Consider the following 114,970-nt stretch of genomic DNA (forward strand, 5'->3'; position numbering starts at 1 on the left):
GCGATGAAAAAGCGGTCGGCGTTGTCGGTACGTTGATGAGTAATATGGGCTTGCAGTTGGCATTGGAGCGTGAAAATATTAGTTTTGTGCGTGCCAAAGTGGGCGACAGATACGTTATGCAAAACTTAACAGAACAAGGCTGGGTGTTAGGCGGTGAGCCGTCTGGACATATTTTGACATTGGACAAAGCCAGTACAGGCGATGCGATTGTTGCAGGGTTGCAAGTGCTTGCCATTATGGCAAAAACCGACTTAAGTTTGTCAAAATTGAGCGAAGGTTTTAGCATTTTGCCACAAAAATTGGTAAACGTTCGTTTGAGTCAAAAACAAGACCCTTACCAGATTCCACAGCTTGCCGAAAAATTTGCCAATGCCGAAGCACAACTAAAAGGACGTGGGCGATTGTTAATCCGTCAATCAGGCACAGAGCCGTTAATCCGTGTGATGGTGGAGTCTGATGATGAAATTGAATGTGATGTGGTCGCCAACGAATTGGCAAATGCGGTTAAAGAACATTTAAATTAAACTTAATATTAAAACAGAAAATAATACAATAGTTGTAGGGGCGTATTGCATACGTCCAGATTATGAAGTATTAAAGCAAATTTAAAAGACTATAACATTAACAATAGCAAAAAAATTATGAACCAAAAAAAATACATTGTCATTCCTGCACGTCTAAAAAGTAGCCGTTTACCATCAAAACCTTTGTTACTGATTCATGACAAACCCATGATTTTATGGGTGATTGACCGTGCGATTGCGGTGCAACAAAACGGCATTGCCGATGATGTCTATGTCGCAACCGATGATGACAGCATTGCCAAAACTTGCGAACAATATTGCCAAAACAATCCCAATGCCAACAATGTCAAAGTGGTGATGACAAGTCCAGACCACGCTTCAGGCACAGATAGACTGGCAGAAGTCGCAAAGCTACAAGGCTGGGCGGACGATGATATTGTCATTAATATGCAAGGCGATGAACCACTTGTGCCAAGTTCACTGATTGCCCAAGTGTCAAAATTGTTGTTGGATAAAACAGATTGCGTCATGGCAACGCTTGCCGAGCCGATTTTGACGTATGAAGAATTTTATCGTCCATCGGTTGTCAAAGTCATCAAAAATCAGCACAACGAAGCCTTGTATTTTAGCCGTTCGCCCATTCCTTGTAACCGTGATGTGGCGATGGCAGATAGTCCGCCCAATATGACTGACACACCGACCCAAGCCTTACGCCATTTGGGTTTGTACGCTTATAAGGTGGCGTTGTTAAAGCAGTTTGGGCAATGGCAACAAGGTCAACTTGAGCAGTTAGAAAGTCTAGAACAACTGCGTATCATGGAAAACGGACAAAAAATCGCCATTGATGTGGCGTGTGCCATGTTGCCTGCTGGTGTGGACACGCAAGCGGATTTAGACCGTTTAAATGCGATGGATTTATCCAGTTTTTTGGTTTAATTTTTTAAAAATATTATAAAAATTGTTAAGGAAAAATATGCAACGTTTAACTTTTTTGGGAACATCGGCAGGTTTGCCAACCAAAAATCGCAATGTAACAGGGCTTGCGGTGGCTTTGCTAAATCCTTATCAAAACCAAAAAAATGTTGATAAAAATATTGACAAAAACAGCAGTTGGCTATTGGTGGATTGTGGCGAAGGCACGCAACACCAACTTTTACGCACGCCATTGTCTTTGTTAAACCTTGCAGTGATTTGTATTACCCATGTGCATGGCGACCACTGTTATGGACTGGCAGGCTTGTTATCTAGCATGGCGATGTCGGGTCGCAAAAAACCTTTAACCATTATCGCACCACAAGCGATTGCCAAATTGTTAGATACTTTAACCATAACAACCGAACTTTATTTTACTTTTGAAGTGCATTTTATTGCCTTAGAAAGTTTAAAACAGGCGGACGGTTTGTTTACACCATTTGAATTTGACATTTCGCCAAATCATCACGTTCGCATTGAGCCAATTAGCGTTTCGCACCGCACGCCAAGCCATGCTTACAAAATTTGTCAAACCATTCACGCCAATATGTTAAATAGCCAAAAACTGCAAAATATGGGTATCAAGCCCAGTGCGATTTGGGGGAAATTGCAACATGGTTTTGATGTCACTTTGGATAATGATGAAATTTTGTTTACCAAAGATTTTGTAGAGCAAAAAACCATTTGTACCAATATTATTGTGGGTGGCGATAATGACAAACCTGAGATGTTGGCAAACTTTTGTCAAGATATTGGTCTGTTGGTACATGAAGCGACTTATACCCAAGCGATTGCCGATAAAATCAAAAACCGTCCAAATGGTTTTGACCCACAGCACAGTAGCGTTGAGCAAGTTGCCAAGTTTGCACAGGTTGCCAAAATTCCCAATTTGATTTTGACCCATATCAGTGCCAGATTTCAGACGTTTGACAAACCAAACGAAAGTTTGCCAAATATCGGGCATTTGCGAGTGGAAGCAGAACGATTTTATCAAAAAAAATACCGTGAAAATCTGTGGATTGCCAAAGATTTTGATGTGTATGAAGTGGTGCAAAATCATGTCAAAAAGTTGAGCTATCATAAGCATGATTGATTTTGTGGATGTATTAAAGGTTTATCAAAACCAACAAAAAAAATCAATCAAGAAAATTTAAACAATTTTTTCAATAAAAATTAAGGAATTATTATGCCCGTTGGAAATGTCAATCTTGTCAAACTAAACGCCGTTAAAGGCATTAAAATCGGTATTACCGAAGCTCACGTCCGCTATCCAAATCGTAAAGATTTAACCGTTTTTGAAATCATAGACGGTGCGACAACGGCTGTGGTTACCACGCAAAACCAATTTTATGCAGCCCCTGTTCAGCTTGTGCGTGAGTTTGTCAAAACCAATAGCCCACGTTTTTTAATTATCAACACAGGCAACGCTAATGCAGGCACAGGGAAGGACGGCTTAGAGCGAGCAAAAGCCACTTGCCAAGCCCTAGCCGAAAAAACAGGCGTAAATATTAGCCAAATTTTGCCGTATTCTACAGGTGTGATTGGCGAAGCTTTGCCGAGTGATAAAATCATCGCAGGGCTTGATGACGCATTGGCAAATTTAACCGATGATAATTGGCTAAATGCTGCCCGCAGTATCATGACCACCGACACCACCCCGAAAGGGCATTCTAAAGTAGTAGAAATTGACGGCATAACCTACACGGTAACAGGCATTAGTAAGGGGGCTGGCATGATACGCCCAAACATGGCAACCATGCTTGGCTTTGTGGCGACTGACGCTAAAATTGATAAGTCTTTATTACAAGACATTTTAGTAAAATCGGTGAATAAATCGTTTAACCGTATTACCGTTGATGGCGATACCTCTACAAATGACTGCTGTACGCTTGTAGCGACAGGGCAAACAGGGGAATTGATTGACAGCGAAAATCACCCACATTTTGCCAAAATTTATGAAGCGATTGAAAGTGTGATGTTAAAAATCGCCCAACTTATCGTGCGTGATGGTGAGGGGGCGACCAAATTTATCACCGTAAAAGTCTCTGGCGGTAAAACCACAGACGACTGTGCCAAAATTGCCTATTCGGTGGCACATTCACCGCTTGTCAAAACCGCCTTTTTTGCGTCCGACCCAAACTGGGGCAGAATTTTGGCGGCGGCAGGTTATGCAGGAATTGACTTTGAGCAGTCAAAGGTAAGCGTATCGCTAGATGAAATAAAAATCTGTGAGCGTGGTGGATTGGCGGACGGCTACACCGAAGAGCTTGGGCAAATGGTTATGAAACGCCCAGAGATTACCATTGCCATTGAACTTGGGCAAGGGCAGGCGAGCGATACGGTTTATACTTGTGATTTGTCGTATGAGTATGTGAAAATTAATGCGGATTATCGTTCGTGAATGAATTCACCTCGTTAAGGCGAAACGCATGAAAGTTTTTATAGCCCTAATCACATCACCAAAAACCATGAGATAACCGCCAAAATACCGTTAGCCACAGCGGTGCGAGCATCAATTGCGGATATGTATTATTTACCGCCTGTGAATTGGCAGGGGCAAACGTTGATGGGTGGGGTGCTTAATTTAATGAATTAGCGTGTCAGCTTGCCGATACCGTGTATGCGAAAATTAAGCCGAATTATGATAAAATCATGGCAGAACCTGCGATTTATAGCACCTTTGTTTTTTTGCCAATCAGCGATTTGCCGATGTACATCAATACCAAACGCATGACAGCCAAATTCATTGGATAAATATGGCTGATAATGCCAAACATATCCGCCCTGCGATGACAAAAAAAATGCGATTTAAACAAGGCTATATTGATGTGGTACGCCCAGATTTTGCTACTTTTCAATGTATTATGCGTGAGCAGTATCAGTATGGTTATGAGTGGGCTTGGCAGTGTTTAACAGGTGGCTAAAATGTGGTTTAATGCGATGATATTGGTGTTGGGCATGATAGGTTTTTTTGCCATTACGCTATTGCCTTATTGTGTTTCTCAAGCATTGAAACAAGGTTATCAACAAGTTATCTTGGTTAAATCTATTCAAAGTAAAATTAAAAAAAAGGAAAAGCTGTGAGTATTACCATTCATTTGCCGTTAGAAATTGAAAAACAATTTTTGGCAGAAACTCAAAACGAAGAACAAGACGTTATTACCAAACTCATTTTGGATTATTTGGATAAAAAAGAACGTCAAAAAAGACGAGAGGCGTTATTAAAAAACCCATCACCAATCGTAGCAAAATGGGCGGGGGCATTTGCCAAAACCAATGGTAGCCAATGGACAGATGCTGATATTGCTAAAGCGAAAGATGATTATTTAACCGAAAAATATGGAATGTAAGCAATGAAAGTATATTTAGATGTCAATATTATCTTGGATTGGGCGTTGCAAAGAAAGCCTTTTTATCAGTCTTCAAGGTCGTTAATAGAGCTTGTTGAACGTAAAGAATTAATCGGACTTGTATCACCGCTAGGGATCGCCAATGCCTATTACTTTGTGCGAAAAGAAATGGGCAAACCGCTAGCTCATGAATTTTTACAAGACTGTCAGCAACTTTTTAAATTCATCGACAACCCCTCAACGGCTCTCGCCCAAGCTATTGATAATCCTTACAAAGACTTTGAAGATGATTTGCATTTTTATTCAGCGATTGATAATCAACTTGATGCTATTGTAACTCGCAATGTAAAAGACTTTGCCGAAAATCCACAAATCACCATCATCACACCTGACGAACTATTATATCAATTAGGCTATTAACATGAAATTTTCGCCCATTCATAAGGCTCAATTTAACCGTTTTAAAAACAACAAAATGGGATTTTATTCTTTTATCCTATTTGGCGTGATTTTTTTGGCGTGTTTGGGGGTGAATTTTATCGCCAATGACAAGCCAATTTTAGTGAAATACCAAAATAATTTTTACTTTCCTGTGTTAAAAAGCTATCCAGAAACCACCTTTGGCGGTGTGTTTGAAACCGAAACCGAATACAAAGACCCTGTTGTCAAAGAATTGATTAACCAAAACGGCTTTATGATTATGCCGATGATTGAATTTGCCGACCAAACACCAAGTTTGGCTCGTAGTGAAGCCTTTCCTGCACCACCAAATCATGAAAATTGGCTTGGTACGGACGACAATGGGCGTGATGTGGTGGCTAGGCTGATGTATGGCTTGCGTATTTCGTTACTTTTTGGTTTGGCTTTGACGTTGGTGGGGTCGCTGATTGGCGTGATTGTCGGTGCGGTGCAAGGCTATTATGGTGGTAAGATTGACATGGTGGGGCAACGTTTTATGGAAGTGTGGGGCGGTTTGCCACAGCTTTTTATGATAATTATTTTGGTGAGTTTGTTTAGTCCAAGCGTGTTTGTGTTGTTTGGTTTGATGCTTTTGTTTGGGTGGATGGGGCTTGTTGGCTTGGTGCGTGCAGAGTTTTTAAAGGCTCGTAATTTTGATTATGTTCGCTCGGCTCGTGCGATGGGCGTAAGCGATGGCAAGATTATTTTTCGGCATATTTTACCAAATGCATTGGCGAGTAGTTTGTCTCAGTTGCCGTTTATTTTGACGGCAAATGTGGTGAGTTTGACGGCGTTGGATTTTTTGGGTTATGGTTTGCCAGCGGGTTCACCGTCTTTGGGGGAGCTGATGAGCCAAGCGAAAAACAATCTTGATGCACCGTGGCTTGCGTTGTCGGCATTTTTTAGTATGACGGTGATTTTGTCGTTGTTGATTTTTATTGGGGAAGCGTTACGAGATGCGTTTGACCCTAGACAGGTTTGATTTTTTTAAAAGGAGAAAATGATGAGTTCGGGTTTTGTAGCGGGTACGCTGGTGCATACGGATAAAGGTTTAATGCCAATTCAAAATTTAAAAGTTGGGGATTTGGTTTTATCTTTATTTGAACTTGAGTTTCCAACAGGATATTTTGTAGGAGAAAAAGGTATATTAGTTAGCGATTCAACCATTCAAGGAACAACTGAATGAGTGAATTATTAAAAGTCGAAAACTTAACCATCAAATCCGCTAATCAAACATTAGTAGGTAATCTATCCTACACACTCCACACAGGCGAAACGCTTGCCATCGTGGGCGAATCTGGCTCTGGCAAATCCATCTCAAGCCTAGCCATACTTGGACTCTTACCAACAAATAGCCTAAGCATCACGGGACACGCCACCATTACCCAAAACGCTAATAACATCAACTTACCCCTACAAGATAGCCAAACCAAACCAAACCAAGCGATTTTTCGGCAAATTCGTGGACAAAAAATCGGCATGATTTTCCAAGAACCAATGACCGCCTTAAACCCACTGCACACCATTGGCAAACAGCTTTATGAAAGTTTAATGCTGATTGGCACACCAAAAAACACCTTAAAAAACAAAACGATAGAATTATTAACTCAAGTTAATATCACCGATTCTATCAACAAACTTGACCGCTATCCGCATGAACTGTCGGGCGGACAACGCCAACGTATCATGATAGCGATGGTACTCGCCCAAAATCCTGACATCATCATCGCAGATGAACCGACCACCGCCCTTGATGTGACGCTACAGCACGAGATTTTAGGCTTATTGGACACGCTAAAACGTGAGCGAAACATGGCGATGATACTCATTAGCCATGATTTAAACCTTGTCAAACGCTACAGCGACAACATCATCGTCATGCAACAAGGCAAAGTCGTAGAACAAAACGACACCAAAACTTTGTTTCACAATCCACAACAAGACTACACAAAACTACTGATAAATCAAGACTTTGGCGAAAGTTTGCCAATGGATAACACCGCTGACAAACTGCTTGATGTCAAGCATTTAACCATCAGTTTTGCTGAGCAAAAAAACTTCTTTGGTAAAACGGTGCAATGGTTTGATGTAGTAAAATCGTTAGATTTTGCATTGTCCGCAGGACAATCGCTTGGTATCGTGGGCGAAAGTGGCTCTGGCAAGACGACAACGGCTTTGGCATTAATCAAATTATTAAGTAATTATACTAAATTATCTGGTGAAATTAATTTAACAAAAAACAGCGAATGGATTGATATTTTACCCTTATCCAACCAAGCCTTTAAGCCTTATCGTACGGACATTCAGATGGTGTTTCAAGACCCATTTGCCAGTATCAACCCACGCTTTACGGTGGGCGAAATCATTGAAGAAGGTCTAATTGTACAAAACATCGCCAAAGACGAACGAGAACAACGTGTCAAAACGATGTTAGCAACGGTAAAATTGCCCGAAAATTTTATCAATCGTTATCCGCATGAGCTGTCTGGCGGTCAGCGTCAGCGTGTGGCACTGGCTCGCTCGCTTGTGATGAAACCCAAAATCTTAATCCTAGACGAACCCACCTCCGCACTAGACAGCCAAACGCAAGTGGCGGTGGTGAATTTGTTAAGAGAAATTCAACAACAATTTAACCTAAGCTATATTTTTATCAGCCATGATTTAAAGGTGGTAAAAGCCTTGTGCCAGCGTATTTTGGTGTTAAAAAATGGCGAATGTGTGGAAATGGGCGAAAGTTCGCAGGTATTTAATGCACCTGTGGCAGAATACACCAAGCTGTTGTTACGTTCATTTGATTGATTAAAGGATAAAAAATGCAAGCTTTGCCAACTTTAGATGTGATTATTCCTTGTTATAATGCCAAAGAAACCTTGATACGAGCGGTGGGTAGCGTATTATCACAAGTCAATGTTGCCAAAATTATTTTGGTAAATGATGGCTCAACCGATGATACCGCAAGGTTAATTGACACTTTGGCAACAAAGTATGCCAATATTTTAGCGTTACATTTGCCCAAAAATGGTGGCGTAGCGATGGCGAGAAACTGGGGAGTTATGCATTCAACAGCGGATTTGGTGGCATTTTTGGATGCAGATGATGCTTATGAGGCACAGGCATTGTCCGTTGTGCCGAGTGTTTTTGCTTTTTTGCCCAGTTTGAGTCTGTTACGCTTAAAATTGGTGGCAAGCGGTTTGGCGACAAGGTATGCACAACATGATGATTTTGAAAAAGTTTGGGATATTGTGCAAATGACGGGAGCAGGTAATACAGTTTTTCGGCGTAATGTTTTTTTGTTGTGCGGTGGTTTTCCGACAGATAGCTTGTTTCGCACATTTGGCGGTGAAGATGGGGCATTGGGCATTGCTTTGGCAAATACAACGCAAGTTGGCACGCTGTTTGAGCCGAACCATCAAGGCGTGATTCATTATTGCCGTGAAGGTATGCACGCCCAGCGACTGTTAGATGCTTATTTGTTTGATAAACATGATGACGCTATCACCGAAACACACTTGCAATATGCCAATCAAGTTACTCAGCGTATTATGGAAAATATTCGGTGCATTGCCCCTGTAATTGATGAAAAAAATATTGGTAGAAAACCGATTTTGATTGAATATGCGGTCTGATATCAAATTTATTATATAGTCAATTAAAATAGAAACAAGACTATTTCCGTTCGTGGTGAGCCTGTCGAACCTGAGAAGCACTGCTTCGAAAGACGTAGCAAAGCGAAGTGGAAACCGACCCTTCGACAAGCCTAGGGCGAGCGGTTTCCTGTCCTAAAATAAATTTAATTCACTATATTTTTATGCTAAATACTATGTTAAGCCATTTGCCCAAATTTACCCGCATTAAAATCAAAAACCGCTTGGCGAATTTCGGCTTCAGTATTCATCACAAAAGGACCATAACCGACAATCGGCTCATTCAATGGCACACCGCTCATCAGCACCAATTCCGCACCGTTTTCCCCTGTACGAATGCTAACGCTATCTAGCGTATTGGTATCATCACTTTCAGTTTCAAATGTTACCAATTCACGCTGTTTTGCAGAATTTTTATCATTAATCAGCACATCGCCTTGACGGATTAACAACATCAAATTATGCGAACTTGGTATCAAAATTGACACTTCACTATTGGCATCAATGTCCATATCCCACAGATTTATCGGTGAAAAAGTCGTTCCCAAGCCTTTAATAACGCTGATTTTTTGTTCATCTTGAATCATCTCACCTGCAATCACACGCACTTGACCGACCGTTTTTTGGTTTTGGCTTAGGCTTACCACAGGGATGTCTTCATTTGGCAAAAGTTGATATTTGGCGGGCGTGGCTTTGTCTTTGGCAGGTAGATTGACCCACAGTTGCACCATCTCAAAATCGCCACCTGTTTTGCTAAATTCATCAGAATGAAACTCTTCGTGGATAATGCCATTGCCAGCGGTCATCCATTGCACATCGCCTTTTTTGATGATACCGCCACCGCCTGTAGAATCACGGTGAGCGACTTCGCCTTTGTAGGCAATCGTAACCGTTTCAAAGCCTTTGTGTGGGTGCTGTCCCACACCACGTGGGGTGGCTTGATTTGGCACAAAATATTGTGGTGAAGCATAATCTAACATCAAAAATGGGTCGGTGCGTTTGTCGCCGACCATGTGGTTGAACATGGGATTGACGTGAAAACCATCACCCACCCAATGCGGACGTGGCGCAGTGTGGACGTGTTCAACTTGACGAATGTTCATCTTTTTTCCTTATTTAAAAAACGTTAAAATGATAATAAGGTTAAAATGTTTATTTTCAAGTTTTATTTGTTAAAAAATATTTATTCTTAAGTTTTGTTAATAATAAAACTAAAAAAGGATTTATCAATTTGACAAATCCTTTTTTCTTTTTTCACAAAATCTTAAAAATGATAATTAAATCCAATTATGGTTTTGCTGTCTAAACGGTTGTCTACCATTGGGCTATTTTTTTGTTCATCGCTGAGATATTCTAGTGATTGGCTGACAAAACCGCTCCATTTTGGGTTAAAGGCGTAACTGGCACTGACATTGGCATAGGGGTTGATACTGCTGTCGGCTTGGTAGGCGGTTACGCCTGTGCGAGCTGACTCTTGTTGGCTAATACCGTAATAATATTGGTTATAATCTTTGTTATTCCATTGTACGCCCAATTCTGGGTAGATGGTTAATTGGTTATCCATCAGTTTAAAACGGCTTAGATGGGCAAGTTTGACCGTTGTGCCATCGCTACGCCCTAAAGCATCGGTTTTGGCATGGATTCTAAAGCCACCGTAAGGGGTGATTTTCATATAGCTTGAACCGACCATCACTGACCATTTTCGCTCATCAAGCCCTTTTAAATTGGCAACTGTGCTGTCATCTGGACGAAATTCACGGCTATCATAACCAACTGTCATTCGCCATTCGTTGCTGGCATCTTTGTAGCCATACACGCCTGCTTCTGCCCCTTTAATATACACTCGGTTATTGTCATAAAATGCCTGTGGCATGACGGTAACTTTGTCGTCTTGGTGGTAGGCGTATTGGTTAAATGATGCATTTGCCCCAATGCGTAAGTTACCGTCTGTGGTCGGCAAGCTCTCGGCAAAACTGCCAACTGACAAGGTTAAACCCAGCAATAACAAGGCATTTTTGAAATGAAACATAAAAGTCTCCTAATTGTTTAAAAATTTTCACATTATCGCATAAATTGATAACAAAATAACCCATTTTTGCAAATTTTTCGTGAAACTTTTTGATGTGTTTGAAAAAAATTTAAGTTGTAGATTTTTATAAAATGTTATATTATAACAATTCTTTTTTGATGAAACGCTTTTTTACATTTTAAACAAAAAACTTTACAAAGGTGCATGATGTCAATTTTCACACAAACATACAATAAAACATTGCGTTATACAACATTGGGTAAATTTTTTGGGTTGGCAACTGTTGGTTTGACAACGTTGGCATTGACAGCTTGTAACCAAAGTAACCAAACGGCACAAGCCCCAAATGCTGAAAAAAGCGAAACCGCTTCTGTCGCTACAACCAATACAGGCGAAAAAATCACCGCTTATACATCTACCAACGTTTGGGGTTCTATTATTCAAGCGGTTGGCGGTGAAAATGTGGACGTGGTGATTGCGGTGAATGACGCAAGCCAAGACCCACACGACTATCAAGCCACCGCACAGGATAAATTAAACATCAGCAAAGCCAAATTGGTGCTAGTCAATGGCGGTGGCTATGATGACTGGGCGACCAGCCTTGCCAAATCGGTGGATAATAAACCTGTGATTATCAATGCGGTGGATTTGTCAGGCTTAAAACCTGCCGATGAACACGAGCATGAAGACAAACACGAACACGAGCATGAGCATAAAAAAGACCATGACCACGCCCATCATCACCATCATGGTGATTTTAATGAACACGTCTTTTTTTCGTTAGATACTGCCAAAAAAGTTGCCGAAGCGGTTGCTAATCAGCTTGCCAACAGCGACCCAACGCACAAAGCCACTTATGAGCAAAATGCCAAAGATTTTATTGGTAAAATCAATGCATTACAAACGACTGCCAAAATGGTCGGTAATGGCAAAAATATCAACGCCTTTGCCACCGAGCCTGTGATTGGCTATTTGCTTGATGATATGGGGATTAAAAATATCACGCCAACCGCCTATATTGAGCAGTCAGAAACGGACGCAGGCGTGTCGGTGAAAGTGCTAAATGACACCAAAACCTTGCTCCAAAACAAACAAGCCCAAGTGTTAATCGTCAATGCCCAAACCGAAGATGCGACATCAAAACAATTGGTTGAAATCGCCAAAAATACAGGCGTGCCAACTGTTTCGGTGTACGAAACTTTCCCAACGGGCGTGAATAATTACATTGACTTTATGACAAAAACCATTGATGACTTTGCCAAAGCCGTTCACAACACACCTGCGACCGCAAGCATAGCGACAGCTTCAACCGCCATCGCTTCAACGGCAAGTAGCACAAAATAAGGTTGTTATGGATTTACGCAATCATTTTGTCAAAACAGCACAAACCAAACCTTTGGTTTATCGTGATAAATCTTGCCAAAAATGTGAAAAATTGTTAAACGTGAGCAATGCCACCATGAAATTGGGGCAACGCTTGCTTTGGCAAGATGTCAATTTTGACATTTTTACGGGGGAATTTGTGGCGTTGCTTGGGGCAAATGGCACAGGTAAAACCACGCTATTTCACAGTGTTTTGGGTTTAAACACTTTGACAAATGGCAAAATCAATTTGGCAAACCAAATAAAAATCGGCTATGTCCCACAACTGAAAAACTTTGACCCCAAACTGCCAATTCGCGGGCGAGATTTGGTAAAACTGGGACTTGATGGCGGTTATTATTTGTTTGGTTGTTTTGACCCAAAAAAAACTTTTGGCAAATATTATCTATCGCCAAAACAAAAAAAATACCTGATTGACAAAGCGATTGACGAAGTGGGCGGGCATGAGTTTGCTGATATTCCGTTACATTTGTTATCAGGCGGTGAACAGCAACGTATGCGAATTGCTCAAGCCTTGGTCGCCGAGCCTGATTTGTTGTTGATGGACGAGCCGTTGTTAAGCCTTGATGTCGCAAGTCAATATGTCGTGTGTGATATTTTGTCGCACCGTCAGCAGTGTCATAGCACGGCGATTTTGATGATTAGCCATGAGTTAGCACCGATTATTCCCTTGACAAATAAAGTTATTTTGTTAAAAGACAATCAAGCGATGGTCGGTGGTCATGAATTATTTGAGCAATACAAATAAAAAATATTTTAGCTATTTTAAATAAAATTAGGGGTTTCATGTTACTTACATCGCTTGATATGGTGATTAATTTTGACAATTTTGCTCAATTATTGCCGTTGGTCTATTCATCTATCATCGCAGCGATGATTTTGGGCGTGTTGGCAGGCTTGATAGGACCGATGATACAGGCTCGTGATATGGCGTTTGCAGTGCATGGCACGGCAGAGCTTTCTTTTGCAGGGGCGGCGTGTGCCTTGTGGCTTGGTACTTCGGTAACGATGGGGGCGGTGATTGGTTCGGTGATTGCGGGGACGATTTTGGCAATCATGGGGCTTGATGGTAAAAATCGCAACTCGCTTATCGGCATTATGCTACCGTTTGGGCTTGGGCTTGGCGTGTTGTTTTTATCGTTGTATCAAGGGCGTTCATCAAACAAATTTGGGCTTTTAACAGGACAAATCGTTGCGGTAACACCTGCGGATTTGCAAGCGATGCTGATTGTCGCTGGCATTGTGTTTGTGGTGATGGCGATATTTGGTCGGCGAATGTTTTTTTCAGCGATTGACCCACAGATTGCCACCGCACAACACATTTCTTTAAAATGGCTGTCGCTGTTGTTTATGTTGATATTAAGCCTTGTGGTGGCGGTGAGTGTGCAACTGGTTGGGGCGTTGTTGTTGTTATCGTTGCTGATAACGCCGACAGCGGCAGCTTCGCAAGTTACGGCTCGTCCTGTACTGATTTATGGTTTGTCTATGCTGTTTGCGATGGTCGCTGGCGTGGGTGGAATTTTGTTGTCGCTTGGACCGGGCTTGCCGATTTCGCCATATATCACGACCATTTCCTTTTTGATTTATTTGTTGTGTTTGGCAATTGGGTTTTTTAGAAAAAAATCGGGCTGGCAACGGCGACATTCTACTGTACAAAAACCGAATTACTGTATGGATAAAGTTTAGGTTAATAAAGTCATAGCGGAATTGCCTGTTGTAATACATTGTCCAAACCTTGTGCCACCGAACCAAAAATGCGTGGATTGGTGGCACTGTGAGCCGTGATAATGGTGTAAATATCTTGGTGATATTGTTTTAAAATTTCGCTAGGTTTTATTGTTTTCACTGACGAATTTCTCCATGCCCAAACACTACCCATTTTTGCGATGTCAAGCCATGCAAGCCCACAGGCCTACGAGCGTGGATTTTGTCTGTAGAAATACCAATCTCCGCCCCAAGCCCATATTCAAAACCATCGGCAAAACGAGTGGACGCATTGATCATTACGCTACTAGAATCCACTTCACGCAAAAACTGCAACGACTTGGCATAATCATTGGTCAAAATCGCATCAGTATGGTGCGAACCGTGTCGGTTAATGTGGGCAATTGCTTCATTCATATCCGCCACGATTTTTACCGCCAAAATCGGTGCAAGATATTCCGTATCCCAATCTTCTTCGGTAGCTTTGCTAATATGAGATTGTAGTTTTTCTTCATTTTGTAAAATTGACAAACTTTGTTCACAAACTCGCAGTTGCATGGCGTTATCTTGATTGACTAAGGCATGGGCGATTTTTGGTAAAAAATCGTTGGCAATAGCGTTATCAATCAATAAAGTTTCGGTCGTATTACAAGGTGCGTAACGTTGCGTTTTGGCATTCACGCATACTGTTATCGCCATGTCAAAATTGGCAGATTGCTCAATATAAGTATGGCAATTTCCGTCCAAATGCTTAATCACAGGGATTTTCGCTTCATTGCTAATGCGTTCAATCAAGCCTTTTCCGCCACGAGGGATAATCACGTCCACAAATTCGCTCATGGTAATCAGTTCGCCCACAGCCGAACGGTCGGTGGTTTCTATCACTTGCACAGCCGATTTTGGCAAGCCTGCCTGCTCAAGTCCGTCCTGCACGCATTTGGCAAGGGCTTGATTAGAAAAAAATGCTTCCGAACCGCCACGCAAAATAATCGCATTGCTAGATTTCAACGCAAGGCTAGATGCTTCAATGGTTACGTTCGGACGGCTTTCGTAAATCATGCCGACCACGCCAAGCGGTACACGCATTTTGCCAAGCTGAATACCGCTAGGACGATAGGTCATGTCAGTGATTTCGCCAATTGGGTCTGGCAAGGCGACCACATCTTTTAAGCCTTGTAACATGGTGTCAAAGCGGCTGTCGGTCAATTCTAAGCGGTCAAGCAAGGCGGTATCTAGCCCTTTTTCTCGTCCATTTTGCAAATCTTGTTGATTTGCTGACATAATTTGGTTTTTTTGGGTTTTTAATTGTTCAAAAATCGCCAATAAGGCGTTATTTTTTTGTTCGGTGGTGGCACGAGCGAGCAAGGCGGACGCTTGACGGGCGTTTTTGCCAAGATTTTGCATATAATCTGTCATGATTTTTCCTTAAAATTTTTGTAAATCAAATTTTTAAGAAATAATGTCTATATTAGAGCAAATTTGTAGGGTGGGTTAGCCTGTCTTTAATAAATATTATTTCTAAAAATAAATATTTTAGCATTGTACTATAATTTTTTGCATAAAAAAACCGTCAAATTTGTGATAACTTCAACAATTTAACGAATAAAAAATTTGCGTTTTTTGCCAATTTAAGCGAAAATAAGCGGTTAATTTCTTTATTTTGCTTTTATTTGTTTTTTGGAAAAAAATATGTCCACTGAAATGTCAAAATCACAAAAACCCATCGCCCTACAACTCAACGATATTCACAAAAATTTTGGGCATTTAGAAGTATTAAAAGGCGTGTCATTAACCGCCTATGACGGCGATGTTATCAGTATTTTAGGGTCTAGTGGTTCGGGCAAATCAACCCTGTTACGCTGTATCAATCTACTAGAAAATCCATCGCAAGGGCAGATTTTTTTGAGCGGTGAAGAATTAAAACTCAAAAAAGGCAAAACAGGCGATTTAGTCGCAACCGAGCAAAAACAATTAGAAAAATTTCGCTCAAAAATTGGTTTTGTGTTTCAAAGTTTTAACCTTTGGCTACACAAAACCATTTTAGAAAATATCATTGAAGGTCCAACCCAAGTCCAAAAAATCCCTAAAAGTCAAGCAATTAGCGAGGCAGAAGTTTTGTTAAAACGTGTAGGTTTGTTGGATAAAAAAGACGCTTATCCAGAAAACTTGTCTGGTGGACAACGCCAGCGTATCGCCATTGCTCGTGCGTTGGCGATGAAACCGCAAGTATTGTTGTTTGACGAGCCGACTTCCGCCCTTGATCCAGAATTGGTGAATGAAGTGCTTGCGGTAATGAAATCTTTGGCAGAAGAAGGTCGCACCATGTTAATCGTAACCCACGAAATGCGGTTCGCTCGTGATGTGTCAAGCCAAGTGGTGTTTTTACATCAAGGTAAAATTGAAGAAATCGGTACACCAAGTGAAGTATTTGATAACCCAAAATCGCAGCGTGTCAAAGACTTTATGGCAAGTCATCAAGGTTAATTTAACATTTTTTTAAGAAAAACCCCACAAAAACATAAGGCAAATCATGTTATCAGAACAGTTTTCTATCGTGATTGACACTCGTTGGTGTTTGGACGAATTGTTAAAAGCAGGGCATATTGACCAACGTGATTATAACTTGGTTTTAACGAGCAATCGCCCAAATTTGCACCCTTTACAAGTGATTGCTGGTTTTAATTTGACCGATAAAAAAACCGCTCAGCCTTTGACTTTGGATAAGTTAAACCGCTGGCTTGCTGATTTTGCCAAAGTGGATTATGTGCGGATTGACCCATTAAAAGTTGATGTGCCGTCTGTTACCGCCATTATGTCGTTTGAATATGCCAAATCACAGTATATTTTGCCTGTGGCAGTCAATGATGATAACGTGGTGATTGGCACAGACCAGCCGTTATTTTTTGATTGGCGACAAAACATTGAACATATTGTCAAACCAAAAACCATCAAAACGGTGCTGATTAGCCCAGACCAAATCAACCGCTACCGCCAAGAATTTTATCAAGTAACCAAAGCCATCGCAGGGGCGAATAACAGCCAAAAACGTGCCGAAGCGGACGTAACCAATGTTGAAGCCTTGTTACAACTTGGCAATATTGAAAATCCTGATGCCAACGACCATCACATCGTCAAAGTGGTGGATTGGTTACTGCAATACGCTTTTGACCAGCGAGCCAGTGACATTCACCTTGAGCCACGCCGAGAAACTGGCAAAGTGCGATTTCGCATTGATGGCGTGTTACACACCGTGTATGAAATGCCTGCTGGTATTATGACGGCAGTGGTCGCTCGGATAAAGATTTTGGGACGTTTAAACGTTGCTGAAAAACGCAAACCGCAAGACGGACGACTAAAAACTCGCACGCCCAAAGGATTAGAAACCGAACTGCGACTGTCCACCATGCCGACTGCGTTTGGTGAAAAATTGGTCATGCGTGTGTTTGACCCTGATGTGTTGGTGCGTTCGTTTCAACAGCTTGGTTTAACTGGGCGTGATTTGCAAAAATGGCATGAAATGACCGCTCAGCCCAACGGCATTATTTTGGTAACAGGCTCGACAGGCTCTGGTAAAACGACCACGCTTTATAGTACCTTAAAACAATTGGCGACTGATGAAGTGAACGTATGTACCATTGAAGACCCCATTGAAATGGTAGAACCTGCCTTTAACCAAATGCAAGTGCAAGCCAATATTGATTTAAATTTTGCTGATGGGATTCGCTCGCTTATGCGTCAAGACCCTGATATCATCATGGTAGGTGAGATTCGGGATACCGAAACGGCAGACATGGCGGTGCAGGCGAGTTTGACAGGGCATTTGGTGTTGTCCACTTTGCACACCAATGATGCACCGAGTTCTTTGACACGTTTGCATGATTTGGGCGTTGCACCGTTTTTGACATCGGCAACGATTTTGGGCGTGATGGCTCAACGCCTTGTGCGAACGCTTTGCCCACATTGCAAAACCCAAAAACCGATTAGCGATATTGAAAAACAAACTTGGCATGAACTCACAACCCCTTGGAAAGCCCAAGCCCCAGAGATGATACCGTACCCAGTCGGCTGTGAGCAATGCCGAAATACAGGCTATATGGGGCGTGTGGGTTTGTACGAAATTATGGTGTTAAATAATGAGCTAAAACGGCTGATTAGCGAAGGGGCAAATCTGAACACTTTAACTCAAAAAGCCTATCAAGACGGCTTGCAACCGTTACGCTTAGCAGGGGCAAAAAAAGTTGCCGAAGGGATAACTACCTTTGAAGAGATTTTAAAAGTTGTGCCATTGCATTAAAAAATTGCAAAATGATGACAATTTTTGTATAATAAAGCTGTCTGGAATATTCGCCAGTCTATGATAATACCTGAGCTGATAATTTACTTTAGGGTATGCGTTCTAATCATTTGTTGTGTATGCCTGCACCTTTTGGGTGTATCAGGAAACCTTAAGAATGGTTGCGAAACCCACCTTTGAACATCACAGTTCATGGGTTCACATAGACAGCGATATTCTGGATTTTTTTATGTCTATATTGTTTAAATATTTTAATTTATATTTTTATTATATTTAAAATATTTAACTGTATTCATGCTTTCATGAATATTTGCCATATAATTTTATAAATTTAGATGGATTAAAATGTTGTGTTTTTGTTAAAATATGCTTTTCTTTTTTATCATGAGGTTATTTATGAAAAGCCAAGTTATCAAAAACCAAGCTAAACTTTCTAGTTTAGCCATTGCATTATCGGCTGTGAGCGTTGTCGCATTTGCCAATGATAGCACTGAGCCAACTGCTACTTTACCAGAAATTACCATTACTGCCACTCGTACCCCACTTGCGACTAAAAACACCATCGCACAGATGACTGTGATTGATGAAGAAGATTTGAAACGCTATCAAGGGGAAAGCGTGCTTGATGTGTTGCGTCATCAAGGTGGGTTTTATATTACACAAAATGGGGGTGACGGTACATCTGGTGGCGTGCGTTTGCGTGGTTACAATAGTAATGCTGTACTTGTGTTAATTGATGGTATCCGTTACAGTTCAGCGACCACAGGTAGTCCAGCATTAAGTCTAATCCCTGCCGACCAAATTGACCGTATTGAAGTGCTACATGGTGCGTCAGGTTCTAGCCTTTATGGCTCTGATGCGATGGGCGGTGTGATTCAGATTTTTACCAAAGGGCAAAATGCCAATCAGTCTAACGTTGCATTAACAGTTGGTGCAGGTACACAAGACAGCTATAAAGGACAAATCACAGGGCAATTGGTTAATCAAAACTCAACCTTAAGTCTATCAGCAGGTTATGAAAAAACTGGTGGTATTAACGCAACCAATACCAACAATAGTTATTCATATTATGCAGATAAAGATGGATTTGAATCAAAAAATGCAAGCCTAGTTGCCAAACAACGCCTTAATGACAATATTGATGTCGGTTTAACAGGGTTATACGCTGAATCTACCACAGATTATGACAGCAGTCGATATGATTCTGCTTCAGGGCAAAGTTTGCCATATATCAATACTTATTCTGACCAAAAAAATGGGGCAGTTTCTGCATTTGCTAATGCCAATTATGGCAAATTAACTGCGAATGTTAAATATGGTCAAAGTTTTGATAAGTCAACAGCTTACGATGGTAGTACGCCAACAGGTGGACAGTATGACACCAAGCAACAACAAGCCAATTTACAATTGGGTTATCAATTGCCTATCGGTCAAATCATCGGTGGTTATGAACATTTGAAACAAGAAGTTGATAGTACGAAACCTTATACTGTGGACAATCGCACAGTCAAAAGTGTGTTTGCAGGCTATTTGTTAAATAATGACAAATTTGATGCTCAACTAAACGTCAGAAATGATGATAATTCACAATTTGGCAATGAAACGACTTATAATGTTGGTGGTGCATATCGTATTTTGCCAAACTTGCGTGTCGGTGCGTCTTACGCAACCAATTTTAGAGCCCCAACGTTTAATGATTTATATTTCCCAGGCTCCGAAAATCCTAAACTAAAAGCCGAAACTAGCAAAAACAGTGAAATTTTTGTTGAGCATAGCAATGATTTGCAAAAAACTCGTTTAACCGCTTTTCAATCTGATGTTAAAGATAAATTGAAATGGGTAACGACAGACTTTACCACTTATGCAGGTCAAATGCAAAATATTGATAAAGCAAAAATGCAAGGTATTTCATTAACAAGTGATTGGGCTGTGAATAATACGTTATTCGGTTTAAATTATGATTATTTAGACACAGAAGATAAAACTTCTCATAAGGAATTAACTTATCAGCCAAACCATAAAGGCTTGATTTATGTTGGTTATAAACAATCAAATTATGATGTGCGGGCGGAAGTTCAGCACGTTGGTGAACGTTTTCGTGACACAGCAAACAATAACAGCTTAGATAGCTACACTTTGTTAAATTTGAGCGGTAATTATTATCTAAATCCAAATTTAACCATCAGTAGCCGTCTAAACAACTTAACAGGCGAAGATTACGAAACCGTTTACGGCTACAACCAAAAAGGCGTAAATGCCTTTGTATCAGCGACTTATAAATGGTTCTAATCTAAAATAAACAAAAACCCTTAAAATCAATATTTTAAGGGTTTTTTTATTTGAAAAATTAATCAAAATCCACAGTTATCCAGCCATTTTCCGCCCATTCAGCGATATCGCTAATAGCGACTTGTTGGCGTGTGATATCATCAAAATTTAGCGTTTCACCATTTGCCAAAAGAATTAACAAATTTTTGGTATTGTTATCAAAATCATCATTGTGCAATAACTCACCATTCACAAAAATTTGTTCATCATGATACACAATCCGACTGGCTAAATCTTGGCGAATCACCGCACCATTTTGTAATGCATCAAGGATTTCATCATCATTCATCACATCATCGGCAAGCATTAAATCATATTGGCGTTTGCTCACCGTTTCCATGACCGCCTGTGTAATTAAGGTATCGCCTTGTTCTGATTGCAAAATTTCAATCAATTGGCGTTTGATATCGTCAATGCTTTGTTTTGAAACTTCGCCTACGGTTGTCAAAGGTTGGGCGATTTTTAGCGGAATGGTCAATGTGTCAAAATGCGTTGCCACGTCCGCCAAATTATCCAGCAAGGCTAGAGGAGTCGGACGGCGACAGCCAAATGAAAAAGTCAAACAATCGTCCTGTGCCACGCCAAAATGCGACAAACCTGTCGGCACATACAGCACATCGCCCGCTTCAAGCACTTCATCAAAAATCAGCTCGCCCATGTCGCTTTCGCTCATGATACGAATGGGTTGCCCTTTTTCAAACTGGGTATTTTCATCGCAATAAACGCCCAATTGCCAACGGCGTGAGCCATAGCCTTGAGCCAAAAACACGTCGTAATTGTCATAATGGCGACCGACTGAACCGCCTTTTGGGGCGTAGGATACCATGATGTCATCACGTTGCCATTGTGGGACAAAGTCAAAAGCGTGCCAAAGATTTGCCAACTCTGGCGACCATTGTTCCAAGTTTTGTACCAAAACCGTCCAATGTTCTGGCAGGTTTTTAAAGTCTTTTTCTTTAAATGGCGATGTTTTTAGCGACCATTGGTTATTTTTTTGGGTGATTAAACGTGCGGTTGCATCTTCATCTTGAGCAAGTTCAATGATGTCATCGGGTTCAAACATGCCGATAAGCTGCGGTAAGCCATTTTTAATCAGTAATGGTTTTTTTTGCCAATATTCGTTGATAAATCGTTCGGCGGTGATGTCGGTTGGTAAGCAATAGTTGGTATTCATGGTTTGTTTTCAGTGCTTGTTAATTTCGCAACTTTGCACGAAAATTTATGATGATTTTTTCGTGCAAAGTTTGTCTTTATTTTAGTAAATATTACTCAGTTTTACCAAACCATTTTTCATTGATTTTATTATAAGTACCATCTTGTTTAATTTGTGTAAGACCTGTGTTGATTTTTTGAATTAGTTCGCTATTCCCTTTTTTAAATGCAATGCCTAATTCATTAGTTTGTGCAGAGTTCGTGATATTAAAAGTGCGTAATTTAAGTTCTGGATGCTGTTTAATATAATAATTTAGAACTTTATCATTATTAATAAAGCCATCCGCTTTTTTAGAAGCAATATCTTTTATACCCAAAAAAGTCGTTTTAACTGCTACTAAATTTTCAGGGTTTTTTACTAACGCTTGAGCAGAAGTATAATCTACAGTACCTTTTAAGGCAATCAATTTATACAAACCTATATTATCTTGATTCATTTGCAAACTTTCTGGGTCACTTCTTGTCAAGATGCTTGTTGTATATGATAAATAAGGGTCGCTAAAATCAACAATTTGTTTACGATCATCCGTGATTGAAATACCGGCAATCCACATATCTATTTGGTTTGTCTCTAATGCTTGTGGAAATTGTGCCCAAGGCTTGCTGATGATTTGAATTTGTATGCCAGATTTTTTAGTGATAGCTTCTATTAAATCAATATCATATCCTATAGGCAAACCTTTTTCATCTAATGATGTAAATGGAGAGAAGTTGGAATCAACTGCGACAATATAAGCTTTATCTGCTGGATTTTGAGTTTGCTGAGAGGTTTGAGTATCAGATGGAGCTGTTTCAGTTGATTTTTTTGACTCATTTTGAGAACAGGCTGTAACCAAAATAATTGGTAAAAAAATGAAGTAGTTATTAAGTTTCATAGGAGGTCACCATAGAAATTGAAAATAAAATTATAACTTTTTGATAAACTCTGCTTTTTTTAACCAGAATAAGATTGAAACGTTTTTAAAAGGTTATGTATTATATATTTTTTGTAAATTTTTTTCAACTATTGTCTTGTTCTAATCTGGTAAATAGGTTTATAATTCCACCCAAAAACGCCAAAAACATATCTTTATGAGCGTCCCACATATCGCCCTGTTGCCCATTATAGGCTTCCGCTTGCTTTGGCGACATCGTCATTGCCAACGCCCATTCAATCCATTCATACACCAAACTGGTGGACATATTTAGCATCAACACTAACAAAATCACCTGTTTTTTGCCAATATTTTTAAAATAATGTTGAATAATATCAAAAAACAACCCAAACAAACACAAACCATAACAAAAATGCACCAAACGGTCGTACATATTGCGTTGCCAGCCCATCACCTTATCCAACGAAAAACCAAAAAGCGCCTGCGTCCACTCACTATAAGGCGTATAAGAATACAAATATCTCGCCCCAATAATATGAATGAGCAAAAACAACGTGCCACCGACAAAGGCTTTATCAGACAGTCCAATGGCTTTTTTTAGGTACAAAAAAACGCCGACACAAATCAACGTGCCAGCTTGATGTAACAAATAACTGGGAAAATGTAATGGCTGAATACTGGCTAAAACCACCGCAATCGCCAAAACTGCCAAACAGATTTTGACAGTTTTGCTAAAGGTTTTAGACGGCAAATTGGGTGATAAATTAGACAGCAAAATTGTTATCTTGCACCACTAACAAGGTATCGCCAAGACTAGACAATTTTAAGGTGTTGCCAAAGCGGAATACTTCAATATTCGCCCCTTTTTTGTCTTTATATTCTTGATGACGCAAATAATTATTATGCTCAATCTCAAAACGCACGACACTGTCTAACAAGCTTTCTAACTGCTCAAGGCTAAAAGCGTGCCAATCTAGCTCAATATAAGGGGCAAGGCTACCTGTAACAAAACGTAAGGCATTTGGGGTATTGATAACTTTGGTGGTCATGAGATTTCCTTATAAATGTTGATAAAAATTATTCACATGGTGGATTTAATTTAACAAGATTTTGGTTAAAATTCAACCTGATTTTAGCAAATTAGCGTTCAAAATGATAAAAGTTAAAATTGGTAAATGCTGGCAGGCGTGCCAAGTCGTTTTTCACGAAATACCGATGAATCTTGATAAAAATCTAAATTTTGATTTTGGCAAAACGTTGGAATACCCAAGATTGGCAAGGGTTGAAACATTTTTGAAAACAGCGTTTGTTGTAAAAAAAAGTTTGCCAAAAATATGTCCAATGTTTCACGTTGTTTATCAATTGACATGGCAAAAAAATCATCATCAGCCGAAATCAGCAACACATGGGCGGTGATATTTTTGCGTGGGGTGATGAGTTTTTCTAATAAGGCATGACCGATGGCAAAAAATTGGGTCGTGGTTATGCCATCATGTTGCCAAGCGTTGTCAAATAGGGCGGTTCGCCAGTCAAACTCTTGTAAAGCGGTCAAAATGGTTGGCAAACGGCTAATCACCACGCCACCATTTTCATCAAATAAAGTCAAGGCGTTGCGTAATGGCGTGCGAGAGTTGCTAATGCCGTGGGCTTGAATGTTTTGATCGTGTAATTGGTTAAAAACGGCTTTGGTTTTGGGAAAATTTAGCCAAATCAGACCGTTTAACAGGTCGTGAAAATTGTTTCTGGTGGGAATGTTGCCTGTATTGGCGATAAAACTTTCGTAAGTGGTTTGCGGTGGTAAGTCATCTTGAGCAACAAATTTAATCGGTTTTTGTTGGTAGTTTTTGAAATTTTTATCAATATTTGTTTGGTAGATGGCTTGATTTAACAGTTCAAATATATTGGCAAATTGATTGTCAAAAAATGCGTTGGGTATGGCTAAAGTCTGATACCATTTTTGGCAAAAGTCAATTTGATGTAAAAAATCAGATGATGGGTTGTGTGCTGTCATGTTTTTTTGTAATTTTGTGCTTTTTTTTGAGATAAAAATTTTGTTTCACTGTTATTTTGTTGTAAACTATGCGGCAATATCTTTTTATTATATTGTTAAGGAATTATTTATGTCAAATATTAAATTGACTGCATTGCGTACACCACTTGCGTTGACGGTGTCAGGTTTGTTGTTGTCAGCGTGTGGCAGTACGCCAACGGTGAATAATAGCCAAGTGGCAAACCGTCCTGTGTCGCAACCGATGGTAAATGGTGTGTCGTCAACAAAAGCACAATCAGCACAGCAAAGTGCGGCTTTGTTGGATATGGATAGTTTAGATGAGCTTGAAGGTTTGCTTGAAGCAACCGATATGACAATGGTGGAAAATAGTACGCTGTTGGTACAACAGTACGGTAATTTGTGGGATAGATTGCGTGCCAATTATAAGATGAATAGCAGTTATTATGACCCACGTATTGAGGCACAAAAAAGTTGGTTTATCAGCCGTCAAGATTATTTGAACCGTTTAACCGCTCGTGCTAGCCGATATTTGTATCATACCGTGCGTGAGGCGGAACGCCGTAATATTCCTGCTGAGCTTGCGTTGTTGCCTGTGATTGAAAGCTCGTATGACCCCAATGCGACCAGTAATGCGGATGCGGCAGGTCTTTGGCAGTTTATTCCAAGTACAGGGCGGATTTATGGTTTAAATCAAACATCAACCTTTGATGGTCGCCGTGATGTGATTGAGTCTACTCGTGCTGCCTATGACTTTTTGACCAGTCTTTATAATCAATTTGGTAGTTGGGAATTGGCATTGGCAGCCTATAACGCAGGTCCGGGGCGTGTGAGTTCTGCCATTCGTTATAACCAGTCGCAAGGCTTGCCAACTGATTATTGGTCACTGCGTTTGCCAACAGAAACGATGAATTATGTGCCACGTTTTATGGCTGTCGCCCAAATTATCAAAGACCCGTATTCTTATGGTGTAACCATTCCTGCGATTGCCAATCGTCAGCATTTTCGTAGTGTTCCTGCCAATGTGGGCGTAACGTTATCAGAAGTGAGCAGCTTAACAGGTGTCAGTTACGAAGAATTGCGTGCGTTAAATGGTGGCTTGTTGGCAGGTTCTGTGGATATGTCGGGCCCTAGCCGTGTGTTAATTCCAAACGATGTGAATAACAAAATTGACAGTCAAATTTCTCGTTTGACTGGCAACGGGTTTGCGTCCACTTATACCGCAAGCAATGGCTATGTAACACCAAACACACCAACTAACAATATCCCAACGCCAGTGGTGGTCGGCTCGGGTGATTCTTTATCAGCAACACAAGATGCCTTTAAAAAAAATGAAAAATTACCAACATCAAGTTCAGATTTAGCGGCAATGGCAACCAATATGGTGAAAAATCAGACGACATCATATGTCGCACCAACCGTCAGTAGCGAGCCACCAATTAGTGCCAGTGAGCAAAGACAAATTACCCAAGAAATGCAAACGGCAAACACGTTGCCAACGACATCAGTTGTCGTAACGCCAAATAATACCATTATGCAAGAACCGCCACTATCAGCTGCTGAGCGTGATATGATTGCACAACAAATTGAAGCATCATCGCCACAAGTTTCCCAAGCGATTAACCCAACTGATGGTAATATCAAACTTGATGCCATTCAAACGCAACAGTCTGTCCTAGAAGCCAAAGGCGAAACCAAAAAGTTAAGCTATGACAAGCCAAAAGCAGACAGCAAAAAAACCACAACAACAAAACCTGCCGTACAACGTCCATCAGGCACACGCACTACATACCAGGTTAAAAGTGGTGATACATTGTCTAACATCGCCAGTCGTGCAGGCGTGAACTGGCGTGATATCGCAGATTGGAATCAGATTGACCCGAATGCACCACTATTGGCAGGCTCAACCTTGTACTTGTACAACGCCAAACCAATGGAAGCCAAAGCCACCACGCCAGCCAAACGCCCAAATAGCTATGTGGTACAATCTGGCGACACATTGACAAGCATTGCGGATAAATTTGATTTAAGCGTGGCGGATTTAGCAAAATATAACAACTTGCCAACCAATTACCAAGTTAAAACCAAACAAACGCTTTGGTTAATCCCTGACAAAGTTGCAACGACCAAAGCCACCACTACACAAACCACCGCCAAAAAATACCAAGGTGCAACCAGTAAATACACCGTACAATCAGGCGATACACTGATTGGCATTGCCAACAAGTTGGGCGTATCGGCTGATGATATTGCCGATTTGAATAATGGTGTAAATGCCAACTCAAAACTGCAACGTGGACAAGTGATTACCGTACCAGCAGGTCAAGCCAAAGCGACTTATGCTTTGACAGGCAAAGGGGTTGATTATACGGTGAAACGTGGCGAAAGTTTAAATGCGATTGCAGATAAATTTGATATCTCAAAAGCCGAATTAGCCGGTGCCAACGGTTTAAAAAGCAATAGCGGTATCCAAGCAGGGCAAAAACTCACCATTCCACAAGCTGGCAAAACCTCCAGTAAAGCGACCACAAAACAAACCGAGAAAGCAGACACCAAAGAGTCAAAACCAGTTAGCAAATACAAAGGTGCAACCGAAAGCTACAGCGTAAAATCTGGCGAAAGCCTAAATAGCCTGTCGGCAAAATATGGCATTTCAGCGACTGATTTGGCAGGATTAAACAATCTAAAAGCCAATGCATCTTTGCAAAAAGGTCAAAAAATCAAAGTGCCAAAATTGACGACAACTTATAAAGTCAAGTCTGGTGATAACTTAATTTCTGTTGCCAAAAAATATGGCATTTCTACCAAAGAGTTGGCAGGCATGAATGATATGACGAGCACCACACAGTTAAAAATCGGTCAAGTTTTGACTGTGCCAAATAAATAATTAACTCATTGATACTGTTTATTTAAAATTGTTTGTTTAAAAAGGTGTGCGACAATGCACGCCTTTTTTGTTTGAGCGTTTGTTTTTGTGTGAATCGCAAAAGTTGTATTTGTGGCTTGTGTTTGGTTTTGGTTCATTATAAAATGTAGGTTTTTGAATACTAAATGTATAATCATTGAGAAATAGCGTGTCTGATAAAAAATTTACTTTTATTGATTTGTTCGCAGGTGTGGGCGGTTTTCATTTTGCGTTAAAGCAATTGGGCGGTGAATGTGTTTTTGCCAGTGAAATTGATGTCAATGCACAAAAAACCTATTTTGCCAATCATGGATTAATGCCTTTTGGCGATATTACTCTAGATGAAACAAAAGCGAAAATTCCGCAACAATTTGATATTTTGTGTGCGGGTTTTCCTTGTCAAGCCTTTTCTATTGCAGGTTATCAAAAAGGCTTTTCTGACAGTCGTGGCACGTTATTTTTTGACATTGAGCAAGTTATTGCAAAACATCGCCCAAACGTTATTTTTTTAGAAAATGTTAAAAATCTAGTTAGCCATGATAAAGGAAATACCTTTAAAGTTATTTTGGATATTTTACAAAATAAGCTAAATTACGAAGTATTTTATCAAGTGTTAAATACGGCTGAATACGCCAATATTCCCCAAAATAGAGAGCGGATTTTTATTATTGCTTTTGATAAAAAGCAAAATTTTGATACAAAAAAATTTAAATTTCCCAACAAAATTGAATTAACAAAAACCATTCATGATATTTTGGAACATGATAAAAAAGATGAAAGATACTATTATCATAAATCAAAATATTATCCGCAACTTTTGGAAGAGATGAAAAACAAAGACACGATTTATCAATGGCGTAGGGTGTATGTTAGAGAAAATAAAAACGGTCAATGCCCAACGCTTACGGCAAATATGGGGACAGGTGGGCATAATGTGCCATTAATTTTAGATGATTTTGGTATTCGTAAATTAACCCCAAAAGAGTGTTTTGCTTTTCAAGGTTATGATGTAAAAAATTTTGTTTTTCCTAATATTGCCGATAGTAAACTGTATATGCAAGCAGGTAATTCGGTTACTATGCCTTTGGTTAAAAAAATCGCAGAAAATATATTGCAGGTGATTTTATGAGCGTTTGGGAAAAATACGACAAAGAACAGCGTAATGAATATATTAAATTTCTTCAAGTTTATGGAGCTTTAACAAACTTATTTCGCCAAAAACAAGGCGATTTAATCCCTTATCTTGATTCTAAATTTCAAGAAACCGTTTTTGCTAGAATTTTTAAAGCAGAAAATGTTGATATTGGTAATACACCACATGATGTTTTATCCGTTTTTGGAGATTTGAGAATCGGAATTGGTTTGAAAACATGGATGAATAGTACGCCATCTTTTCAAAAAGTCATGCAATTAAAAAGCCGTCAATTTGACATTCATTCTCATAAAAACAACTTAGAAGATTTAGCAAACTGTATTTCTTTAATTAAAAATGAAAGAATGCAAGCAGATTATAAAAGGCTTGGTTTGTTAGAAAATGGTAATATTTACCATTATATTACAAGAGATAAAGGAAAATTTTCATTATTTGAATGCGATTATCCGCTGATAGATACGAATAATTTAACGATTATAGATAATACAAAAACTGCATTATTATGGTCAGATGGCAAAAAGCAATATAAATATACTATTGATTTTGCCCCTATAGATGCTTTTGAAGCATTTATGAATAACGAACAAATTATTACAGAAGAATAGGAAACCCCATGTCAGGCAACACTTTTGGAAAAAACTTCACCGTAACCACAGCAGGCGAGTCGCACGGCGTAGGCTTAATGGCAATCGTTGATGGTGTACCGCCAAACATCGCCATCAGCGAAGCGGATTTACAAATTGACCTTGATCGCCGTAAACCGGGTACAAGCAAATTTGCCACCCAACGCCGTGAAGATGACATCGTTGAGATTATCTCTGGCGTGTTTGAAGGCAAAACCACAGGCACACCAATTGGACTACTTATTCGCAACACTAATCAAAAATCCAAAGATTACAGCGACATCAAAGACACCTTTCGCCCCAATCATGCCGACTACACCTACACCATGAAATATGGGTTTAGGGATTATCGTGGCGGTGGGCGTTCGTCCGCTCGTGAAACCGCCATGCGTGTGGCAAGTGGAGCGATTGCCAAAAAGTTTTTATTTGAGCGTTTGGGTGTGCAAATTCGTGGCTATGTAACGCAAATTGGCAACATCAAAGCCAAAGAAGTCCCAGAGCATGAAATTGACTGGGAATTTGTCAATAGCAATCCGTTTTTTTGTGCCGACAAAGACATTTTGCCAGCGTTTGAACGGCTGATTACCGAATGCCGTGAACAAGGCACAAGCGTTGGGGCAAAACTCACCGTACTGGCAACAGGCGTGCCTGTGGGCTTGGGCGAGCCGATTTTTGACAGGCTAGATGCCGACATTGCCCATGCAATGATGAGCATTAATGCGGTCAAAGGCGTGGAAATTGGTGATGGCATGGCAGTTACCGAGCAGTTTGGGCATTTGTCGCAAGATGAGCTTTCATCAAATGGCTTTTTGGCAAATCACTCTGGCGGTATTTTGGGCGGTATTTCTAGCGGTCAGACTATTAAAGTCAGCATGGCATTAAAACCAACGTCCAGCATTACCACCGCAGGACAAAGCATTGATATTTATGGCAATACGGTGCAAATGCTCACCAAAGGGCGACATGACCCATGTGTGGGCGTGCGAGCCACACCGATTGCCGAAGCCATGATGGCAATGGTGCTTGCCGACCATTATTTACGCCACCGTGGACAAAATGCCGATGTTGTGCCACCGATTGCACCGATTGAGTAACAAGGTTTAATTTTGGATGCTTAATCCGCAGGACAATCAACACTACCAAATTTGGCAAAATCAGCTGCTTGCCGAGTTAGGCGTTACGCGTTGGGCGAGTCAAGATAGCCCTGTGATTGAGCTAACTTTAGAACAGCTTGCCGATAGTCTTGAGCCGTTTTTTGAGCCGATAGATTGGCAAAAAACCAATGACGAACCACATAACGAAGCGTTTTTTTATTTAGATGAGCCACATCATGATAGCTATCAAATTAATGAATTAGCAGATGACGAAATAGATGAACCAGATGTTAATACTGCTAAAATCATTGATAAATTTAGCTTACAGGCTTTGATATTTCGTGATTGGATAATTTTGGCAGATACTGATGTGTTAATCAAAAATGACAAACAGCTACAACTTTGGCAAAATATCGCCAAAAATTTGCATTTAACACCGCAAGATTTCACATTTCCATTACTTTCACACCAAAGTGATGGTTTTGTATCAATGATGACACAAGAACAAATGTGTACAGATGTATTGGCGTTGGCAATGTTTGAAGGCTTTGTTTGTCGTTTTAATCAAAATAATGTCAATCAAAAAAACAATGCTCCACGCAAAATCGGCTGTGTTACACCATTACCCAATGTTTTTAACACATTGGAAATTAAATCATTAGTTTCGTTAAATACAATGTTAAAAAATAGCAAACAAAAAGGCATTTTTTGGCAAAGTTTATTGTAAGTTTTTACCCAATAATTTTTTATTCAACATTTTTTTACGCAACAAAAGGAAAAAAGTTATGTTTGACAAACGTGTTCACAATTTTTGTGCAGGCCCTGCCACCATGCCAACAGCGGTGCTTGAAAAAGCACAAGCCGAGCTGTTAAATTGGAAAAATGGTGGTTCATCAGTGATGGAAATCAGCCATCGCAGTATCGCTTTTATGGAAATTGCCAAAAAAGCTGAGCAAGATTTACGCACTTTGATGAAAATTCCAGATAATTATAAAGTCTTATTTTTACAAGGTGGGGCGAGCCTGCAGTTTTCAACAATTCCGATGAATTTGTTACATGGCACAGCCGATTATTTAGAAACAGGGACTTGGTCAAAAAAAGCCCTAACCGAAGCCAAACGCTACGAAGAAGCAGGGCTGGGCAAAATTAATGTGGTCGCTTCATCAAAAGATAGCAACTACACCACCGTGCCAGACCGCGCTACTTGGCAGTTGTCAGACGGTGCGGATTATTTTCATTATTGCCCGAATGAGACCATTCATGGCGTGACGCTGTTTGACGTGCCAGACGTGGACGCACCGATTATTGCGGATATGTCGTCCAATATTTTGTCAAGTCCGATTGATGTGAGCAAATTTGGCATGATTTATGCGGGGGCTCAAAAAAATATTGGACCTGCGGGTTTGACGATTGTGATTATTCGTGAAGATTTGTTGGGTAAAGCCAATGCGATTTGTCCAAATACCCAAAATTATCTCAATCAAGCAGAAAATGATTCTATGCTAAATACACCACCAACATTTGCTTGGTATTTGTCAGGTTTGGTATTTGAATGGTTATTAGAACAAGGTGGCGTGGAAGCGATTTATCAACAAAACCTTGAAAAAGCCAAACGTTTGTATGATTTTATTGATAATAGCGATTTTTACCAAAATCCTGTTGATAAAAAATACCGTTCTATCATGAATATTCCGTTCACACTGGCAAATAGTGAGCTTGATAAAACTTTCTTAGAACAAGCGACTAACGCAGGACTTTTGAACTTAAAAGGTCATAAGAGTGTGGGCGGTATGCGTGCAAGTATCTATAATGCTGTTGATTTGACAGCGATTAATGATTTAATCGGATTTATGCAACAGTTTGAGAAAAATAGCGTTTGATTTTTGTAACAAATTTGTTACAATGGCAATAAAAGGTAATATAATCTTTTGTTGCCAATCTTTTTTAAATAATTAACAAAATTTTATAGGTTGGTGTTGATACTTTTACAACATTAGGAGAGATGCTATGTTGAAAAATTTTTTTACTAAAACGATAATGAGCGTTATGATGCTCTCTATAAGTGTGAGCGGTTTTTCGACATCAACCTATCGTGTGAAAACAGGTGATACATTGGGCAGTATTGCTTTACAATATAACGTTAGCCAACAAAAGTTGATGGATATAAACAACATTAAATCACCTGATAGCATTCGGACAGGGGATTTGTTGCTTATCAATGATAGTACAGCACGAATTTATACAGGGGCGACAACCAGTTATACTGTGCAACGTGGCGATAATCTTAGCACTATTGTAAAAAAATATGACACCACGCCAACTGTTCTTGCTGAATTAAATCCAAGTTTGAATGCCAATTTTGACCAAATTCGTGTGGGGCAAATTTTGGTCGTGCCTGCGGTAACAACGACAACCACATCTGTACCAGCCAAAAAATTTACAGGCAGAAATATTGCTTATACTGTCAAAAAAGGTGATACATTTTTGGGCATTGCCAATCGTTATAATATTAAAGCCATTGAGTTGGCAAAAGTGAACAACGTTGACGTTTTGTACAAAGTAAAAGAGGGTGAAACACTTTACGTACCAGAAGTTGAAGCCAGTTTGCGAGATTTGGTAGAAAAAAAGACGACCGAAGGAGAAGCGAGCGTTAAAACAAATAAAACAACCACACCCAAAGCCACTACAACAAAAACCACAACGACTAAAACAACAAATACCACATCAAAAACTGCCAAACCAACGACATTACCGCTTAAATTAGACAGCGTCAAATATGTTGTAAAACCGGGAGACACATTGGGCGGTGTGGCAAATAGAAATAATGTTACCTTGGGTACATTGGCAGAGTTTAACCACTTAAAAACAGACAGTTTGTTAAAAATAGGTCAAGTATTGTACATTCCTGTGCCTGTGGTTAAATAATCATATACTAAAGTCTTGCACTCAACGAAACAAAAAGGCGTTATTGATACGCCTTTTTTATTGCTAATCAAATGATTCTTTGTTCATGTCATCGCTAAACGGCGTGTCATTGGTTGGCAGTTTGTAATCTTCGTTTGCCCACGCCCCCAAATCAATCAGTTTGCAACGCTCGCTACAAAATGGTTTAAACGGATTATTTTGCCAAGTGGTCAATTTTTTGCAATGCGGACAGGGGTATTGTTGGATTGTTTCGGTCGTCATAAGTTTTAATTTTGAAAAAATGGATAAAAAGGTTAAAATGTTGCGTTAAAATTGCTATTATAACACTTTTTTGCCGAGCCAAACCAATGACTTTTAACCATCAATTTTCACGCTTGTTTCAACTTGACAAAATTCAGCCACCCAGAGATTTTTTGCCGATGTCGTCCGATTTTTGGCAAATAAATGTTAATAATATTTGTTTGGAAATTGGGGCAGGCAAGGGCAAGCACGCTTTACAATTTGCCAAAAACAATCCAAATTTTCAACTGATTGCTATTGAACGCACCGAACAAAAATTTGTCGCCATGCAAAAAGTTGCCAATGCCGAAACATTCGCCAATTTGACGGTAATTCATGCCGATGCGGTGGCTTGGGCGGTGCATGGTGTGCCAAAGCAAAGTTTGGCACAGATTTTTATTTTATACCCCAATCCAGAACCGCACAATCCAAACCAACGCTGGCTGAATATGCCGTTTTTTGAGTTTTTGTTATCACGGTTACAGCCCAATGGCAAAATCACGTTGGCGAGCAATATCGCTGATTATATTGATGAGGCGTATCAAAAATCGGTGGACATTTGGCAATTGCCAACGCTCAAAAGTCAAGTGCCGACCGATAGCGAACGCACGCATTTTGAGGTGAAATATTTGGCTCGTGGTGAGACGTGTTGGCAGTTGGATATTACCAAACCGAGCGATTATTGTACTCGGTTTGATGATGTTTGAATAAGTTGGTCGTTTTAACTACAACAAATTAATCAATTCATTCACTTCTTGCTCATTGGTCGCCCAGTCGGTGGCAATCCGCACAACTTTTGATTGAATTTTGCCACAATAAACAAGCAATTTTAAACAATTTATGCTATAATGTCGCTTTTTAATTTTGCCATATTTTGACAAAATTTTTCTCATATTTAAAGCGTATTTTTAAACATTTTTTAAAAATATTTTAAAAACGTTTTGTAGTAAATTTGCACAAAAAATTGGTTAAACAAGTTGTTAAAACAATTTAAGGAACGCACATGATCACCGACTCAATCAGCCCCATTGGCATTGTAGATGAACTTAAACAATCCTATCTTGACTATGCCATGAGCGTCATTGTTTCTCGTGCGTTGCCCGATGTGCGAGACGGCTTAAAACCTGTGCATCGCCGTGTCATGTACGCCATGCACGAGCTGTCAAACGATTATAACAAACCCTACAAAAAATCTGCCCGTGTCGTGGGCGATGTCATAGGTAAATACCACCCGCATGGCGACACAGCCGTTTATGATGCGATTGTCCGCCTTGCTCAGCCGTTTTCTATGCGTTATATGCTGGTTGATGGTCAAGGGAATTTTGGCTCGGTGGACGATGACCCACCTGCGGCGATGCGTTATACCGAAGTGCGTATGCAAAAACTCACGCACCAAATGCTTGCCGACCTTGACAAAGATACGGTGGATTGGGAGCCGAACTATGACGGCTCGGAGCAGATGCCATCTGTGTTGCCTGCTCGTATTCCAAACCTGCTTGTCAATGGAGCGACAGGGATTGCGGTCGGTATGGCGACCAACATGGCACCGCACAATTTGACCGAAGTTATCAATGCTTGTTTAGCCTATGCCGACAATCCGCAGATTACAGGCGAAGGCTTAATGCAGCATATTTCGGGTCCTGATTTTCCGACAGGCGGTATTATTTATGGGCGTAGCGGTATTGTGGACGCTTATCGCACAGGTAAAGGGCGTTTGCATTTGCGTGGGAAATATCATATTGAAAATATGGCGGCAAGCGGTGCAAATAAAGACCGTGAACGCATTGTGTTTACCGAAATTCCGTATCAAACCAACAAGGCAAAATTGATTGAAAAAATTGCCGAATTGGTGCGTGATAAAAAATTAGAAGGCATTAGCGAAATTCGTGATGAATCCGATAAAGACGGTATGCGAATTGCCATTGATTTAAAACGTGGCGAAAATGCCGAAGTGATTGTCAATAATTTGTTTTTGCAAACACCGCTAGAATCTAGCTTTAGCATTAATATGGTTGCTCTTGATGAAGGTCAGCCAAAAATGATGACTTTGCGAGATTTAATCGCCGCCTTTATCCGTCATCGCCAAGAAGTCGTGACTCGTAGAACAATTTTTGAACTCAAAAAAGCGTTGACTCGTGGACATTTGTTGGAAGGTTTAACGATTGCCCTTGCCAATATTGATGAAATTATTGAAACGATTAAAAAATCGCAAAACCGCCAAGAAGCTCGTGATAATTTGTTAGCAAATGTTTGGCAATCGGGTGGCGTGATTGCCATGCTTGAGTCAGCAGGTAGCAGTTCAATTCGCCCAGAAATTATTGAAGGCGAAGACCTAAACGCACCGTTTGGTTTGATTAACAATAATACTAAATACCGCCTATCACCTGACCAAGTCAATGCGATTTTGGATATGCAATTGCATAAATTGACAGGATTAGAACAAGGTAAAATTCAAGACGAATTTAAAGAAATTTTGGCGTTGATTGCTGAACTACAAAGCATTTTGGCGAATTTTGACAAACTTATGCAAGTAATTAAAGATGAATTAAACGAAATTTTGGCAAATTATGGCGATGAGCGTAAGACGGAAATCGTGGATAGCCGTAGCGACTTTAGCCGTGCCGATTTAATCCCAGAACAGACCATTGTTTTGACGGTTTCTCGCACAGGTTACGCCAAAACGCAACCGATTACCGATTATGTCGCCCAAAAACGTGGTGGTAAAGGCAAATCCGCCACCGCCATGAAAGAAGATGACGTGATTGACCACATGGTCGTAACATCTACGCACAATCATGTGATGATTTTTACTGACCGTGGGCGTGTGTTTGGCTTGCAAGCGTTTGAAGTGCCGATTGCGTCTCGTGGCTCTCGTGGTCGTCCGCTTGTCAATCTGATTTCGCTAGATAGTGATGAGAAAGTAACCGCTATTTTGCCAATTACCGAAGACAATAAAGAAAACGAAAATAGTTTTGTATTCTTTGCCACCGCATCAGGTATGGTAAAACGTGTACAACTTTCGCAGTTTAAAAACTTGCGTTCAAACGGCTTAAAAGCCCTAGATTTAAACGATGGTGATACGCTAATTGGCGTGGCGATTACCGATGGTGAGCAACAAATCATGTTGTTTAGCAATGAAGGTAAAGCCATTCGTTTTGACGAGCAAAAAATCCGTGCGATGGGACGTACCGCCAAAGGCGTGCGTGGTATGCGTGTAACCTTGCTTGCCAATGCAAACCTTGATGAAGAAGATGCTGATATTGACAACGACAATGACACAGACGAAGCCGATGATAGCGTGGTTGCGGTCAGCCGTGTGGTGTCGCTTGTGGTTGCACCAAAAGATGGCGAAGTGCTATGTGCCTGTGAACGTGGTTTTGGCAAACGCACAGCGATTGACGATTTCCCTGTGAAAGGTCGTGGTGGTAAAGGTGTGATTGCAATTAAAACATCAGAGCGTAATGGCGAGTTAGTGCAAGCAATTGCGGTAACTGATGCGGACGATATTGTGTTAATCTCAGACGGTGGTACGCTTGTACGCACACCTGTCGCACAAATCGCCCAAACAGGTCGTAACGCTCAAGGCGTAACCCTAATTCGTTTAATCAATGATGAAAAATTGGTATCAGTCGCTTGTGTGGAAGGCAGTAGCGAAGATGAGGGCGAGCTTTTAGATAGTGAGATTGGTGATGAAAGTGCTGATTTGACAGACGAAAATAACTTAAGTGAAAATGATGAATAATTGCAATTTTTATCGTAAGGTAGGGGCGTATTGAATACGCCCAAAATTGTAAGTTTGTATAATAAGTTTGTATAATAAGTTTGTATAAAAAGTTATTTAAGTTAAAGAACGACAAGTATGCCAAACTCACCATTAGATTTTTTGCTAAAACAGACATTGCTATCATTAGCGAGCAATGTCAATGAGCAATATTTAACCAATGCTGAAAATTTTTTGGCAAAATTTGGCAAAATCGCAAAAAGCGATATTGTACTCACCGAGCCATATCATAACCAAATGACATGGCTTGACTTTTTTGAGCCTATCACTTATCAAAATTTGTTAAATTTAACAAAAAACCTTGAAAATCAAAATGATAGAAATAATTTTGACAAACCGAAAGTTACCTTAGATATTGACATTGTCGCTTTTTTACCAAAAGATTTTAACCAAAATTTTTCACAAATATTAGATGAAAAAAATCAAACTTTTATCCAATTAACACAAGGCTGGCAAGGCGTGGCAAGGCGTTTGCCGTTAGCGGAATATGATAAATTGTGTTTTGATAATTTATGTCAGAACTTACAAAACGCCACTTTGCCTTTACCCCATCTTTAAAAACCTGTATTCATAACATCTTTGCAACAACCCTTATTCATCGTCCAAGCCCAATTTGCTCATACGATAACGAAATGAGCGAAAACTCATACCTAGTTTTTTGGCGGCATTAGTTTTGTTGCCATCGGCTTGACGCAGTGCGGTAACGATAAGACGGCGTTCTTGTTCGTTCAGATATTCTTCCAACCCTTCAGGCGGTAATTCATCAAAGCCAGTACCGTCTGGATACAGTTTATTTGCCAACGACTGCTCTTTTTGAGTGTCTTGCTGATGAGCGATGGACGGCATGATTTTACCAATAATCGGCGGTAGAGTTTGGATAATGCGTTCTGCTCGTTTTGGTGGGGTGATACTCACAGACGTGTTTTGGTTGCTTTGACTACCAAATACACCTGTGGTATAACCAAAAAATCCATGACTTTTAGTAGGTTCGTTTTGCAGTTTTGGCGGTTCGGCTGGCTGTATTGGTGCGATGGGTTTGGTTGTTATCGGTATCACAGGTTCATTGATAACATTGGATAATGTGGTATTTGTTAAATTTTGTTGGGTATCTACATGATTAACAAATGGGCTAGGTGGTTCAATATTTATCGCCAAATTTGTTTCGCTGTTTGCGGTATTTTTTAGGTTCAAATGATGTTCTTCAATCAAATGACCGTCCGATAACGTAATCGCCCTTTCCAAAATATTGCGAAGCTCTCGCACGTTGCCAGAATAGTTGTGTTGTAGCAAGGCTTGTTTGGCGGTGTCGCTTAGGGTGACAGGGTTTTCAAGCCCCCAATCTTTGGCAATCAAGCGCAAAAAATGGTTCGCCAACAGCGGAATATCATCTTTTCGCTCGTTCAAACTGGGTAATTTGACTTCAATCACATTGATACGATAATACAAATCTTGACGAAAATCACCCTTTTCCACCAATTTTGCCAAATCTTTGTGCGTTGCCGATAGTAGGCGAATATCCACAGGGATTTCTTGCGTACCACCAATCGGTCGCACCTTTTTTTCTTGAATGGCACGCAGTAATTTGACCTGCATAGCAAGCGGTAAATCCGCCACTTCATCCAAAAATAACGTGCCACCATTGGCTTGTTGAAATAAACCTTCTTTATCGCTGGTCGCCCCTGTAAAACTGCCCTTTTTATGCCCAAAAAATTCACTTTCCATCAATTCAGACGGAATCGCACCACAGTTGACAGGGACAAAACTGGCAGACGCTCGTGGGCTTAATTCATGAATCAGCTTGGCAACGACTTCTTTACCACTGCCAGATTCGCCCCACAAAAATACGGGGGCTTGGCTACGAGCGAGTTTTTGGATGGTTTGTTTAAGATTGGCAATCGCCACAGACTGACCGATGAGCTTGCCTGCAAATGGGTCTGGCGGTGCGGTATTATTTTGGCTTTGATTGTGTTTGTCTTGGGTGACTTTTAACGCATTTTCAACCAGTTGGCGTAAACGTGGCAACTCTAAAGGCTTACTCACAAAGTCAAACGCCCCCAATTTTAACGCTTCAATCCCCAAATCAATGCTACCATGAGCGGTAATTACCGCCACAGGCGTGTTTGGTTGATGTTCGGTAATGAGTTTGACAATGTCAAGTCCAGAGCCGTCTGGCAGACGCAAATCGGTCAAACAAAAATCAAATTCATGGTTTAAAATAAATTCTTTGGCGGTGGCAAAGTCGTATGCGACCATGCTGTCAATCTGCATTCTTTTTAAAGTCATTTGCATCAATCGGCACAAATCAACTTCATCGTCAATAATCAGAGCTAAAGACATACGCTATTCCTAATTTTTGGTTAAATCGTGGTTAAAATTGTGTCATTATACCATACAATTTTAAACTGATAAAATTTGTCAGTTTGGGTTTTACTAGCGGGCATGACATTGAAAAATAGTGGTTTTTTGTGTAAGATGTATGACAATAAAAGATTAAAATCAAGATAAAACCGTGATAGATAACCCCCCCCCACAGCTATCAACCGCTTTTGAAAATGCGGTTGATGAATATCTTGCTATGTGCGATGAGCTTGGCAAATCACCCAATCAGTCGTTGGTATTTAATGCTTTATCGCGGTATCGGCAGTTACATTTACACTGATTTTTTGGATTTTGCTTAATTTTAACCGTCCATTTGGGCGGTTTTTATTCATAATATGCTAAAATAAACAAATTTTACCAAAATCACCCCCATTTTTAACATAAAAACTAAACAAATTTATGATAAACCAACCAACCAACAACACCCACCCACTTTTAACACCTCTACAAATCGGCAATGAAACCATCGCCAATCGGTTGATACTAGCCCCGATGGCAGGTCGGAATGAATAAAAAATAAAATATATAACTATCAATAAGTTATGAGTGTTTTATAATGTTGTGTTGCAAATTTGGTGCAAAAATAAAGCCGATTGAACAGCCTGATATTTGGCTAAACAATCGGCTTTTATTCAAATAGAGCATTGCATATTTTCCCAATTTCTTTTTGCTTCTTGTCTTTGTTGCTCAAGATAGGGTGCAAAATCCACCAAATTAACAAACCAACCACCACCCCCTGTTTGGAATGCTGGAAAGGGTAATTGGCAGTTTTTCGCTTTTCTTCCTGCTGTTTTTTGGTTCATGTGTGGCAAATAGTCTGCCAGTATAGTTTCTAGTGATACAACTGGGTTTTTGTATCTTAGAAATAACATGGTAGCTATATCAATCTCTGTGTTCATGCTTAATCCCTTATAAAATCTACAATTTTTTCAATTTCATACTTACTACTGATTGTAAAAATACATTCATTCCAGCCGTCATGCGTGCGAAAGATGAATTTGTTACGGTATTTATCAATTTCAATCAGTTGGTTTTGGCTGTCGCAATAAACCAGTTTTGTGTCCAGCGGTTTTTCAATCTTTCGGCTTGTCTGAAAGGGTGAAAACAGCCTTTTAATACAGTTTTTAATAAATTTAAACATTGTCATGCTCCTTTGGTGGCTGTAGCAGTGGTTGCCAGTGTCTGATTTTGTCTGTTTTACCCACCATACCTGCAATATTAACAAACCCTGTATCTTTGCTATATCCACAAGTACACACCATATCACCGTGCTTGTAGCTATTGCGATAAACTAAGACAATATCACCGTCATTCGGCAGTTTATCATTTACATTCACCCAGTTATCCTGTTCTTTGATAACGCTTTTTAGCTTGTCAATTTTGATTTGCACGCAGTTATCGTGTGTGTTTTCGTCAATAACGCTTGCTATCAATGGGGAACGGCTGAATATTCCAGCAGACAGCCGTTGCCCTGTTTTTATCTATAAAAAGTTACATTCACTCGCCCTGCTGGGTGTGCAGTTTCATTTGGTGGCAAACCTTTTTGGGCTTTTCTAATGTTAATTCTGTGATTAGGAATATCTAGTGTGATGTAATTTTCAGCATCATTTACAACTTTGTTTGTAATAGTTATGGTGACCTGAGAACTATCCGTTACCCAATCAGGAATAGTAATAGTTGCCTCATGATAAGCCGTCAATGTGTGATCGCCACCAATTACAGGTATAAAGCCGCCCAAGGTTGCATATGCTGATACTTTCATGCCCCATGGGTTGTGATTATCATGACCAGAATAAGCAGTGTCTAAGTCAATCATAATTACTGATACAGGAGTCTTTACACCACCATTATTCTGACCACCATTCGCCAAAAGCTGTGCTATCTGTTCTTTTAAGACATCAATTTGGCTTTGTAAATGGGTATCGCCATTGGTGCGGTTTTGGATTTCTTGGGTAAGTTTGGTATCAAGGTCGCCCGATGATTGGTTGTTACCACCATTTTGAATGGTAACTTGTATCTCGTTTACTTGGGTGGTTAAGCTATTGACTTTGTCGTCAATTTCTTGGGTCTTTTGTTCTTGCTCTTGGCGTTTTTTATTCAAAAAAGCAGTCCGATTGGCAAGCTGTTGATGAGGGATATTATCAATGCCATCTTCGCCCCCTTCTACGGGGTCGTTAGGTTCAATTAGGTAAATATTTTCTACCCATTCGGTGGTTTCTTTGATTAGTGCCATTGTGCGATTACTCCGTTGTAGCGGACAGCCCCATCGTGGCGGACGGTGCGGTCGTGTTTAAGATTTTTAAGATGAATGCTTGCCAATTTGCACCGCAAGGGGGCAACATCAGCAAGTATAGTGAATTAGAATAGGATTAAGACAAAGTTTCCGTTCGTGGTGAGCTTGTCGAACCTGAGAAGCACTGCTTCGCAAGACGTAGCAAAGCGAAGTGGAAACCGACCTTTCGACAAGCTCAGGGCGAACGGTTTCCTATTTCTAATTTTTTTGATTTGTTTCAAAAATCGTTTTGCGTGATAGCGATGATGTCGCTCTGCATCGTCCATTGCATCTTGGACGTGTTGAAAGTCAAACACTTCTTGGCGTTCACCTTTTCGTACGCAAAACAGTTTAACTTTGTTTTGGTCGAACTGTATTGTGTAATCGTGGCTCATGCCTTCGGCTGCCATTAGATTGCCGTTGTGTTTTTGCCAGTTTAAGTTTTTGATTTCATACATATTTTCTCCGTTTTTTGGGTGCAAAAAGCCATTGCCTATCGTGTGATAGACAAGGTTTTTTTTGGGTTTGGGATTTGGGGTTAGTGGTAGCGAGCTTTTAGGGCGTGGTTATGCTCTATGAGTGTTTTGGCTTCTACCATGCGTTGTTTTGGGTCGGTGGTCGGTATGCGTTGCTCATTGAGTGCGTCATAGACCAAGCCTGTGCTTTTGGTTAGGCGGTGAAAGCGGTTGTTGATTTCGTTGATGAGTTGTCCGATTTCTCGCATTTCGTGGCTGATACGGTTGTATTCTAGTAGTCCGACCATTCGCCATTTGGCGTTGTATTCGCTGTTGTCCTGTTGCGGTGCGATGTTGATTGTGTTGATAAAGTTAATGGCTTTGTCAAAGTCAATCGCTAATAGTTCGTTGTAGCGTGGTATGTCAAAGTGTTCATACATGGCTGTATAAATGGTTTGATAATGTAGGCTGTTGTCTTTGCAACGTTGGGCAATCGCTTGACGGATTGCTTGTTGTTGTTCAATCGAAATGGTGATACGTTCGATTTTTGGTTGTCCGACTTCTTTGTCCAGAATATCTAGCACCCATTGGCGGAATGCTTTGGCGATTTTGGTTTTTGACAACATTGCAACCAAGTGGCAACCACGCAGGGAGAAAATGCGAATTTTAGCATTTTTCATTTGTGGATTAGGAATAAGAGCAGTCATGCTATCGCTAAATTCATCAGCGTTTCTGTCATAGATTTTATTAACTGAACTTTGGTCAGCATAATTAAGAGCTTTTGCCAACTCGCCAGAAGTTAGCCAAATTTGGCTATCAGTTTTAATTGGGGTTAAAGTGATGTTTTGAAAAGTAAGTGCTTTCATCTTGATATACCTTTTTGAGTGGTTAAATTTACCCTTTTTTCTCGTACGGTCAATTTGACCGTGCGGAGTATTTAGGGCGGTAAACGGCTCAAAACCTGTATCAAGGCAGGCGGAATTATTCGTCCGATTGCTCGGCTTATTTCTTCGCACCGTTTACCATAATCAAAAAGGATTAGGCTTTTTATGCAAAAAGCGTATCGGATTAACTTTTTTTAGGCATAAAAAATTCACACTGACGGGGTGATTACCGCTTGATAATAGGCTTTTGAGACCATAGCCTATATTAGCGTTTTTTTTAGCGGTTGTCAAATTGTTTAATCATGTCCTAAAAAATGTCGCTAATTTATCAAATTAAATCAATAAATTAGCGTGGATTTGTGGTTAAAAATGTCAGGCTAAATGTCAAAACGGCACTTCATCGTCCACCGCCCCTGCTTGTGGCATTAACGGCTGTTGCTGTTGTGGGTTCTGCGGTGCGTGCTGTGGGTAGTTTTGATACGCAGGGGGTATTGGCTGACCGTTATTAAACTGTTGTGGTTGTTGTGGGTTCTGCCATTGTTGCTGTTGTTGATTACCCCATTGTTGTTGTGGTTGCTGTTGATTGTTTTGTCCACTACCAACAAAGTCAAATTCATAACCTTTGACCTTTTGGGTGGTGCGTTTTTGCCCTTGTTGGTCTGTCCATTCATCAGATGTAACATTGCCAAACACGACAATTTCATCACCTTTATGAAAATATTTAGCGACCGTTTCGGCTTGTTTTCCCCAAAACTCTACATTATGCCAAGTGGTTTTTTCTTGGCGGTTGCCTTGTTGGTCTATCCAACGTTCGCTTGTTGCTACAGATAGCTTGCAAACCTGCGATTGTCCAACTTGTTTTAATTCAGGCTCTTTACCTAAGCGACCTTTTAGCGTTATTTTTGCAAAACTCATATTATGCTCCAACTAATTCGTTTAAATGTTCATCAAGTGCATTCATGACAATATCAAAACGCTCTTCACCCAGTCTATCTCTGATATCGTATAAATTTTGGCGAAAATCGTCCGCATCGTCCAAAGTTGCATTGCGAATACTAGCCATACAATCATTAAAAATCACTTCGCCACGCTTGTCGGTTAGTGCGTTACGCAATCTGTTCGTATCATCTCCGCATATAGTGATATTTGGATTGTCAATCAATTCTTTAATCTGCAAGCCTACACCATTAACTTGTTCAAGGGTGGTTATTCTTGCGATTTCATCTAGGACTGGCTGTATGTCGTAACAGTCATCTGCCTGTACTGTTTCTGTTGCTTGTACCGTTTCGGTTTTTTGGTTTTTGGCTTTGATACGGTCTTTGATTGACTTTGTGCCTGTGTTTTTGGTGGTTGGCGGTGTTACGTCTTTGGGTTCGGCTGGGCGGTCTTGCTCTTCTTCGGCATAACCCATTCCCTTAATCACATCTGGGAACACATCACGCAATGCGTAACCCCTTGCACGCAGTTTTAGCATACGTTTTGGGTAGTTTATCCAAGGACCTTGTTTGCCAAGTAAGTTTGCTTGTTTGGCATCGTCCATTGAAAAAGTTGATGTAACTTCATCTTCGCCTTTGCGTTTGACCGTGCAAGTTGCGGTTTTGCCGTCATCGCTTAGGGTTTCGTTGATGTATTCAAGCAAACCGCTACCACGCACCAATGCAAGCATGGCATCACCCCAAATAGACGGACGACCATTGATGACTGCGATGTTTTGCATGGCTTGTAGTGGTTTTAAGCCGATTTCCGCTCCCCATTGCATGGCAACAAGGATATTACCTGCTTTACGCTGATAATCCTTTGGCACGATGTCCGAGCTTGCTAAGATTTCGGCTAGTTGCATGGCTTCTTGTAGGTTGCTTGGGGTCATAAAGCCTTGACTTGGGGCGAGTTGTAGTTCATTCATGGTTTTGCTCCTTATTTGATTTTTAGGGTTCTGGTTGGTTTGGCAGTTTTGGTAAATTGGTTAAATCGGTCTGCCAGTTCTGGGTAGGCGTTGAGACAGCCTTTTTTGTCAAACATTTCTCGTCCTTTGCTCGTCTTATAGGTCAGTACGATTTCACCACCAACCGCTAAGTTTTCGTTTTCACCGATAAGATTGATTAACTCAATTTGGGCGTGTTCAATCTCGTTATCCAGTTGTTTGGCTTGGTCTTTTAGCTCAATGTAGCGGTCTATGATAGCGATGTTGTCATCGTCATTTTCGGAGAGTTCAAGCGTGCTATCAGGCAATGCCTTTGCGTATTTGTGCTTTGCGTTGGCAAGGGTTGTCGGTGTTGGCTCTACCCCTGCTAGTACGTTGTTTTCCCAAAAGTCTTTGGCAACGTCTATCATCATGGCGAATAGTTCAGGGTCAAATTTTATGGTGTATTGACGATATTTGTTACCCCCTAACAACAATGCTAAATCGCAAGTTTCAATCCCTGTAATGCCCATGTACCACTGACATTGCAGGTTGTAATGGGTAGGCACTTGGTCGGATTGTTCATCACCCCATTTGTCTTTCATGTATTCGCTTGCGGTTTTGATTTCTAGCAGTTTGTCGGCTATCAATACACCGTCCTTAATGGTTACTTCATTGCCTACCGCTCTATCAATGTTAGCAATGGCAAACTCATATTGGCTATGACGTATCATGCAGTCTAGGGCGACAACTTCGCAGTTATTGCGTTTGGCGTATTCTTTGGCGACCACATCTTCAAGAATTGTTCCCCAGTAGGCAGGTTCGCTCATTTGTTCCGCTACCACTTCTGCCACTTTTTTATGGTAAAGGTCGTAAGCAGTTTTGTATGGGTTTTCGCCCATGATTGCTGAGATGTCAGAGCCACCGATACCGCTTTGGCGAAGTTTTAGCCAGTCTTCACGGCTTAGGTTTTTGGTTGGGATTGCGATTGTCATAGATATGCTCCTTAGTATTTTGTTTGATTTTGTTGTAGCCATGCTTTGTGTTCTTGTACTAGGTCATGGTCTGCTTTGGCTTGTTGCTCCATTGAGTCTATTGCCATGTAGCAAAAAGCTAACATGATGATAAAAACAATAGCAAAAAAGATTGAATCTGATGTTTTCATATCTGCTCCTATGGGTAGGCTACTACACCCTTTTGGTCTAGCTCGTCTAGGTCGTCTAGTTCACAGTTTTTGGCGTACTCATCGTATGCTAGTTTGAAAAGTTGAAATGCCGTTGCATTTGGGTTTTGTCTATGCAACTCACTGATATACACTGTTACGCCAATCTCGTCTTGTAAGATTTTGGCGAATTCCATTGCATCTTCGTTATCGCTCAATGGGAAATTAACCCCATTGCATTTTGCGATTGTTACTTTTTGAAGTATTGCGTAGTTTTTAAACTCTTGATATTTGACAATCAAAGTAAACAAACCTTTGTCAATGTATTTTGTTTTAACATCATTGATTTTGTCGTTAATGTTTGGCATAATATGCTCTCCAGTTGTGAAAATACCCTTGTGATTTAACGGTCTGCAAGGGTATTTTTTTGCCTAAAATTTAACTATTAGGAAAATCCGAATAGTTGTCAGTTAATCCGTCATTGCCCACTTGTTTAAATGGGCAATAGCTGATTAGCTTGCGGTTCTCTGCACCGCTTTACAGCATAAGTAACTAGCTTATGGTTGTATCTGTTTTTATTGAGTTGGTTAAACAATCATCTTGTTTAAGTTAATTATAGTTTACCCAAAGTTAATTACTATGTCAATAAAAAAGTTAATTATAATTTACTTAAATTGTAACCAATTTGTAAACGTGGAATTTTTGGCATAAAAAAAGCCCCAAAAGGGGCGTAAAAAAACCACCGCTAGGGGTGGTTTGACAATGTAATTAGCTAGGCTAGATATCTAGTCTATATTGTTCTCGCTTGATATGTTCTAAGACTTTGATAATCTCATAGGTGGTTTTTAGTTTTCCGTTTTCTTCAGCCTGCAATGTGCGTATCTGGACACTCAGCCAATCGCCTTTGGCAAAGCGTATCTCGCCATTATCCACAGCGGTCAAAAAATCATTATCTAGGATAATCGCTTTTATGCTATTTTGCCCATCATTAAATGTCCATTTATTTTTTTCTTTAAAGGTGATACTTTCTATAACCAATGTTTTTGTTGTTGTATTATCAGTTAATAGCTTGGTGATATTTGTTGGTGCAAAATATGGAAGTTCGGTATCTGTAACGGTTACACTTTGGTTATCTTGCTTGATAAGGCTAAACTGGTCTATGCCTGATTGTTCAAGTGGTTTTAGTGTGTCATATATAGCTTGGCGTACTTCATAATTAATATAAAGCTGATAAACATGGATATTAATGATTTCAACATTTTGATTGAATGTCAGTCTGATGTCATCGCCAACAGGCTCGGCGTGTGTCGGTGCGTTGCCTTTATATTTTTTGATAAGGTGTATCACTAAACCAATAATACCACTAATACCACCTGTAATGCCGAACAGATTAGCCAATGCTGTGGCATTATTACCAGCTAATATATCTCGCATCTGGTCTATAAGATTGACAGCTTGAGTGCTTAATTCTATCTCTATAGAGCCTGATTTGATGTTCCCTATCACATTCAGCGTAGCTGTATATTGACCATCACTGGCTATTTTTGATGTGTATTTTACCAGTTCACTCATTGCCATCAACGCAGGTGCAAGTACTGCAACGTCCATTTCATGGTTTTGCAGTGTTTCACCGTCATATTTTATGGTAAAGTGTTCTTTTGGCATAGTGATTATTTCATCAGATTTGTAGGTCATTGTATTTTACCATGTATGTGTATTATATGCAAAATCACCGCTAAGGTGATTTTATAAAATTTTCTTGATGTTTTTAAAATTTATGGTATAGTAAATGTACTGGAACGGGTAGCATAAGCGTAATTCCTATTCGGCAAAAAGCTCTGATTTTATCAGGGCTTTTTGTTTTTAGGTTAGTTTTTTGATTGTTGGGTTATTTTGAAGTGTGGTTTTCATATGTTCTGCTTGGGCTTTTAACATATTGTAGCGTTCAGATTGTTCTATGCCTTGTGTAATTAGCATGGCATTTAGAAATTCTAGGTTTGCGACTATGGCGTTTTGTAGTGGTGTGGCGGTATCTCTTAGATTGCCTTTTTCACCTGTTTGCTTGTGTTCTTTGGCGGTTTTGCCAAATATTATCATATTTAGCATATCAGCTTCTGTTGCATAGATATTGGCGTGTGCGGATTTGTCAATTTCTAGTAATAGGTTTTGCTGTATAGCATCTGTTTGTAATTTATAGTTGATTTTGGCTAGTTCTCGGTTGGCGTGCCATTCTATTGATTGTGTGTTGTATTCTTGTTCTTTTAGGCGTTGAAATTCTTTGATTAGGTAAAGTTTAAACTCTGGGCTTAACCATGAGCCAAATTCAAAAGCAATGTCTTTATGTGCGTATGTACCGCCATAACGTCCTGCTTTGCTACGGATGCCTATGGCTTGTGTTTGTTCTACCCATTTTGTTGGAGATAGTACAAAGGCATTTGAGCCTGATTGTTGTTTAAACTGGTCGAATTCGACCAGTTTAAAATTTGGGTTGTTAATTTGTTCCCATATTCCCAAAAATAAGAGTGTATCTTTGTTGCGTAGCCAGTTTTTGATGATGTCTGCTGTTTGTTCACCTTTAAATCTTGCCATGTCTGTTAGGCTGATGTAGTCATCATCGTTGATTGTTGATACGCTGATTGGTATTTGGTTTACAGTGATTAATCTATTGTTTGTCATTTGTTTTAATTTCTCCCACGTCTAAAAGTTTCAAATCTGTCAACAGCTACACCAATATTCTTTTATGCTCCACCACAACCCCCACAATCTCAAAATCGGTAAATCGGCTGTCTAGTGTCGGATAAAAGTCATTTAGCGGTACAAGCTGAAAATATTCCTTACCTAGTTTTTCATCATAGCCACAGGGTTTGAATTTTTTGAATGTGGCTTGTTCCTGTCCTGCTACTCGTGCGATGACGTATTGTCCTGCGTTTGGCTTTCTCTCTTGGTCAATGAGTATCATATCGTTTTCGCTGAATAACGGCTCCATGCTATCACCGATAATATTAAGCCAATAGACGATATCGCCATAGTTTTTGTCAGTATAGTATTCGTATTTATCCCATTCATTTTCGCCCATTTCGGTTGGCAATCCTGCCTTTACCCAGTTAATAACTGGGGCTAGTTTTTGTGGTGGTAGGTCGGTATCCACATTGACAAAGCCGATTTCTTTTACTTCGCCTTTGCCTGTTGCGAGCCATTCTGGCGTAGTTTGCAAGGCATTGGCTAATTTTGTTAAATTTGAGCCTGTCGGTTCGGCTTCGCCTTTACGCCATTTTCCTGCTGAAACTTTACTTACGCCAACGATTTTACCAACATCAACATCAGATAAGTTTAAATCGTTCATACGTTTGGCAATTCTTTGACCAATTTCTTCTCGCAATAATGTACTCATAATATCACCAGTTAATTTAGATTTACTTATGATAAAGTAAATTGTTGAAAAAGTAATTTACTTGTAGTAAACTATTATTTACCATTAAATTAATTAAGGTTTACAACATGAATGTAAATGATATAAAAAAATATCTTGGAGTTACAAAAAATGCTCATGTCGCTAACGCCTTAGATTTGTCAAAAGTGACAATCGGAAAATGGGCGAAAAATGGCATACCGATTGATAGACAATCTTTATTGCAACTGCAAACAAACCATAAATTACAAGCTGATAAATCATTGATTTCTCCATTGGTGGGTAATTCAAGTGAGTAAAAAAACAGGTCAAATAACGGTACATCTATCTGATGACTATGAGCTGGCTGTCAAAAATCTTGCCTATGCAGATGATTGTAGCCCTAGCGAGTGGGTGCATCAGTTGATAGAAAAAGAGTTAAAAAATCGTTACCGACAAGCACAAGATACCCTAAATGCAATCGGTCATCTACAGAACGATGAGATTTTTGAGAGCGGAGAGAGCTATGATTAAACCCTACACACCACCAAAGCAAAACAGCTTTAGCGAAGAAGAAATTGAAGCATGGAAGAAAGCCAACAACTGGCAAAATCCATGCGACCGACCAAAAGATGAGCCATGCTTGATTGACAACAGCATTTGGCAAAATTCTGAATTGATAATGACGCTTGAAAACAAAATCAAAAAGCACTTTGCAAAAAATCGCTATCTAATACCAAGTCAGATTGAGAACAAAAAGCTATCGCAAACCGTGAGAACTCATTGCGAAAATCATGTCAAACAATGTGTCATGGTGAAAGACAGAGTTACGATTAAAGGTGCAAAAACGCCTGTGGTGGCGTATCGCATGGCGTAAAAAATAAGGCTTATCCGAAGATAAGCCTTATCAACCAAACTAAACAAAGTAGGAATTATTATATGACAAATTTACCAAAAGTGCAAGAAAATTCCCAACTGATTCAAGCGGTAAACGCTCGTGAGTTGCATGGGTTTTTAGAAGTAGGTCGTGATTTTTCAAATTGGATAAAAGACCGAATTGTTAAGTATGAATTTACAGAGAATGTAGATTATGTTCGTGTCGCCAAAAATGGCGTAGGCATAAATCAAGGCTTCCAGCCGATTGACTACTACATCAGTCTTGATATGGCAAAAGAGTTAGCCATGGTTGAAAACAACGAGCAAGGCAAAACCGCACGCAAATATTTTATTGAGTGTGAGCGAAAAGCCAAGCAACCGTTAAACCTTGAAAATCCGATTGTATTACGAGATTTGCTATTGTCTTATACCGAAAAAAATATCGCATTGATTGCCGAAAACGAAATACTAACCAAAGCCATTGACAACGTAACCAACACGGCTGACGGTGTGAAATTTCAGCAAGCGTGCAAAATCCTAAACGTCAAACAGCCAGTATTAGCAAAATGGCTACGAGATAACAACTGGGATAGATATATCAATAAAAGCCGTGCATCAACCCACTACAGCCAAGAACGTGGCTACTGCATGACAAAGTATGAAGAAGTGGACGGTGTTAAACCTAGCGGTGAACCGTTTAATTATACAAAGATTGAGTTTTTTATTTTGCCAAAGGGTATGAGCCGATTAACTAAAGAGTTTGCTAAGGCGGTGAATTGATGCACTTTTACAATTTTAACATTAAAGATTATCGGGCAAAAACTGCCCACTTGACACCGATAGAACATTATATCTATCGGTCGTTGATTGATTGGTATTATCTCAACGAAAAACCATTTGATAGTGTGGAGCAAATAAAACGCTGGTTAATGATTGATGATGAAACAGCGATTGAAAATGTGCTGTCAGAATTTTTCCATAAAAGAAATGGTAAATATCATCATACTCGCATTAATAAAGAAGTGCGTAATTATCAACACAAAAAGCAAAATGACGTAACAGATGATGTAACGCAAAATATGAATGACGTAACGCATGACGTAACGCATGACGTAACGCAAAATAACAGAACAAAAGCGTTACGCAATCGCAATAAAATAATGATAAACGCATTAAAAGCAGTTGGTGAGAATGTTAATACACGCACCAAAACCGCAGAATTACAGGCTTTATGCAAAAAACATGATATTGACGTAACAGATGATGTAACGCAAAATATGAATGACGTAACGCATGATGTAACGCAAAGTGTAACGGAATTAACTGCACAAACTCACGCAATAACCAATAACCATAAACCAATAACCAATATAAATAACTCTCTCTCTAACGCAGGCGAGCAAAAAAAATCGGCTGATGAAGTTTTGGCAAAAGCAGAACAGGTCAAGCAAGCCAACGCACAGGATATTCAAGACTGGAATCAACCAACCCTTGATGAAATGCGAAGTATGTTGTTTACCGCAGGATTTACAGGGCAACTAAATCAATCTGATTATGACCGCCATGTTAGCGATATGAAAATTTATTATGCAGAACAAGCGATTATCGGTAAGCCGTTAGCTACCAATTCCTTGAGAAAAAATAAACTTCGTGATTGGATAATTCGTGATTCACAGAAAAATTTTACAGGAAAAACTCATGCAAACAATCAATCAAGCTTTAGCAACCATGCAAAACAACCTACAACCGCAGAATACGCCAAAAACCTTGAAGCAGGACTTCAACGATACATTGAACAGCGTAGAGCCGAGCGAACAATTAATCATGGCGATTGGACAGATGTTCACCCAATGGAAGCTGTGGTTTAAAAACAAACTAAAACCTAGTGAATGGGAAGCGGACACAGTGATACTTTGGGCGAATTACTTGACAATGAAGAAAATCACCAAACACGAGTTTGATTTAGCAAAATCATTGAGTGTTGATTTAGATTTTCCACCGAATAACGCCAAAGAGTTTTTGGCATTGGTAAGAAAACCGATTGAACAAAATTACCCAAATATTCGGCAAGCGTATATGAACTCGGCAAACGGCGAATATCCTCATGCTGTGATTTATGAAACGGCAAAACGTGTAGGATTTTGGGAATTGAAAACAAAAAGCGAAAACATAACTTGGAAAGCGTGGCAAGAAATCTATCCGAAAGTATGTCAAGAACACGCAAACGGAGCGGATTTTACAATCCCAGTTAGCAATCAGATTGAACAAAAACGCATTGTCGCTGATGATGAATTTGTCAATCAAAAAATCAAAGAAATCAAAGAAATGCTAGGACGTAGAAAGTCATGAAATACCACAAAGCAACAAGGCTTAAAACCCCAATCGCAAAAAAGACCTTTAGCGAAGATGACATACAAATCAACATCATGACATGGGCAAGCTACGTCAAATACAACGACAAAACCTTAGCTGACTATCTACACCATAGCCCTAATGGTGGACAAAGAAACGCCCGAGAAGGTGCAAAATTTAAGCGTATGGGCGTTAAAAGGGGCTATCCTGACTTAATCCTAGATATTGCAAGGCAAGGTTATCATGGCTTACGAATTGAGCTAAAAACAGCCAAAGGCAGGGCATCAACAGAACAAAAACAACGGCTTGAAATGCTAAACGCTGAAAACTACAAGGCGGTTGTTTGTTATGGCTACGATGAAGCGGTCAATACGCTAAAAGATTATATGTCAATTAAGAAAAACGAGCGGTATCAGTGGGAGTGTGATTTGTGAATAAGAACGAAATCTTAGCATATTTAAAAAAAGAAAGAGATAAGCAAGTTGTTGATAGACATGATTTGCATTATCAAGCGTATCAACACGCTTACAATGTTTTGGACGATTTATCAACCATGCAACACGGCAGGTTACTTTTAAACTAAACGATGATAAACCGCAAACGATTGATTATAATGAGTTTATTAAGCGGTTTAAGCGGTTGGGCGGTACGGTGGGGACATGACGGAAATTTACTCAACAATAGGTTGGATTGTGTATTACGGTGGGTTGGTATGGTGGCAAATCAAACGATAGATGAACAGGTTGAGCGTGCATTGGCATTTATCCGTGATAAGGCAAAAGAGCTGGCACAGGCAAAGGCTGAAAGAGTGTATTTGGAAGAATTTCGTAAATCCAAAAAAGCCATGCTGATACAAGAAGCAAGCGATAAGCTAAAAACAGCCCAAGAGCGTGAAAGCTATGCTTATAGTCATAAGGATTATTTGCAAATATTAGAAGCCTTAAAAATTGCGGTGGAAAAAGAAACTTTTTTACAGTTTTCTATAAAAGCAAGTGAGTTAAAATTTGAACAATGGCGGACGATACAGGCAAATAGACGGCTAGAATTTGGACGGTATGGTAATAATTAACTGGTGAAAAAAAATGAGCGAAAAAAGAACAAAATTAACAAAACGGTATTTTACCGAAAATCAACAACGACAAAGAAAAAAATTGTTGGGAAATAATCTAAAGGTCGCTCGTATCGGAGCTGGCTACACACAAGCACAGGTTATGGAGCAGGTGTGGGGGATTGATAATAACCGAAACCGTATCAGTGAGATTGAAAACGGTCATGTAGATATTAGCATTGATATGTTATTGATATTATCTGACCTTTACGGCTGTAGTACGGATTATATTTTGGGTAAATCGTGCGAACCGATTAATGATATTTATGCCAGTCATATTAACAATGTATTGATTAACACACGGCATTATTTTGAACCAATGATTGAACAAATGGTTACGTCTATCACTGATGTGATTAAAAAAGTAGATAAGGACGAACATTTAGAGTTGGTAAAATGCTGTGAAAAAATCTCTAACTATTTGATTATAAACAACCAAAAAATAAAAGAATCTGATGAAACATTACATCATCTATTAATTCACCTTGAATATATTATTAGAAAAATTAACGTAAGACAAGCCCAAAAACAAACCCAAATCCAAGCACAATTAGAGCAGATAGCAGAGCGTATGGATAGAGAAGATAAGCATAGGTTACTTGTGGATATTGATAAGCAGCATCAGTATAGTTTGCCATTGCCAACACCTACTGTTGAAGCTGTTGCTTAAGTGGGGTGATTATGGCGATTGCAAGCGAAGTATGGGAAACGGCAAGGACGATATGGGAAAATACACCTGATATTTCTTATTCTGAATTGGTAGAAAAATTGATTGAAATTTTTGGCGAAGAGAATGCACCAGCGTCAAAATCTGCTGTTGCGACTAAGGCAAAAAAAGAAAACTGGAAAAAAAAGAGCAAGTTAAAAAAAACAGAACGCAAAAAAGAACGCACGCAATCAGTTGAAAATAAAGACAATAAAGGAAATAACAAGGTTATCCCAGTGGCGGTTTTGAACGCAAAAACCAAAATTGAACGAGAAATGGACAGCCTTGTATTAAACGCTGAACAAAAGCGAAAGATTATCCAAAAGCACCGAAAACGCCTTGAGCAGTTAGGGGATTTACAGGATAGTACGATTGATACGGTGAATATGTTGCATGGGCTTGACCCAGAGTTTGACGGTGAAAAAATTCAAAAGGTGATTGTTATATCTGAAACGTTGAGCCGAACGCTAAACCAACTAACAGCCAGTCAAAAGATGATAGCTGAGCAGGAATTTGTTGTGTGCGGGATTACGGTTGATGATTTCAAAGAATCTGAACAACAAAAACGCATGGCAACGTTTGAAGCGTTGGAGCAGTTGGATGAAATGGAGCGTGTGAAACGGCAACAGATTAATCAAGAGTTGAAACAGCGGTTAAGGGAGTTTGAGTTAATGGCGGAAACTGGGGATTATGATGTGGTGGGGGAAGATGAGTAAAACCCACTTTACAAGGTGGGTTTTTTGCTTTATTTTTAGGCGGTTGGCTGTGTGGCGATGTATTCACGCAGGGCATTGTTTAGGCGTGTTTGCCAACCTTTGCCGTGTTGTTTGAAATAATCTATGACATCGCTATCTAGGCGAATGCTGGTTAGGGATTTTGTCGGTGTTTTTTGTTTGCCACGAGTTTTTACCATGTTTAAAAATTCGGTTGGTAATATATCGGTTGCTGGTGCAAAGTCTGTGAAATCTGCTTGGGTGAGTTCTCGGACTTCGCCATGTTCATTGATTAAATGTTTGTTCATAGTTTTTTATCTCTCGTTTGTTGGCTTTTCTAAAGCTGATGACACGCAAACCGTCTGGTGTAGGTGTAAATACTAAGACGTGTAAACGCTCTCCCAAAAAGCCTACGGCAATGTAGCGGGTTTCGCCATAGTCAAAGCGGTTGTCAATTTTTACTTTGGCGGTTAAAAAGTCAAAGTTGATGGCTTCGTCAAAGCTAAGTTGGCGTTCGTCAATGTTTTTTTGATTTTTGTCTGGGTCGTAGGTGATTTTCATTTTAATGTGGTTGGTGGTTTTTATCAAATTGTAATAACAATTTGCGTTTTTGTCAATCTTTTAGGTGGTGATTTTGCTTTACAAGGTGGGTTTTTTGTTGTATATTAGGCTTACTACTAAAAAGAATAGCGGTATCAAATCTCACCCCGACAGCGTGATTTTTTATTGCCAAAAATTTGTCAGTTAATCCCAAATATTGATAAATTTTCACATATCAAAACGTCTTATGACGGGTTGAGAGAGCCTAATAAAACACCCTTGTGGAAATAAGCTCCGCCGACTATTCTCGGTAGTTGATGCCTGTCGCCTTTTTGCGACAATTTACTAACTAAAAGAATAGGAGTGTTCAAATGAACGCATTAACTCAAACTTTCACTTTTAATCAATCATTCAAAGTACGCACGGCTATCAAAGATGGTGAAGCATGGTTTTGTCTAAAAGATGTGGCAAGCGTTTTGGATATTAAAAATAGTCGTGATGTTGTTGCAAAACAATTGGATAGTAAGGGGGTAGATAAAATCTACATCCCTACTGAAAGCGGTAACCAACAAGTTACCTTTATCAATGAGCCTAATCTTTATCGCATTATTTTCCGTAGCAATAAAGCAGAAGCCAAAAACTTCCAATACTGGGTATTTAACGAAGTATTACCCGCCATTCGCAAAACAGGTCAATACCAAGCAAAACCGAAATGCGAGAAACGCAATTATGTGAGTAATGCGGATATGGTAAATATTAAACGCTTGATTTGGCTAACTACGCATTCTATGCGTTGGGAGCAATCGGCTGTGAATGCAATTTGGACACGGTTACGCTTTGCGACTGGTACGCCTAGTCCTGCGGTGTTTGAAGTGGAGCATTTGCCGATTATTGCCAATGAGATGTTGGATATTTATAAAACGGTGGTAAGGTTGAATAATACGGTGGCTGAAGCCGAAAAGATAATTATCAAACGCATTTTGAGAAATAATGAAGATGCTGATTTGATAATGGCGGAATGTGAAAAGCTGATTATGCAGTCGGCAAATGAGTTTGAGCAAAATTTGTCAAGTTCTTGCCAAAAGGTGTTTGGCGGTGATGTTGAGCAGTTGCTCTCTCGTCAGTATCGTATTGGCTGTGATTATCCAAGTTGTAATGAGATAGCCTGTTAAAAAAATAAACAAAACCTTTAACAATTACCCTGCCTAAGTGTGGGGTAATCGTGTTGTTGAAAAATATTGTGTAAAAATACACAATTAATCCTTGACCTTTGATTAAATGTGTGTAATAATACACACACTTAAACAACAAAGGAGCTTTCATGAAAAGCAGTGAGTTGATTAAGTTGCTAGAAGAAGACGGTTGGGAGTTGGTAAGAGTTAAAGGCAGTCATCACCACTTTAAAAAAGATGGTATGCCAAACATCATTACCATAAGCCACCCTGAAAAAGATGTATCACGTCATCAACTGACAGATGCAAAACGTAAATCAGGGCTTGAAACTGTTTCTTGAAAACTAACTAAATCTACTTTATAATATCCAAATGAACAGATTAATTAGTATCAACGAAGCATCAAAACAACTAGGTGTGTCTGTCTCAACATTACGCAGATGGGACGAAAGCGGTGTACTTGTTGCCGAAAGAACGCCAAGGTGCTAGAATGACCCTAATACGTGGACACATCATCGCCCTAGACCCAACGAATAAACAAGCAACCTACTTTGCAAAGGCTTGCGGTGTAGCCCGTCTTGCCTATAACTGGGCGTTAGCCGAATGGCAAAACCAATACGAACAAGACAAAAAATACAGTGACGAATGTTTAGCAAATAGCATAGAAATTGATGAAACCAAACTTAACAAACCATCACAAGGCAAATTAAGAAAACAACTAAATAGCATAAAAAGACAACAATTCCCCTTTATGCTAGAAGTAACCAAATGTAGCCCACAACTTGCCATTATACAACTAGGAGACGCATTCAAACGCTTTTTTAAAGGTGAAAGCAAATACCCACAATTTCGCAAAAAAGGCGTAAATGATAGATTTAGCCTATCCAACGACCAATTTAGAATAGACGGCAAACGCATAAAAATCCCTAATTTAGGCTGGGTTAAAATGCGTGAAAACTTGCGTTTACAAGGCAAAATCCTATCCGCCAAAATCTTTAAACAAGGCGAAAAATGGTTTGTATCGGTTGCCGTTGAATTACAAAACATCATCAAACCACAACCCAAAACAGACAAACAAGTTGGTATTGATTTAGGCATTACAGACCTTGCCACCTTGTCAAATGGTGAAAAAATCCAAGCCCCTAAGCCATTAAAAGCTAAACTTAACAAATTAAAACGACTGTCAAAAAGTTTAAGCCGAAAACAAAAAGGCTCAAAAAACCGTGAAAAGGCAAAAACCAAGCTATCACGGCTACACTTTAAAATCAGCAATATCAGAAAAGACTTTTTACACAAGCTAACCACAAGCCTCGTTAAGTCTTATGATGTGATTTGTCTTGAAAACTTAAACGTTAAAGGCATGGTAAAAAACCGTAAACTTAGCCGTGCGATTAATGATTTGGGTTTTTATGAGTTTAAAAGGCAACTGATTTATAAAGCAAATCAATGGGGCAAAATTATCAAAGAGGTAGATAGATTTTATCCATCAAGTAAAACCTGTTCATGTTGCGGTTTTATCATGGATAAAGCAAATTTGACACTGGCTGTCAGATATTGGACTTGCCCTAACTGCAAGACAAGCCATGACCGTGATGTGAATGCGAGCATTAATATTTTAAATCATGCAACTAAGGTTTTAACAATCTAATATTTTTGGCGGTGAGTTCCACCGTGTCAGCTTATGGAGTTGATGTAAGTCTTAAGTCAAATGACAAGAGCAAACAACGTTGAAGTAGGAAGAAAACGCTAAATTTGCCTATAGGTAGATTTGGATAGGTTTTTCGGAACGGTTAAACTTCTAAGCAACGTAACCCCAATAACAACCGATTGGGGTTACACTACACTACACTACTTTTTAGAAAGCCTAAGGGTAAACTATGATAAATTATGCTGTGGCAATTAGCAAAGATGCTGGTATGGAGAATTATTCTGCTGTTATTCCTGATGTGGCAGGGTGTTATGCGTTTGGCGATACCATTGATGAGCTGTTGATTGAAACCAAATCTGCTATTGAAAGTCATATTGAAACCACGCTTGACTGTGGGCTTGCTTTTGAGTTTGTAACCACACCGCTTGAAGTATTACAAAAAGATGCTGAGTATGGCGATGTTATCGCTTGGGCGTTTGTGTCGGTCGATGATACGGCATTTGATAAGCAAATCCGCTTTAATGTGTCGTGGAGTGAGCATTTGCTCAATCGTGTTGATGAGTATGTTAAGCGTACGCATGATACTCGGTCTGGATTTTTGGCAAAATTAGCCAGTGAGAAGTTGGCGATTGCTTGATTTTTGTTTTATTTTTTTAAACCCTGCCTTTTTGGTGGGGTTTTTTATCGGAACAATCCCCCCACCCCCTAATATTCCTAGTGCATAATATCCCAAAAGTACAGGAATAACTCATGAACGGCTATATCATAGACACATTTTTATCATTTTGGGCGTTTTTTCTTTTGGCGTTGCTATACTTGGATAACTGCAATCTTGTCAAAAAACTAAATGAACAACTAACACCACAAGTATTTGCCCTATACTTTAACGACAAATTTAAACTAAGTCTGATTATCAGTATTTTACCTATAATCGGATTTGGTTTTTTGCTATGGCGATTTGCAAGCCTATTAATTCTTGCAAAAATGTGGGGAGCTGGAGCGGTTGGGTTAATCATCATTATGGCAATTTTTGGCGTTGGTTTTATATGGTTAAAAGTGCTAATTCATCTGATGTTACAACCGTTTGGCGGTAATCAACAAAACCAAAGTCAAAATAAAAGGGGTTATCAAGGGTCTAATCAAGGGATTCATCAAGGGGTTATGGCATGATTACTACCGCAAAAATTGTTGATATGATAAACCATTGGCTTGCAACCCCTGTCAATGGCTATTTTGCACAAGGCTATGGACAAGATATTAAAATGCACTTGCTTGTCAATCTAACCGCCTTTACCGCTGATGAATTTATCAAAAAAATGAAACAAGATATTCCTGTACTACAACAGTTAAACAGCGACCAATTAAGCATTGTTACCCAAACAGTAGATTTTGACAAGGTGCAAGTATTTATCAAACTGGGGCATATTCTGATTGATGTTGGGCTGTCTAATCATAACAATAATACAGGGGATTATTACGATGTTACAGCGAACTAGCCTAACCGCCAGTGTTGAAAATGCGTTAAACGATTATCCAGAGATTGCAGAACGTTGGCAAGTTGGCGACCCTACTGTTACGGCTTTATTAACGTCCATTCGTGAATTGGTGATTGCTTTATCACGAGATAATGATATTAATATCATTGAACCGTTTGTCAAATCCAATAATCGCACAATCATGGCTGATGCGGTGAACAAGGGTATTTTGCCTGTGGCAACGCCTTGTCAGTTTAAAATCACCATTGAAAACAACGGCACAAATACTGTTACCCTAAATCAAGGGCGGATTGTGGAAGACGGTACAGGGCGACAATGGCGGTTACTGTCTGCTATCACGATTAAACCGAATGAAACCCAAACGGTAAACTGTGAGCAAAGTATTATCAGAGAAACCAATTTAAATATTTTGGTAAGTGAGCCGTTTTATCAGATTGAGATTATCGCAGATGCCGATAGCTATGTGGCAGGCATACAAGTGATTAACACCACAACCAAAACCACGTTTGACTATACGCCAAAGTTTATGAACGCCCATGCAGGGGATAGTGTTTATACGATTTTTAGCGATGATTTTCAAAATATCCGTCTGATGTTTGGCGATAGTGAACGAGTTGGGCAAACGGTACAGGCTGGGGATAGTTACAAAATCTATGTAACCCAGTCTTACGGTTTTGTTGATACAACCACGTTAAAGCAAGCTACGCTAAACGATTTGTTAAGTAATGATGAACGTTATTTAAATATTTATTTTAAAACTGACGGATTGATACGAGCAGGAACAAACCCTTTAACAGTCAGCCAAATGCGACTGCTTGCCAGTTTTCCGTCCACTTATGACCATAATGCAGTATTTATGGGGAATTTTGATTTGTTGGTGCGTTGGCATTTTATGAGCCGTTTTGGTTATATGGCAATCTGGAATGAAACAACCCATGAGAAATTTTACCAAGCAAGCCTTGATAATATTAATCATTTAAATTTGACGGTGGTTGCTAATGAGCCAAATGAACAAAATCTTTTGATAAAAGATATTCAGCAGTTGGTGGCAAAGGCGGATAGTTTGTTTGATGGACGTGTGAGAGTAAAAGCAGTTGAAGAACGTCCATACCAGATTACGATTAATGGTTCTTTGGCTGGCGTGCATGATATTGATAGCGTAAAAGCACAGATTAGTGAGTTATTGTTGGCAAATTATGGGCGTGGTAGTATTTCAGCAAGCCACCCAAACAGTGATGGTTTTAACCGTCAAGAGATTGCAACATTAATCCGTGAGAAAATACCAGCATTCCAAGACCGCATTAGTGATTTTACCGTGTTGGGCGAAGATACCCAAACCAGTCCGATAAAACCGCATGAGTGGGCGTATCTGACACGAGATAGCATTGTGATTAATTTACGCAGAACAGCTGATAATAGCGGTGCGATGTGGACGTTGTAGGTGATGTATGGCTATAGGCAATCAAATAACAGCAGAACAAGTACACGAGCCTATCGCACAAAGTCATCTATACGATGACCTAGAAAGGGCAATGGCAAGTGTATTTCGGCAAATGCTAAAAGACCACTTGATAAACGATATTGATGATATATACCACTATGCAACCCCATTTTTGGGTGGTAAAACGGTCGTTGAACGCTTTAGTAAACTTAACGGCTTGGCGGTATTAAGACGTGATGACGGTGGTTTTAGCGATAAAGTTATGGCAATTATTTTGGCAAACTGGCAATCATTAGCAAGTGAACGTGGGCTTGCTTTTTTGCGGTTTGTACTGGATATGCTTTATCCGAATCAAAACGAGATTGTCAGGCTATGGCATGACAAAAGCCGAGCCAAAAGCTACCCAAACTATTTGTACGAAAGTGCCAGTAGCAAACGATTTTTAACAAGCCGTATCCGTATCAAATTAAACGCTGATATTGATTTAAGCGAATTGTCAGAACTAGCCCCTACACTTAGACGGCTTGTCCCTGCTCATATCGTACCTGAAGTGGCTGTCTATGTGGATATTGGCAATAAAAAAATCGGTATGGCTTTGGGTGCAGATAAATTTCATGTGGCGGATTTTAGCCCTGTGAGAAGTGATTTAAAACATGATAGCAAAGCCAACCATGACGAAAACTATCGTTTTGACTTCCTCCCCTCCCTATCGTTCGGGGATTCCTGCTCCCAGACGGTCAAGCCCGACCGCAAGAATGTTCTTACTGGCATTAATATCTCTATCATGCCATGTGCCACACTTCGCACAAGTCCATTCTCTTATTCGCAAACCTGCTCTACCTTTCGGACTGTTGCTGTCGATTTGACCGCAATACGAACAAGTTTGGGTAGTGTATCGTTCATTTACGATTTCAAAACGGCAACCTGCGTTCTCGCATTTGTAGGTCAGTTGTCGTTTGAGTTCAAACCAACCTGCGTCATATACTGACTTGGCTAGTTTGCCTTTTTTGCTGTTGAATTGGGTGGTTTTCACATCACCTACCACGATTAGGGCGTTGTCTTTGACTAATTGGGTGGTGAATTTGTGGATGAGGTCTTGGCGTGTATTTTTGATTTTGGCATGGATTGCTTTAACACGTTGCTTGTTTTTGGCTCGTTGAGCTATGGCTAACTCTTTGGCGTATTTGAGTGTTTGCTTGATTGTGAGCTTGTCACCGTTTGAGGTGGTGGCACTATCCTTTAATCCTAAGTCTATGCCTAAACTACCAGTACCGCAAGTAGTTCTAGGGTATTCTTTGACGGTGATACAGGCATACCAACGGTTACGGCTGTCTTGGACGACTTCAAGGGTGTTGATTTGATATAGGCTAAGGTTGTAGCTGTCCCATAGGTCAATGACTAGCTTTTGCCCTTTGGCTAGGGATAGTTGTAAGGTTGATTTTAAGCCCTTTTTACCAGTTTGGTGTGTGGCAATGTGTTTAATAGCCGATTGTTTGAATGGTAGCCAACCTAACGATTTTCGTTTAGACTTTGGGTTATTAGTACGCCAGTTAAGTTTTGCTTTTTTAAATTGCTTTCTTGATTTGGCATGGGTTTCATTGATGGCTTGAATGGTTTGAGAGTGCAAGCCCAGTAATTCACTGCTACCTTTGGTGTATTCGTTTAGGTCGTAAGCACTAAAGAATTTGCCAGTCTTTTGTAGGTGATTGTAACTCAAGTCATTGACGTAGTTCCATACGAAATTCACCGAACCGCTTAGGCGATTTAGTTGGTCTGTGTGTTTGTCTCGTATGCGTAGCTTGAGTGTTTTCATTGTTATGATATATACTTAATTTGTTTTATTTTAAATTGGTCTAATTTTTATGTCAAGCGAAAAAACAGAGTTAAGACGGGGTCGCCTAGCTATTTTGCAGGTAGTTGTGGCGGTGCTCCAATCGAGATTATCCGCCAGTACATTGAACAGCAAAATACACCGCACTAAACAACGTCCATGCGTAAGCATGATTGCTTAATTTGCCTTATATCCACCGCCTGAAGTCGGTGGTTTTACGGCAACGGAGGATAAATCGGAACACCTAAAAATCACATGGTTTTCCCAACCTACAATAATCCTATCTACACAACGATAGGATTTTTTTATGAAAGGTAATCTACCGTCTTATTCATATCTAAAAAAAGAATATGAAACCGCAAAAAGTCTAGGCTCACCTGCTTTGGCTTGTAACGCTGTATTGGTGCCAAAAGGTCATGAACATTTACGCCTACTTATCCAAAACTTCCCACGTCCAATGGTAACAAACAATGACCCTGCTGACGTGGATTATGCTGGTGGACTACAAGCACACCGAACAGGCACACCAAAAACCAACTTTGAAGGCTCTTTAACAGTAATTGAAACTGAAAAAGGGGCAATGGCAAAATTTGCTCAAGCTATGGTAGATGCTGGCGGTGAGTTAGAAAGTTGCCGTGTATTGTTCAATCTATCAGATGGTGCGACCAATAGTGGTACGATTGAGTACGTTATTTATGACGTGGCGTTTACTTTCTCTGACGGTGGCGGTGAGATTGACGCATCTAGCCGTTCGCAAATCTTGACCGTATCAGGCTCTATCCGTTATATGTATTTTGGTGAAAATGCTAATCTTGGTAGTACAGGCACAAATGCCTTTAATACTATCAATTCAAGCCTAAACAGCGGTAGTAGCAATATCGGTAATGCTATTGGTAATGCGTTGAGTAGCTTACTTGGTGCTTCTAGCTCTGTTGGTGTGAGTGGCTTTGGTGGTGGTATAGCTACAACGTTTGGCGGTTAATCTATGCAGTTTGAAACGCTTGTCAAAACCAAAGGCATTACCCAATACCCAAAAATAAAAGGGGTGATTGGTGAATATTGTAATGTCTTATACGATGAACTTTTAACCAGTGGTTACTCTTTGCTATTGGAAGATGTGCAAGATATTGTATTGTCCGATGTGCGTAAAATGGCTGGTTGGGGACATCTTGAGTGTCAATTAGTCGCAGATGAAACGGCTATTTTGACGTTTGATATTGATTTATCTACCGTGTTGTTGGCTGATGAATGGGTGGTGGTTGAACCTGTTGTGCGTTCGCATTGTGATTTGGTGCAAGCTAGACGAATGGAAGGCTCTCAAGCGTTGGGAGTTATGGCGTTTGGCTTACAGTCATCAGAAGCCTTGCAAAACTATAACATGGCGGTGGAAACGATGAAAAAAGAAGCGTTTCATAATGCACCTTTTAGCGTGGATTATGATGATTGACTTACATAATGACGATTGTCTAAATGTTTTTCCAGTATTAGCGAGCGATAGTATTTTGATGTTGCGTAAAGGCGGTGCAAAAAACATCAACAAAAGAAAATGATATTGTACTTGACCCTTTTATGGGCTGTGGTAGTACCTTATTAGCGTGTTTGGCAACCAATCGTAAAGGAATTGGAATTGAAATTGATGATAATTATTTTAGTGTGTCTAAAAGCCGTATTGAAGAATATAAAAAGGTAGGCGTATGATTATCTACACCGAAAGCAATCAAGAGATTGGCTCGGATTTGTTATCCGCTATCTTACGCCATGACCTTGTACCAATTCCCATTAGCCTTGAATTAACTTGCCGTTTTACCAATGATTTAAGCGGTATGCTACAAGTCGGTAAGGTAGTAACCCTTGCCAACGGCATTAACTTTGTCATTGTCAAATCACAAGCTATCAACAATCAAATCATCAAGGACGGCAAACGTACTGGGGCAATCGCTATCATTGCCGTGTTACAAGGCTGTGAAAACCTTGTCAATGTTACCAATAAAGCGGTGATTAATGACAATGTCGGTTTTGGCGAGATTTATCGCAGTTTGGGCGGTCGCTTGCGGTTTGATAATGATGTTAAAGTCAATCAGTTTATCTGTCTAAAAGGGCAAATGCCAACTTCAAGAATTGCCCTGTCTTTGCAAAAAGAAGGAGCGGTAATTTGGTATGATGTGTATAACAAAACCATGAATGTCAAACGCTTGCAAGATTTATTCAAAGGCGATGCCAGTGTGTATGACCCTAGCGGTGTGCAATGGCTTGACAGCAGTCAAAGTAGCACCCTATACAATACCAACTATCTATCGCTTGATGAAACTTCGCAGGTGGTCGGACAAGTAGGCGAAAGCAAAAACATTGACTATATGCCAAGAACCGATAACCGTGAATTGCAAAACATGAAACGCATTTTAATCACCAAAGGCGTAATTATCCGAAGTATTGATGATAAGCTGTCCGCAGGTAGCCTGTTATCAATTAACGAACAAAAATATGTCGTACTGACCCATGCAATGCGTTTTGATACTGGTAGTATGGGTGGTGGTGCAATCATGGCAAGCAAAGCATGGATAGCCCAAATTGTAGAAAATTAAGTGAAAATACCTTATGAAACCTTACTTTTATCCAGCTAAACTCATCAAATATAACCAAGCTGACCGTACCTGTGAAGTACATATCAACGGCTTGACGGACGGCTCACAAAAAGGGCTGACGGCTTTAATCGCTTATCCTATCGGTGATGATGATTTGGACACTGAAAGAGAGATGATAGCAGGGGCTGATGTTTGGGTGTTTTTTGAGAATGGCGACCAAGCCTTTCCAGTTGTGGCATTTTATCGCAGTCATGGCAGAAATATGGCAGTAAAAGATATTAGACGTATTCGCCAAAAAAATATTGAAGTGTTGGCTCGTTCAACAGTTACCATAAATGCCAATGAATTTATCCAGATGACGGCTAAAAAACTGGTGATTAATGCCCAAATGGAATTTAACGGTAATATAACACATAATGGCGATACCACGCAAAACGGCAATCAAAATACAAGCGGTACGGTAACTGCAAGTAATGACGTTGTTGGTGGTGGTAAGTCATTGAAAGGTCATAGCCATAGCGTGCTATCAAAAGATTATGGTAGTACAAGCTCACCTGTTTAAATTATAGACCATCTGAAACGGTGGTTTTTTATTATCCAAAATATCGGAACATTGCACCAATTCCCCATATCAGAACGCTAAAATAAGCCAATATTCAGTCCTTTTTTTTGAGAAACATATGAACTTTGGAAAAACTTTAGCCAATCTATTAATTGCCAATCGTGAAAATGCCTATAGGGAAAGTTTGCCAGCTATTCAAGACGTGGATAATCGCTATGATTTGCTAACACCCTTTGAATTAGGCACATTTACGCAAAAGGATAAGGCGCTACGCACTCGTAAGCAAATCTACACAAAATGGCAACTCATGCAGACAGACCCACAAATCGCAGAAGCCCTATCACTTCATGTAACAGCCGCCTTAGGTGGTCATGAAACAACTGGGGATATGATTTTTATCACGCCAAGTCAAAAAGTGCGTGGCAAGGGTAGCCGTACCAAAGATTTACGTGAAAAAGTAGAACGAGAAGCAAAACGGCTAACGCCCATATTAAACCGTAATGCCTATAGCCTTTGCCGTCAAGCAATCGGTTATGGTGATAGCTATGCAAGGATTTATCTTGATAAAAAAGGCGTGGCAGATTTGGTCAATACGGATTTTACCGCACCGCCTTTGATTTTGCCATTTGAACAAGGGGGTCGGACGATTGGTTTTTTTGCTCTTGACGGTGAAAAACTGGCTCAACCGATTGCCAAACTGGATATTACTCAAATTTTGCGTATGAAAATGGCTAGGATTGAGTATGTACCGCAGGTAAACTTGCTAGATTGGCAAGATGAAAGACAGATTGGCTATGATGTTAGATTGGATATGCCGATTGTGCCGTCATTGGTTGGTGGTTCGTTTTTGTACCCTGTTGAAAGTGCGTGGGATGATGCCATGAAAAGCCTAACAGGGCTAAATAACCAACAAATCGCAGACAGTGTTAAACAGGCATTTTTAACAATCAATATGGAAGGAATGCCACCAAATCAACGTGAAAAATACAAGGACGGTTTGATTAAAACCTTGCAAAACTACCGCAATCAAATCCAAGAAGCCTTTAATGGTGGTGAAGCCTTATACGGCACAAAATACCATATCTTGCCAACATGGGGTGATAAGCAAACCATTCAGCCTATCGGTGATTTAGCACAGCGAACCGCTCCATTAAGTAGCGAAACTTTGATGATTAATTTACGCAGAATCTCTGGTGGTTTAGGGCTTGATTTGTCGTTGATTGGCTGGGCGGATATGCTCGCAGGTGGACTGGGCGATGGTGCAAGTTTTCATACGTCCGCCCAAATTATGCGTCGTAGTATGTTAATCCGTCAGGCATTGATTGATGCGTTTAATCAGTTGATGAGCCTACACTGGGGCATTAAATATAATGAGTATTTTTATGACGGTGATTATCCGTGGCAATTTGATTTTTATTCTGACCAATCGGCAGCCGCAACAGAAGCGTTAAACAATAAACAAACTCGTATGAATACGGTTGCTTTAATGGCACAATCATTGAGTGCATTGCGTGAAGTTGGTTTGAAAAAACAAAGTGTTATGGCGATTCTGGAAGGTATTGGCGGATTAGACCCTGACCAAGCAGAACCGATTGCCCTAGAGCTGACACAAGGCGGTCAAGAAATAGGCATGGAAAACGGTCAAAATAACGCTATGCACACGCCCAATGATGAACCGATTGATGATATGAGCGATGATGATACAGATGATGAAAACGATGGGGAATATTGATGAATTTTGGCAATATAAGCAACTCATTGGGTATTATCGGTAATCTCACAAACAACCAATCATTAATGACGTTGGACAACAAGCTCGGACTGATTGCCGAAACACACAGCCAATTAACAGGGCAAACCAATCAATATGGTAAAAAAAATCGCTCGGTTGCGTTGGATATACCACAGCTAAAACAGGCATATCAAAGGCTTTATCCGTTGGGCGTGATGTTGCAATGTAATTATGGTATTTATCTGACCGATGTTTTTAAAATTGGCGGTGGTAAAATCCCTTGGTTTTTGGATAGTTTTCCCTTGTCTTACTTAGCAACAGATGCTGAAATTTCGCTTGGGTCATTGGAAGCAGAGAGTTTTTACGCTGGCAGTCATCAGATGAATTATATCACCCAACAATCCAATGACACAATGGACGTAACCTTTATTGAAACAAGGGATATGACAATCGCAAAGTCCTACGAAATGTGTAAACACCTTGCTACCCCAAAGGACGGCTCGGTCAATGAACCTAAAAAATATACATTTGCCCTAACAGCCGTTATATTTGACAACAAAAGAACGCTAAGGGTGGCACAGGCAAACTTTGCAAAACGCTGGCTCGTGTCGGTAAAAGAAGCCAATTTTAGCGTATCAAGTGCAGGACGTTCTGAAATTATCAAGGTGCAAATCACCTTTCAAAAAATCCGACCACATGAGTTATTTTACAATCAGTAAATCGGAACAACCAAAAATCTTATCTATATTGTTTTGCATAATAATGTATCTTAATCTAGGAAGTTTTATTATGCAAATCTATCAAACTATCTCACCAAAAAATACCCAATTTTCTATCACTTACCCAGACGGTAGTCAAGGCACAAAAACCGCTCGCCATGAAATAGGCGTTATCACAGGTAAATACCGTGATATTTATGCCGTTGTCGCTGATACAACAGGCTTTGACGGTTTGGGCTTTGATAGCATGATTGGTAGTGCTGATGATAACTGGCACATGGTAAATCTGTTCGGTGAAAACCACAAATACATTGATACTGTTGCGGTCAATGGTGCTGATGATATAGACCATGCTATCCATATTGCAATGAGCCAGTTTGACTATTTAGAACCACAATATGCTACATTTGTACCAAATGAAAACAGCGTGAATGATGATGAACGTTTTGATAGTATGGGATTTGGGGCGGACGTTATCCAAAAGGTATTGGACAATCCTAGCCAAAATCAACACTTTTTGCCAATTATCACCAAAAAAATGCTGACAGATGAACAAAATCGTGCCAGTTATGACGATGCGATGTGGGACGGCATTAATCTAATCTCGCACGGCAAAAATACCGATAACCTATACATGGATATGCTAAAACATGACAAGCTAGGCGAGTTGCAAGAACGTTTTGACTTAAAACAGGCGTTGGGGCAGTTAAATGTGTCGGAGCTTGGCTTTGACAGCTTAATGGATACAAATAACCGTTTGCAGTTAATGGCTGACCGTCTTTATACAGCATTGGTAAAAGCTAAAATTGATGATTTGGCGGTAAATTCTGTTGAATTGACAAAACCATTTAAACGGCTTGGCATGGCAAATGTGGCTATGGTGTTTGGGTTGTCAGACGGTCAAACCTTTACAATCTTTTTCCATAATCCAGATAGCGACCCTAAAAAACTCGCCCCACAAGATGTCATGGTGTCGTGGAAATGGCTACTAAATAAACGTGATGTAACGGCTGTGGTATCGCCTAAAAACGGTGAGAATTTGCAGTTATCACAGGTGGCTATGCGTATGATGAAGATTGCTAATCAGAATAAAAAACGCTTTGCCAATGCTCAAAAGAAAATCGCTAAAAATGAACAGGCGTTGATTGATGCTCAAAAGTTGGTTGATGATAAAAAAGCAGTGGTAGAGCAGTTGGATAAGGATATTGCCGAGTTGCAACAGCAAATTGACGACAAAAGAAATGCGGTGAATGATGAACCCACCCAAGTAGAAGAACCGATTGAATTAAGCGGTGATGAGTTTGGTTATCATGAATATATGCCGATTGATGAATTGCGAGAAAAAGCAATTAATCATTTAGAAACTATGCGTGATGAATATGTCAATATCCCTGCGTTAAGCGTGGTAGAAAAAGACACACAAGTACAACTGCGACAACGTGGCATAGAGCATATTAAAACCTATAGCCCAAATCCTGAAAAATTATTGATGTTACAACATATAGAAAAATTGTTAAAAACATCAAAATATCTTTATAAAACAAACAATGTTAAAACAGCAAAAAAACCACGAGTTGAGCTGTATTATTATTTAACGAATAAATTCAACTGGCAAGGCGAACCGCACAACTGTGTTTTGGTGATTGAAAAAGACCAACAAGGAATGTTGCATTATGATATTTTGACAGGTAAATATGCTGAAAAGCATTTAGAACAGGCGAAAAAAATGCTTGGTCACTGGATGCCCAAGAATAAATCGGGTCGAGAACCAAGCATTCAAGGTTATGATAATGCTATCCCAGAGAAAAATCTAGGGAACTATCAAAACCTTTACGATAATATTAACTTAGATGATAACGAAAGTCAAGCGGATTTTGACGGATTTATGTTTGATAAAGCAAGTGGCAAAACGTCCGACATGGTGCTAAATTTATTTATCTTTGATGAAAATGGGAATGAGATTAAAGATGACGTGGTGGAAGAAACAACCCAACAAGAACCATTTAATGAAAGTAATACCAAAACTGAAACGGTTGGTCAAGACCCACAACTCCCAACACTAACCGATGACGAAATCAAGCTTAACAAAATGCTTGAAGAACAGCAGTTTATGAAAGACGTAAACAAAATCGTCAAATCCAACAAAAGCGATGAAGAAGTTGCACGGTTGTTGGTAGAGCAGTTTGGCATAAAACAAGAAACCGCCATGACATGGGCTACTGACAAACACTTTAACGGTAAAAGACGTGGGTTTGAAGCATTTCGCCTTACCAACCTAAACAACCGTATCAAAACCCAACAAGCCAAAGTAGAAACCATGCGAAAAGCTGAGCAAATCAATTATGCCAACGGTGAAAACCAAGTCATTGCAGGCGTGGAAATTGAGCTTAACACAGATGACAACCGCTTACGCTTATATTTCCCAAATAAGCCAAGCGATGAAATCCGTACTATGCTAAAGAAAAACGGCTTTAAATGGTCGTATAACAACAATGCATGGCAACGTCAATTAACCGAAAACGCCATGAGTAAAGCCAAACAGGTCATTCAAGCCTATGCCGATGATGAAGGAATTGAGATGGAAGAAAATACACCTAATCAAACAGAGCCTACAACCAACCCAGACACCGACTATCTAAACAGCATTATCAATGGCGAGATTGACCCATTGGACGCCGATATGGATAAAATCATTGAAATCGGCGAACGATTGGGCGAAGAACACCCATTGTTTGAACAAGCCTTGCAAATGATTAGCAATGCCGAAGATGTCGCAACACGGGAGTTATAATCATGTTAAAAGGTTTGGAAAAAGCAAAAGCATTAAAAGAACTTAAAGAATTACGCCTAGAAAAAGCGAGCCTAACAGGGCTTGCTTTGGCAAAATCCATTAAGCGTATGCGTGAATTGCGTCAAGATTTGGGTATGGGTGGTACGGCAAAAGCCGTATCATCTAAATTAACCGACGATGATGTTTTGGCACTTAGTGAAAAGCCGATTGATGTACAAGAAAATAGTACAAAAGGCGAACGTAAACGTACAGCGAAAGATTGGATAAAACAAAACCTATTGGGTAAAAAAGTTAAAACTATAGATGGTAAAATGGTACATTTTAACAGTGATGATACGGTAGACCATATTAGCTTTAATGCTATGCGTAGTCGCAATGCTTTTATAGCCTTGAGTATTCCATTTATTCCACAAATTTTTGCCAAAGGTGAATTTGTTGGACGTGAAATATCCGACCATACAAGAACAGATGAAACCATTAAGGCTTTTCACCTTTATCAAAAGTGGATTAAGTTAAAAAATGGCTATGAAGTGTATGCACAAGTGCAAGCGTGCGAACGGCATGATGGGAAAAAAGACCAATTATTTTATGCAGGTTATAACTTAAAATCATTAGAAAAGAAAAAAGCCATTTTTGATAGCTTGCTGGAAACTGGATTACACCACGCAGACCAAGCAACAAAAACGGCTTTAAAGGCTGCTTCGTCCTCTCACCAAAATGGTAATTCGGATAGCACAAAACGGCTAACGCTAGGATTCATGACAACTTTAAAAAACAACTCTCCCAGACCAATGACAGTTGCTATACTAGACAACACTCGGACGAATGGAAATATGAGTTGCTCTGACTATAATTATATGCTTGATAAACTGCAAAGTCAATCATTGAAAGATAAACCATTGTTAATTTTGGTTATCAAAGATGAAACTGGCAAGGTGATTTTTGATTTGGAAAATGGTATAGATGAATTGGACGAAAACCCACAAACCACCCCAACCCTCAACCGCCCATTACCGCCAACAACCAAAGCAACACGCCAAAAGGCAAATAACAACGCCATTGCCCTACTTGATGACATCATGGCAAAAGGCTTGAGCCGTGATGACTTAACCACAGACGAGCTAGACACCTTAGCCAAATTTACAGGTGGTGGCGGTGGTCTCACCAACAAAGATGGCACAAAAGGCAGTGATTATGAATATTACACACCGATTGAACTGGCAAGCAGTACATGGGACATCGCCCACGCTTTAGGTTTTAATGGTGGTAAGGTTTTAGACCCAAGTGCAGGGACAGGGATTTTTACCGCAGTTAGCCCAGAAAACGCCCTAATGGATAGCATAGAGCTTGACGAAACAAGCGGTAACATTGCCAAAATTCTAAATGACGGCAACCGTAGTCATACCAAAATTTCACCGTTTGAAGCGGTGGCAAAAGATATGCCAAACGGTGATGATACACAAGGCTATGACCTTGTTATTACCAACGTGCCATTTGGCGATAATGGGGCAAGGGGTGCAAACAAACTCAAAGATGACGTCTACCAAAAAGAAAGCCTAGATTATTACTTTATCATGCGTAGCCTTGAAAAGCTAAAATCAAATGGTTTGGCGGTATTTATCACCACGCCCAGTACGGTTACAGGCAAGAAAAAAGCCCAATTTGACTTACGCCAAAAAACCAGCCGTATCGCTCACTTTTTGGGGGCGTATCGCTTGCCAAACAGTATGTTTGAACAGACAGGGGCGGACGTGTCGGTTGATGGGATTGCCTTTAGAAAATATGACGAAAAAACCATTCACACCATTAACAACTATGTGGAAAATGGCGATTTAACCACGCTTGAGACGGCAGGCGTGTTTTGGCAAGATTATATAAGCGGTGGTTATTTTAAAACCCGAAAAAATCAGATTTTGGGCGAAGAAGTAGAAGTCCCAGACTGGCGAGACAAGTCAAAAACCGTAACTAAGGTTGTCAATCATGCGAGCATGACGGACGTATTAAAGCAGTTAAACAAATTTAGCCGAGCCAGTAATGAGATTGATTGGCAACTGCTACAATTAAATGAACCGACCGCCATTAGTTATCAAACAGGCGATATAGTCTATCGTGATGGCGTGCAGTATCAGTATGACGGCGTTGTTTGGCAAGAAGTGATTTCACAAAAAAGTGATGACACTTTAGCCCAAGAACAGGCGTTTAATGACTTAATCGCCAAACTTAGTACGCCTTATGATGTGGTGGTGCATGGCGTTAGTTTTGCTGAAATGACGGACTTAATAGCATGGTTGGATAAAACGTCTCAAAATGGCGTGTTGTCAAACCGCATTACCGACCTCTATAAAACCGCCAAACAGCAAAATAACAGCACAGTGGCATGGCAAGTGTTATGCACAGGTCAAGGCATTGATATGTTAATCGCCAAACATGGGGCAGGTTTTGCGTTTTTGGCGGAATATGCCGACTTTAGCCAAAAAATGAAAGATGTGTTCGTCATGGCAAAAGGGGCAAAACTCACAAGACTTGCCAAAACCGCCCATAACAACCTAACCATTCACTATAACAAAGGCGAATACTCAAGCCTATGGCGTGGTGATGTGCAGGTGGCAGTTGATGAGCTTGCCAGTACCGCCAGTTACTCAAGCCAAATCGCACGCTTGCAATATGCCAACAAATCACGCTATTTAAGAATTGAACAACTAAAACAACTCAATAGCGATGTTGATGTGATGAGTAATGATGACTGGTTTATCACCGCAGACGGCAAACAAGCCATTCAAAAGGACGATTTTTTAATCGGTAGCCTAGCCGAACGCCTAGCAGATATTGACAAACAAATCGCACAGACAGCCGATGACAATATCAAGGCAAAACTACAAAAACAAAAGCAAATCGCAGAGCGTAACGTACCGACCATTGACGTGCGAAGATTGCGATATGACCTACAAAGTCCGATTATTAGTACAGATGTCAAACTTGAATTTTTGAAAACCGTGAGCCATTTTGCCAAAGGCGTACAAAACAAAAACGGACAATACAAGCCAACCATTGAAATTATTAACAAAAAAACCGATGAAGACAAGCTGTATAATCGTATCGGCATTTGGTTAAAAGAGGGAAAATCCTTGTCATTAGGCGGTATTAAACTAAGTCAAGATATGACCGAAAAACAAGCGATTGCATGGTTAAATATGACCGCCAATTCATGGAATGAGCAGTTTAATAACTGGGTAAAAGTCAATGATAGCTTGCTTGATGAATTAGACCGTACCATGAACGACCCAAAAAACCGTTATTTTGTGCAAAATGACGATGACGCACCGATTGATATTGCAGGGCTTTCCAAGCGTTTAAAACTCCACCCACATCAAAATGTATTTGTGCGTAATCAAGGGCGGTTTTTTGGTGGTATTAATGGCATGGGGGTTGGGCTTGGCAAAACCTTTTCGTCATTGGCAAGCGTACAACATGCCCACAATGTTGGATTAAAAAAACGTACCTTATTTGTCGTGCCAAAGTCTGTATTGTCTAATTGGCGAAAAGAGACCATGTTTGCTTATGAAAATATGGACGATTGTTTGTTTATTGGCTTGCGTGAAAATGGCGAAAAATTTAGCGTAAAATCCAATCTTTTTGACACCGATTTGTTAGAAGCGATTAACGGCAAATACCGCAAAATCTTTATGAGTTACGAAGCCTTTAAACGCATTCGTATTAAAGATGAGACGGCAAACGATTATATAGACCATTTGGGCTTGACCGACAACGCCTTTAGCATGAGCGAAAGCAAAAAAAGCAATGAGCGAGCCAAAGGACGTGGGGCGGAATTGGTAAACGAAATAGCCGACAAAGGCAACAACAATGCCCCTTTTATTGAAGACATGGGCATTGACAGCATTGTCATTGATGAAGCACACGCCTTTAAAAACTCCATTACCGCAGATGTTGGGCGGATTAAGTTTTTATCTGCTCCCAATGTATCAAAGCGTGGTTTGGACGCACAAATTAAAATGTGGTACATTCGTGGGCTATCTGACAATGGCGATGGCGTGCAACTACTCACCGCAACGCCAATTACCAATTCACCTGTAGAAATTTACTCTATGCTTGCCTTAGCCGTTGGGCGTGAACGTGCCAATGCAATGGCAGGTGGTGTCAAAGGTGCAGATGAATTTGTGCAAATGGTGTGCAATATCCAACAAGAAGAAGTGCAAAGCATTGATAACCGATTGCTGAATATGGACGTTTTTGTTGGTTTGCGTAACATTAATTTGTTAAGAAGTGCCATTCACAGCACCGCCATGATTAAAAATGCTGAAGATGTCAAAGGCTTGTCAGTGGTTATTCCAGAACGTGAAGAATTGCCAACAAGCGTAAAACTACCGCAAAATGTGCTTGATGAAATCAAAAAAATGCAAAGTGCTTACCAAGTGGCAAAGGTTATTTTAAAAGGCTATCCAACATATGGCATGGACACCACTGCTTTTGAAAAAATGCAAGCACGTTATGGCGAAACCACCGAATTATTGGCACACCCATTTAACCTAATCCGTAAAATGGAAGTGCTGATTGCTGATGATGATTTTGCCGATGGCGTGTCTTTTTATGATTTTGACAAAGCCCAGTTAAAACAAGTACAAAAATGCGTTGCTGAATTTAACAAAAAAGGCTACAAAGACGAACGAGAACGCCTAAGTGCCTACACCAAAGAAGAAAACGCCAAAGCTATTACCCAAAAAGATGATGGCGTAAGCTACATTACAGGCTACAAGGTTACTGTACAAGCCGATATTGTTGGCAATCGCATTATGATTGACAGCATGGACTACAAAACGCAAAAGGCGTTTGAAGAGATTTGCGAAAGACAAGGCGTAAATTTGGACGTAACCATTCCTGCAAAATTGGCAAGTTTGCTTGACAATATCAAGTTTGAAATGGCGAATAAACGTGGCAAAAATAGCGATGGCACAACGTCAAGCCTTGTAAAACAAATTATCTTCTGCGACCATTTGTTTTTACACAATAAAATCGTGCGTCTGCTTGCCAAACACACAGGCATTGCCAAAGATAAAATCGCCATTATCACAGGGCAAGTCAATAGCGAAGCTGATGAGATTATTGATATTCAAAACGGCTTTAATGAGATGGGCGAAGATAACCGCTATCAGATTATAATTGCCAACAAAAAAGCCGAAATTGGCATTAACCTACAAAAAGGCACACAAGCCATTCACCACTTAACAACAGGCTGGACACCTGACAGCCTAGAACAACGTAACGGGCGTGGGGCAAGACAAGGCAACCACACCGAAAGCGTGCGAATTTATTACTATGACGCAGACGGCACGTTTGACAGTCTAAAGCGTAACATGGTGAATAAAAAAGATGAGTGGATTGGTGAATTATTGCAAGGCAATAGCCAATCGGTGGCGGTGGCTGGCGATTTAACCGATAAGGACAAGGACGCACTGATTAACGCCATCGGTGATGAAAGTGCTATCCAAACCTACCTAAAACAAAAAGAACAGGCAGAGACCGAAGCACGCATTAAAGAAGCAACCGCACGGCAGATTGTCGGACTACAAACCATTAAAAACAACAGCGAAATGCTAAGATGTGGCTTTATCCATGATGTTTATGCAAAATTAAATACATGGGCGAGCGTGTCAGCAGATTTGGCAAAAACAAAGGCGATTTATAGAGATGGTGGCGAATACACAGGCAAGTTTGTGTTTGAAATTAGAGATGACAAACAACAAACCGCCTATAACCGCTTCAAACAAGCCACGCAAGATATTTTGGATATGCTAAGCGACAATATCAAAAATGGCTCGGATATTGACAGCATTACCAAAGCGATTATTGATGACAACCTAAGTACTATTGGAGCAAAAGGTGGTTGGGGTTTGGGTGCAAAAAATAATGAATCTGGTTATTTGTTCGTGTTTAGCCGATTTGCGTTAAAACAAGGCGTGAGTTTGACAGGTCAAGGCGTTGTTGATACAAATTGGGCGAATTTGCAATCTGATGATTATATCAAATTCACCAAAAAGCAAGAAATGGGTAAAAAGCTCATCTCTCAAGCTATGATAGCCGTTGATGACATTGCCACCAATGAAAATGGCAAAATCCCAGTCGGTGCAGGACAGCTTGTGTTAGATAATAAGGCGTTGTTGCATGGCGATACGCTTTATCAAACGGGTGATTTGGTGATTTATCATAACGGTGAAAATAATCATGTAGGCGTGGTGAGTGAATATAATAGTCTTGGTAATAGAATTAGCATTTATTATAATTCCCCCAATGGTTATTCACACGAATATATTTATAAAAACCCAATAGAAGCATGGCATGAACGAATAGATAATATTAGCCAAATTGCAAAAACTGATAGCCGTTACCTTGAGATTGTCAAACAACTTGCCGAATTTGATAATAAAAAATTGCGTGAAAATAAAGAAACGGTTTTTTCAAAATATAACGCTGATGTGCTAGAATATGTAAACAACAATTAAGGATTTTTTATGAACAATTACACTTTTAATAAACAACAGCTTGCCTTGATGACCGAACAAAAAAAGGCAAGTTATGAACAAAATCCACACCAAAATATGACGTTTGAACAATTTGCCTGTTATGCCATTGCAGCCAATATCAAAACCAAACCCATTCGTTATCGTAGTTATGGTATGTACTGGTGGACGTTAAAACAAGTGCTTATCAAACACGGTTATGATTTTGGCATAGCCAATTTTGGTAAAAATGATAGTTTTGATAAAGAATTAGCCAAAGTTTATAGCGGTGCAACCGATGAACAAACTATCGTGGGGGCGGACGCTTTTTGGCATGAAATGGCACAAACCACCATTCAAGGCAACAATGAATTTTTGCTTGATACGGACGGCAATACGTTTGTGCTATATGATGAAGAAATGGAAAGTTTATCGCCAGTAAGAACATTCTTGCGGTCGGGCTTGACCGTCTGGGAGCAGGAATCCCCGAACGATAGGGCTTGAAACTGTTTATTGAAAACTAACTAAATCTACTTTATAATATCCAAATGAATAGATTAATTAGTATCAACGAAGCATCAAAACAACTAGGTGTGTCTATCTCAACATTACGTAGATGGGACAAAAGTGGCATGCTTGTTGCCCAAAGAACGCCAAGGTACTAGAATGACCCTAATACGTGGACACATCATCGCCCTAGACCCAACGAATAAACAAGCAACTTACTTTGCAAAGGCTTGCGGTGTAGCCCGTCTTGCCTATAACTGGGCGTTAGATAATTGGCAAAAACAATACCAAGCCGATAAAACTTATCGTGATGAATGCTTGAAAAATGGCATAGAAATTGATGAAACCAAACTTAACAAACCATCACAAGGCAAATTAAGAAAACAACTAAATTGTAAGAACCTCAAGCGTTATTTACACTTTGTTTAAAATAAAACTCCAACCACTCATAAGGAGTAAAGGTTTGAGTTTTGCCAGTAATATCATCTTTTTTAGTTAAAGATGAATGGGGTTTAACGGTATTATAGAAATTAAGAAATCTTGTTAATTCTTGCTTTCTATGTTCACTACCTGTAAATTCACATTGTTCATGCCACATTTCCATGAGCGTACGTATTACTCGTTCTGCTTTACCATTGGTTTGTGGTTTGGCAACTTTGGTGAATTTCTGATTGATGTTGTTATTATAACAGGCTTTGACAAATTCATGGTCTTTTGTGCCTTTATATTCTGTGCCATTGTCAGAATAAATCACCTCAATCGTATAAGGGCAAGGTTTAATAACTTGTTCTGTCAGAAACTTAGCCGCACTAAAAGCTGTTTTGTCTGGCATAATACAAGCATACAGTTCACGAGAATAATCATCAATGGCAACAAACAGATATTCTCTAGGGCTGTTGCTATTTTGTCCTTTGAGCAGTGGTAGGCGTTTTGTATCTACGTGTACCATCTCACCAGGATAGGATTTATTATAACGCTTGGCTTGTTTTTTGAGTTTGTCTTGTATACTCTTTTCAACTTTAGCTAAGCGTTTAATGCCAAATTTCGCTTGTTTAAAGCGATTATTGACACTGGTTTGTGGTTTTAGTAACTTCACTCTGGCAAGTTTCAATACCTTGTAGATTGTTGGTCTTGATACTTTGTATTCTTCAGCAAGTGATGTTACGCTTTGTTTGTTTTGATGATAGGCTATCCAAATAGCTTCTCTTTCAAACGGTAGCAGTCTGGTGTTTTTATGTATGTTCATTTGCAGTATTTTATCCTAAATACTGTAAATAACGCTAGGATATCTTACAACTAAATAGCATAAAAAGACAACAATTCCCCTTTATGCTAGAAGTAACCAAATGTAGCCCACAACTTGCCATTATACAACTAGGAGACGCATTCAAACGCTTTTTTAAAGGTGAAAGCAAATACCCACAATTTCGCAAAAAAGGCGTAAATGATAGATTTAGCCTATCCAACGACCAATTTAGAATAGACGGCAAACGCATAAAAATCCCTAATTTAGGCTGGGTTAAAATGCGTGAAAACTTGCGTTTACAAGGCAAAATCCTATCCGCCAAAATCTTTAAACAAGGCGAAAAATGGTTTGTATCGGTTGCCGTTGAATTACAAAACATCATCAAACCACAACCCAAAACAGACAAACAAGTTGGTATTGATTTAGGCATTACAGACCTTGCCACCTTGTCAAATGGTGAAAAAATCCAAGCCCCTAAGCCATTAAAAGCTAAACTTAACAAATTAAAACGACTGTCAAAAAGTTTAAGCCGAAAACAAAAAGGCTCAAAAAACCGTGAAAAGGCAAAAACCAAGCTATCACGGCTACACTTTAAAATCAGCAATATCAGAAAAGACTTTTTACACAAGCTAACCACAAGCCTCGTTAAGTCTTATGATGTGATTTGTCTTGAAAACTTAAACGTTAAAGGCATGGTAAAAAACCGTAAACTTAGCCGTGCGATTAATGATTTGGGTTTTTATGAGTTTAAAAGGCAACTGATTTATAAAGCAAATCAATGGGGCAAAATTATCAAAGAGGTAGATAGATTTTATCCATCAAGTAAAACCTGTTCATGTTGCGGTTTTATCATGGATAAAGCAAATTTGACACTGGCTGTCAGATATTGGACTTGCCCTAACTGCAAGACAAGCCATGACCGTGATGTGAATGCGAGCATTAATATTTTAAATCATGCAACTAAGGTTTTAACAATCTAATATTTTTGGCGGTGAGTTTCACCGTGTCAGCCTATGGAGTTGATGTAAGTCTTAAGTCAAATGACAAGAGCAAACAACGTTGAAGTAGGAAGAAAACGCTAAATTTGCTCTTGGGTAGATTTAGGTAGGTTTTTTGGAACGGTAATAATATTGTGCTGTCAGATGTTGATGTGGGTAATATTGACATGGGTGTGATTAATAGAATTGTTAAAAAGCCTGAAAACTTTTTGATAACGGTGCGTGATGCTTTAAATGCCTTGCCTGATGATTATTCAAGCGATGATATTACCAATCTTGCTGAAAAACTGTATAATGAGCATATCAAGCCTGATAGTAATATACTGGATAATATATCTGACAAGCAAAAAGACAGTGCGTCTTATCGTGCATTAAACATTGGTAGCGATGACCCAAGTCCAGATGTCTTTAGTTTTTGGAATCATCTTGATGCAACCGCAGAAAAGTATAAACAATATAAGGCTGTAACAAGTGAGATACAACCAACTGATACGGTCGCTGTTACAGGCAATACAATGAAGTGGAAAGATGATATTAAAAAATATGCAGACAGATACGGTGTAGCAGTAAAAGGCAAGCGTAAATATCTATGGGATAGCAGAAATACACGTTGGCTGCTATCCTACCAAGCATTTACCAAACTAAAACAAGATTATCCAAATGCGGATATTCAATGTGAAAAGGTGAACTAAAATGTATTATCAATTTGATAAAAACGAAATTAACGAAAAACTAGTCGAAATAAAGGCTAGTTTGGCTGAGAACAAACCTGATGCGGAATTTGTGGAATTTTCTACCAGTGTGATTTATCAACGCTTAAAGAAAAATATTTTGCATTATCGTCAATATGGACCGTATTGGTGGGCGTTAAAAGATGTGTTACGCCGTCAAAACTACAATGTCGGTAATGAAACCGACAGCCGTATTGAACAAGCGTATCAAGGCGATAATGATGAACAAACTATTGTCATGGCGGATTTATTCTATATGAACGAAGCACCACGACATACAGTTGATAACATGGACTGGTTACTTGAAAAAAACCAGTCAGATTATCGCTTGTTTGATGAAGATATGGAAATGCGTCCGTCTATTACAGATAGAATTTTTTAGGAACATAAACCCATTTACACCACAAAAAACTGTAAAATCCTTACAAGTTTTATTTGTAAGGATTTTTTTATGGCAGATACACAAAGCACGCCAGAAACCACATTAGAAACAATCAAGATTGTTGCAACCAATAGCCAACACGGTATATGGGGTGCAGCTGGTATCAATGAACACCTAATCGCAGTTATCTATGCCGAAACAAGGGATAATGTGGAAAATGATGACAGAAAAGTAGTTGGCTTATTGGAAAATGCTGAATTTAGCCTTGAAAACCAATACTCAACCCCATTTGAAAACTCAAACCCTGAAGGGCGTATGCCAAACATGATGGGGTTAATACAATCTGGGCAAATAGCCATACAGGCAACAGAAGTTTTGGGGGCTTTTGGCAATATTGGCAAAGTGGAAGTTGAACGAATACCAGAAACTGATGCAAGTGCAGAAAGCACGGAAAACATAGGCAGTAGCGAAACCACAACCGAAGATAATGAAAAAAAACAAGGTGGTGCAATTGAAAGTTTACTTGAGTTAAAAGGTCGTTCGTCATTTACCAAACTAAACAGCGAACAAATATACACATCGTCAAACTCGGTCAGAATTAACGCCACACTGGTATTGTCCGCATGGAAAGATGCCAAAGCCGAAGTGGAAAAAGCCATTCAGACCTTGCAAGAGTGGACAGCCCCAGTTGAGTTATCCGAAAATGGATTGCTGGCAAATATGGCTCAAGAAAAATCGCTAAAAGGTTTGTTTCCATCCGTTATTCCTATCACCGTAAGACTAGATTATGGTGGAAAAATGTATAATGACTTGGTTATTGAGAGCCTATCTGTCCCCATGACAGCCCCTATGAACTCGGACGGTAGTAGGATAACAGCAAAAGTGCAAATTAACTTTTTATCTCGTAGGGCGTGGGATAGAAAGGATGTTACGGAATTATATAGCTAAATGTTAGGTTGGTTTAGCTTAACTGGTAAAATAAGGGGTGGAAAAAATTTGCCAACTACAACGCATCATGCGAACAAGGCTGTTACATCTGCTACCTCTGCTAGAGCATTGCTAAATTTTTGTTTATTTACTTGTTTCCTTGTTTCCTTGTTTCCTTGTTTCCTTGTTTCCTTGTTTCCTTGTTTCCTTGTTTCCTTGTTTCCTTGTTTCCTTGTTTCCTTGTTTCCTTGTTTCCTTGTTTCCTTGTTTCCTTGTTTCCTTGTTTGGCACGGATAGACAATTGCATTTCATCACGCATTTTTTGCACCTTTTCAGTAATCGCAAGCATTACGAACACATCAAAACTGGTATCGTCTTTTTTTGCCAAATCTTTTGCAACTTCATATACCATTGTAATGATGTTTGTTTTAAAAAGCAATGACGGATTATTGGAACATTGAAAAGTTTATTTGTCTTTTGTAATTAAAATACCTTTAACCCATGATTAAAGGTATTTTTTTTATGTTTAACGCCATTGCCATTGCTTTACGCAATCAAGAGATTTTTTTAAAAGAACTCACCATTGGGCAAATCGTCCAAATCGCCAAAATCCCACAAGCCATGAACGAATTACGGCTAAATGCCTTTATTGGTTATGTCTGCCAAGATGAAACGCTGGCAAATCAATTAACCGTACAAGAGCGGTATTATATCCTGCTTAACTACCTGTCTATCAGTCAGAACGATTATATGATGAATGAAGATGTTAGTAACTACTTTATCCAAGCCAAAACCGCCCCTGATGTGGTAACGATTGGCAATATCCATGTTCAACAGCTATTTGGCAATCATGTAACCGAATTGCAAACTCGCTGTGAAAATATCTACGACTGGTTGGCAGGGCAAATGGCGTGTCAATTACATGGGGATATGACCGAATTTTTTGGTGATGAAACAAATCCTGTCGTATGGGAAAAAATGCCAGTTGCAGGCGAAATCATCACTGTATTTCAAAAACGTTTTGAGATGATAGAAAGCCTTACCGATAGCCAATTTCAAGCATTGAGTGATGTATTTTATCAAGGTTGCGATAAGTTAAAGCATTTGTTGGATATAAGCCTTGATAACGAAGGTATCACCATTTTAGGCAATAGCGAACAACAAGGGGGTGGCGATTTGATTATCGCACGATTTCGCACCCTTAGTGTACTGTCGGACATCGCAAAACGAATTAGTGAACTCATTAATGAATGAATGCCTAGAACTCATGGAACATACGAATATGAGCATGGCTGAAGCGTTTACAATGCCTATATCGTTTATTAAGGACTATCAAACGTCAGATGCGTATAAATACCGTGAAAATATGTTGAAAAATAAGCATGAATACAAAGAAGTGCTATTAAAAAGTATCAATATGCTAATCACGGTGGTCGCTAGACGTGGGTAGCGTGGAAAAATTATGAGTGAAAAAGAAATACTACAAATCATCGTAACATTGCCATGGGTGATTTTTTTATCCATTACAGGCGGATTTGTCGCTTTTATCAGACGGCTAAATAATGCAACCGAACCGCAACCGCTTGGCAAAATCTTTTTAAAATTAACAGGCGAATTGGTGATTAGCGGTTTTGTCGGATTAGTTACCTTTTTATTATGCCAAGATTTTGAGCTGAGTGCTAATCAGACAGCTATCAGCGTGGCAATATCTGGACATTTAGGCGGAAATGCGATTGATCAAATTACAAAATTATCAAAGATTTTTAGCAATACGGTAGATAATAAAGAGAGTAAAAATGGCGATTAAAGATATACAAAAACGGCTTGGCGTAACAGCTGATGGCGTGTGGGGAAATCAATCACAAACAGCATTAAACGATAGCCAATTAATGTTTGATTTTAATAAAATGCGTACAAACTTTGGCACACTAAGACAAACACAAGTTGATGGCGTTAATGCGATTGTTAAAGCGGTAAATGAAATGCAAGCGGTTAAAAACCCTATTTATCTTGCTTATATGCTTGCGACAGCATGGCATGAAACAGCTTTTACTATGCAACCAATCGCAGAATATGGCAAAGGACGTGGGCGAAAGTATGGCACAAATACTGATATTGACGGCTCAAAATACCGTAATTTGCCATTCACTTATTACGGTCGTGGTTATGTGCAGTTGACATGGCTAACGAATTATAAGAAAATGGGCGAAAAGCTAGGCGTTGATTTGGTTAATAATCCTGACCTTGCCCTTGATTATGATATTGCAAGCAAGATTATGATACAAGGTATGCTTGACGGTTCATTCACAGGTGTGAAGTTATCCACATTTTTAAAACGTGGTGATAGACAAGAATTTGTTAAGGCTAGACGGATTATTAACGGGAATGATAAGGCTGGGAATATTGCCGATTATGCAGTGAAGTTTTTGGATTGTATAATTTAACTTCATTAAAATAACAGAAAACCACGGAAAAAACTTGCATAAAATTCCATATTTTTATAAAATAAAATATCAATATAACATCAACAATATTTTAATGAAATACAAAATATCCGAATATGCAAAACTCAACAAAGTAACCTATCGCACCGTTTGGTCATGGGTAAAAAGTGGCAAAGTTCAATCTGAACTAACAACCACAGGACGGATATTGGTCGTTGATAGTGAATTACGCCAGAATTTATGGACAAAGACGAAGCAAACGTAAAACCGAGCAACTTATTAAAGAATTACAAAAATAATTATGTATCTTACCCACACAATCCGCATAAAACCAAACCACAGGCATTATAAAATGCTTGATAACTATGCGTTTTTGTGTAAAAATTTATTTAATGTTGCCACTTATCACAATAGACGAAGTATTATTACGAGCAACAAAACGCCAACCGCTTTTGAACTTATCAATCAATTAACCAAAGAAAAACAAACAGATTATACCGCCATACCTGCAAAAGTTGCCCAGCAAGTCATCAAACAAGTTTACCAAAACTTTCAATCTTTTTGGGCGGTTATCAAATCCTACCACAAAGACAAAAATAAATTTCTAGGTCGTCCAAAACTACCAAAATATTTAGACAAAACCAAAGGGCGAGCCAATATTATTTTTACCAAACAGGCTATATCAAAACGTGATTTAAATAAAGGCATATTAACGCTTTCAAGCCGTTTTAATAAAGATTTATCTTTTGATTTGGGTAAATTAAAAACCATGGTTACTTATGATAATTTACAAGAAGTTAAAGTCGTTAAAATTGCCAATGGTTATGACATCAAAATCACTTATAAAACCCATGAACCTAGTTTAAAACAAAACAACAATCGTTATTTAGCGGTGGATTTAGGCTTAAATAATCTTTTAACGGTTGTGAGTAATACGAACGATACACCTTTTATTATAACAGGCAAAACCGTTAAATCCACCAATCAATTTTTTAATAAAATTAAAGCAAAATTAACATCAACCAAAGACAAATTAAAAAATAAAGCGGTCGCACAAAAACATTTTATAAACAAAAAATTAAGTCAGTTATCAGCCAAACGCAACAATCAAATTAATGATTATTTGCATAAAGCAAGCCATTATCTTATCAACCACGCAGTTGCCAATGAGATAACAACAATTGTTATCGGTCATAATAAAGATTGGAAACAAGGGATAAATATTGGTAAAAGAAACAATCAAAGTTTTGTCAGCGTGCCTTTTGCAAGATTGGTACAAATGGTACAGTATAAAGCTAAATTACAAGGCATTGATGTGATTGTTACTGAAGAAAGTTATACAAGTAAATGTAGCTTTCTTGATAACGAGCCAATTCAAAAACACGCCAATTATCAAGGCAAACGCATCAAACGTGGGCTTTTTAAATCAAGCAATAACACACTTATCAATGCTGATGTCAATGGTGCTTTTAATATTTTAAGAAAAGTAATTGGGAATTTTAAGTTTGACCCAATAGTGGCGTGTAGTACGCCTAAGATGATTAACCCTTTAAAGGCTAATCCTTGAATTTAAATTTCCGTATTTTTTCTATGGAATTGGGAGCTATTGTCTAGTAGCAAACAAATAAAAACCCTTGATTTCTCAAGGGTTTTTTGTTAAACAATCGTTTCATCAATCAAGGCTTGTAGTTGCTCGGATAAGGTCTGTTTTTCGGCTTGTTTTTGGGTGATTGTGTTGTCTAGGTCTTGGGCCTGTTGTGCTAATTCTTCAAGCTGTTTTGTTTGGCTAACTTTTGTTGATGTTCTTGTAACGCTTGGTGTTTTTTGGCGTGCCATTTTTTTATCAAAGGCTTTTTGTCCTGCAACAACGGCTTTGGCAATATCATCAACGGATTTGTTAAATGACGGTTTGTAACTGTTATCCAAATCCCCTGTAATAGGCAGTTGTTTGCCATTAATATCAATCCGCCACATATCGGCTTTTTCATCAACGATACGGATATAACAGGTTACTTTTTGATTGTTTTCAAGGTTCATATCAACAGGCAATGATGATACGCCTGAAACTCGTTTGATTTTGTTAATCACAACGGTGGCGATACGTTGGCGTGTGGTTTTTGCCAATCGGTTGCTAAAATCTTTGATGAGTGGGGTTTTCTCGGTGATTTCTGATAGTTTCATGAAAAATCCTTGCTAATGAATGATAGTAGGATTTTAAATGGTTTTTGGCGTTTGGTTTATTCATGTTCCATTGCCCATAGTTCAACGGCTTGCATGATGATGATGTTTTTGGTTAAGCCTGTCTTTTTGGCTAATTCGTCCAGACGTTCGGCAAATTCTATTGGTACTTTAAATCCGATTGGTTTTACTGTTCCTTAAAACCTATCTAAACCCACCCAAAGGCAAATTTAGCGTTTTCTTCCTACTTCACCGTTGTTTGCCTTATTCATTTGAACTTGGACTTACATCAACTCCATAGACTAACACGGTAGAACCTACCGCTTGTTTATATTAAGATAAAGTTAGGATTTTATCCGCCTTGTTTAAAATGTTTAAACTTGCATTCACATCACGGTCATGACTTACTTTACAATTTGGGCAAGTCCATAGACGTGTTGCTAACGTCAAGTTTTCTTTAGGCATAACAAAACCACAAAATGAGCAGGTTTTAGAACTTGGATAAAATCTATCCACTTCTTTGACGGTTTTGCCTTGCATATTAGCCTTATAAATCAGCTGGCGTTTAAATTCAAAAAAACCTAAATCATTAATCGCACGGCTTAATTTGTGGTTTTTAATCATGCCTTTAACGTTCAGATTTTCTATACAAATCACATCAAATTGTTGCACAAGTTTGCTTGTGAATTTATGCAGAAAATCTTTTCTAATGCAACTGATTTTATAATGTAACCGTGATAGCTTGGTTTTCGCTTTTTCACGGTTTTTAGAGCCTTTTTGTTTTCTGCTTAAGCTTTTGTTTAATCGTCTAAGCTGTTTGAGTTTGTTTTTTAATGGTTTTGGGGCTTGGATTTTTTCACCATTTGACAAGGTGGCAAGGTCTGTTATGCCTAAATCAATACCAACAGATTTATCTGTTTTGGGTTGTGGTTTGATGATGTCTTGTAATTCAACGGCAACCGATACAAACCATTTACCGCCTTTTTTAAAAACGGTAGCATTCATGAGTTTGCCACTAAACCGCAATTTTTCTGTTAATTTAACAAAGCCTAAATTAGGAATTTTTATCTTTTTGCCAATCAATTTAAATTGGTCGTTGGTTAAGCTAAATTTGTCGTTTATGCCTTTTTTCCTAAACTGTGGATATTTGGCTCGCCCTTTAAAAAAGTTGTCAAAGGCTTTGCCTAGTTGAATTATGGCTTCTTGGGGACTGCATTTAGTTACTTCCGCCATAAAGGGAAATTGTTGTCTTTTTATGCTATTTAGTTGTTTTCTTAATTTGCCTTGTGATGGTTTGTTAAGTTTGGTTTCATCAATTTCTATGCCATTTTTCAAGCATTCATCACGATAAGTTTTATCGGCTTGGTATTGTTTTTGCCACTCGGCTAATGCCCAGTTATAGGTAAAACGTGCGACTCCGCAAGCCTTACTAAAGTAGGTGGCTTGTTTGTTATTGGGAGCAAGTTCTATTGTGTGTCCTAATATCATGGATTTTCTTTAATCATCTGTTTGATTTGCTTTTTGTATTTTCTAAGTCCATACAATCGGCTACTAAAGCTATGAATAATAGCAAGCATATCTTCAACCAATTCTTGCTGTGGTGATAGTTTTTCTTGGTTGGCTACAATGATTTGGCAGTTATGGCGGTTTGCCATGTGTTCAAAATAATCAAATCCAAAGCGTGTAAGACGGTCTTTGTGAGCGACATATAAGTTCTTTATCTCGCCAATTTCTATTCTATCCATAAGTGATAAAAAGATTTTGCGTTTAAAGTTTAAACCACTGCCGACTTCACTGTGCCATTCATCAACGGCTATGCCTTGTGCTAAACAAAAGGTTTGCATAGCTTCTATTTGCGATTGCAAGTCGTCTTTTTGTGCATGGCTTGACACTCGGCAATAGACAACGATTTTACCTTGATTGCTTGGCTTTTCAAGGTTTAAGACTTTAAATATATCATCGTCTGTATAAACACGATGATTGGTTTGTGTCCGTAGTGGTACAAGGCGTTTTTCTTTATCCCAACGTCTTAGTGTAGATACGGACACACCTATTTTTTTGGCAAATTCTTTGGGTTTGTACATCGCTAATAACTTATCTATTTTGTAATATTATAGATAAGTTTAAATATGTTTGCAATGTCTAGTTAATTACTCCACGTTTTTCATCGCTGTCTTTTTGGATTTGGGCTTTGCTTTTTGGTTTTGCTACGATTTTTGGCATTTGACAATCTCCGAAAATATGCTAAGATATGGGTTAAGGAGTAGGCTTACTTCCCTGTAGGCCTCCAGTTAGTTAGTTTGCAGACCGTCTAACTGGTTATCATCTTAATAAGCATCATTGCTTAGTAACACTAGGATGATAATGACGATGAGTTTGATTAACGGTTTCATCGTTTACTCCTTAAGTTTTTTGCTACCACTTACACAGGTCGGTAGCAGTAACCTATCAATCCAAAGTATGCTTGCCTACCTTGTCTTGATAGGTTATATTCTGGTTTAAACTATATTAAAAGTCAATTGATTTAATGGTTTGTTAAATTGATTGACTTTTTTATCCTCCAAAATATGCGTGATAAATTTTTGGATTAATCGGAACATTTCCCAAAACTTCATGCTCGCCATGCCAAAATAAGCCTTATTGTTTTGTATTTTAAGGTGATAACAGTGGCAATTAGCTATGACAGTCAGGGTTTTATTTTGGGAATTAATCGTGTTGAGAAACAAACCAAAATCGTACACGATGATACCCAAAAAATCATTGAAATTTTAAGCCAAAGCGGTAAAAAACGTAAAGAGCAGTTAAAGCAGACTGGGTGTGTTATTCAACAAGTCAATCAACATAACCCAACAAGCAATCACATAAGCCCACGCTCTGTCCGTAATTCATTGGCACGACAACGTATCGCAAGGCAACAAACCAGAGTTCGCCAATCTGAACAACATCGCCTACAGCAACATTCACAAAACGATAGTCAATTTGCCAAAGCGGATAAAACACGCCAGTTTTTTTCACGGCTTAATCATGCCTTAAAACAGCAATTAGAAAATGAAATAGATAGCCAAAATATAGACCCGTTGCTAGACAGCGTGAATGAAGTAAAAGGCGTGCTATCGCCTATGGGGAAAATGTTTGGATTCATGTTTAAGGCAGGAGCATGGACAAAAAATAAACTCTTTGCCAATAAAAAGCGTGAACCGTTATCCAATGCTGAAGAGCGTCATCAAGCCAATGTGGAAGAGCAGTTAGAAAGGATAGAAAATAACCGCTCTGGCGGTTTTCGCTTAAATCCGTTTATGAAAATGTTTGGCAAAATGGGTAGAATGTTGTGGGGTGGATTGGCAGGCGTGGGCGGTTTTGCCTTAAAGCATGGTAAATCTTTATTAAAGAAATTAGGCGGTGTGCGTGGTTTGGTGGTATTAAGCACACTTGCTAAAGCTGGCAGTTTGGCAATGGATTGGAATGAATTGTCCGATAAACAAAAAGCAGGCAGAACAGGTGAATTATTGGGCGAAATCGGCGGTGTTGGTATTGGAATGTTGATTGGCTCAGCGATTTTTCCCGGTATTGGCACGGTGGTCGGTGGCTTAATTGGTGGCTGGCTTGGCTCAAAAGGCGGTGAAGCGTTGGGCGAGTATGCCCTGCCCCATATCAAAAACTGGGTGGATAGTTTAATCAGCTTTGATTTATCAAAACAGTTGTTAGAAAAGTTTAGCAATGGTTTATCAGACTTGTTTAAAGGCTCAAAAAATGCCTTATCGTGGTTGTATGATAGCTTTTTATCAGTAATTGATAAGATTAAACAAAAAATTACTGAATGGATTGAGAAAGGGCAAAATTTTTTGGATACAGTTGCAGACGGTGCGTCATCACTTTGGGGTGATTTCAAAAATGCGTTGGGGTTTGGTGGGGATTTTAACAAGGTAACATGGCGTGTGGATTTTGGCTCAAAGATGACCTATACCCATGATGATGTTACCTATAAAATGGGGGGTAATGGCAATGGCGTGATTGATTGTTCACGTTGGGTCGCAAAGGTGAATCAAGATACGGTGAAACAAATTAGTCAAATTTTAGGCAAGCCAAAAGCAGACAAGGCGAAGATTTTCGCAGGGACAGCGTCTGAGATTATCCGAACCGAAAAAGAAAAAGGGCGTTTAGTTGCCCATAAAAAAGGTTGGCAGGACTTGGATTTAAGCAAACTACAAGCAGGTATGATAATTGGTGAAAGCCGTGGCAAGCACGCTGTTGGTCGTTTTGGTAATATTGGACATATTGTTACCATTATTGACGAAAATGGCGAAAAATATGTGTCTGAAAGTACCAGTGCCAAAGGGGCGGACGGCAAAAGCGGTGTTAGAAAAACAAAATTAAATGACTATGTTAAAAATTTAAACAATAAAAAATTTGACGTGTATGTGGTAGACCCCTATCAAGATATCCGAGCCGAATTAGCAATCGCTCAAAAGTCACCTGAACAACCAAAACAAGAAAACAATCGCAATATTCAAACCAATCATATTTCTAGGTCAACTTCTGTCAATCAAACTAGCATTCAAAACACACAACAAACGAACAATCAAGCGATTGTTGCAACAAACAATTATTTACCAAGCAATTCGTCTCAAAATCAATACAATATCTTAAAAAGTAAAACACAATTAGTCGCTTCTGTAAACAATTATTCTGCTATGCCACAAGGCTTAGCAACCACGCCTACCACCACAAAAACGGTTCAATCACCCGATTTAAAAACAACCAATATTCCCAAAACGCCCACAATACCGCAACCGCAAGCAAAAAAATCACAAACCCTGCTTGCAAACAATCAACCATTGGCGAACAATGACAGGGGGTTTGCTCATGCGGTTAGTGGATTGAGTAATGATAGACAATATGGTTAATGAATAGTTGAATTTTTATCACAAAAGGACTTGATTTTTATGTTAAAAATAATTATGATAAGAATTAAGGAGTGGCTAGCCTTTCGGACTAGCTCAAGCCATGAGTTATTGCGAGTAACTTTTAGGCTACCTGATTAGTAAGCGTTTACGCAGACTAAGAGCAGGATTAACAAGGCGATGATTTTGATGATGTTGGTCATTGCCTCACTCCTTAAGTTTTAGCTACCACTTACCTAGGTCGGTAGCAGTAACCTGTCAGGCTAAAGCATGCTTGCCTACTTTAGCCTGACAAAACCTATTATCCAATATCACACCCACAAAATCAATTACTTATCTGATTTTTGGAACAAATCCCCTTTATTCCTATCTATCATGCCAAACTATTCTAAATGCTTTTTTTAGGATAACATTATGGCACTCAATTATGACCCACAAGGTTTTATCATTGGTTTAGGGCGTGTTGAACGGCAAACTAGCTTACTACATGATGATACCCAAACCATTATTCGGATTTTGTCATCACAAGCGACAATCAACCAAACGCAATTAACAGATATTAATCAACGCCTAGGGCAGTTAAACCAAACCACAAGAATAAGAAATCAACGTAACCGACAAACTTCTATTGTTGGTGAACAAACATCAAGGCAAAGCAATAGACATTTGCCAGCCTCTGCTCGTGAAATTGGTAATACAACAAATACACCCGTTAGACAACATCAAAACCGCCAAAATACGCCAACAGAGCGACTGCGTGATAGCAATGGGCGATTTACATCGCAAGCAGAAGAGATAAGTTTTATCCAAAAACTATCGGATATGGTGGCTAAAAATGTGGCGGACGTTGGCGTTGATGATAGAAATCTTGACCCATTGGTGGAAAGTATGCACGAGGTCTATGACACGGTAAAACCTATGGGCAAAATGTTGGGTCTGATGTGGCGTATGGGGGCATGGACAAAAAACAAGCTATTTGCTAGAAAGCGTAATGAACCACTTTCACAGGCTCAATACCGACATAACAGAACGGTTGAAGAGCATTTAGAAAATATCGCAGACAATGGCAACCGTGGCGGTATGTTTGGTCTATTGTCAGAACTGCTAACAGGTGGGCTAGGCTTACTCATGGCAGGGGGTAAGGGTGCGTTCAAACTGCTGAAAAAAGGCGGTTGGCGTGGGCTTGGTGCATTGGGTGCGTTGTTTGGCGTGGGCAATCTTGCCTTAAACTCGGGCAATATGAACGCCAAGCAAAAATCGGCAGGGGTAGGCTCGGTCGGTGGTGGTATTGCTGGGGCTATGGCAGGGGCAAGCATTGGTACAATGGTTTTCCCTGGTGTTGGCACGGTTGTTGGTGGTATATTGGGCGGTTGGCTCGGTAGCGAAGGCGGTGAAGCATTGGGTAAAACGGTCAGCCCTTATATCCAAAACTGGACAAATGGGCTAAAAAACTACAATCTGGGCGATAAAATGCAAAAAGCCTTTTTCTTTGGGTTAAGTCCGTTTTTTGTGGGGGCAAGTGCGATTTTTGAGTGGGTGAAAACCAAAGCCAAAGATTTGTTTAATCTTGATTTGCCAACGCCAAACAATGTTAATCCGAATACTGAAACAACAACCGATAGTATGGACGGTGCGACAGGTTTTTTGGGTGATAATAGCACATTTTCCAATGGCAATATCAATATTACTGAAACCGATATTGTACGATTGGCAAAAGTTATGCAGTCTGAAGTGGGTAAAAGTGGGTTTGATGAAAAATGGCGTGCAGATATGGGAGGGGCTGTATTAGATAGTGTATTAAACAGAACGGTGGCAAAAGAATTTCCAGATACGATTAAAGGGGTTATTAATCAAAAAAATCAATTTAGTGGCATTAATGGCCTAAAAAGCTATAAAGACAAATACGGCAAAGTTCACCAAACTGGTTCACCTGGTGATGTTGATAAATATCAAGCCCCTTCAGCAGAAGCATTGAATTTTACACGACAATATTTAGCAAAACGTGCTAGTGGTGGTAGCCGTCTTGTTGATACAACCGATTTTTTAAATCCCCATGTTTCAGGTGCAAATGCCATGCAACAATGGGGCAATAAAGCTGTTGCAGAAGCCAAAGCAAAAGGGACGGTTTATGGTAAAGGTAATTATGTGCATTATCATGCAGGTAAAAAAGTGGGGAATTATGGCATTAACTTGTCAGGTTCAGCAAATAGCACCCAATCCAAAAAATTAGAGCAACTTGCTAGCCAAAGTGACCGTTTTGGCAATAATCGCGTGGTCGTGGGTGATAGTATTGGCGTACAGTACAATCAAGTACACGGCTCGGACAAATCAACGGCGGTCAATGGACAAAACCCTAGCCAAGTGTTAGGGCAAATTCAGTCATTAATCAAGGCTGGCACGATTAACAAAAACACCCAAGTGGTGTTATCAAGTGGATTGTCTAACTCAAGTATGTCCACATCTGATTATGACATTATCAAACAGCAGTTAGGGGCGTTGCAAAAAGTGGGGGCAAATACTCGACTGCTTGGCGTGGCGAATAACTTTAAAGACAATACCAAACAAGGCACGCAAACCAATAAGATTTTGGAAAAAATGGCAACCTTGTATCATGCGGAGTTTCAAGGCGGTTTTAATTATAACTCAAGTGATAAATACAAGGCTCACCCTGCAAATAGCTATTTTAACGGTAAAGCATGGGCAAAACCAAAAACCCAAACCCAAACGGCAAAAGCTACCGCCAAAAAACCCAATGTAACAGCGACCAATATCCCAAAATCCCCAAAAGTTAGTCAGCAGTTATCAACGGATAAGGGGCAAAAACAACTGGTCGCCAGTCAAAACCAAATACCGCAGAATGTCAGCGATAAAAGCCTAGCCCATGCGATTACAGGGGGACTTGGTGCAGATAGGGTGTTGGTTTAAACACTGATTGGAACAATCCCAAACAAAGCCAAAAATCCCCTATAAACTAGCGTAAAGATAGTATTTAAGGGGATTTTTTATGTCAAGAACAACCAAAGCAATTACCTACAACATAGCCGAACGTGGGCGAAAATATGTCGGACAAGACCGCTCCAACGTAGATATTGGCTCTATGGTAGATATGATTAACGCACCTGCCACACAAGAAATGGTAAACACAGGCGATATGTACGGCTACTATGGGCATGAAATCCGTATGCTATACGGCATGAACCCACCTGATACCGTAGTAACTGATGACGGACGAGAAATCCGTATCGCCCCTGCCATTCGCACTATTGAATTATCAGCAGACAAAAATGGCAATGTAACCCACCGTGAAGAGTTTTTAAGCAACGAAGCTGGCGAATATGCGTATCAACAATATAAAGCCAATATTGGCGGATTTAGCACCGCTGTAAACTTTGCACCGTCAGCCAACGGAATGCGATATGTGAATGGTTTTTTTGGATTTGACTATGTGCGAAACCCAAACTACCACACCAACAAGGGCAATGGCTTGTTTGACGGCTTGGACTTAAGCTGTGGATTTGACAGTATTGCCAATCCGACCGATGAACAGATAAGTTTGCGACAAGTGGTTGAACAAAGCCTAATCACCCAGTATGACAGTATCTATCAAGTTATCCATGCCAAAGATGACGTAGCAACTGCCAAAGATATGATTGATTTTTACCAACAAGAAGCCCTAGCAAGCCAACAACAACTACAGGACTATATCAGCCGTCAAGAGCGATTAGCCAAAAAACGCCTTGAGCGTAAAGAAGCGTTGTTAGACGGTATGATTTGCCCTAGCGTGCCTTTTAGTCAGTTTTTGGAAGAGATTAGAGCGTTTGACAGTGTGCCATTAAAGCCATTGACTGATGATGAACAGGCAAAATCAAAAATTGTTGAACATTATCAACGACAAGCGGATGGTGGTTTGGGTGGTATTTTAAAAATGTTTGGTAGTTAAGATGTTTGATTTGCTAAATGAGATTGGCAAAATTCCAACAAATAGCTTATTGCAAACCTATTTAGATAGGCAATCCGCCATGTTTGACAGTACAAGTGCGATGAAATCGGTTGTTGCTAATATTAAACGTGGTGAAAAAGCCATGACAAAAGCCTTGCTGGATAAAACATCAGTTCACCGTGCTATGTATTTGCAGGGTAATGATGATTTTAATGGTGGTTGGGTGGATTTTGAGTGGGGTGATGTTGGACGAATAAGACCCAATGGCAAAACCAAAGGCGGTAAGGGTTTAAGTCATATTATTGAAGGTCGTATGAGAAAAGACAATATGACTTATGATGAAGCAGTTTTATTTTTGACAAAAAACGTTCCAGAAGCGATTGCCAAAGGCACAATAGTAGAAGTTGAACAAGACCCAAATCAAGAAAAAGTTTATGCTGTTATTTTAATTTATAAAAAAACAAAAATTGCTTTTAGAAAAGCTAAAGGTAGTAATAGTTGGGTTATTAGTGCTTATGAAATGAATAGAACTGGTGGGGCAAAATATAAAAATGTGTAGGTGCGGATATGATGACGGCGTATTCATCATACCCCTATGCACGTTTTTATCGCTAAATAACGTGGGGGCTACACGTCGGCATTTGATTCAAAATAAACAGAATAAACCGTTTTATCCGATACGCACGCCATTAACTAATAAGCGGACGTGGGTGCAAAATACCTAATTAATTTAACGTAAATTTTTAAAAAAGTCAATCAAAAGGTAAAAATATGACCGATAGATACATAAAATCAAGCCTTGAATGTATTCAAATGGCATGGGCGTATTGTTTGCGAGATTTTCGCCAATGGTGCAAGCCTGAAGGACAAGCCGTATATCGGTGGAAAACCGCACCGATTGAACAAGCGATTATGGCTTGTCGTGGCAATATGATTGACGATAGCCAAGCCATGTTAAAAGCATGGGAAGAAAACATCAACCGCAACAACAACGGTGAAACAAGAACGGCTTTTATCCCTGTGATGACAACGGCTATCGCTCCGATACAATCACCACCTGAATATGACCAAGTTGTCGGTCGCTCCGATTGGCTAACCGTAACCATACCACATGACCCAGATAAACGAGTGTTACAGTTACGCTCCATGCCGTCAGCTTTTCGCTGTCAGATTGCCTTTTTTTGTCCTGATGTGCATGGTGCGATGATGGTGTCTAACCAGTTTTGTGCGTATTTTAAACATGAAAGCAAGCGTACCTTTGCCGTGCCGTTTGAACTTGGTTATTTTGACGGTAAAAAAATCGTGGATAATTGGAATTTTAGGGTGCTTGACAATAGCCTTTATCCTGATAGTGCAGGCGAGTATAAAAACCTTACTATTGTAACGGTGGATTGTACCATTATGGGTGATATTCCGATTGTGGTAGGGCTTGACGGTGATTGGGATAATTTAACAGATACTGGCGAAGTAGGCACACCTGATAAATGGAAAGATATACCACCAACCAATGATATTTTGCCACCAACACCACAAAACCCACAAAATCCGAATAATCCGTTTGTACCGATTGGGGTTAATCCACCAAAAACCAGTGTTAATACGCCATTTACACCGATTAATGGCGGTACAACCACAACGGACGATTTAAACAAAGTGGTGATACAAGCCGATGTTTACGATGTGATTAACAGACAAGTTAATGCGGACGTTGACACTGGTGAAATCACGGTAGAGCCATTAAAGGATAAGCCATGAACAACATTGTGATTGTGGATAGCCGTTGTGCAGGGTATCAAGGTGAGCCTATCCGTGTGATTGCGGTAACAATGGCGGATAGTGGCGAGATTTTGGTAGAAAAACAAGCCAACTGGCATGAACCTGTCGTCAAAAATGACAATGTGGTTGTGGTAACAGATACGCCAAATCAGTTTAACAACTGGTCGCTGTGTTTTCGTGAGCGTGAGAATATCCGTGCTTTGTTGGACGCATTTTTTGATGTTAGCCGTAGCGGTCTATTGCAGATTAGCGATGATATGCGTATGTATGACCCAAAGGACGTGTTACAGAGTAAAAAAATGAGCGAAACAGGGCAGGATTATGAGTTTGATACCAATGTAAGCAATGGACACATGGCGGTGTTAATGGCGATTTGGGGGGCAAGGCTTGCTTACGGTGGTTTTATGCTGACCCATGATGTCGTATCTGATGATGATAGCGATAGCGATTTTATGCCGTTTAGTGTGTAGGGTAAAGGTTTATGTTAGAAGATTTGCGAACGCTCCCAGAATGGCACGAAGCCTGTAAACGCTACCGTTACGATATTACTCGTTTTGCGGTTGAAGCGTTGAACATGACAATACAAGCAGGACAAGCCGTTACCCCACAACAAGAAATGTTATTTACTAGCATTCAAGTACCTGGTAGTAGGACAACGGTGGCGTCTGGTCATGGTTGCTTTGGTATAGATACGCCCATTATGTGCTATGACGGCACGATTAAAGTGGTGCAAGATATTACGCTTGACGATGTGCTTATGGGTGATGACGGCACGCCTAGAAATGTGCTTGATTTGTGTCGTGGGCGTGAAAATATGTATCGCTTTACCTACAATGACGGTACAAGCCATGTGTTTAATGAAAGTCATATTTTGTGTTTGGTTGCCACCAATTCAAAAGGAACAAGAAAAACAGGTGATAAAAACACAGTAACCGTTAAAGAATACTTAACATGGGGATCTGATAAAAAACGCTGTCATGCTGTTTATAGAAATTCTGTTGATGATTTTGGCGGTATTCAGCAATCATTGCCTATAGACCCTTATATTTTTGGTACTTGGCTTGGCGATGGTTCAAGTCGTGGTACAGAAATCACAACAGCAGACGATGAAATAAAACAGGCATGGCAAGACTATGCTAATCAATTAGGTTGTCGCTTTGTAGAAAGAGCCAAAAAAGGGAAAGCAACTACTTATGCTATATCAAAGGCAAGTCCTAGTAATCATTGTAAAAATCTGTTTTACCATGCTTTAAATGATTTAGGGGTATGGCAAAACAAGCATATTCCACAAATTTACTTAACAGCAGACTTAGAAAGTAGAAAACAGTTGTTGGCTGGCTTGATTGATACAGACGGTTCAAGAGATAAAAATGGCTATGATTTTGTACAAAAAAACAAAACAATTGCTTATCAAGTGGTATTTTTGGCTAAGTCTATTGGCTGTCATGCAACCGTCAAAAAAATTACAAAAGTTTGTGGTAATAATGGAGCGGTGGGTACATATTATCGTTTAACTATTGGTAGAAATATTGATTTAATTCCAGTAAGAATTGAAAGAAAGAAACGTCTTGATACGCCACATCAACGTAGAAATTTAAATTTCGGTATAAAATCTGTTGAGCCTTTAGGTATGGGCGATTATTACGGTTTTGTATTGGACGGCAATCATCAATTTTTAGGAGGCGATTTTACGGTACTGCATAATACAGGAAAATCACGCTCGGCTGGCATTGTTGCTTTGTGGCATTTATTGTTTTTTGAAGAAAGTATTATGATGTTCACCGCTCCACAAATCGGACAGTTAAGAACCGTAGTTTGGAAAGAAATTAGCATTTGTCTTGATAGATTGCGACAAGGTGCGATTGGTTGGTTGGCTGAATATGTCGCTGTTTTTGCCGAAAAAGTGTATATTAAAGGCTTTGAAAAAACATGGTTTGTCTTTGCTAAAACCGCACCAAAACACAGCCCTACCAATATCGCAGGGCAACACGGTGATAATTATATGGTATGGGGTGATGAAGCGTGTGGCATTGATGACGCTGTTTTGGAAGTGGCAATAGGTGCATTAACCCATGCAGATAACAGGGCAGTTTTGACTAGTCAGCCAGCTCGTGGCACAGGGTTTTTTTATGATACCCAACACAAACTAAGCCACAAAAACGGTGGTAAATGGATTGCGTTAAAATTTAACGGTGAACTTTCGCCCATTGTCAGCCGTTCAAAACTGGTAGAAGCCTTGTATCAATATGGCGATAGAAACGCACCTGGTTATCTTATCCGTATTCGTGGTGAATTTCCAGAATTAAAGGGTGAATTTTTAATCACTCGTTCCGAATTTTTAGCCATGCTACAAAACAAAAATATCATTGGTAGCGATGAGCGTTTTGGCTATCTGATTACGGTGGACGTAGGCGGTGGCGTTGGTCGTGATAGTAGCGTGATTACCGTTAGCAAGGTGATTGACAAAATGGTGAAAGGACGGCTTGAACGGTTTGTAGAAATATTGCAAATCCCCATGTGGAGCAGTCAAGCCCAAATCAACCAAATCAAAGCAACTATCTATGATTTACTAGATAGCTATGCAGGGGCAACGCTCGTGATTGACCCTATCGGTAGCGGTGCAGGTCTATGTCAAACGCTCAAAGCCGAAGGGGTGTATTTTGTTGAAGTACACTGGGGTGTATCATGCTTTAAAAACGCCAACAAGCTATATTATTGCAACAAACGCAGTCATGCCTATGTCATGCTGTCAAAAGCCATGCAACAAGGGCGTTTTTGCATTGATGACAAGGTGTTAAAAAACTATGGCGTAAAAAATAACATTGAAGAACAGGCGATAAAACTACCCTATACTTTTGACGATAAAGCACGTTGGAAACTATTATCCAAAGATGATATGAAAAAACAAGGGATTACGTCCCCTGATATTTTAGATACATTTGCTTTTATCTTCCTAGAATATGTCAATTATAGTCCAACGGATAGCGATAGCGTGGTGGTAAAAACCAAAGAAGATAGGTTTAGCCAGTTAAAACAAATTGCAAGTCAAGTATAATTTGTAAATATCACTATGACTAATTTATAGATTTGATAAGGAACACGGCAAAAAAGCCGTGTTTTTTTTGGGATAATAGGCTAAAAGTTTTTTTATTTTAGGGATAATTATGGCAACCCAACCGATTATTTTTACAATTACCAACGCAGGTAAAAATGCGATGTTAGACATAGATAATATTGGGCTAACCTTGCGTTTGTCGCATTTTGGCATTGGTCGTGGCAAATACACGCTAACTGGTAACGAAAAGGCTTTAAAATCAGAGATTAGCCGAACCGTCATCAGTGCAGGGGATATTGAACCGACAACGCATACGTTACGCTTTTCTACCACGTTGTACGCTGATAGCGAAACGGAAGTGTACGAAGTTGGGGTATTTACCGATACTGGTGTGTTGTTTGCAGTGGCAAGTATCACGTCAAAGCCATTTTTTAAGATTTACCCTCATGTGGCATTTGTGGCAAGTTTTGGGCTGACGCTTGATGAGTTTGATATTAGCAAGGTTACGGTGGTAAATGACCCAAATGGGGCGTTGTCGCTTGCCATTATGCAACAGCATTTAGCCCATGCTGACCCACACCCACAATATGCGTTGCGTAGTTTGCTTGATGAAGTAAGCAATACGGTGATTAAAAAATTGCAAGAACAAGTAGAGCGACTAAAAATCCCAATTGGTGGACTACTGATTACCGAACACCATTATGAAAATAGCCAAGCTATTCATGATGAGATTGGTTATGGCAACTGGATACGAACCGCACAAGGTAAAGCGATTGTCGGACAAAATATCCATGCAGCCGACTGGACGGCAGAGCTTGGGGCAATTCATCAATATGCGACAGGAAATGACGTACGACAAGCCCAAATCTTTGCGGTATGGCAACGTGTGCCTGATGACTATGTACCGCCAACTTATCGGGTGTATTGGACATCTGATGATCAGGGCAACAGCCAAATTAGCCAAATCAATGAAGGTGAAAAGGCGTTTTTGTGGGTTGAAGTGGCGAATTTGATTACGCCACAGCCGATAGGGGCGGTGCTAGACGGTGATAAGCACGATAGTATCAGTATTGCAGGCGGTCGTTTTGATTTTCCACCAACGCTTGACAATGGTAAAACTAAGCTGGGCGAGTTTGCTCCAACGGCTATTAGCAAAGACATGACGATTAGCATGGGGATTAGTCTGCCTAATGATGAGCAGGTTTTGGCAAAATTAACGGTGAAAAATCAAACTGATTTTTAAAGGTGTATATGAAACTCAATCTTTATCACAACGCTATCCGAGACCTTGTTAATCTGATGATTAGCAAAGGCAAAACAGGTCAAATTGTCAAACACAGCATAGGAGCGGACGAAATCAACGACCCTACGCTAATCGCCCAACGTGTCTATGGCAACCGCTATGACTATGACGTGGTTATAATCTGTGCAGGTACAAATGCAATATGGCAACCACTACCACAAACAGACATTTACCTACCGACCCCAACCCAACTATTTGCCCTAAAGAAAAAATACAACATCTTTACAGGTGGTGTCTATGGCTAATAGTGGGGCTAAACATGGGGCTAACAATGGCAATGACCGCAACAATGGCAATGATGATTTAACCTATTTTAACCTACAATCATCAGACGGTATCAGCATTCAAGACCGCCTAATCGCAAATATGTCAAGGGAGCAAATCCGAGCATACCGAAAACAAGCAACCCAGCAAGCCTTGCGTGGGCGATATGCAAGCACCCAAAACAAGCAACAAGACGAACTGATACAAGCCATTCATGACGGCAAACGCCTAACAGAAAAAAACCTACAAACCTTAATCAATCAAGCCAAATCAAGTGCAGGGATTTCTAGCAGTGAGTTATTAGACTTTACACTTGGAGCGACCAAAAAAAACAAGGCTATCCGTGATAAGGTACTATCACCGTCTGTATTGCAGTTGTATATACAAAACGTACAAAAAGCGTCCAAGCACTTTGTCGGTGGTATTACCCCAACTGAAGTTATCAACCAGTCAAGGGCGGTAGATATAAAACGAGCCAATGAACAAATATTTTTGGCGACCATATTCAAGCGAAAAGGCAACGAGCTGTATTTTTTGACCAATGCAGGTCCTAATAGTAAAAGCGATAACCACTATGTAACGGTTGAATTGTTAGATTTTCCGACTTTGGTACTAGGGCGAAAAAATCTACCAACCACAAGAGAGATAAAAAACGTCCTTGAACATGGCAAAATCAAGTTTGACTGCGATTGTGGACGGCATACATACTGGTATCGCTATATTGCAAGTGTGGGTAAGTTTAACTTTGGGGCGTATGAAAACCGCTATCCGAGTACGAGAAATCCACAATTAACAGGGGTGGCTTGTAAGCACGTTTTACGAGTGATGCAAACGCTAACATCTGGTACAACAGTTGAAAAGATTAAACAGTATGTTAAACAGGACTTGAAAAAAGGGGACGGCAAACATCATTCACAGCGATTGAGCCGTGAGCAGATAACACGAGAAGCAGAGTTTCAAGCTGACCCAAGACGAGCCGAGCATTATCGCAGAAAGATTATCCAAAAAATTCAAAAGCAGTTAAAACTGGTGATGAAAACTTTTGAGCCTTTGCCAACAGGGCAGCAGTATCAAGTCATGCGACAAATGCAAGCGACAGGCATACGCTTTAGCCAAGAACAACAGCGTGCTTTTGAAGCGTATCAACGTAGCCAAACGCCTTTTAGACGGTAGGTGTGGTATTGCTAGACACTTTAACAGTTAAGGAAATTACATGAGTATCAGACAAGAACCACATTTAGTCGCAAACGGCAGACGGCTTGCCAGTCGTGCTATCGTATTACAAAGTTTGCAATCTATCCCTGCTTATGCCTTTAAACGTGTGATTGTACCGATTACCGACAGTTTTTTTGACAATCGCACTGATGAAACATGGGCAGGGCTAGGCGTTGCCAGTAACGCAGATGAACACGCCTTTGACTATGAGCCGTTGGGCTTTGCTATGGTAACGATTGAACAGTTTATCGGTGGGTCTATCCATGACAATAACATGATAGTAACGACCGATGAAGTGATGATAGCAGGGCAAGTTGAGCCGTATTATCCAAATCTAAAAGGACGTGATAGACTGCTACAAATACCAGAATGGCAACCAAAAAAAGGGGATTTGTTTTGTTTGCTTTTGGCAAGCGATGATTATATCTATATGGAATGTGTGGGGCGGACTGGTTCTAGCATTATGGCGGATTTTGGGGCGAAGTATGTGTTTAATCAAAAATTCAACCTAGATTTTTTGCCTGTATTTGATGAAAGTAAGCTAGATGATGTCGGTGCGTTGGATTGATTTATCCTCCGTTGCCGTAAAACCACCGACTTCAGGCGGTGGATATAAGGCAAATTAAGCAATCATGCTTACGCATGGACGTTGTTTAGTGCGGTGTATTTTGCTGTTCAATGTACTGGCGGATAATCTCGATTGGAGCACCGCCACAACTACCTGCAAAATAGCTAGGCGACCCCGTCTTAACTCTGTTTTTTCGCTTGACATAAAAATTAGACCAATTTAAAATAAAACAAATTAAGTATATATCATAACAATGAAAACACTCAAGCTACGCATACGAGACAAACACACAGACCAACTAAATCGCCTAAGCGGTTCGGTGAATTTCGTATGGAACTACGTCAATGACTTGAGTTACAATCACCTACAAAAGACTGGCAAATTCTTTAGTGCTTACGACCTAAACGAATACACCAAAGGTAGCAGTGAATTACTGGGCTTGCACTCTCAAACCATTCAAGCCATCAATGAAACCCATGCCAAATCAAGAAAGCAATTTAAAAAAGCAAAACTTAACTGGCGTACTAATAACCCAAAGTCTAAACGAAAATCGTTAGGTTGGCTACCATTCAAACAATCGGCTATTAAACACATTGCCACACACCAAACTGGTAAAAAAGGCTTAAAATCCACCTTACAACTATCCCTAGCCAAAGGACAAAAGCTAGTTATTGACCTATGGGACAGCTACAACCTTAGCCTATATCAAATCAACACCCTTGAGGTCGTCCAAGACAACCGTAACCGTTGGTATGTCTGTATCACCGTCAAAGAATACCCTAGAACTACTTGCGCTACTGGTAGTTTAGGCATAGACTTAGGATTAAAAGAAAGTGCCACCACCTCAAACGGTGACAAGCTCACAATCAAGCAAACGCTCAAATATGCCAAAGAGTTAGCCATAGCTCAAAGAGCCAAAAACAAACAACGTGTTAAGGCAATCCATGCCAAAATCAAAAATACACGCCAAGACCTCATCCACAAATTCACCACCCAATTAGTCAAAGACAACGCCCTAATCGTGGTAGGTGATGTGAAAACCACCCAATTCAACAGCAAAAAAGGCAAACTAGCCAAGTCAGTATATGACGCAGGTTGGTTTGAACTCAAACGACAACTGACCTACAAATGCGAGAACACAGGTTGCCGTTTTGAAATCGTAAATGAACGATACACTACCCAAACTTGTTCGTGTTGCGGTCAAATCGACAGCAACAGTCCGAAAGGTAGAGCAGGTTTGCGAATAAGAGAATGGACTTGTGCGAAGTGTGGCACATGGCATGATAGAGATATTAATGCCAGTAAGAACATTCTTGCGGTCGGGCTTGACCGTCTGGGAGCAGGAATCCCCGAACGATAGGGAGGGGAGGAAGTCAATTAACGGTTTTTTGCGTTCGGAACACCTTTTTTAAGGTGTTTTTTGTTATTTTAAGATAATCATACCAATATCAACAATAGGAAAATGGTATGAATCCAGATATTAAACAAGCCCAAGAATTTGACCATAAAATCGCCACGCAAGTACAAAAAACCGAGCGATTTTTGGCTGACTTTAACCAAAAACGTCAAAACCAAACTGCATTGCAGGCGTTTGATAGTCTTTTAAAACAGCACCCTATGGGTGAAGCAGTGGCAAAACATGAAATGCCTGATGCACTGGCTACCTTGTTAAATAGCCGTGCAATCACAACGGCTGACAATGTGATTAAAACCCAATTTGACAATCTGAACGACAAATCACCTGATGAAGTGCAAAAACTGGCAAATATCAAAGGCACACAAGCCATTTTTGACGGCATTGAACAAGGTATCGCTATCTACAAAAAACGCAATGGCGGTGCTGAACCATCGGCAAATGTTATCTATGATGCACTGATAACAGCGGTAAATACCTGTACCGAACATTCTACTGACCAAAAAATCAAAGCCCAGTTTGACAGCTTAAGTTTTGAACATCATGAAGCGTTATCAGTTGTTCCTGCTCAAATCATGGTTACAATCCTAACCAACATTGCCAACAGCCTACCAATGGTCGCAAAACTACCAAACCCAATCGGTAGTAACGAAGTGCCATTAATCTATGGTCGTACCGTTGCTAATATGCGTATGGGTGCAACCGAAAAAGGCGATTATATTGACGGTGTAAAAGCTGGACACCCTTATCTTGAAAACCGCCATACACTTATCATGGAAAAAGCAGGTGCGGACTTTAGCACTCCGATTCATGTCGGTTATACAAAACAGGTTAATGCTGACCATACAATCGGTTTTGTCGCTGATACAACAACACCAAAAGCTCCATTTTTGGGCGGTCGTGTGGTGATTACTGTTAAAGGCGTACCAGTTGCCAATGACCACTACAAATCACACCCAACCCAAACAGGCGTGTCAAAACTACAACCGATTGGCGATAAAGCAATTACGGTTGATGGTAAAGAATACCTTGTAACAACAGGTTCTGCTGACCTTGATAATCATACAGTAAGTGTAACTTTTGACACATCTAAAACCGAACCAGAACAAAACGAAGTTCATGTACAAGTTATCTTTGACTATGAGCGTAAAAAACCAAATAGCAAAGAATATGTATTGACCCCACCTGGTATGGATATGGAATTTAACATGGCTTCGGTCTATGCAAGTCCAATGCGTACCGAAAGCACGGCAACCATTGACGCTATTACCCAAATGCGTAATGAGTTGAACCTTGACTGGCGTGTCGCTGTGTTAGCTGCTACACAACAAAAATACTACCTAGAACAAAATGCACGATTGCTCCGTGAACAGGTAATGTCATGTCTGCAACAAGCTAACCATACTGTTGTATTTGATGCACAAAAAGCAGGTGTCCAATACACCAACTTTGGCGATGGCTTTACCGCAATTAAAGCATCAATCAACAATGCAAAAGTTGCCTTGTCTGAAATGGTGAATTTCCCAATCGCTGGCGTGGATATTTTTGTTGGTAAAAAAGGTGCTGGCGTGTTCATGTCAATGACCACCACCGAATACACACCAACAGGGGTAAGCTACGGTGATAACACAAGCATTTATCAAATCGGTACAATGACTGACGGTACTCGCATCTACTACGTTCCAGATAGCCTAGCATGGTTAGATGAAACAGGTGCTACTACCACTGCAACTGCCTTGTTATTGCCACGTCCTACAACGCCAACACGCTCGCCATTTGTCGGAACTACTGCGGTTGCTCCAATGACATTAACAGCGAATTATGATGCGTTTGCAGAGCATACAGCGATTTATAGCCGTATGGGTGCTGACCGTAACCCACACCCTGACTTTGGCAACCAAGCAATGTTAATCCAAATGCTAAACCTACCTAGTATTTAATTAAAAAAGTTGCTTCGTGCTTACGGGAATGGGTAGCCGTAAGCATTTTTTAAAAAATTAGCTTTAAGCAAATTTGCATTAAGGATAAAAAATGGCAAAACGTAAAACCAATACCGAAACAGATGTACAAGCTGAAGACAAAGTAACTGAACCAGTCGTAGCTGATGATACTGATACGCCAGTTAAACCTGTAGATGAGCCTGTGGTCGCTCCAGTTGAAAAGGTTGAGCCAACCAAAGCTGAATCAGTTGTAGAAAAAAAGGCGGAAAAAAGGGCTGACAATGTTATTAAGGTTTTTAACAATGCCAGTCGTAATCTGTATGAACCTGCAACAGCAACATTGCTAAAATCTGGTGAAACAACTGATATTTTTATCACGGTAGAAAAACAGCGTATTATTAATAATATCAATCAGTTAAATTATCTGCATGGTAATTGTCTGGTAATTCAATAATGGGGTTTTGGCGATGATTGAAACAAAAATTTTAGATGAAGCGGTTGGTATCCAGTATCAAGGCGTAACTGACCTGTCTGAAACGTCCAATGTAGCAAGTCTGACAAAAGCGACCATTGTAGGGCGTTTTAAACGTGGGGTTGTTGGTCGTCCGTTTAAAGTTACTCGTGATAATTATCAAGCACTTTTGGGGTTTGATAGTAGTAATGCGGATTATCTAGCGGTGGAAGATGCTTTTGCTCGTAGGATTACGGAATTGACGGTTATGCGGATTGGTAAACCTGTGGGAAAGTAGTTGCCCCTGATGATAATAAGGGGTCTAATAATACCAATACCAGAAAACCGAGCTATATCACTTTAACAGGAACACCATAATGTACGCACTTAAATACAAAATTAATGACGGTGAATATCAAGTTATTCACTCGTCATATCTACCAAAAAATGCGGAAGCAAATACATGTTTAGCATATATATTAAATGCCATTGGATTGACAACAGACGGTAATGATGCAGTTTCACCTTTTTTTGTCCTTCAAGGTGATTTAGATGGTGCAAAATTAACTGCAATTAAAGGCATACAATCAAACACCTTGTCTAGTATACAAAAACGCAATCTGGGTGAACGCTTGCTCAATGGTGAAAATACCATTACATTTGAAAAAATGACCCAAACTGAGTTAACAGACGTAAAGGCAAATACTGATTTATTCACTTGGTTAAAACAATGTGTGGGCAGTACCACGCCACCAGAAGGGTATGATTTGCCAATTGTTACTGAAACAACAATTAAATGTTTTGGTCTTGCGATAATCAAACCTATTACCAATCCAGTCGTAACAATACATTTTACTCTTAATGGGTCTAATTACGATGAACAAGGGAATTACTCTACTTATGCAGTCGCCCAAGCATATTTTGTTGAAGGCTATGAATATCTAAAAGTTAATGGCGTAGATTTGTTGAGTACTGGTTTGGGCTACGGTATTAGTGGTGTGGAAATTATAGCAGATAGTGGTGGTGATGTGTCTTTCGCAACTCGTGAAGCTACGCCTATTAATGTTGAAGCTAAATTTAATCAAGCTATTTCCCAATACGAAATGCAACTTGTTGGTGGTAATGCAACTATCCGAGAAGATAAGAGTGTTGTTTTTACATTGCTGGCAAGTTAATAATGAAATTAAGTTACTGCACCACTTGTAAAGATAGGGTATGGCAGTTAGAACAAACGTTGCCACACAATACCCATTAGACCTCTTTCCAAACTAACCCAACTCGAAATTATAAATGGCACAAATCAAATTAACCCTTAAGCCAAAGCGTTTTCTGCGATTACGATAACGACAGGCTAGGATTTTAAAACGTTTGATTTTGCCGATAACATGTTCATTGGTTACCCGTTCAGAAGCTAATTCTCGATTGGCTTGTTTGTCAACTTTAGATAGTGGATTAAGCTTGGTTTTCTTTTTTGGGAATTTGCTATTGGCATGGTGTTTGTGTATGCCTTGATAGCCCGAATCTACTTGGATTAAGATACTAGGCTTTATACGCATTTTTGAGTATTGGTAAAGTTTAAAGTCATGGGTTTTACCTTTGCTAAAATGGGTACAAAGTATTTTTTTGCTGTTTTTATCGACAACGATTTGTGCTTTTAAGGTGTGGTGTTTCTTTTACCTGAGTATTGCCTGCGTTGCTTTTTTGGGTCGCTCACAAGGTACTTCGGTTGCGTCTATCAGTACGGTTTCAAGGTTTGGGTCTTGCCATAAAGCCTTTTTGCTAGGTAGGGCAAAGTCTTTGTGGGCTATCAGTATGCTTTCTACCCATTTGATGGTTTTACAGACAGCACTTTCACTGATACCAAAGTCTTGCCCTAGGTGAAATTGGGTGCGATATTCTCGGTAGTAACTCAAAGTCAGCATGAGCTTGTTTTCTAGGCTGATTTCATTTTTCCTGCCACCTTTTTTGTGTTGTTCGTTGTATGCTTCTTGTAGTATGGTGAGCATATGAGTATAGGTACTTCTTTGGATGCCAAAGTAGCGTTTAAATTGTGCGTCACTGAGTTTTTCTGCTTGTTCGGGTATCATGCTTTTGCTGTTTTTTCTAAAAATCAGTATTATACCAAATCACTATTAAGGTTTGGAAAGAGGTCTATTATTTACAATCAGATGTGGTGGATTTAATTATTATTGCTTTTAACGACACCACCGTAAAGCCTTTTTTACAAAAACATTATGCTGACTATCTAAACGATGGTCGCATAAAATTGATTGAGCATTTTGAAAATATTATATTTGCTGATGGTAGTGATTGGTCATGTGGTTATGTTAAAGATATTGCTCATCGTAATGCTATAGGTGATGTATTGTTTAATCTTGATGCTGATAATTTCATTGATGATGAATTACATGAATTATTATTAAATCTAAAACCAAATGAAATTGTTATAACTAAACAAACTGAATGGTTGCCAGACGGCAGAAGCGGAAGAATTGGTATACATAAATCCATATACGGAAAAATCCGCTATCAAGATAAAGGCAGGTCTGACGATGGTGATTTTATTATACAAGCTATTTTATCCAAACTAAAAATCAAACAGATAGCTTGTAAATACAAACCAGTATCAAATAATCGGAACATCAAAAAACACCCTGTAATGACAATGCCATAATAAGCCTATCTTAACAACGATAGGCTTATTTTTATGGAAAAGCAAACCCTATACCTTGCCTTAACCAAGCAAGGCTTTACCCTAAGCTATACAGACACACCAGATGCCTTAGCCGTTGTCGCTATGCTTGGTGATTATGTGTTTGACAATAACTGTCAGATGACCGTCAAAGTTACCGATACCAAAGACGGTTCAAACCCTGATGACCCATTGAACAACCTAGTATTTACCCTTGATATTAGCGATAAGATTGATGATAAAAAAATCACCAGTCTAACAGGTCGTTTATACGTTGGCGGTGGTATTGAAGCATTAGAACAAAATTATCCACAAAAACTTAGTTATATCACCAAAAAACTGGATTTTTACGGTGCGTTGGACGGTGAAAATGACTTTTTTGACGTGGTGGAAACTCGCTATCAAAAAGACAAAGCCGATGAAATCGTGGCAAAACTAAAAGAAGTAGGCGTGTTTAATCTATTAAACAGCTACCGAATTTCTAAAAAAGTGGTCGCTATCCCTGCAACGCCAAACGATACGGATTTGACCGCTGAACAGGTGCGTGTTGCATTAACCAAAGCAGTCAAACCTAGCTATTTTATCTTGGCAAATATTGATGACTTACCCATGATTGATGCCGTTATGTCGGTAATGGATAAGTTTAACAATCATTTGTTTATTGATGTAGGTGAGATTAGCGATTATCAACAAGTTGTCGCTTTTGTAGATAGCCTTGCACTAGCAGACCACCGTGTGCGTGTGCTATGGAATCCAAACCTTTCACACCCAAACAATGCAACAACGGTTTTGGCTCGTAAAAAATGGCGACCTTGTGTTGGTGATTATCTAGCCTTGCATTTGTTGCGTAACGCAAGACGAAACAGTCAAGGTATTCCACCTATCAATATCCCTGTCGCTGGCTATGCTTTTCCATTGAATTTTAAAGGCATGAAGCAAATGGCAACGGTCAATCTTGACGAAGAAGCACAAAATGCCCTTGCTAAAGCTAAAGTGATTGTGGTTTTAAACGAAAACTATGGCAATGAAAGCCGTTGGATTTATGGCGATGTATTAACACAACGTGATAGTGATACCAGTGCATTACGCCTTGCTAATGCTGCTGAAATTGAAACATTTACGGCTAATATGGTGATTGATATTATCAAACGTCATATGCTAACGCCAATGAGTAACTTTTTACAAAATGCGTATGATGATTGCGTGGCGTTCCTAGATGCGTGCGTGTCAGCAGGGCTACTGGGGCGAAGTGAGCAGTTGGGTGGTTTGTACTATGCGTTATCCATTGTGCCAAGAGAAGATAAGCCGTTTGAAGCGGTTGATGTGAAGTTTGCACGCCGTCCAGAAGGTGCGGTACGTCAAGCCTACCTCGAAACCACGATTAATAAGTAATTTTTAATCAATTTTTTAACCAAAATAAGGAAAAAATACGATGTTTATGTCTAATCCAATTTTTGATAGTTTAAAACAAACCAATCAAAACCAACAGTTTGACGGTATTAAAGAAGCAGTTGAGCAAGTTGCTTTTGACCCTATTGATGAGCGTATGGCAATCACCCAAGCCGCTAATATGCGTATGGCGGCTGTGTCTGTGGTGCTAAATACCACGATGATTTTGTCAGAAGGGCAAGATGAAGAAGATGAGTTGTTGCCAAATGAAGTGTTAGACGGCTTGATTGAAGATGTCTTTGTTGAAGATGATGAAGATGATGAAGATGATGACGAAGTGGTTGATGAAACGGTAAAAGCACAACTTACGGCTTTTGTTATGGAAGCATTGATTGCTTTTGGTGTCAAAGAGAGTGTTATTAGTGATATGTTTAATACTGATACCGATGTTGCCGATACTGCCATTGAAAAAGCGTGTGAAACCGTGCTTGAAAATCTACCTGATGACGGTGAGCCGTTAGATGAGTTTTTAAATGCCTATATCTTTGGTGTTGGTATTGATGAAGAAGACAGTGAAGAAGGGTTTGATGGGGTTGGTAGTACAATTAAAAAACTGTTTGGCGGTAAAACATCAACCCAAAAAATCGGTGGCAAAACGTTCAGATATAAAGCAGAAAAAGTCATTAAGAACGGCAAAGCTGTTTTTAAAAATGTTCGTGTTGGTGGTGGTCATGTTAAGCTAAGTGCAAAACAAAAGGCGGCTTTAAAAAAAGCACAACGAAAAGCACAGCTTGGCTCTGCAGTCATGAAACGTGTTAAATCCTTTAAAAAAGGGTTTAAATTAGGTTTGCATGACCGTTAAAACGTCATAGCAAATCAATCGGTATTCGTTAATATTTTATGTAGGGTAGCAAATTACCCCACCTAACAAAGCTAGGCAGGGTAATTGTTAAAGGTTTTGTTTATTTTTTTAACAGGCTATCTCATTACAACTTGGATAATCACAGCCAATACGATACTGACGAGAGAGCAACTGCTCAACATCACCGCCAAACACCTTTTGGCAAGAACTTGACAAATTTTGCTCAAACTCATTTGCCGACTGCATAATCAGCTTTTCACATTCCGCCATTATCAAATCAGCATCTTCATTATTTCTCAAAATGCGTTTGATAATTATCTTTTCGGCTTCAGCCACCGTATTATTCAACCTTACCACCGTTTTATAAATATCCAACATCTCATTGGCAATAATCGGCAAATGCTCCACTTCAAACACCGCAGGACTAGGCGTACCAGTCGCAAAGCGTAACCGTGTCCAAATTGCATTCACAGCCGATTGCTCCCAACGCATAGAATGCGTAGTTAGCCAAATCAAGCGTTTAATATTTAACGTATCTGCATTACTTACATAGTTGCGTTTTTCGCATTTTGGTTTTGGAGCGTGATACCGCCCTGTTTGACGAATAGTTGGCAACACATCATTAAACACCCAATCTTGAAACTTTACCGCACTTGGCAACTTACTACCAAAAATCAAACGGTAAACATCAGGTTCATAAATTACACGGACGTTTTGTAAACCACCTGCTGTTTTAAGGGGGTAGTGTTTCACGACCCCATTGCAATGGCGTGAAATAGCATCTTTCGTATTTGTATAACCCAAAGCGTTTGCAACATCTTTGGCAACAAACATCGGCGTATTATTTTCATCAACAATAATACGCACATTATCAGATTGGTTAAAGGTAAAAGTTTGGGTTAATACGTTCATAACGAACTCCTAGTTAGTTTTCTGAAAAAAACCTTATTAAAAATAAGGGTGTCAAGAGTTTCAGAACCGCAACTAGACGGCTGACAGCTTTTCCTTACGGTATTGTATGACT

General features: G+C 39.7%; 126 protein-coding genes, 1 other RNA gene and 3 pseudogenes (1 of these 130 running past the window's edge). 92 read left to right on the plus strand and 38 right to left on the minus strand.

All coding sequences use genetic code 11. From position 1 onward, the window contains the following. The 13 genes from glmM to ACGTJS_RS10555 form a co-directional block, all read left to right on the plus strand. Nucleotides 1-524, plus strand: partial view of a phosphoglucosamine mutase gene (gene glmM, locus ACGTJS_RS10495; RefSeq protein WP_410472015.1) — the final stretch only. Its footprint begins 823 nt before the window's first position; only the last 524 of its 1,347 coding nucleotides appear in the window; the start codon falls outside the window, past its left edge; it ends in the stop codon at nt 522-524. Nucleotides 525-641: 117 nt separating this feature from the next. Continuing rightward, complete coding sequence (kdsB, locus tag ACGTJS_RS10500; RefSeq protein WP_410472016.1) at nt 642-1,460, plus strand: 3-deoxy-manno-octulosonate cytidylyltransferase; 819 nt, start codon at nt 642-644, stop codon at nt 1,458-1,460. Nucleotides 1,461-1,497: 37 nt separating this feature from the next. Then, entirely contained in the window at nt 1,498-2,589 is a 1,092-nt protein-coding gene (locus ACGTJS_RS10505; protein ID WP_410472017.1) for a ribonuclease Z, read from the plus strand. Between the two features lie 93 nt (nt 2,590-2,682). Next, on the plus strand, nt 2,683-3,897 hold the full coding sequence (gene argJ, locus ACGTJS_RS10510) for a bifunctional glutamate N-acetyltransferase/amino-acid acetyltransferase ArgJ (RefSeq protein ID WP_410472018.1): 1,215 nt from the start codon (nt 2,683-2,685) through the stop codon (nt 3,895-3,897). Between the two features lie 215 nt (nt 3,898-4,112). Further along, a complete protein-coding gene (locus ACGTJS_RS10515) occupies nt 4,113-4,250 on the plus strand; it encodes a hypothetical protein (protein WP_410472019.1) in 138 nt (45 codons plus the stop codon). 2 nt (nt 4,251-4,252) lie between these two features. Then, complete coding sequence (locus ACGTJS_RS10520; RefSeq protein ID WP_410472020.1) at nt 4,253-4,420, plus strand: hypothetical protein; 168 nt, start codon at nt 4,253-4,255, stop codon at nt 4,418-4,420. Between the two features lies 1 nt (nt 4,421). Then, nucleotides 4,422-4,580, plus strand: coding sequence for a hypothetical protein (locus ACGTJS_RS10525; RefSeq protein WP_410472021.1), 159 nt, complete (start codon nt 4,422-4,424; stop codon nt 4,578-4,580). Next, nucleotides 4,577-4,846, plus strand: coding sequence for a hypothetical protein (locus ACGTJS_RS10530; RefSeq protein WP_410472022.1), 270 nt, complete (start codon nt 4,577-4,579; stop codon nt 4,844-4,846). The genes ACGTJS_RS10525 and ACGTJS_RS10530 overlap by 4 nt, the downstream gene beginning before the upstream one ends. A 3-nt stretch (nt 4,847-4,849) precedes the next feature. Beyond that, nucleotides 4,850-5,266 (plus strand): type II toxin-antitoxin system VapC family toxin, encoded by a 417-nt coding sequence (locus ACGTJS_RS10535; RefSeq protein WP_410472023.1) that lies wholly within the window; start codon nt 4,850-4,852, stop codon nt 5,264-5,266. A 1-nt stretch (nt 5,267) separates the two neighbouring features. Then, a complete protein-coding gene (locus ACGTJS_RS10540; protein WP_410472024.1) occupies nt 5,268-6,287 on the plus strand; it encodes an ABC transporter permease in 1,020 nt (339 codons plus the stop codon). 21 nt (nt 6,288-6,308) lie between these two features. Continuing rightward, nucleotides 6,309-6,491 carry a hypothetical protein gene (locus ACGTJS_RS10545; protein WP_410472025.1) on the plus strand — a complete coding sequence of 61 codons (183 nt, stop codon included), beginning with the start codon at nt 6,309-6,311 and terminating at the stop codon, nt 6,489-6,491. Continuing rightward, nucleotides 6,488-8,104 (plus strand): ABC transporter ATP-binding protein, encoded by a 1,617-nt coding sequence (locus tag ACGTJS_RS10550; protein ID WP_410472026.1) that lies wholly within the window; start codon nt 6,488-6,490, stop codon nt 8,102-8,104. Before ACGTJS_RS10545 ends, ACGTJS_RS10550 begins: the two co-directional genes overlap by 4 nt. 14 nt (nt 8,105-8,118) lie before the next feature. Beyond that, nucleotides 8,119-8,931, plus strand: a complete 813-nt coding sequence (locus ACGTJS_RS10555) for a glycosyltransferase (protein WP_410472027.1) — start codon at nt 8,119-8,121, stop codon at nt 8,929-8,931. A 197-nt stretch (nt 8,932-9,128) separates the two neighbouring features. On the opposite strand, the gene ACGTJS_RS10560 is transcribed toward ACGTJS_RS10555, so the two are convergent. Together ACGTJS_RS10560 and ACGTJS_RS10565 are read right to left on the minus strand one after the other, a co-directional pair. Continuing rightward, on the minus strand, nt 9,129-10,046 hold the full coding sequence (locus ACGTJS_RS10560; protein ID WP_410473261.1) for a pirin family protein: 918 nt from the start codon (nt 10,044-10,046) through the stop codon (nt 9,129-9,131). A 167-nt stretch (nt 10,047-10,213) separates the two neighbouring features. Continuing rightward, a complete protein-coding gene (locus ACGTJS_RS10565; RefSeq protein ID WP_410472028.1) occupies nt 10,214-10,978 on the minus strand; it encodes a MipA/OmpV family protein in 765 nt (254 codons plus the stop codon). Between the two features lie 207 nt (nt 10,979-11,185). Between ACGTJS_RS10565 and ACGTJS_RS10570 the strand changes: the two genes are divergently transcribed. From ACGTJS_RS10570 to ACGTJS_RS10580, 3 genes are read left to right on the plus strand one after another with little or no spacing between them, the layout of a single operon-like run. Continuing rightward, nucleotides 11,186-12,322: a metal ABC transporter solute-binding protein, Zn/Mn family gene (locus ACGTJS_RS10570; protein ID WP_410472029.1), complete on the plus strand. Its 1,137-nt coding sequence runs from the start codon at nt 11,186-11,188 to the stop codon at nt 12,320-12,322. A gap of 7 nt (nt 12,323-12,329) precedes the next feature. Further along, nucleotides 12,330-13,109 (plus strand): metal ABC transporter ATP-binding protein, encoded by a 780-nt coding sequence (locus ACGTJS_RS10575; RefSeq protein ID WP_315043502.1) that lies wholly within the window; start codon nt 12,330-12,332, stop codon nt 13,107-13,109. Between the two features lie 38 nt (nt 13,110-13,147). Continuing rightward, the gene (locus tag ACGTJS_RS10580; protein ID WP_410472030.1) at nt 13,148-14,047 is read left to right on the plus strand and encodes a metal ABC transporter permease; all 900 of its coding nucleotides are present in this window, start codon (nt 13,148-13,150) and stop codon (nt 14,045-14,047) included. A 10-nt stretch (nt 14,048-14,057) separates the two neighbouring features. On the opposite strand, the gene ACGTJS_RS10585 is transcribed toward ACGTJS_RS10580, so the two are convergent. Both ACGTJS_RS10585 and ACGTJS_RS10590 read right to left on the minus strand, forming a co-directional pair. Then, nucleotides 14,058-14,207, minus strand: a complete 150-nt coding sequence (locus ACGTJS_RS10585) for a hypothetical protein (protein WP_315043499.1) — start codon at nt 14,205-14,207, stop codon at nt 14,058-14,060. Next, nucleotides 14,204-15,481, minus strand: coding sequence for a glutamate-5-semialdehyde dehydrogenase (locus tag ACGTJS_RS10590; RefSeq protein ID WP_410472031.1), 1,278 nt, complete (start codon nt 15,479-15,481; stop codon nt 14,204-14,206). Before ACGTJS_RS10590 ends, ACGTJS_RS10585 begins: the two co-directional genes overlap by 4 nt. Nucleotides 15,482-15,766: 285 nt before the next feature. Here ACGTJS_RS10590 and ACGTJS_RS10595 point away from each other — a divergent pair, with 285 nt between their 5' ends. From ACGTJS_RS10595 to ACGTJS_RS10610, 4 genes are all read left to right on the plus strand, one after another. Continuing rightward, on the plus strand, nt 15,767-16,549 hold the full coding sequence (locus ACGTJS_RS10595; protein WP_410473262.1) for an ABC transporter ATP-binding protein: 783 nt from the start codon (nt 15,767-15,769) through the stop codon (nt 16,547-16,549). 46 nt (nt 16,550-16,595) lie between these two features. After that, nucleotides 16,596-18,359, plus strand: coding sequence for a GspE/PulE family protein (locus ACGTJS_RS10600; RefSeq protein WP_410472033.1), 1,764 nt, complete (start codon nt 16,596-16,598; stop codon nt 18,357-18,359). A 35-nt stretch (nt 18,360-18,394) separates the two neighbouring features. Next, nucleotides 18,395-18,587, plus strand: a non-coding RNA gene (gene ssrS / locus ACGTJS_RS10605) — 6S RNA. Nucleotides 18,588-18,755: 168 nt separating this feature from the next. Beyond that, nucleotides 18,756-20,648: a TonB-dependent receptor domain-containing protein gene (locus ACGTJS_RS10610; RefSeq protein WP_410472034.1), complete on the plus strand. Its 1,893-nt coding sequence runs from the start codon at nt 18,756-18,758 to the stop codon at nt 20,646-20,648. 58 nt (nt 20,649-20,706) lie between these two features. Here the strand turns inward: ACGTJS_RS10610 and ACGTJS_RS10615 are convergent, their stop codons facing one another. The 5 genes from ACGTJS_RS10615 to ACGTJS_RS10635 form a co-directional block, all read right to left on the minus strand. Further along, entirely contained in the window at nt 20,707-21,861 is a 1,155-nt protein-coding gene (locus ACGTJS_RS10615) for a JmjC domain-containing protein (protein ID WP_410472035.1), read from the minus strand. A 91-nt stretch (nt 21,862-21,952) separates the two neighbouring features. Next, a complete protein-coding gene (locus ACGTJS_RS10620) occupies nt 21,953-22,774 on the minus strand; it encodes a transporter substrate-binding domain-containing protein (protein ID WP_410472036.1) in 822 nt (273 codons plus the stop codon). Nucleotides 22,775-22,898: 124 nt separating this feature from the next. After that, nucleotides 22,899-23,546, minus strand: a complete 648-nt coding sequence (locus tag ACGTJS_RS10625) for a DUF2238 domain-containing protein (RefSeq protein WP_410473263.1) — start codon at nt 23,544-23,546, stop codon at nt 22,899-22,901. Beyond that, on the minus strand, nt 23,539-23,823 hold the full coding sequence (locus ACGTJS_RS10630; RefSeq protein ID WP_410472037.1) for a hypothetical protein: 285 nt from the start codon (nt 23,821-23,823) through the stop codon (nt 23,539-23,541). The genes ACGTJS_RS10625 and ACGTJS_RS10630 overlap by 8 nt, the downstream gene beginning before the upstream one ends. 113 nt (nt 23,824-23,936) lie before the next feature. Next, nucleotides 23,937-24,785, minus strand: a complete 849-nt coding sequence (locus ACGTJS_RS10635; RefSeq protein WP_410472038.1) for a DUF3025 domain-containing protein — start codon at nt 24,783-24,785, stop codon at nt 23,937-23,939. Nucleotides 24,786-24,894: 109 nt separating this feature from the next. Between ACGTJS_RS10635 and ACGTJS_RS10640 the strand changes: the two genes are divergently transcribed. The 7 genes from ACGTJS_RS10640 (at nt 24,895) to ACGTJS_RS10670 (ending at nt 33,482) form a co-directional block, all read left to right on the plus strand. After that, on the plus strand, nt 24,895-27,669 hold the full coding sequence (locus tag ACGTJS_RS10640) for a LysM peptidoglycan-binding domain-containing protein (RefSeq protein ID WP_410472039.1): 2,775 nt from the start codon (nt 24,895-24,897) through the stop codon (nt 27,667-27,669). 187 nt (nt 27,670-27,856) lie between these two features. Next, complete coding sequence (gene dcm / locus ACGTJS_RS10645; protein ID WP_410472040.1) at nt 27,857-28,816, plus strand: DNA (cytosine-5-)-methyltransferase; 960 nt, start codon at nt 27,857-27,859, stop codon at nt 28,814-28,816. Then, the gene (locus ACGTJS_RS10650; RefSeq protein WP_410472041.1) at nt 28,813-29,445 is read left to right on the plus strand and encodes a hypothetical protein; all 633 of its coding nucleotides are present in this window, start codon (nt 28,813-28,815) and stop codon (nt 29,443-29,445) included. Before dcm ends, ACGTJS_RS10650 begins: the two co-directional genes overlap by 4 nt. Before the next feature lie 8 nt (nt 29,446-29,453). Beyond that, complete coding sequence (aroC, locus tag ACGTJS_RS10655; RefSeq protein ID WP_410472042.1) at nt 29,454-30,557, plus strand: chorismate synthase; 1,104 nt, start codon at nt 29,454-29,456, stop codon at nt 30,555-30,557. Nucleotides 30,558-30,573: 16 nt separating this feature from the next. After that, nucleotides 30,574-31,284, plus strand: coding sequence for a hypothetical protein (locus ACGTJS_RS10660; RefSeq protein WP_410472043.1), 711 nt, complete (start codon nt 30,574-30,576; stop codon nt 31,282-31,284). A 58-nt stretch (nt 31,285-31,342) separates the two neighbouring features. Continuing rightward, entirely contained in the window at nt 31,343-32,437 is a 1,095-nt protein-coding gene (gene serC, locus ACGTJS_RS10665) for a 3-phosphoserine/phosphohydroxythreonine transaminase (protein WP_315043721.1), read from the plus strand. Nucleotides 32,438-32,603: 166 nt separating this feature from the next. Then, the gene (locus ACGTJS_RS10670) at nt 32,604-33,482 is read left to right on the plus strand and encodes a LysM peptidoglycan-binding domain-containing protein (RefSeq protein ID WP_410472044.1); all 879 of its coding nucleotides are present in this window, start codon (nt 32,604-32,606) and stop codon (nt 33,480-33,482) included. A gap of 63 nt (nt 33,483-33,545) precedes the next feature. On the opposite strand, the gene ACGTJS_RS10675 is transcribed toward ACGTJS_RS10670, so the two are convergent. After that, on the minus strand, nt 33,546-33,743 hold the full coding sequence (locus tag ACGTJS_RS10675; protein ID WP_410472045.1) for a DNA gyrase inhibitor YacG: 198 nt from the start codon (nt 33,741-33,743) through the stop codon (nt 33,546-33,548). An 86-nt stretch (nt 33,744-33,829) separates the two neighbouring features. Here ACGTJS_RS10675 and ACGTJS_RS10680 point away from each other — a divergent pair, with 86 nt between their 5' ends. Further along, a complete protein-coding gene (locus tag ACGTJS_RS10680; RefSeq protein WP_410472046.1) occupies nt 33,830-34,468 on the plus strand; it encodes an SAM-dependent methyltransferase in 639 nt (212 codons plus the stop codon). A gap of 18 nt (nt 34,469-34,486) precedes the next feature. Here ACGTJS_RS10680 and ACGTJS_RS10685 read toward each other — a convergent pair whose 3' ends face one another. Continuing rightward, complete coding sequence (locus tag ACGTJS_RS10685; protein ID WP_410472047.1) at nt 34,487-34,654, minus strand: hypothetical protein; 168 nt, start codon at nt 34,652-34,654, stop codon at nt 34,487-34,489. Between the two features lie 110 nt (nt 34,655-34,764). Here ACGTJS_RS10685 and gyrA point away from each other — a divergent pair, with 110 nt between their 5' ends. Beyond that, complete coding sequence (gene gyrA / locus ACGTJS_RS10690; RefSeq protein WP_410472048.1) at nt 34,765-37,503, plus strand: DNA gyrase subunit A; 2,739 nt, start codon at nt 34,765-34,767, stop codon at nt 37,501-37,503. A gap of 117 nt (nt 37,504-37,620) precedes the next feature. Next, nucleotides 37,621-38,100 carry a hypothetical protein gene (locus tag ACGTJS_RS10695; protein ID WP_315043279.1) on the plus strand — a complete coding sequence of 160 codons (480 nt, stop codon included), beginning with the start codon at nt 37,621-37,623 and terminating at the stop codon, nt 38,098-38,100. 33 nt (nt 38,101-38,133) lie between these two features. Here ACGTJS_RS10695 and ACGTJS_RS10700 read toward each other — a convergent pair whose 3' ends face one another. Then, nucleotides 38,134-39,879 carry a sigma-54 dependent transcriptional regulator gene (locus ACGTJS_RS10700; RefSeq protein WP_315043280.1) on the minus strand — a complete coding sequence of 582 codons (1,746 nt, stop codon included), beginning with the start codon at nt 39,877-39,879 and terminating at the stop codon, nt 38,134-38,136. A gap of 172 nt (nt 39,880-40,051) precedes the next feature. Here ACGTJS_RS10700 and ACGTJS_RS10705 point away from each other — a divergent pair, with 172 nt between their 5' ends. Beyond that, nucleotides 40,052-40,201, plus strand: a complete 150-nt coding sequence (locus ACGTJS_RS10705; RefSeq protein WP_410472049.1) for a hypothetical protein — start codon at nt 40,052-40,054, stop codon at nt 40,199-40,201. Between the two features lie 352 nt (nt 40,202-40,553). Here ACGTJS_RS10705 and ACGTJS_RS10710 read toward each other — a convergent pair whose 3' ends face one another. Genes ACGTJS_RS10710 through ACGTJS_RS10725 form a run of 4 tightly spaced genes read right to left on the minus strand, consistent with a single transcriptional unit; the run spans nt 40,554 to nt 42,154 of the window. Next, nucleotides 40,554-40,820: a pyocin activator PrtN family protein gene (locus tag ACGTJS_RS10710; protein WP_315043282.1), complete on the minus strand. Its 267-nt coding sequence runs from the start codon at nt 40,818-40,820 to the stop codon at nt 40,554-40,556. A 2-nt stretch (nt 40,821-40,822) separates the two neighbouring features. Beyond that, on the minus strand, nt 40,823-41,062 hold the full coding sequence (locus ACGTJS_RS10715; RefSeq protein ID WP_315043283.1) for a hypothetical protein: 240 nt from the start codon (nt 41,060-41,062) through the stop codon (nt 40,823-40,825). After that, nucleotides 41,055-41,354: a DUF551 domain-containing protein gene (locus tag ACGTJS_RS10720; RefSeq protein WP_410472050.1), complete on the minus strand. Its 300-nt coding sequence runs from the start codon at nt 41,352-41,354 to the stop codon at nt 41,055-41,057. The genes ACGTJS_RS10715 and ACGTJS_RS10720 overlap by 8 nt, the downstream gene beginning before the upstream one ends. Nucleotides 41,355-41,398: 44 nt before the next feature. Next, nucleotides 41,399-42,154 carry a hypothetical protein gene (locus ACGTJS_RS10725; protein WP_410472051.1) on the minus strand — a complete coding sequence of 252 codons (756 nt, stop codon included), beginning with the start codon at nt 42,152-42,154 and terminating at the stop codon, nt 41,399-41,401. Between ACGTJS_RS10725 and ACGTJS_RS10730 the strand changes: the two genes are divergently transcribed. After that, on the plus strand, nt 42,154-42,288 hold the full coding sequence (locus tag ACGTJS_RS10730) for a hypothetical protein (RefSeq protein WP_410472052.1): 135 nt from the start codon (nt 42,154-42,156) through the stop codon (nt 42,286-42,288). The two genes, ACGTJS_RS10725 and ACGTJS_RS10730, sit on opposite strands and share 1 nt — an antisense overlap. Here ACGTJS_RS10730 and ACGTJS_RS10735 read toward each other — a convergent pair. The 10 genes from ACGTJS_RS10735 to ACGTJS_RS10780 all read right to left on the minus strand — a co-directional run bounded on the left by ACGTJS_RS10735 (nt 42,280) and on the right by ACGTJS_RS10780 (nt 49,985). After that, on the minus strand, nt 42,280-42,651 hold the full coding sequence (locus tag ACGTJS_RS10735) for a hypothetical protein (RefSeq protein WP_410472053.1): 372 nt from the start codon (nt 42,649-42,651) through the stop codon (nt 42,280-42,282). The genes ACGTJS_RS10730 and ACGTJS_RS10735 overlap by 9 nt on opposite strands. A gap of 80 nt (nt 42,652-42,731) precedes the next feature. After that, nucleotides 42,732-43,664, minus strand: coding sequence for a Bro-N domain-containing protein (locus ACGTJS_RS10740; protein ID WP_410472054.1), 933 nt, complete (start codon nt 43,662-43,664; stop codon nt 42,732-42,734). A gap of 252 nt (nt 43,665-43,916) precedes the next feature. After that, nucleotides 43,917-44,447: a single-stranded DNA-binding protein gene (locus ACGTJS_RS10745; RefSeq protein WP_410472055.1), complete on the minus strand. Its 531-nt coding sequence runs from the start codon at nt 44,445-44,447 to the stop codon at nt 43,917-43,919. 1 nt (nt 44,448) lies between these two features. Beyond that, on the minus strand, nt 44,449-45,435 hold the full coding sequence (locus ACGTJS_RS10750; RefSeq protein ID WP_410472056.1) for a recombinase RecT: 987 nt from the start codon (nt 45,433-45,435) through the stop codon (nt 44,449-44,451). A gap of 11 nt (nt 45,436-45,446) precedes the next feature. Next, on the minus strand, nt 45,447-46,427 hold the full coding sequence (locus tag ACGTJS_RS10755) for a YqaJ viral recombinase family protein (protein WP_410472057.1): 981 nt from the start codon (nt 46,425-46,427) through the stop codon (nt 45,447-45,449). Between the two features lie 11 nt (nt 46,428-46,438). Then, entirely contained in the window at nt 46,439-46,597 is a 159-nt protein-coding gene (locus ACGTJS_RS10760) for a hypothetical protein (protein ID WP_410472058.1), read from the minus strand. 8 nt (nt 46,598-46,605) lie between these two features. Then, entirely contained in the window at nt 46,606-46,962 is a 357-nt protein-coding gene (locus ACGTJS_RS10765; RefSeq protein ID WP_410472059.1) for a hypothetical protein, read from the minus strand. Between the two features lie 409 nt (nt 46,963-47,371). Then, the gene (locus ACGTJS_RS10770) at nt 47,372-48,289 is read right to left on the minus strand and encodes a hypothetical protein (protein WP_410472060.1); all 918 of its coding nucleotides are present in this window, start codon (nt 48,287-48,289) and stop codon (nt 47,372-47,374) included. A gap of 168 nt (nt 48,290-48,457) precedes the next feature. Further along, entirely contained in the window at nt 48,458-49,270 is an 813-nt protein-coding gene (locus tag ACGTJS_RS10775) for a KilA-N domain-containing protein (RefSeq protein ID WP_410472061.1), read from the minus strand. A 46-nt stretch (nt 49,271-49,316) separates the two neighbouring features. Next, nucleotides 49,317-49,985: a LexA family protein gene (locus ACGTJS_RS10780; RefSeq protein ID WP_410472062.1), complete on the minus strand. Its 669-nt coding sequence runs from the start codon at nt 49,983-49,985 to the stop codon at nt 49,317-49,319. 107 nt (nt 49,986-50,092) lie between these two features. Here ACGTJS_RS10780 and ACGTJS_RS10785 point away from each other — a divergent pair, with 107 nt between their 5' ends. The 11 genes from ACGTJS_RS10785 to ACGTJS_RS10835 all read left to right on the plus strand — a co-directional run bounded on the left by ACGTJS_RS10785 (nt 50,093) and on the right by ACGTJS_RS10835 (nt 55,740). Then, complete coding sequence (locus tag ACGTJS_RS10785) at nt 50,093-50,302, plus strand: Cro/CI family transcriptional regulator (protein ID WP_410472063.1); 210 nt, start codon at nt 50,093-50,095, stop codon at nt 50,300-50,302. Continuing rightward, nucleotides 50,295-50,516: a hypothetical protein gene (locus ACGTJS_RS10790; RefSeq protein ID WP_410472064.1), complete on the plus strand. Its 222-nt coding sequence runs from the start codon at nt 50,295-50,297 to the stop codon at nt 50,514-50,516. Before ACGTJS_RS10785 ends, ACGTJS_RS10790 begins: the two co-directional genes overlap by 8 nt. Next, nucleotides 50,509-50,859: a hypothetical protein gene (locus tag ACGTJS_RS10795; RefSeq protein WP_410472065.1), complete on the plus strand. Its 351-nt coding sequence runs from the start codon at nt 50,509-50,511 to the stop codon at nt 50,857-50,859. The genes ACGTJS_RS10790 and ACGTJS_RS10795 overlap by 8 nt, the downstream gene beginning before the upstream one ends. A gap of 62 nt (nt 50,860-50,921) precedes the next feature. Then, the gene (locus tag ACGTJS_RS10800; protein ID WP_410472066.1) at nt 50,922-51,638 is read left to right on the plus strand and encodes an antA/AntB antirepressor family protein; all 717 of its coding nucleotides are present in this window, start codon (nt 50,922-50,924) and stop codon (nt 51,636-51,638) included. Next, the gene (locus ACGTJS_RS10805) at nt 51,638-52,726 is read left to right on the plus strand and encodes a DUF1376 domain-containing protein (RefSeq protein ID WP_410472067.1); all 1,089 of its coding nucleotides are present in this window, start codon (nt 51,638-51,640) and stop codon (nt 52,724-52,726) included. Before ACGTJS_RS10800 ends, ACGTJS_RS10805 begins: the two co-directional genes overlap by 1 nt. Nucleotides 52,727-52,790: 64 nt before the next feature. Beyond that, nucleotides 52,791-53,207, plus strand: a complete 417-nt coding sequence (locus ACGTJS_RS10810; protein ID WP_410472068.1) for a hypothetical protein — start codon at nt 52,791-52,793, stop codon at nt 53,205-53,207. After that, a complete protein-coding gene (locus tag ACGTJS_RS10815; RefSeq protein WP_410472069.1) occupies nt 53,204-53,644 on the plus strand; it encodes a VRR-NUC domain-containing protein in 441 nt (146 codons plus the stop codon). The genes ACGTJS_RS10810 and ACGTJS_RS10815 overlap by 4 nt, the downstream gene beginning before the upstream one ends. Next, nucleotides 53,641-53,793, plus strand: coding sequence for a hypothetical protein (locus ACGTJS_RS10820; protein WP_410472070.1), 153 nt, complete (start codon nt 53,641-53,643; stop codon nt 53,791-53,793). Before ACGTJS_RS10815 ends, ACGTJS_RS10820 begins: the two co-directional genes overlap by 4 nt. Before the next feature lie 30 nt (nt 53,794-53,823). Continuing rightward, on the plus strand, nt 53,824-54,279 hold the full coding sequence (locus tag ACGTJS_RS10825; protein ID WP_410472071.1) for a hypothetical protein: 456 nt from the start codon (nt 53,824-53,826) through the stop codon (nt 54,277-54,279). A 13-nt stretch (nt 54,280-54,292) separates the two neighbouring features. After that, nucleotides 54,293-54,988, plus strand: coding sequence for a helix-turn-helix domain-containing protein (locus tag ACGTJS_RS10830; protein WP_410472072.1), 696 nt, complete (start codon nt 54,293-54,295; stop codon nt 54,986-54,988). An 11-nt stretch (nt 54,989-54,999) separates the two neighbouring features. Beyond that, nucleotides 55,000-55,740, plus strand: a complete 741-nt coding sequence (locus ACGTJS_RS10835; protein ID WP_410472073.1) for a hypothetical protein — start codon at nt 55,000-55,002, stop codon at nt 55,738-55,740. A 35-nt stretch (nt 55,741-55,775) separates the two neighbouring features. On the opposite strand, the gene ACGTJS_RS10840 is transcribed toward ACGTJS_RS10835, so the two are convergent. After that, nucleotides 55,776-56,045: a BrnA antitoxin family protein gene (locus tag ACGTJS_RS10840; RefSeq protein WP_410472074.1), complete on the minus strand. Its 270-nt coding sequence runs from the start codon at nt 56,043-56,045 to the stop codon at nt 55,776-55,778. Further along, nucleotides 56,023-56,298, minus strand: coding sequence for a BrnT family toxin (locus ACGTJS_RS10845; RefSeq protein WP_410472075.1), 276 nt, complete (start codon nt 56,296-56,298; stop codon nt 56,023-56,025). The genes ACGTJS_RS10840 and ACGTJS_RS10845 overlap by 23 nt, the downstream gene beginning before the upstream one ends. Before the next feature lie 350 nt (nt 56,299-56,648). Between ACGTJS_RS10845 and ACGTJS_RS10850 the strand changes: the two genes are divergently transcribed. The 8 genes from ACGTJS_RS10850 (at nt 56,649) to ACGTJS_RS10885 (ending at nt 62,034) form a co-directional block, all read left to right on the plus strand. Next, a complete protein-coding gene (locus ACGTJS_RS10850; RefSeq protein WP_410472076.1) occupies nt 56,649-57,449 on the plus strand; it encodes a Bro-N domain-containing protein in 801 nt (266 codons plus the stop codon). A 149-nt stretch (nt 57,450-57,598) separates the two neighbouring features. Next, entirely contained in the window at nt 57,599-57,790 is a 192-nt protein-coding gene (locus ACGTJS_RS10855; RefSeq protein WP_410472077.1) for a type II toxin-antitoxin system HicA family toxin, read from the plus strand. A gap of 31 nt (nt 57,791-57,821) precedes the next feature. Then, entirely contained in the window at nt 57,822-57,938 is a 117-nt protein-coding gene (locus ACGTJS_RS10860; RefSeq protein WP_410472078.1) for a MerR family DNA-binding transcriptional regulator, read from the plus strand. Nucleotide 57,939: 1 nt separating this feature from the next. Continuing rightward, nucleotides 57,940-59,097 (plus strand): RNA-guided endonuclease InsQ/TnpB family protein, encoded by a 1,158-nt coding sequence (locus tag ACGTJS_RS10865; RefSeq protein WP_410472079.1) that lies wholly within the window; start codon nt 57,940-57,942, stop codon nt 59,095-59,097. 229 nt (nt 59,098-59,326) lie between these two features. After that, entirely contained in the window at nt 59,327-59,734 is a 408-nt protein-coding gene (locus ACGTJS_RS10870; protein ID WP_410472080.1) for a type II toxin-antitoxin system HicB family antitoxin, read from the plus strand. Nucleotides 59,735-59,847: 113 nt separating this feature from the next. Then, nucleotides 59,848-60,267, plus strand: coding sequence for a hypothetical protein (locus ACGTJS_RS10875; protein WP_410472081.1), 420 nt, complete (start codon nt 59,848-59,850; stop codon nt 60,265-60,267). Further along, complete coding sequence (locus ACGTJS_RS10880; protein ID WP_315043963.1) at nt 60,264-60,593, plus strand: hypothetical protein; 330 nt, start codon at nt 60,264-60,266, stop codon at nt 60,591-60,593. The genes ACGTJS_RS10875 and ACGTJS_RS10880 overlap by 4 nt, the downstream gene beginning before the upstream one ends. After that, on the plus strand, nt 60,577-62,034 hold the full coding sequence (locus ACGTJS_RS10885; RefSeq protein ID WP_410472082.1) for a hypothetical protein: 1,458 nt from the start codon (nt 60,577-60,579) through the stop codon (nt 62,032-62,034). Before ACGTJS_RS10880 ends, ACGTJS_RS10885 begins: the two co-directional genes overlap by 17 nt. Before the next feature lie 706 nt (nt 62,035-62,740). Here ACGTJS_RS10885 and ACGTJS_RS10890 read toward each other — a convergent pair. Then, complete coding sequence (locus ACGTJS_RS10890) at nt 62,741-63,847, minus strand: RNA-guided endonuclease InsQ/TnpB family protein (protein WP_410472083.1); 1,107 nt, start codon at nt 63,845-63,847, stop codon at nt 62,741-62,743. Between the two features lie 81 nt (nt 63,848-63,928). Here ACGTJS_RS10890 and ACGTJS_RS10895 point away from each other — a divergent pair. The 13 genes and pseudogenes from ACGTJS_RS10895 to ACGTJS_RS10955 all read left to right on the plus strand — a co-directional run. Beyond that, nucleotides 63,929-64,015 (plus strand): annotated as a pseudogene (locus ACGTJS_RS10895) (transposase); the annotation flags it as partial. A 157-nt stretch (nt 64,016-64,172) separates the two neighbouring features. Then, complete coding sequence (locus ACGTJS_RS10900; protein ID WP_410472084.1) at nt 64,173-64,847, plus strand: hypothetical protein; 675 nt, start codon at nt 64,173-64,175, stop codon at nt 64,845-64,847. Nucleotides 64,848-64,850: 3 nt separating this feature from the next. Beyond that, complete coding sequence (locus ACGTJS_RS10905) at nt 64,851-65,312, plus strand: hypothetical protein (RefSeq protein WP_410472085.1); 462 nt, start codon at nt 64,851-64,853, stop codon at nt 65,310-65,312. A gap of 74 nt (nt 65,313-65,386) precedes the next feature. Next, nucleotides 65,387-65,563, plus strand: a complete 177-nt coding sequence (locus ACGTJS_RS10910; RefSeq protein ID WP_410472086.1) for a DNA methyltransferase — start codon at nt 65,387-65,389, stop codon at nt 65,561-65,563. Beyond that, on the plus strand, nt 65,560-66,447 hold the full coding sequence (locus ACGTJS_RS10915) for a hypothetical protein (RefSeq protein ID WP_315043981.1): 888 nt from the start codon (nt 65,560-65,562) through the stop codon (nt 66,445-66,447). Before ACGTJS_RS10910 ends, ACGTJS_RS10915 begins: the two co-directional genes overlap by 4 nt. Nucleotides 66,448-66,460: 13 nt before the next feature. Further along, nucleotides 66,461-67,009, plus strand: coding sequence for a hypothetical protein (locus ACGTJS_RS10920; RefSeq protein WP_410472087.1), 549 nt, complete (start codon nt 66,461-66,463; stop codon nt 67,007-67,009). 118 nt (nt 67,010-67,127) lie between these two features. Next, nucleotides 67,128-68,741, plus strand: coding sequence for a hypothetical protein (locus ACGTJS_RS10925; RefSeq protein ID WP_410472088.1), 1,614 nt, complete (start codon nt 67,128-67,130; stop codon nt 68,739-68,741). Beyond that, nucleotides 68,741-69,460, plus strand: coding sequence for a hypothetical protein (locus ACGTJS_RS10930; RefSeq protein WP_410472089.1), 720 nt, complete (start codon nt 68,741-68,743; stop codon nt 69,458-69,460). Before ACGTJS_RS10925 ends, ACGTJS_RS10930 begins: the two co-directional genes overlap by 1 nt. Before the next feature lie 70 nt (nt 69,461-69,530). After that, on the plus strand, nt 69,531-72,251 hold the full coding sequence (locus ACGTJS_RS10935) for a hypothetical protein (RefSeq protein WP_410472090.1): 2,721 nt from the start codon (nt 69,531-69,533) through the stop codon (nt 72,249-72,251). A 2-nt stretch (nt 72,252-72,253) separates the two neighbouring features. Continuing rightward, complete coding sequence (locus tag ACGTJS_RS10940; RefSeq protein WP_410472091.1) at nt 72,254-78,766, plus strand: SNF2-related protein; 6,513 nt, start codon at nt 72,254-72,256, stop codon at nt 78,764-78,766. Between the two features lie 9 nt (nt 78,767-78,775). After that, nucleotides 78,776-79,267, plus strand: a complete 492-nt coding sequence (locus tag ACGTJS_RS10945; protein WP_410472092.1) for a hypothetical protein — start codon at nt 78,776-78,778, stop codon at nt 79,265-79,267. A 44-nt stretch (nt 79,268-79,311) separates the two neighbouring features. Next, nucleotides 79,312-79,428, plus strand: a complete 117-nt coding sequence (locus tag ACGTJS_RS10950) for a MerR family DNA-binding transcriptional regulator (protein WP_410472093.1) — start codon at nt 79,312-79,314, stop codon at nt 79,426-79,428. Nucleotide 79,429: 1 nt separating this feature from the next. Next, on the plus strand, nt 79,430-79,699 hold the full coding sequence (locus tag ACGTJS_RS10955) for a helix-turn-helix domain-containing protein (protein ID WP_410472094.1): 270 nt from the start codon (nt 79,430-79,432) through the stop codon (nt 79,697-79,699). Here the strand turns inward: ACGTJS_RS10955 and ACGTJS_RS10960 are convergent. Beyond that, complete coding sequence (locus tag ACGTJS_RS10960; protein ID WP_410472002.1) at nt 79,674-80,516, minus strand: integrase core domain-containing protein; 843 nt, start codon at nt 80,514-80,516, stop codon at nt 79,674-79,676. The two genes, ACGTJS_RS10955 and ACGTJS_RS10960, sit on opposite strands and share 26 nt — an antisense overlap. Nucleotides 80,517-80,575: 59 nt before the next feature. On the opposite strand from ACGTJS_RS10960, the gene ACGTJS_RS10965 reads away from it, so the two are divergent. The 4 genes from ACGTJS_RS10965 (at nt 80,576) to ACGTJS_RS10980 (ending at nt 83,575) form a co-directional block, all read left to right on the plus strand. After that, nucleotides 80,576-81,496 carry an RNA-guided endonuclease InsQ/TnpB family protein gene (locus tag ACGTJS_RS10965; RefSeq protein WP_410473264.1) on the plus strand — a complete coding sequence of 307 codons (921 nt, stop codon included), beginning with the start codon at nt 80,576-80,578 and terminating at the stop codon, nt 81,494-81,496. A gap of 170 nt (nt 81,497-81,666) precedes the next feature. After that, entirely contained in the window at nt 81,667-82,206 is a 540-nt protein-coding gene (locus tag ACGTJS_RS10970) for a hypothetical protein (RefSeq protein ID WP_410472095.1), read from the plus strand. A gap of 1 nt (nt 82,207) precedes the next feature. Then, on the plus strand, nt 82,208-82,627 hold the full coding sequence (locus tag ACGTJS_RS10975; RefSeq protein ID WP_410472096.1) for a hypothetical protein: 420 nt from the start codon (nt 82,208-82,210) through the stop codon (nt 82,625-82,627). Between the two features lie 69 nt (nt 82,628-82,696). After that, entirely contained in the window at nt 82,697-83,575 is an 879-nt protein-coding gene (locus ACGTJS_RS10980) for a hypothetical protein (RefSeq protein WP_410472097.1), read from the plus strand. A gap of 127 nt (nt 83,576-83,702) precedes the next feature. Here the strand turns inward: ACGTJS_RS10980 and ACGTJS_RS10985 are convergent, their stop codons facing one another. Continuing rightward, on the minus strand, nt 83,703-83,942 hold the full coding sequence (locus tag ACGTJS_RS10985) for a hypothetical protein (protein WP_410472098.1): 240 nt from the start codon (nt 83,940-83,942) through the stop codon (nt 83,703-83,705). A gap of 134 nt (nt 83,943-84,076) precedes the next feature. On the opposite strand from ACGTJS_RS10985, the gene ACGTJS_RS10990 reads away from it, so the two are divergent. The 5 genes from ACGTJS_RS10990 to ACGTJS_RS11010 all read left to right on the plus strand — a co-directional run bounded on the left by ACGTJS_RS10990 (nt 84,077) and on the right by ACGTJS_RS11010 (nt 87,565). After that, nucleotides 84,077-84,808, plus strand: a complete 732-nt coding sequence (locus ACGTJS_RS10990; protein WP_410472099.1) for a hypothetical protein — start codon at nt 84,077-84,079, stop codon at nt 84,806-84,808. Nucleotides 84,809-84,860: 52 nt separating this feature from the next. Beyond that, a complete protein-coding gene (locus tag ACGTJS_RS10995) occupies nt 84,861-85,004 on the plus strand; it encodes a hypothetical protein (protein WP_410472100.1) in 144 nt (47 codons plus the stop codon). A gap of 12 nt (nt 85,005-85,016) precedes the next feature. After that, nucleotides 85,017-85,361, plus strand: a complete 345-nt coding sequence (locus tag ACGTJS_RS11000) for a phage holin family protein (RefSeq protein ID WP_410472101.1) — start codon at nt 85,017-85,019, stop codon at nt 85,359-85,361. An 82-nt stretch (nt 85,362-85,443) separates the two neighbouring features. Beyond that, entirely contained in the window at nt 85,444-85,998 is a 555-nt protein-coding gene (locus ACGTJS_RS11005) for a glycoside hydrolase family 19 protein (RefSeq protein ID WP_410473265.1), read from the plus strand. Between the two features lie 301 nt (nt 85,999-86,299). Beyond that, nucleotides 86,300-87,565: an RNA-guided endonuclease InsQ/TnpB family protein gene (locus ACGTJS_RS11010; RefSeq protein ID WP_410472102.1), complete on the plus strand. Its 1,266-nt coding sequence runs from the start codon at nt 86,300-86,302 to the stop codon at nt 87,563-87,565. Between the two features lie 89 nt (nt 87,566-87,654). On the opposite strand, the gene ACGTJS_RS11015 is transcribed toward ACGTJS_RS11010, so the two are convergent. From ACGTJS_RS11015 to ACGTJS_RS11030, 4 genes are all read right to left on the minus strand, one after another. After that, nucleotides 87,655-88,179 carry a hypothetical protein gene (locus ACGTJS_RS11015; protein WP_410472103.1) on the minus strand — a complete coding sequence of 175 codons (525 nt, stop codon included), beginning with the start codon at nt 88,177-88,179 and terminating at the stop codon, nt 87,655-87,657. A gap of 56 nt (nt 88,180-88,235) precedes the next feature. Beyond that, nucleotides 88,236-88,358 (minus strand): ribbon-helix-helix protein, CopG family, encoded by a 123-nt coding sequence (locus tag ACGTJS_RS11020; RefSeq protein WP_410473266.1) that lies wholly within the window; start codon nt 88,356-88,358, stop codon nt 88,236-88,238. A 151-nt stretch (nt 88,359-88,509) separates the two neighbouring features. Then, entirely contained in the window at nt 88,510-89,664 is a 1,155-nt protein-coding gene (locus ACGTJS_RS11025) for an RNA-guided endonuclease InsQ/TnpB family protein (protein WP_410472104.1), read from the minus strand. Further along, entirely contained in the window at nt 89,661-90,260 is a 600-nt protein-coding gene (locus tag ACGTJS_RS11030; RefSeq protein ID WP_410472105.1) for an IS607 family transposase, read from the minus strand. The genes ACGTJS_RS11025 and ACGTJS_RS11030 overlap by 4 nt, the downstream gene beginning before the upstream one ends. A gap of 582 nt (nt 90,261-90,842) precedes the next feature. Between ACGTJS_RS11030 and ACGTJS_RS11035 the strand changes: the two genes are divergently transcribed. The 11 genes from ACGTJS_RS11035 (at nt 90,843) to ACGTJS_RS11085 (ending at nt 105,198) form a co-directional block, all read left to right on the plus strand. Beyond that, on the plus strand, nt 90,843-93,080 hold the full coding sequence (locus ACGTJS_RS11035) for a hypothetical protein (RefSeq protein WP_410472106.1): 2,238 nt from the start codon (nt 90,843-90,845) through the stop codon (nt 93,078-93,080). Between the two features lie 411 nt (nt 93,081-93,491). After that, nucleotides 93,492-96,002: a cell wall hydrolase gene (locus ACGTJS_RS11040; protein ID WP_410472107.1), complete on the plus strand. Its 2,511-nt coding sequence runs from the start codon at nt 93,492-93,494 to the stop codon at nt 96,000-96,002. Nucleotides 96,003-96,081: 79 nt separating this feature from the next. Continuing rightward, nucleotides 96,082-97,017: a hypothetical protein gene (locus tag ACGTJS_RS11045; protein ID WP_410472108.1), complete on the plus strand. Its 936-nt coding sequence runs from the start codon at nt 96,082-96,084 to the stop codon at nt 97,015-97,017. Between the two features lies 1 nt (nt 97,018). Next, nucleotides 97,019-97,576 (plus strand): hypothetical protein, encoded by a 558-nt coding sequence (locus ACGTJS_RS11050; RefSeq protein ID WP_410472110.1) that lies wholly within the window; start codon nt 97,019-97,021, stop codon nt 97,574-97,576. A 212-nt stretch (nt 97,577-97,788) separates the two neighbouring features. After that, nucleotides 97,789-98,772, plus strand: a complete 984-nt coding sequence (locus tag ACGTJS_RS11055) for a hypothetical protein (protein WP_410472111.1) — start codon at nt 97,789-97,791, stop codon at nt 98,770-98,772. Beyond that, entirely contained in the window at nt 98,769-99,263 is a 495-nt protein-coding gene (locus ACGTJS_RS11060) for a hypothetical protein (protein ID WP_410472112.1), read from the plus strand. The genes ACGTJS_RS11055 and ACGTJS_RS11060 overlap by 4 nt, the downstream gene beginning before the upstream one ends. Before the next feature lie 11 nt (nt 99,264-99,274). After that, nucleotides 99,275-101,848, plus strand: coding sequence for a Hint domain-containing homing endonuclease (locus ACGTJS_RS11065; protein WP_410472113.1), 2,574 nt, complete (start codon nt 99,275-99,277; stop codon nt 101,846-101,848). Between the two features lie 109 nt (nt 101,849-101,957). Next, entirely contained in the window at nt 101,958-103,091 is a 1,134-nt protein-coding gene (locus ACGTJS_RS11070; RefSeq protein ID WP_410472114.1) for a hypothetical protein, read from the plus strand. A gap of 8 nt (nt 103,092-103,099) precedes the next feature. Beyond that, nucleotides 103,100-103,396, plus strand: a complete 297-nt coding sequence (locus ACGTJS_RS11075) for a hypothetical protein (protein WP_410472115.1) — start codon at nt 103,100-103,102, stop codon at nt 103,394-103,396. After that, the gene (locus ACGTJS_RS11080) at nt 103,389-104,588 is read left to right on the plus strand and encodes a hypothetical protein (protein WP_410472116.1); all 1,200 of its coding nucleotides are present in this window, start codon (nt 103,389-103,391) and stop codon (nt 104,586-104,588) included. The genes ACGTJS_RS11075 and ACGTJS_RS11080 overlap by 8 nt, the downstream gene beginning before the upstream one ends. A 40-nt stretch (nt 104,589-104,628) precedes the next feature. Further along, the gene (locus tag ACGTJS_RS11085; protein ID WP_410472117.1) at nt 104,629-105,198 is read left to right on the plus strand and encodes a hypothetical protein; all 570 of its coding nucleotides are present in this window, start codon (nt 104,629-104,631) and stop codon (nt 105,196-105,198) included. An 85-nt stretch (nt 105,199-105,283) separates the two neighbouring features. On the opposite strand, the pseudogene ACGTJS_RS11090 reads toward ACGTJS_RS11085, so the two are convergent. Then, nucleotides 105,284-105,370: pseudogene (locus tag ACGTJS_RS11090) on the minus strand (transposase); the annotation flags it as partial. An 81-nt stretch (nt 105,371-105,451) separates the two neighbouring features. Here ACGTJS_RS11090 and ACGTJS_RS11095 point away from each other — a divergent pair. From ACGTJS_RS11095 to ACGTJS_RS11115, 5 genes are all read left to right on the plus strand, one after another. Then, entirely contained in the window at nt 105,452-106,558 is a 1,107-nt protein-coding gene (locus ACGTJS_RS11095; protein WP_410472118.1) for an RNA-guided endonuclease InsQ/TnpB family protein, read from the plus strand. 107 nt (nt 106,559-106,665) lie between these two features. Then, nucleotides 106,666-108,552: a hypothetical protein gene (locus ACGTJS_RS11100; RefSeq protein ID WP_410472119.1), complete on the plus strand. Its 1,887-nt coding sequence runs from the start codon at nt 106,666-106,668 to the stop codon at nt 108,550-108,552. Nucleotides 108,553-108,643: 91 nt separating this feature from the next. Further along, nucleotides 108,644-109,006: a hypothetical protein gene (locus ACGTJS_RS11105; RefSeq protein WP_410472120.1), complete on the plus strand. Its 363-nt coding sequence runs from the start codon at nt 108,644-108,646 to the stop codon at nt 109,004-109,006. 13 nt (nt 109,007-109,019) lie between these two features. After that, nucleotides 109,020-109,301 carry a hypothetical protein gene (locus ACGTJS_RS11110; protein WP_410472121.1) on the plus strand — a complete coding sequence of 94 codons (282 nt, stop codon included), beginning with the start codon at nt 109,020-109,022 and terminating at the stop codon, nt 109,299-109,301. Nucleotides 109,302-109,380: 79 nt separating this feature from the next. After that, nucleotides 109,381-110,178, plus strand: a complete 798-nt coding sequence (locus ACGTJS_RS11115; protein WP_410472122.1) for a hypothetical protein — start codon at nt 109,381-109,383, stop codon at nt 110,176-110,178. 93 nt (nt 110,179-110,271) lie between these two features. On the opposite strand, the pseudogene ACGTJS_RS11120 reads toward ACGTJS_RS11115, so the two are convergent. Then, a pseudogene (locus ACGTJS_RS11120) lies at nt 110,272-111,090 on the minus strand (IS5 family transposase). Between the two features lie 86 nt (nt 111,091-111,176). On the opposite strand from ACGTJS_RS11120, the gene ACGTJS_RS11125 reads away from it, so the two are divergent. Genes ACGTJS_RS11125 through ACGTJS_RS11135 form a run of 3 tightly spaced genes read left to right on the plus strand, consistent with a single transcriptional unit; the run spans nt 111,177 to nt 113,946 of the window. After that, nucleotides 111,177-111,677, plus strand: a complete 501-nt coding sequence (locus tag ACGTJS_RS11125; RefSeq protein ID WP_410472123.1) for a hypothetical protein — start codon at nt 111,177-111,179, stop codon at nt 111,675-111,677. A gap of 33 nt (nt 111,678-111,710) precedes the next feature. Further along, nucleotides 111,711-113,087, plus strand: a complete 1,377-nt coding sequence (locus tag ACGTJS_RS11130; RefSeq protein ID WP_410472124.1) for a hypothetical protein — start codon at nt 111,711-111,713, stop codon at nt 113,085-113,087. Between the two features lie 40 nt (nt 113,088-113,127). Continuing rightward, nucleotides 113,128-113,946 (plus strand): hypothetical protein, encoded by an 819-nt coding sequence (locus tag ACGTJS_RS11135; RefSeq protein WP_410472125.1) that lies wholly within the window; start codon nt 113,128-113,130, stop codon nt 113,944-113,946. Between the two features lie 108 nt (nt 113,947-114,054). On the opposite strand, the gene ACGTJS_RS11140 is transcribed toward ACGTJS_RS11135, so the two are convergent. Further along, on the minus strand, nt 114,055-114,858 hold the full coding sequence (locus ACGTJS_RS11140) for a Bro-N domain-containing protein (RefSeq protein ID WP_410472126.1): 804 nt from the start codon (nt 114,856-114,858) through the stop codon (nt 114,055-114,057). Nucleotides 114,859-114,970: the final 112 nt, after the last annotated feature.

The organism is Faucicola mancuniensis, from assembly GCF_046523945.1.
In the GTDB taxonomy this organism is placed as follows: domain Bacteria; phylum Pseudomonadota; class Gammaproteobacteria; order Pseudomonadales; family Moraxellaceae; genus Faucicola; species Faucicola mancuniensis.

Coding starts and splice junctions, on each gene's coding strand:
- kdsB (WP_410472016.1), top strand. CDS start 642: ATGAACCAAAAAAAATACATTGTCATTCCTGCACGTCTAAAAAGTAGC.
- ACGTJS_RS11055 (WP_410472111.1), top strand. CDS start 97,789: ATGACCGATAGATACATAAAATCAAGCCTTGAATGTATTCAAATGGCA.
- ACGTJS_RS11030 (WP_410472105.1), bottom strand. CDS start 90,260: ATGTACAAACCCAAAGAATTTGCCAAAAAAATAGGTGTGTCCGTATCT.
- ACGTJS_RS11085 (WP_410472117.1), top strand. CDS start 104,629: ATGAGTATCAGACAAGAACCACATTTAGTCGCAAACGGCAGACGGCTT.
- ACGTJS_RS10865 (WP_410472079.1), top strand. CDS start 57,940: ATGACCCTAATACGTGGACACATCATCGCCCTAGACCCAACGAATAAA.
- ACGTJS_RS10885 (WP_410472082.1), top strand. CDS start 60,577: ATGTTACAGCGAACTAGCCTAACCGCCAGTGTTGAAAATGCGTTAAAC.
- ACGTJS_RS10550 (WP_410472026.1), top strand. CDS start 6,488: ATGAGTGAATTATTAAAAGTCGAAAACTTAACCATCAAATCCGCTAAT.
- ACGTJS_RS10595 (WP_410473262.1), top strand. CDS start 15,767: ATGTCAAAATCACAAAAACCCATCGCCCTACAACTCAACGATATTCAC.
- aroC (WP_410472042.1), top strand. CDS start 29,454: ATGTCAGGCAACACTTTTGGAAAAAACTTCACCGTAACCACAGCAGGC.
- ACGTJS_RS10640 (WP_410472039.1), top strand. CDS start 24,895: ATGTCAAATATTAAATTGACTGCATTGCGTACACCACTTGCGTTGACG.
- ACGTJS_RS10670 (WP_410472044.1), top strand. CDS start 32,604: ATGATGCTCTCTATAAGTGTGAGCGGTTTTTCGACATCAACCTATCGT.
- ACGTJS_RS10770 (WP_410472060.1), bottom strand. CDS start 48,289: ATGACCTACAAATCTGATGAAATAATCACTATGCCAAAAGAACACTTT.
- ACGTJS_RS11005 (WP_410473265.1), top strand. CDS start 85,444: ATGTTTGATTTTAATAAAATGCGTACAAACTTTGGCACACTAAGACAA.
- ACGTJS_RS11065 (WP_410472113.1), top strand. CDS start 99,275: ATGTTAGAAGATTTGCGAACGCTCCCAGAATGGCACGAAGCCTGTAAA.
- ACGTJS_RS10735 (WP_410472053.1), bottom strand. CDS start 42,651: ATGTATGAAATCAAAAACTTAAACTGGCAAAAACACAACGGCAATCTA.
- ACGTJS_RS11045 (WP_410472108.1), top strand. CDS start 96,082: ATGTCAAGAACAACCAAAGCAATTACCTACAACATAGCCGAACGTGGG.
- ACGTJS_RS10540 (WP_410472024.1), top strand. CDS start 5,268: ATGAAATTTTCGCCCATTCATAAGGCTCAATTTAACCGTTTTAAAAAC.
- ACGTJS_RS10815 (WP_410472069.1), top strand. CDS start 53,204: ATGAAATACCACAAAGCAACAAGGCTTAAAACCCCAATCGCAAAAAAG.
- ACGTJS_RS10875 (WP_410472081.1), top strand. CDS start 59,848: ATGAACGGCTATATCATAGACACATTTTTATCATTTTGGGCGTTTTTT.
- ACGTJS_RS10600 (WP_410472033.1), top strand. CDS start 16,596: ATGTTATCAGAACAGTTTTCTATCGTGATTGACACTCGTTGGTGTTTG.
- ACGTJS_RS10680 (WP_410472046.1), top strand. CDS start 33,830: ATGACTTTTAACCATCAATTTTCACGCTTGTTTCAACTTGACAAAATT.
- ACGTJS_RS11110 (WP_410472121.1), top strand. CDS start 109,020: ATGATTGAAACAAAAATTTTAGATGAAGCGGTTGGTATCCAGTATCAA.
- ACGTJS_RS10960 (WP_410472002.1), bottom strand. CDS start 80,516: ATGAACATACATAAAAACACCAGACTGCTACCGTTTGAAAGAGAAGCT.
- ACGTJS_RS10715 (WP_315043283.1), bottom strand. CDS start 41,062: ATGTTTAAATTTATTAAAAACTGTATTAAAAGGCTGTTTTCACCCTTT.
- ACGTJS_RS10630 (WP_410472037.1), bottom strand. CDS start 23,823: ATGACCACCAAAGTTATCAATACCCCAAATGCCTTACGTTTTGTTACA.
- ACGTJS_RS10935 (WP_410472090.1), top strand. CDS start 69,531: ATGCAAATCTATCAAACTATCTCACCAAAAAATACCCAATTTTCTATC.
- ACGTJS_RS11070 (WP_410472114.1), top strand. CDS start 101,958: ATGGCAACCCAACCGATTATTTTTACAATTACCAACGCAGGTAAAAAT.
- ACGTJS_RS10945 (WP_410472092.1), top strand. CDS start 78,776: ATGAACAATTACACTTTTAATAAACAACAGCTTGCCTTGATGACCGAA.
- ACGTJS_RS10535 (WP_410472023.1), top strand. CDS start 4,850: ATGAAAGTATATTTAGATGTCAATATTATCTTGGATTGGGCGTTGCAA.
- ACGTJS_RS10520 (WP_410472020.1), top strand. CDS start 4,253: ATGGCTGATAATGCCAAACATATCCGCCCTGCGATGACAAAAAAAATG.
- ACGTJS_RS10545 (WP_410472025.1), top strand. CDS start 6,309: ATGAGTTCGGGTTTTGTAGCGGGTACGCTGGTGCATACGGATAAAGGT.
- ACGTJS_RS10775 (WP_410472061.1), bottom strand. CDS start 49,270: ATGACAAACAATAGATTAATCACTGTAAACCAAATACCAATCAGCGTA.
- ACGTJS_RS10555 (WP_410472027.1), top strand. CDS start 8,119: ATGCAAGCTTTGCCAACTTTAGATGTGATTATTCCTTGTTATAATGCC.
- ACGTJS_RS10995 (WP_410472100.1), top strand. CDS start 84,861: ATGCCTATATCGTTTATTAAGGACTATCAAACGTCAGATGCGTATAAA.
- ACGTJS_RS10920 (WP_410472087.1), top strand. CDS start 66,461: ATGAAACCTTACTTTTATCCAGCTAAACTCATCAAATATAACCAAGCT.
- ACGTJS_RS10810 (WP_410472068.1), top strand. CDS start 52,791: ATGAAGAAAATCACCAAACACGAGTTTGATTTAGCAAAATCATTGAGT.
- ACGTJS_RS11015 (WP_410472103.1), bottom strand. CDS start 88,179: ATGAAACTATCAGAAATCACCGAGAAAACCCCACTCATCAAAGATTTT.
- ACGTJS_RS11050 (WP_410472110.1), top strand. CDS start 97,019: ATGTTTGATTTGCTAAATGAGATTGGCAAAATTCCAACAAATAGCTTA.
- ACGTJS_RS10930 (WP_410472089.1), top strand. CDS start 68,741: ATGAATTTTGGCAATATAAGCAACTCATTGGGTATTATCGGTAATCTC.
- ACGTJS_RS10575 (WP_315043502.1), top strand. CDS start 12,330: ATGGATTTACGCAATCATTTTGTCAAAACAGCACAAACCAAACCTTTG.
- ACGTJS_RS11140 (WP_410472126.1), bottom strand. CDS start 114,858: ATGAACGTATTAACCCAAACTTTTACCTTTAACCAATCTGATAATGTG.
- ACGTJS_RS10870 (WP_410472080.1), top strand. CDS start 59,327: ATGATAAATTATGCTGTGGCAATTAGCAAAGATGCTGGTATGGAGAAT.
- ACGTJS_RS10830 (WP_410472072.1), top strand. CDS start 54,293: ATGAGCGAAAAAAGAACAAAATTAACAAAACGGTATTTTACCGAAAAT.
- ACGTJS_RS10610 (WP_410472034.1), top strand. CDS start 18,756: ATGAAAAGCCAAGTTATCAAAAACCAAGCTAAACTTTCTAGTTTAGCC.
- ACGTJS_RS10750 (WP_410472056.1), bottom strand. CDS start 45,435: ATGAATGAACTACAACTCGCCCCAAGTCAAGGCTTTATGACCCCAAGC.
- ACGTJS_RS11105 (WP_410472120.1), top strand. CDS start 108,644: ATGGCAAAACGTAAAACCAATACCGAAACAGATGTACAAGCTGAAGAC.
- ACGTJS_RS10850 (WP_410472076.1), top strand. CDS start 56,649: ATGAACGCATTAACTCAAACTTTCACTTTTAATCAATCATTCAAAGTA.
- ACGTJS_RS10580 (WP_410472030.1), top strand. CDS start 13,148: ATGTTACTTACATCGCTTGATATGGTGATTAATTTTGACAATTTTGCT.
- ACGTJS_RS10890 (WP_410472083.1), bottom strand. CDS start 63,847: ATGAAAACACTCAAGCTACGCATACGAGACAAACACACAGACCAACTA.
- ACGTJS_RS10980 (WP_410472097.1), top strand. CDS start 82,697: ATGGCAGATACACAAAGCACGCCAGAAACCACATTAGAAACAATCAAG.
- ACGTJS_RS10525 (WP_410472021.1), top strand. CDS start 4,422: ATGTGGTTTAATGCGATGATATTGGTGTTGGGCATGATAGGTTTTTTT.
- ACGTJS_RS10975 (WP_410472096.1), top strand. CDS start 82,208: ATGTATTATCAATTTGATAAAAACGAAATTAACGAAAAACTAGTCGAA.
- ACGTJS_RS10650 (WP_410472041.1), top strand. CDS start 28,813: ATGAGCGTTTGGGAAAAATACGACAAAGAACAGCGTAATGAATATATT.
- serC (WP_315043721.1), top strand. CDS start 31,343: ATGTTTGACAAACGTGTTCACAATTTTTGTGCAGGCCCTGCCACCATG.
- ACGTJS_RS10905 (WP_410472085.1), top strand. CDS start 64,851: ATGCAGTTTGAAACGCTTGTCAAAACCAAAGGCATTACCCAATACCCA.
- ACGTJS_RS10855 (WP_410472077.1), top strand. CDS start 57,599: ATGAAAAGCAGTGAGTTGATTAAGTTGCTAGAAGAAGACGGTTGGGAG.
- ACGTJS_RS10565 (WP_410472028.1), bottom strand. CDS start 10,978: ATGTTTCATTTCAAAAATGCCTTGTTATTGCTGGGTTTAACCTTGTCA.
- ACGTJS_RS10660 (WP_410472043.1), top strand. CDS start 30,574: ATGCTTAATCCGCAGGACAATCAACACTACCAAATTTGGCAAAATCAG.
- ACGTJS_RS10900 (WP_410472084.1), top strand. CDS start 64,173: ATGAAAGGTAATCTACCGTCTTATTCATATCTAAAAAAAGAATATGAA.
- ACGTJS_RS10880 (WP_315043963.1), top strand. CDS start 60,264: ATGATTACTACCGCAAAAATTGTTGATATGATAAACCATTGGCTTGCA.
- ACGTJS_RS10765 (WP_410472059.1), bottom strand. CDS start 46,962: ATGCCAAACATTAACGACAAAATCAATGATGTTAAAACAAAATACATT.
- ACGTJS_RS11115 (WP_410472122.1), top strand. CDS start 109,381: ATGTACGCACTTAAATACAAAATTAATGACGGTGAATATCAAGTTATT.
- ACGTJS_RS10805 (WP_410472067.1), top strand. CDS start 51,638: ATGCACTTTTACAATTTTAACATTAAAGATTATCGGGCAAAAACTGCC.
- ACGTJS_RS10695 (WP_315043279.1), top strand. CDS start 37,621: ATGCCAAACTCACCATTAGATTTTTTGCTAAAACAGACATTGCTATCA.
- ACGTJS_RS11010 (WP_410472102.1), top strand. CDS start 86,300: ATGTATCTTACCCACACAATCCGCATAAAACCAAACCACAGGCATTAT.
- ACGTJS_RS10620 (WP_410472036.1), bottom strand. CDS start 22,774: ATGAAACTTAATAACTACTTCATTTTTTTACCAATTATTTTGGTTACA.
- ACGTJS_RS10925 (WP_410472088.1), top strand. CDS start 67,128: ATGAACTTTGGAAAAACTTTAGCCAATCTATTAATTGCCAATCGTGAA.
- ACGTJS_RS11135 (WP_410472125.1), top strand. CDS start 113,128: ATGTTTATGTCTAATCCAATTTTTGATAGTTTAAAACAAACCAATCAA.
- ACGTJS_RS11095 (WP_410472118.1), top strand. CDS start 105,452: ATGAAAACACTCAAGCTACGCATACGAGACAAACACACAGACCAACTA.
- argJ (WP_410472018.1), top strand. CDS start 2,683: ATGCCCGTTGGAAATGTCAATCTTGTCAAACTAAACGCCGTTAAAGGC.
- ACGTJS_RS10570 (WP_410472029.1), top strand. CDS start 11,186: ATGTCAATTTTCACACAAACATACAATAAAACATTGCGTTATACAACA.
- ACGTJS_RS10940 (WP_410472091.1), top strand. CDS start 72,254: ATGTTAAAAGGTTTGGAAAAAGCAAAAGCATTAAAAGAACTTAAAGAA.
- ACGTJS_RS11075 (WP_410472115.1), top strand. CDS start 103,100: ATGAAACTCAATCTTTATCACAACGCTATCCGAGACCTTGTTAATCTG.
- ACGTJS_RS10800 (WP_410472066.1), top strand. CDS start 50,922: ATGACAAATTTACCAAAAGTGCAAGAAAATTCCCAACTGATTCAAGCG.
- ACGTJS_RS10915 (WP_315043981.1), top strand. CDS start 65,560: ATGATTATCTACACCGAAAGCAATCAAGAGATTGGCTCGGATTTGTTA.
- ACGTJS_RS11040 (WP_410472107.1), top strand. CDS start 93,492: ATGGCACTCAATTATGACCCACAAGGTTTTATCATTGGTTTAGGGCGT.
- ACGTJS_RS10860 (WP_410472078.1), top strand. CDS start 57,822: ATGAACAGATTAATTAGTATCAACGAAGCATCAAAACAACTAGGTGTG.
- ACGTJS_RS11100 (WP_410472119.1), top strand. CDS start 106,666: ATGAATCCAGATATTAAACAAGCCCAAGAATTTGACCATAAAATCGCC.
- ACGTJS_RS11130 (WP_410472124.1), top strand. CDS start 111,711: ATGGAAAAGCAAACCCTATACCTTGCCTTAACCAAGCAAGGCTTTACC.
- ACGTJS_RS10825 (WP_410472071.1), top strand. CDS start 53,824: ATGAGTTTATTAAGCGGTTTAAGCGGTTGGGCGGTACGGTGGGGACAT.
- ACGTJS_RS10795 (WP_410472065.1), top strand. CDS start 50,509: ATGATTAAACCCTACACACCACCAAAGCAAAACAGCTTTAGCGAAGAA.
- ACGTJS_RS10505 (WP_410472017.1), top strand. CDS start 1,498: ATGCAACGTTTAACTTTTTTGGGAACATCGGCAGGTTTGCCAACCAAA.
- ACGTJS_RS10675 (WP_410472045.1), bottom strand. CDS start 33,743: ATGACGACCGAAACAATCCAACAATACCCCTGTCCGCATTGCAAAAAA.
- ACGTJS_RS10590 (WP_410472031.1), bottom strand. CDS start 15,481: ATGACAGATTATATGCAAAATCTTGGCAAAAACGCCCGTCAAGCGTCC.
- ACGTJS_RS10685 (WP_410472047.1), bottom strand. CDS start 34,654: ATGAGAAAAATTTTGTCAAAATATGGCAAAATTAAAAAGCGACATTAT.
- ACGTJS_RS10845 (WP_410472075.1), bottom strand. CDS start 56,298: ATGAAAATCACCTACGACCCAGACAAAAATCAAAAAAACATTGACGAA.
- gyrA (WP_410472048.1), top strand. CDS start 34,765: ATGATCACCGACTCAATCAGCCCCATTGGCATTGTAGATGAACTTAAA.
- ACGTJS_RS10700 (WP_315043280.1), bottom strand. CDS start 39,879: ATGTCTTTAGCTCTGATTATTGACGATGAAGTTGATTTGTGCCGATTG.
- ACGTJS_RS10710 (WP_315043282.1), bottom strand. CDS start 40,820: ATGAACACAGAGATTGATATAGCTACCATGTTATTTCTAAGATACAAA.
- ACGTJS_RS11025 (WP_410472104.1), bottom strand. CDS start 89,664: ATGATATTAGGACACACAATAGAACTTGCTCCCAATAACAAACAAGCC.
- ACGTJS_RS10760 (WP_410472058.1), bottom strand. CDS start 46,597: ATGAAAACATCAGATTCAATCTTTTTTGCTATTGTTTTTATCATCATG.
- ACGTJS_RS10725 (WP_410472051.1), bottom strand. CDS start 42,154: ATGGCACTAATCAAAGAAACCACCGAATGGGTAGAAAATATTTACCTA.
- ACGTJS_RS10745 (WP_410472055.1), bottom strand. CDS start 44,447: ATGAGTTTTGCAAAAATAACGCTAAAAGGTCGCTTAGGTAAAGAGCCT.
- ACGTJS_RS10835 (WP_410472073.1), top strand. CDS start 55,000: ATGGCGATTGCAAGCGAAGTATGGGAAACGGCAAGGACGATATGGGAA.
- ACGTJS_RS10615 (WP_410472035.1), bottom strand. CDS start 21,861: ATGAATACCAACTATTGCTTACCAACCGACATCACCGCCGAACGATTT.
- ACGTJS_RS10990 (WP_410472099.1), top strand. CDS start 84,077: ATGTTTAACGCCATTGCCATTGCTTTACGCAATCAAGAGATTTTTTTA.
- ACGTJS_RS10635 (WP_410472038.1), bottom strand. CDS start 24,785: ATGACAGCACACAACCCATCATCTGATTTTTTACATCAAATTGACTTT.
- ACGTJS_RS11060 (WP_410472112.1), top strand. CDS start 98,769: ATGAACAACATTGTGATTGTGGATAGCCGTTGTGCAGGGTATCAAGGT.
- ACGTJS_RS10785 (WP_410472063.1), top strand. CDS start 50,093: ATGAATGTAAATGATATAAAAAAATATCTTGGAGTTACAAAAAATGCT.
- ACGTJS_RS10950 (WP_410472093.1), top strand. CDS start 79,312: ATGAATAGATTAATTAGTATCAACGAAGCATCAAAACAACTAGGTGTG.
- ACGTJS_RS10955 (WP_410472094.1), top strand. CDS start 79,430: ATGACCCTAATACGTGGACACATCATCGCCCTAGACCCAACGAATAAA.
- ACGTJS_RS10755 (WP_410472057.1), bottom strand. CDS start 46,427: ATGACAATCGCAATCCCAACCAAAAACCTAAGCCGTGAAGACTGGCTA.
- ACGTJS_RS10840 (WP_410472074.1), bottom strand. CDS start 56,045: ATGAACAAACATTTAATCAATGAACATGGCGAAGTCCGAGAACTCACC.
- ACGTJS_RS11080 (WP_410472116.1), top strand. CDS start 103,389: ATGGCTAATAGTGGGGCTAAACATGGGGCTAACAATGGCAATGACCGC.
- ACGTJS_RS11000 (WP_410472101.1), top strand. CDS start 85,017: ATGAGTGAAAAAGAAATACTACAAATCATCGTAACATTGCCATGGGTG.
- ACGTJS_RS10780 (WP_410472062.1), bottom strand. CDS start 49,985: ATGAGTACATTATTGCGAGAAGAAATTGGTCAAAGAATTGCCAAACGT.